This window comes from Verrucomicrobiia bacterium, from assembly GCA_035577545.1.
Lineage (GTDB): Bacteria > Verrucomicrobiota > Verrucomicrobiia > Palsa-1439 > Palsa-1439 > Palsa-1439.
This window is the reverse complement of the sequence record DATLVI010000034.1, coordinates 170134-254111: the sequence shown is the minus strand read 5'-3', so window position 1 is coordinate 254111 and position 83978 is coordinate 170134. Positions and strand designations below refer to the sequence as shown.

The 83978-nt window shown below is 57.9% G+C and carries 69 protein-coding genes and 1 tRNA gene (1 of these 70 running past the window's edge); 26 read left to right on the top strand and 44 right to left on the bottom strand.

Annotated features, from left to right (window positions below; all coding sequences use genetic code 11):
- Window positions 1-2257, top strand: a 2257-nt coding sequence (locus VNL17_13125) for a hypothetical protein (GenBank protein ID HXI85022.1), incomplete at its 5' end; no start/stop codon positions are given.
- 41 nt (window positions 2258-2298) lie between these two features.
- Here the strand turns inward: VNL17_13125 and VNL17_13120 are convergent.
- The 12 genes from VNL17_13120 to VNL17_13065 all read right to left on the bottom strand — a co-directional run bounded on the left by VNL17_13120 (window position 2299) and on the right by VNL17_13065 (window position 17566).
- Window positions 2299-2393, bottom strand: a tRNA-Ser gene (locus tag VNL17_13120).
- Between the two features lie 355 nt (window positions 2394-2748).
- Window positions 2749-2943: a hypothetical protein gene (locus tag VNL17_13115; protein ID HXI85021.1), complete on the bottom strand. Its 195-nt coding sequence runs from the start codon at window positions 2941-2943 to the stop codon at window positions 2749-2751.
- Between the two features lie 275 nt (window positions 2944-3218).
- Window positions 3219-4034, bottom strand: a complete 816-nt coding sequence (locus VNL17_13110) for an alpha/beta hydrolase (protein ID HXI85020.1) — start codon at window positions 4032-4034, stop codon at window positions 3219-3221.
- A 295-nt stretch (window positions 4035-4329) separates the two neighbouring features.
- Window positions 4330-6222 carry a cellulase family glycosylhydrolase gene (locus VNL17_13105; GenBank protein ID HXI85019.1) on the bottom strand — a complete coding sequence of 631 codons (1893 nt, stop codon included), beginning with the start codon at window positions 6220-6222 and terminating at the stop codon, window positions 4330-4332.
- Window position 6223: 1 nt separating this feature from the next.
- On the bottom strand, window positions 6224-7135 hold the full coding sequence (locus tag VNL17_13100; protein HXI85018.1) for an alpha/beta hydrolase: 912 nt from the start codon (window positions 7133-7135) through the stop codon (window positions 6224-6226).
- 15 nt (window positions 7136-7150) lie between these two features.
- Window positions 7151-10327: a cellulase family glycosylhydrolase gene (locus VNL17_13095; protein HXI85017.1), complete on the bottom strand. Its 3177-nt coding sequence runs from the start codon at window positions 10325-10327 to the stop codon at window positions 7151-7153.
- A gap of 137 nt (window positions 10328-10464) precedes the next feature.
- Entirely contained in the window at window positions 10465-11067 is a 603-nt protein-coding gene (locus VNL17_13090; GenBank protein ID HXI85016.1) for a hypothetical protein, read from the bottom strand.
- A 4-nt stretch (window positions 11068-11071) separates the two neighbouring features.
- Window positions 11072-11827 (bottom strand): type II secretion system protein, encoded by a 756-nt coding sequence (locus tag VNL17_13085; GenBank protein HXI85015.1) that lies wholly within the window; start codon window positions 11825-11827, stop codon window positions 11072-11074.
- A gap of 28 nt (window positions 11828-11855) precedes the next feature.
- Window positions 11856-13262 carry a GH1 family beta-glucosidase gene (locus tag VNL17_13080; GenBank protein HXI85014.1) on the bottom strand — a complete coding sequence of 469 codons (1407 nt, stop codon included), beginning with the start codon at window positions 13260-13262 and terminating at the stop codon, window positions 11856-11858.
- A gap of 223 nt (window positions 13263-13485) precedes the next feature.
- Window positions 13486-15348 carry a hypothetical protein gene (locus tag VNL17_13075; protein ID HXI85013.1) on the bottom strand — a complete coding sequence of 621 codons (1863 nt, stop codon included), beginning with the start codon at window positions 15346-15348 and terminating at the stop codon, window positions 13486-13488.
- Window positions 15349-15533: 185 nt separating this feature from the next.
- A complete protein-coding gene (locus tag VNL17_13070; protein ID HXI85012.1) occupies window positions 15534-16631 on the bottom strand; it encodes a LacI family DNA-binding transcriptional regulator in 1098 nt (365 codons plus the stop codon).
- Window positions 16632-16780: 149 nt separating this feature from the next.
- The gene (locus tag VNL17_13065) at window positions 16781-17566 is read right to left on the bottom strand and encodes a PEP-CTERM sorting domain-containing protein (GenBank protein HXI85011.1); all 786 of its coding nucleotides are present in this window, start codon (window positions 17564-17566) and stop codon (window positions 16781-16783) included.
- A 230-nt stretch (window positions 17567-17796) separates the two neighbouring features.
- Here VNL17_13065 and VNL17_13060 point away from each other — a divergent pair, with 230 nt between their 5' ends.
- A complete protein-coding gene (locus VNL17_13060) occupies window positions 17797-20325 on the top strand; it encodes a carbohydrate-binding protein (protein ID HXI85010.1) in 2529 nt (842 codons plus the stop codon).
- Window positions 20326-20651: 326 nt separating this feature from the next.
- On the opposite strand, the gene VNL17_13055 is transcribed toward VNL17_13060, so the two are convergent.
- The 5 genes from VNL17_13055 to VNL17_13035 all read right to left on the bottom strand — a co-directional run bounded on the left by VNL17_13055 (window position 20652) and on the right by VNL17_13035 (window position 27630).
- Window positions 20652-21299 (bottom strand): PEP-CTERM sorting domain-containing protein, encoded by a 648-nt coding sequence (locus tag VNL17_13055; GenBank protein HXI85009.1) that lies wholly within the window; start codon window positions 21297-21299, stop codon window positions 20652-20654.
- A 332-nt stretch (window positions 21300-21631) separates the two neighbouring features.
- Window positions 21632-23467, bottom strand: a complete 1836-nt coding sequence (locus tag VNL17_13050) for a hypothetical protein (GenBank protein HXI85008.1) — start codon at window positions 23465-23467, stop codon at window positions 21632-21634.
- A gap of 89 nt (window positions 23468-23556) precedes the next feature.
- Complete coding sequence (locus VNL17_13045) at window positions 23557-24363, bottom strand: type II secretion system protein (protein ID HXI85007.1); 807 nt, start codon at window positions 24361-24363, stop codon at window positions 23557-23559.
- Between the two features lie 236 nt (window positions 24364-24599).
- On the bottom strand, window positions 24600-25268 hold the full coding sequence (gene pgmB / locus VNL17_13040) for a beta-phosphoglucomutase (protein ID HXI85006.1): 669 nt from the start codon (window positions 25266-25268) through the stop codon (window positions 24600-24602).
- Window positions 25240-27630 (bottom strand): glycosyl hydrolase family 65 protein, encoded by a 2391-nt coding sequence (locus tag VNL17_13035; protein HXI85005.1) that lies wholly within the window; start codon window positions 27628-27630, stop codon window positions 25240-25242. The genes pgmB and VNL17_13035 overlap by 29 nt, the downstream gene beginning before the upstream one ends.
- A 216-nt stretch (window positions 27631-27846) precedes the next feature.
- Between VNL17_13035 and VNL17_13030 the strand changes: the two genes are divergently transcribed.
- From VNL17_13030 to VNL17_13005, 6 genes are all read left to right on the top strand, one after another.
- Entirely contained in the window at window positions 27847-30552 is a 2706-nt protein-coding gene (locus VNL17_13030; protein ID HXI85004.1) for a glycosyl hydrolase family 28-related protein, read from the top strand.
- A 93-nt stretch (window positions 30553-30645) separates the two neighbouring features.
- The gene (locus VNL17_13025) at window positions 30646-35034 is read left to right on the top strand and encodes a glycosyl hydrolase family 28-related protein (protein ID HXI85003.1); all 4389 of its coding nucleotides are present in this window, start codon (window positions 30646-30648) and stop codon (window positions 35032-35034) included.
- A gap of 46 nt (window positions 35035-35080) precedes the next feature.
- Window positions 35081-36148 carry a LacI family DNA-binding transcriptional regulator gene (locus VNL17_13020; GenBank protein ID HXI85002.1) on the top strand — a complete coding sequence of 356 codons (1068 nt, stop codon included), beginning with the start codon at window positions 35081-35083 and terminating at the stop codon, window positions 36146-36148.
- A 133-nt stretch (window positions 36149-36281) separates the two neighbouring features.
- Complete coding sequence (locus VNL17_13015) at window positions 36282-37529, top strand: hypothetical protein (protein HXI85001.1); 1248 nt, start codon at window positions 36282-36284, stop codon at window positions 37527-37529.
- Between the two features lie 678 nt (window positions 37530-38207).
- Window positions 38208-39437: a hypothetical protein gene (locus VNL17_13010; protein HXI85000.1), complete on the top strand. Its 1230-nt coding sequence runs from the start codon at window positions 38208-38210 to the stop codon at window positions 39435-39437.
- Between the two features lie 40 nt (window positions 39438-39477).
- Window positions 39478-41079 carry an FGGY-family carbohydrate kinase gene (locus tag VNL17_13005; GenBank protein HXI84999.1) on the top strand — a complete coding sequence of 534 codons (1602 nt, stop codon included), beginning with the start codon at window positions 39478-39480 and terminating at the stop codon, window positions 41077-41079.
- Here VNL17_13005 and VNL17_13000 read toward each other — a convergent pair.
- Genes VNL17_13000 through VNL17_12980 form a run of 5 tightly spaced genes read right to left on the bottom strand, consistent with a single transcriptional unit; the run spans window position 41045 to window position 46556 of the window.
- Complete coding sequence (locus tag VNL17_13000) at window positions 41045-42136, bottom strand: sugar kinase (GenBank protein HXI84998.1); 1092 nt, start codon at window positions 42134-42136, stop codon at window positions 41045-41047. The genes VNL17_13005 and VNL17_13000 overlap by 35 nt on opposite strands.
- Before the next feature lie 13 nt (window positions 42137-42149).
- On the bottom strand, window positions 42150-43247 hold the full coding sequence (locus tag VNL17_12995) for an Ldh family oxidoreductase (protein ID HXI84997.1): 1098 nt from the start codon (window positions 43245-43247) through the stop codon (window positions 42150-42152).
- A 23-nt stretch (window positions 43248-43270) separates the two neighbouring features.
- The gene (gene gnd / locus VNL17_12990; GenBank protein ID HXI84996.1) at window positions 43271-44725 is read right to left on the bottom strand and encodes a decarboxylating NADP(+)-dependent phosphogluconate dehydrogenase; all 1455 of its coding nucleotides are present in this window, start codon (window positions 44723-44725) and stop codon (window positions 43271-43273) included.
- 23 nt (window positions 44726-44748) lie between these two features.
- A complete protein-coding gene (locus VNL17_12985; protein ID HXI84995.1) occupies window positions 44749-45714 on the bottom strand; it encodes a phosphoglycerate dehydrogenase in 966 nt (321 codons plus the stop codon).
- 32 nt (window positions 45715-45746) lie between these two features.
- Window positions 45747-46556 carry an SDR family oxidoreductase gene (locus VNL17_12980; GenBank protein ID HXI84994.1) on the bottom strand — a complete coding sequence of 270 codons (810 nt, stop codon included), beginning with the start codon at window positions 46554-46556 and terminating at the stop codon, window positions 45747-45749.
- A gap of 106 nt (window positions 46557-46662) precedes the next feature.
- On the opposite strand from VNL17_12980, the gene VNL17_12975 reads away from it, so the two are divergent.
- From VNL17_12975 to VNL17_12965, 3 genes are read left to right on the top strand one after another with little or no spacing between them, the layout of a single operon-like run.
- Window positions 46663-47361: a (Fe-S)-binding protein gene (locus VNL17_12975; GenBank protein HXI84993.1), complete on the top strand. Its 699-nt coding sequence runs from the start codon at window positions 46663-46665 to the stop codon at window positions 47359-47361.
- Entirely contained in the window at window positions 47358-48749 is a 1392-nt protein-coding gene (locus VNL17_12970; protein HXI84992.1) for a LutB/LldF family L-lactate oxidation iron-sulfur protein, read from the top strand. The genes VNL17_12975 and VNL17_12970 overlap by 4 nt, the downstream gene beginning before the upstream one ends.
- On the top strand, window positions 48733-49311 hold the full coding sequence (locus tag VNL17_12965) for an LUD domain-containing protein (GenBank protein ID HXI84991.1): 579 nt from the start codon (window positions 48733-48735) through the stop codon (window positions 49309-49311). The genes VNL17_12970 and VNL17_12965 overlap by 17 nt, the downstream gene beginning before the upstream one ends.
- Here the strand turns inward: VNL17_12965 and VNL17_12960 are convergent.
- The 4 genes from VNL17_12960 to VNL17_12945 all read right to left on the bottom strand — a co-directional run bounded on the left by VNL17_12960 (window position 49296) and on the right by VNL17_12945 (window position 52434).
- Window positions 49296-50324, bottom strand: a complete 1029-nt coding sequence (locus tag VNL17_12960) for an FTR1 family protein (GenBank protein HXI84990.1) — start codon at window positions 50322-50324, stop codon at window positions 49296-49298. The two genes, VNL17_12965 and VNL17_12960, sit on opposite strands and share 16 nt — an antisense overlap.
- Window positions 50325-50407: 83 nt before the next feature.
- Window positions 50408-51304, bottom strand: coding sequence for a hypothetical protein (locus VNL17_12955; GenBank protein ID HXI84989.1), 897 nt, complete (start codon window positions 51302-51304; stop codon window positions 50408-50410).
- 183 nt (window positions 51305-51487) lie between these two features.
- Window positions 51488-51907 carry a ferritin-like domain-containing protein gene (locus VNL17_12950; GenBank protein HXI84988.1) on the bottom strand — a complete coding sequence of 140 codons (420 nt, stop codon included), beginning with the start codon at window positions 51905-51907 and terminating at the stop codon, window positions 51488-51490.
- Window positions 51904-52434: a metal-dependent transcriptional regulator gene (locus VNL17_12945; GenBank protein HXI84987.1), complete on the bottom strand. Its 531-nt coding sequence runs from the start codon at window positions 52432-52434 to the stop codon at window positions 51904-51906. The genes VNL17_12950 and VNL17_12945 overlap by 4 nt, the downstream gene beginning before the upstream one ends.
- Before the next feature lie 154 nt (window positions 52435-52588).
- Here VNL17_12945 and xerD point away from each other — a divergent pair, with 154 nt between their 5' ends.
- A complete protein-coding gene (xerD, locus tag VNL17_12940; GenBank protein ID HXI84986.1) occupies window positions 52589-53485 on the top strand; it encodes a site-specific tyrosine recombinase XerD in 897 nt (298 codons plus the stop codon).
- A 129-nt stretch (window positions 53486-53614) separates the two neighbouring features.
- A complete protein-coding gene (rnc, locus tag VNL17_12935) occupies window positions 53615-54337 on the top strand; it encodes a ribonuclease III (GenBank protein HXI84985.1) in 723 nt (240 codons plus the stop codon).
- Here rnc and VNL17_12930 read toward each other — a convergent pair.
- From VNL17_12930 to VNL17_12920, 3 genes are read right to left on the bottom strand one after another with little or no spacing between them, the layout of a single operon-like run.
- Window positions 54334-54693, bottom strand: a complete 360-nt coding sequence (locus tag VNL17_12930; GenBank protein HXI84984.1) for a hypothetical protein — start codon at window positions 54691-54693, stop codon at window positions 54334-54336. The two genes, rnc and VNL17_12930, sit on opposite strands and share 4 nt — an antisense overlap.
- A 10-nt stretch (window positions 54694-54703) precedes the next feature.
- The gene (locus VNL17_12925; protein ID HXI84983.1) at window positions 54704-54994 is read right to left on the bottom strand and encodes a hypothetical protein; all 291 of its coding nucleotides are present in this window, start codon (window positions 54992-54994) and stop codon (window positions 54704-54706) included.
- The gene (locus tag VNL17_12920) at window positions 54991-55416 is read right to left on the bottom strand and encodes a response regulator (protein ID HXI84982.1); all 426 of its coding nucleotides are present in this window, start codon (window positions 55414-55416) and stop codon (window positions 54991-54993) included. Before VNL17_12920 ends, VNL17_12925 begins: the two co-directional genes overlap by 4 nt.
- Window positions 55417-55585: 169 nt before the next feature.
- Here VNL17_12920 and VNL17_12915 point away from each other — a divergent pair, with 169 nt between their 5' ends.
- The 3 genes from VNL17_12915 (at window position 55586) to VNL17_12905 (ending at window position 58087) form a co-directional block, all read left to right on the top strand.
- Window positions 55586-56788: a 3-phosphoglycerate dehydrogenase gene (locus VNL17_12915; GenBank protein ID HXI84981.1), complete on the top strand. Its 1203-nt coding sequence runs from the start codon at window positions 55586-55588 to the stop codon at window positions 56786-56788.
- A gap of 654 nt (window positions 56789-57442) precedes the next feature.
- Window positions 57443-57583 carry a hypothetical protein gene (locus VNL17_12910; protein HXI84980.1) on the top strand — a complete coding sequence of 47 codons (141 nt, stop codon included), beginning with the start codon at window positions 57443-57445 and terminating at the stop codon, window positions 57581-57583.
- A gap of 234 nt (window positions 57584-57817) precedes the next feature.
- Window positions 57818-58087 (top strand): hypothetical protein, encoded by a 270-nt coding sequence (locus VNL17_12905; protein HXI84979.1) that lies wholly within the window; start codon window positions 57818-57820, stop codon window positions 58085-58087.
- Between the two features lie 351 nt (window positions 58088-58438).
- Here the strand turns inward: VNL17_12905 and VNL17_12900 are convergent, their stop codons facing one another.
- Window positions 58439-58840, bottom strand: coding sequence for a response regulator transcription factor (locus tag VNL17_12900; protein ID HXI84978.1), 402 nt, complete (start codon window positions 58838-58840; stop codon window positions 58439-58441).
- Window positions 58841-59122: 282 nt separating this feature from the next.
- Here VNL17_12900 and VNL17_12895 point away from each other — a divergent pair, with 282 nt between their 5' ends.
- Window positions 59123-59587, top strand: a complete 465-nt coding sequence (locus tag VNL17_12895; protein HXI84977.1) for a hypothetical protein — start codon at window positions 59123-59125, stop codon at window positions 59585-59587.
- 381 nt (window positions 59588-59968) lie between these two features.
- Here the strand turns inward: VNL17_12895 and VNL17_12890 are convergent, their stop codons facing one another.
- Together VNL17_12890 and VNL17_12885 are read right to left on the bottom strand one after the other, a co-directional pair.
- Window positions 59969-61213, bottom strand: a complete 1245-nt coding sequence (locus VNL17_12890) for a threonine synthase (GenBank protein HXI84976.1) — start codon at window positions 61211-61213, stop codon at window positions 59969-59971.
- A gap of 96 nt (window positions 61214-61309) precedes the next feature.
- Entirely contained in the window at window positions 61310-61636 is a 327-nt protein-coding gene (locus VNL17_12885) for a TRL domain-containing protein (GenBank protein HXI84975.1), read from the bottom strand.
- Window positions 61637-61791: 155 nt separating this feature from the next.
- On the opposite strand from VNL17_12885, the gene VNL17_12880 reads away from it, so the two are divergent.
- On the top strand, window positions 61792-63153 hold the full coding sequence (locus VNL17_12880; protein HXI84974.1) for an 8-oxoguanine deaminase: 1362 nt from the start codon (window positions 61792-61794) through the stop codon (window positions 63151-63153).
- 8 nt (window positions 63154-63161) lie between these two features.
- On the opposite strand, the gene VNL17_12875 is transcribed toward VNL17_12880, so the two are convergent.
- Window positions 63162-63599, bottom strand: coding sequence for a universal stress protein (locus VNL17_12875; GenBank protein ID HXI84973.1), 438 nt, complete (start codon window positions 63597-63599; stop codon window positions 63162-63164).
- The gene (locus tag VNL17_12870) at window positions 63596-64978 is read right to left on the bottom strand and encodes an Nramp family divalent metal transporter (protein HXI84972.1); all 1383 of its coding nucleotides are present in this window, start codon (window positions 64976-64978) and stop codon (window positions 63596-63598) included. The genes VNL17_12875 and VNL17_12870 overlap by 4 nt, the downstream gene beginning before the upstream one ends.
- A 138-nt stretch (window positions 64979-65116) precedes the next feature.
- Between VNL17_12870 and VNL17_12865 the strand changes: the two genes are divergently transcribed.
- On the top strand, window positions 65117-65293 hold the full coding sequence (locus VNL17_12865; protein ID HXI84971.1) for a PLDc N-terminal domain-containing protein: 177 nt from the start codon (window positions 65117-65119) through the stop codon (window positions 65291-65293).
- A gap of 102 nt (window positions 65294-65395) precedes the next feature.
- Window positions 65396-66709 (top strand): MFS transporter, encoded by a 1314-nt coding sequence (locus VNL17_12860; GenBank protein ID HXI84970.1) that lies wholly within the window; start codon window positions 65396-65398, stop codon window positions 66707-66709.
- 19 nt (window positions 66710-66728) lie between these two features.
- Here VNL17_12860 and VNL17_12855 read toward each other — a convergent pair whose 3' ends face one another.
- The 3 genes from VNL17_12855 to VNL17_12845 all read right to left on the bottom strand — a co-directional run bounded on the left by VNL17_12855 (window position 66729) and on the right by VNL17_12845 (window position 70393).
- On the bottom strand, window positions 66729-67448 hold the full coding sequence (locus VNL17_12855) for a type II secretion system protein (protein ID HXI84969.1): 720 nt from the start codon (window positions 67446-67448) through the stop codon (window positions 66729-66731).
- Window positions 67445-69397: a hypothetical protein gene (locus VNL17_12850; GenBank protein ID HXI84968.1), complete on the bottom strand. Its 1953-nt coding sequence runs from the start codon at window positions 69395-69397 to the stop codon at window positions 67445-67447. The genes VNL17_12855 and VNL17_12850 overlap by 4 nt, the downstream gene beginning before the upstream one ends.
- Window positions 69398-69619: 222 nt before the next feature.
- Window positions 69620-70393: a DUF1326 domain-containing protein gene (locus VNL17_12845; protein ID HXI84967.1), complete on the bottom strand. Its 774-nt coding sequence runs from the start codon at window positions 70391-70393 to the stop codon at window positions 69620-69622.
- 166 nt (window positions 70394-70559) lie between these two features.
- Between VNL17_12845 and VNL17_12840 the strand changes: the two genes are divergently transcribed.
- The 6 genes from VNL17_12840 to VNL17_12815 all read left to right on the top strand — a co-directional run bounded on the left by VNL17_12840 (window position 70560) and on the right by VNL17_12815 (window position 77813).
- Window positions 70560-71651, top strand: coding sequence for a rhomboid family intramembrane serine protease (locus tag VNL17_12840; GenBank protein ID HXI84966.1), 1092 nt, complete (start codon window positions 70560-70562; stop codon window positions 71649-71651).
- Window positions 71644-73635: a PQQ-binding-like beta-propeller repeat protein gene (locus VNL17_12835; protein HXI84965.1), complete on the top strand. Its 1992-nt coding sequence runs from the start codon at window positions 71644-71646 to the stop codon at window positions 73633-73635. Before VNL17_12840 ends, VNL17_12835 begins: the two co-directional genes overlap by 8 nt.
- Complete coding sequence (locus VNL17_12830; protein HXI84964.1) at window positions 73632-74603, top strand: aldo/keto reductase; 972 nt, start codon at window positions 73632-73634, stop codon at window positions 74601-74603. Before VNL17_12835 ends, VNL17_12830 begins: the two co-directional genes overlap by 4 nt.
- Window positions 74604-74659: 56 nt before the next feature.
- Window positions 74660-76057: an agarase gene (locus tag VNL17_12825; protein HXI84963.1), complete on the top strand. Its 1398-nt coding sequence runs from the start codon at window positions 74660-74662 to the stop codon at window positions 76055-76057.
- 51 nt (window positions 76058-76108) lie between these two features.
- Window positions 76109-76969 (top strand): NYN domain-containing protein, encoded by an 861-nt coding sequence (locus VNL17_12820; GenBank protein HXI84962.1) that lies wholly within the window; start codon window positions 76109-76111, stop codon window positions 76967-76969.
- A 163-nt stretch (window positions 76970-77132) separates the two neighbouring features.
- On the top strand, window positions 77133-77813 hold the full coding sequence (locus VNL17_12815) for a hypothetical protein (protein ID HXI84961.1): 681 nt from the start codon (window positions 77133-77135) through the stop codon (window positions 77811-77813).
- Window positions 77814-78219: 406 nt separating this feature from the next.
- On the opposite strand, the gene VNL17_12810 is transcribed toward VNL17_12815, so the two are convergent.
- The 7 genes from VNL17_12810 to ade all read right to left on the bottom strand — a co-directional run.
- Complete coding sequence (locus VNL17_12810; protein ID HXI84960.1) at window positions 78220-79155, bottom strand: hypothetical protein; 936 nt, start codon at window positions 79153-79155, stop codon at window positions 78220-78222.
- A gap of 306 nt (window positions 79156-79461) precedes the next feature.
- A complete protein-coding gene (locus tag VNL17_12805) occupies window positions 79462-80025 on the bottom strand; it encodes a Swt1 family HEPN domain-containing protein (GenBank protein HXI84959.1) in 564 nt (187 codons plus the stop codon).
- A 3-nt stretch (window positions 80026-80028) separates the two neighbouring features.
- On the bottom strand, window positions 80029-80628 hold the full coding sequence (locus tag VNL17_12800; GenBank protein ID HXI84958.1) for a DUF5343 domain-containing protein: 600 nt from the start codon (window positions 80626-80628) through the stop codon (window positions 80029-80031).
- Window positions 80629-80918: 290 nt separating this feature from the next.
- Window positions 80919-81116, bottom strand: a complete 198-nt coding sequence (locus tag VNL17_12795; protein ID HXI84957.1) for a hypothetical protein — start codon at window positions 81114-81116, stop codon at window positions 80919-80921.
- Window positions 81106-81351, bottom strand: coding sequence for a hypothetical protein (locus VNL17_12790; protein ID HXI84956.1), 246 nt, complete (start codon window positions 81349-81351; stop codon window positions 81106-81108). The genes VNL17_12795 and VNL17_12790 overlap by 11 nt, the downstream gene beginning before the upstream one ends.
- A 1-nt stretch (window position 81352) precedes the next feature.
- Complete coding sequence (locus VNL17_12785; GenBank protein HXI84955.1) at window positions 81353-82714, bottom strand: pyridoxal-phosphate dependent enzyme; 1362 nt, start codon at window positions 82712-82714, stop codon at window positions 81353-81355.
- A 10-nt stretch (window positions 82715-82724) separates the two neighbouring features.
- Window positions 82725-83978 carry the 3' portion of an adenine deaminase gene (ade, locus tag VNL17_12780; protein HXI84954.1) on the bottom strand. 456 nt of this gene lie beyond the right edge of the window, so only the last 1254 of its 1710 coding nucleotides appear in the window; its start codon lies beyond the right edge, outside the window; its stop codon occupies window positions 82725-82727.

Genomic DNA, 83978 nt, shown 5'->3' with positions numbered 1-83978 from the left:
GCAGACTGTCGCCAACCACGGCACGATCATGGCGGCCAACCCGGTGGCCGGCTTGAACGTCTTCTCGGTGGGTATGAGCGACTTCAACGACGCGACTCTGGGGGCCAGCAACGGGGCCATTCTCAACTTGGTGCTCGGCGGCGGTGCGGGCAGCAGTTTCAACAACAACGGCACGATCGCGATGCTCGGCGGTACGTTGGTGATCTCCAACGGCGCGCACGGGGTCATCACCAACGACCTGTTTGTGACCGGCTCCGGCACCATCACCCCCGCCATCGTCAACGATACCAGCGCCACCATCCTTGCCAGCAACGGTGTGCTCACCATCGGCCTGTTTAACAACCTCAACTCCGGCACGCTGCATAACTTCGATGGCGGTTCCTCGATCAATCTCACCAACGCGGTGCTGGTCAACACGGGCACCATCGCGCTGGGCGGCGGCGGTCTCATTATGGCTGGCGTGATAACCAACGAGAATGCGATCACCGGCCCCGGCGCGCTGGGAGCTTCGTTGCTAAACGACACCACGGGCACGTTGCTCGCGACCAACGGCACACTCACGGTCGGCACTAACACGGGCGCGTTCGTCATCAACCGCGGCGTGGCGACCATCAGCAGCAGCGGGGTGCTCAGCGTCACCCCTTCCTGGCTGAACACCAACGGCATAATCCAACTCGCCGGCGGAGTCGTCAGCGGAGGCGCTCTGACGAACAAAGGCACGATTACCGGCTTCGGCGCCTTCAGTAACACGATCTACAACGCGACGGGAGGCACGATCAACGTCGCCAGCGGCAACACCCTACAGATTGTGCCCGCCTGGAACAACGCCAGCGGAACCGTGAATATGCTGGGCGGCATGCTCGCCGGCGGCGCGGTCACCAACCTCAGCCTGATCAACGGCTTCGGTACCATCAGCAGCCGCGTGGTCAATAACAGCGGGGGCATCCTGACCGCGACCGGCGGGATTCTCACCCTGTCCAACGCGCCAACACAGAACGGCACGTTTATCGTGACCAACACCGGCACATTGAACGTCGTCGCCGCCTGGAACAATAACGGTACGATTAGCCTGCGTGGCGGCACGGTGATCGGCGGCACGCTGACCAATCTCAATCAGGTAACCGGCTTCGGCACCCTCACGTCGTTGCTCGTGAATGGCGCCGGTTCCACTCTCACCGCGGCCGGCGGAACATTGACCCTTGCTTTGGCGCCGGTGCAGAACGGGACGATCGTAATCACCAACAGCGGCACGCTGGACGTCGCGACCGCGTGGCAGAACAGCGGCACCGTCAGCCTCATGGGCGGCACGTTGGTCGACGGCACACTGACAAACTTGGATGGCGGGCGGGTCCTTGGTTACGGCACGGTTGCCGCTGGTCTCATCAATTCAGGCACGCTCCTGGCGAGTTCCAGCGCCGCCGACCTCCATCTGACCGGTGGCACGGTGTTCAACCAGACCAATGGCGTCTTCGGGGCCAACAACGGGCGCTTGATTGTGGATGCGGTGTTCACCAACGCCGGCACGGTCAGCTTCATCAATAGCGTGGGAACCTTTGCGAGCGCAGTCGTCAACAAGGGCACCTGGGTTATGAACCCGAGCACCAATGTCTTTCTCGCCAACTACACCGTTGCCACCAACGGCTATGTCAGCATGTCCTCGGGCGGCGTGAGCATTTTCAAAAACAACTTCGTCAACGTCAGCACCCTGTCCAACCAGTACAATACGCTCAATGGCAAGTTCGTCATGGACGGTCAGGGCACGCAACAGTTCTTCGTGGCGGGGATTAACCTCGGCGGGTACGCCAGTAGTGCGCAACCCTCCAACGAGACCTTCTTCACCACCGCGAACGGGACGTTCTCGACCAATGCGTTCGCCTTTGGCACAAACGATATGATTTTCGGTTACAGCAACAACTTCGCGCTGGGCACGCTTGAATTGAGTGGCTTGTCCACAACGGTGGTGATGGACGCCTTTGGCACGGTCGGCACCAATGACGGGCTGGTGGCCGGGTTGTACTTGAATACGCTGACCCTGGATCCCGGCTCGCTGCTGATCATCAGCAACAATGTCGAATTGTATTTCCAGAGCACCAACGGGGTGACGGGCGTCGGCCTCGGTGTGCTGGGCGCCGGCGACAACATCCTGATCCTCAGTGGCGGCTCCTTGCACCAAATCGGCATCATTCCTGAACCCAGCGTCCTCATGCTGCTCGCCATCGGCGCCTTCATCATCCACAAGTACCGACATCGGTCGTGATCGCCGAGCCAGCCGTACACCATCCCGCCTTACAAAAAAACTGGCGGAGGGGGAGGGATTCGAACCCTCGGTACAGGCTTTAATCCCGTACAGCGGTTTAGCAAACCGCCGCTTTAGACCACTCAGCCACCCCTCCTGCAACAACTTACGCGAATCAGCCTGACTGTACTTGGCAATAAATGGCAAAGTGAGGTATCGAAAGGTTCACCATGCCATGACAATTACCAAGACCAAAACGAGACTCTGGCCGCCGATTCACAAGCTGACTTATACCAGCGGACAGACCGGCTGGCAAGTCGCGTGTATGCTCAATGGCGAGTGCGTCCGTGGGACGTTCCTCACCCGGCCCGAGCTGAGACACGCGCTACGCGGTACTCGTAATCGCTCTCGAGGCATCGGATACGTAACTACCTGGCATGGTCTGATCTCGGTCACGGTTGATAATCTCGCTCGGTTTGCTGCACGTAGCAAGCGCCACTGGCGTCAGTCAATCAATACACGATCACCATTACCGTGGCCTTCTGGAGATCCTTGACCACATCGGCGAAGGGACGGTCTTTCTCGGTGTGGGGTTCTTTGAGTTTGCCTGCCAATTCCTGCACGGAGTCCAAGAACGGGATGAGGAATGAACTCTTAAGCGCGTAGTTGACGTTCTGAGGTAGCGCGCCACTGGATTCGAGAGCCACCAAGTCATCGAGTTGTACCTAGACGATCCCGATCACGTTTCCTCGCGCAATTGACTTTGGTGAAGGCGCGTCACCAGTCGTTGCCGCTGCTCAGGAGTTCTGCGTCGGCGACCTGATCCACTATTTGAGGAATCCATGCCGCCATTGTTTCACAACGTGAGGCCCAAAACCAGGTGTACCCCGTCAGCCGCATACTCTATCTCGACAAAGTCATTGCCAAAACAGGGGGCCGACTTTGTGGGCTAGCCGGCCCAACGCGCCTTGCGTGGAGCGGCCTATCTTGGAACCAACCATGCCCGAACCACTTCGACAAAATTGCCACGCGCGTGACGTTCGCGCCAGGGCTCGTGGCCACAGCGATCAAGCTGCACGTATTCGAGCCCGGGAATGAACTGTCGCAAGAGTTCATACGTTTGAGCACCCGGATGAGGGTCAATGTCACCATGAATCATCAGGACGCGTGCCGATATTTTACGGAAGATACCGGGCTCGATCCCCTCCTGCTGGAGATGCAATACATCGCTCCAGGTTTCGTTGTGTCCTGCCTCGTCGGGAGGCAATTCATCGCTTGAGGGTACCGTCTCGAGTAGGTCGTATGACTCGATCCGCATGTACGCCGCGCCCAGTTCGCCGAGGATTACGTCACGACGGCCATTGTCTGATTCCGCCGCGAGGCGGTCCTGAAGAGCGCGAATCTTGCGGCGTCCTTCGTCACCCAGTCGATGGTCAAGCGACTGTTTGAAGATCGTGCGCGTCGCCGAATCGTAGGTGCCGCATCCCACGAGTACCAGATCCGAAACACGCTCCGGAAAGCGGGCCGCGAACGACAAGCCGAGCATCGCTCCCCAAGACCATCCAATCAAAGCGGCTGGCCTCGGCGCAACGGCTGCCAGATCCTCCACGTGCCGCGAGACTGTCAAAGGCACGAGACCCGATCGCCTTTGAAGGGGCTCGAGCACTTGAAAATATGGCGCCAGTGCGCGGCCAAGCCCGGAGGCCGATCCTGGCGCGCCCGGTCCACCGTGAAGGACGACGACAGTTCGTTCGCCAGTGCCGTAACGACGAACCTCTATCGGATCAAGTGCCTCCATCTGGTGCCCAGCTATCCGGTTAACAGGTATTGCGCACACGACAACCATCCCTTTAGACCGCTGATGGAAGCCCGAGGAAAGCACAAAAACAGACTCCACAGGTAGGACTCGAACCCCCGAATCCTCAATTATCGGCCATTTTGTACGTAATCCTTATTGAGAATCAAGGCCAATCCACCACTACCGACCATCACTCAGACGCATCTTTCACCACTTTTCCCCGACAGTTTCCCTGACACCTCGACTCCCACTTTTAGCGCTCCACAGGCCGGATGATTTTTTACACAGCACAGGGTCAGTGCAGTTGGATATCGGAGAAAGTGGCCTTGCTGAGGAGCAGCGCCTCGTGACTCACAACGAACAGCCCGACATTGCCCTTTGCGGCGGCAAGCTCGGGCAGATCGACGGATTGGGTGGCCAATGATTTCCCATCACCGTCGAGAGCGGTGGCTTCAAACCGAGCGCCATTGCGGACGAGACGAACGGTGCGTGTTTGTCCAGCAAGCGCCAGACGGTTCTCGGTGATGCGTGCCCCTGCCGTTCGTCGGTACGCGAACGTGCACGTACCATCGGGAATCAAGTTCACGATGACGATCGGCGCATCGGCCTTGAGACCGGCGCGATACATCAGCCCCGCCTTGGCGTACATGTGGGTGTCAATCGGGGGGGTAAGATTCGCGCTCAGTTCAAAGCGGTCCGCTGCCTTCCGTGAAACGAAATGACATTCATCATTGCCCTGGAAGACATCGTTTCCCGCGCCAAAAACCTCCATCTGGTCCCTGGCCAGAACGTGCTGGCCGCCTTTGACAAACGGTTTGCCCAAATCGCTGCTTTCCCAATCGACCGGCAAATGATCCTGCGGGGCCGGCCCGGAGATGAACGGATATTCCTGTAGTGCCAGGGCCGGTGGCGTGCTGCTGGTCAGTGCGACGCGCAAGTCGTCGTCCTGGTCATACTTCATTGTTCCGAGGGTTCGGAAGAAGTTCTCAATTTCCTCCTTCGAGTCTGTGCGGAAGTGAGGGATCTTGAGATCGTCTAGGTTCGTCACCATGTACCAATTATTCGGGTGACGCCCGCCCTGGTGTTTGACGATCTTGTACGACCACATCGTGGCCGCCCATCCTTGCGATGCAAAGAGGTCGTAATAGCGCCGCATCATGGCCGCACCGCCCGCCTTATCGAAAACCACATTGAACTCTCCAGCCAGATAAGGCGCCTTCCACCGCTGAATCAACGCCATCTTCGACCGCAAATTGAGACCGATAAACCGCGCGTGCGTTTCCATTACCGGTACGCCGCCAAACAGGCCAGGATAAAAGTGTTCCGTGTAGCCAACATTCTTCCACCCGCGCGAAGCGGGAGCGCCAAACATCGTGATTCCTCGAAGCGATCCCGCACACAGAATCAAATGCTTTTGATCCACTTCGCGAATAGCATGGATTAATTCGTCCATGGTCGTGACGAGCATTGAGTCGGACGGTTCATCCCCATGATTGCCATAGGGTTCGTTTAGCAAATCATAGGCGGCGACGGTCGGGTTGGTGCGATAGTGCTCGGCCATTGCCTTCCAGAGAATTGCTGCCCGTTTTCTGTTCTCCGGCAACCAGAGCTTGTTCTGGCCGCCGTGTCCGGTGCACTGGTCGGTGCTCTGGCCTCCGGGCGCGCCATGCAGGTCCAGGATCACATAAATACCCGCTGTCGTGGCCATGCTGACGGCGTGGTCCAACCACTTGAAAGCATCCGGACGAAGCCGTCCCGGCCTGGCGTCGTCTTCGAGCAGGTCGTAATAGATAGGCAATCGCACCACATTAAAACCCCACGACTTGATGATGTCGAAATCCCGCGGCTTGATCCAATTCTCCCGGTAGAGTGAGAGCAAACGCTCCTTTTCCTCCGCCCCGAAGCGCTGCTGTAACAACTCTTCCAGTTGCCAGTGGTCCTTCGGATCGTCGGGACCGTTCATATCCATCATCCACAGTTCATTGAGCAGCCAGTTGCCCAAATTACATCCGCGCAGAACCACCGGCTTCCCGTGTTCATCCACGATCGCCGCGCCGTTGGCATGGAGCGGTGCAAGCATCGCCGGTTTCGACGGAGTTTCAGCGTTGGCTGCGCGTGTAACGGGCGAGAGCGTCACGCAAAGAGCCGCAGCAGTTGCCGTTGTGATTCGCTGAAAGAAAGGTCTCATATTATTTGCTCGATGGAGTAAATTTGCCCAGGAAAGAGATGACTTTCTCCTGGATTTCCGGTGTCTCGAACATTGGACCGTCGTGTCCTGCGCCATGGACGGTAACAAGCTCGTTAGTTATTCCAACCTGGTCAAGCCGTAAATGCAGCCGCTCGCTTTGTCGATAGGGCACCAAATCATCTTTGTCGCCGTGCAGGATTAGCACCGGCGGATTTCCCGGACCTACATAGGTGATGGGGCTGGCTGCGCGAGCCATGTCCAGTTGATTGGTCGTTGGGCCGCCCAGAAGACGCGCTTGGGCATCTTCCAGAACCTGATGGCCGTGTCCCGGGCCGATTTCATCAAGGATGGTGGTGAGGTCGTTTGGCCCAAAAAAGTCGAGAATGGCGAATGGTTTGATCGATGAATCGGCGCCAAACGCATTTTCGTTTCGCGCCAGTCCCAGGAGCAACGCCAGATGACCGCCGGCGGAAGCGCCACTTACGACGAAATGTTTCGGATCGATGCCGTACAAGCCCGCATGCGCGATAATGAAATTCAAGGCGGTATTACAGTCCTCTATCTGGGCTGGAAACTTGGCGTCTCCGCTCAAGCGATAGTCCACACTCGCGAGTGCGTAACCACGCTTTACGAGGTACTTCACGTTGTCCCAATCCTTGTTGCTCAACATCCATGCGCCGCCATGCAACCAAAAAATCAAGGTACTGGGTCGCAATCCCGGATCCTTCGGAAGATAGAGGTCAAAGGTTTGTCGCAAGTGAGGATTGGCGACGTAGGGAATGTTCTTTTTGACGAACGCGTCCCCGTAGGGCGTCGAATCCCCTGTTTTCTCGAAGCCATTCGGAGCGCCGCTTGAAATGATCGGCAAAAAGGCCGTGGCGATCACGATAGAAAGGCTCTGGCGAATTGTCATTTGGATGCGTCTTGTCTATGGCACAAGGAGCACGCGATAGTAACGGCCAGCGGCGTTGAGAGCCCCGGTGTTGACCGTATTGGTCACGCTGCTCATGCTGAAGTTGTTCCAGAACACATCCCAATGCGAACCCGTATTCCCTGCCGCCACGTTATTGTCGAACAATCGAATCTGGCTGATCCCCTGCCCTCCCGTAGGATTAATCAGCGTGCCGTTGACGTTCACCGTCGATCCACCCGCCGGCGTCAAGCTCGCGGAGTACGTTGTGGCTGATGTCAGCGTGATCCGCACATGCACGCCTTTGTCCGTATAGGGTACCCCCAGACTGTGCGTTCCCGTCCCATCAATTGAGCCGTAGCTGCCTCCCGGATTCATCCCGACGTAATTTATCTCGAGCAAGGTCTGCCCGGAAGCGTTCTGCAAATCAAAGCCCACGCTGCCCCCGGATTCGACGTACCCATTGTCCATGTCCAGCGTCAGGGTTTGACTCACCACGAGCGCCCCCGCCGAAAATACCCGCGCCGCCGAGCCCGTCCCGCCGTTATTGGCGAAAGAACCCCATGACTTGCCACCCGTGCTGTCGATCCCGCCTGATGGATTAACCCCGTTGGTGGTCGAAGTAGTGATGAACCAGAGGGCGTTGCTTGTGTTGTTGGTAGGACTGACCACCCACGCTCCGAATCCGGTGCCACCGTTGGCCCCGTTGAAGTTACCCCCGGTGTACGCAGGAGCCGAGGCATTGTCGGACGCCCCTCCACTCACCACCGTCAGTGATCCCGTGTCGAGATAATTGGTCGTCGTGACTCCGCTCCCCGTAACGATGATGTTTGGGCTGACGTTGGAATACGTCCCGTTAACACTCGTGGCCGCCTGCAGTACATTCGTCGTCCCGCCGGCGCACATCCACACAATACCAAGATTGCTGCCCGAAGGCGTGATCGAGGTTACGTGAAAGTACGAAGCCGCATTGGTCGGATCGGTGCCCGCCAGAAACTCTTCAACGTTGGACTGGCCATCGCCATCTGCATCCACGTCCGGGGCCCCCAGGGGATTGATGATGCTACCAAAATACTGCATCTGCCATTGCTGCCAGGCTGTCGGCGGGGCCACACTGACGTTTGTAAAGGTCGCGGTGGCGACTTGGCTGGCGCTGTGAGAGGTGACCGCCAGGCCGGCTAAAACAACCGTGCTCAAGCCGCTAACGATCTGCGCGCCTCCAATCTGCGTCCAGTTGGTGCCGTCCGTGGAATAATATCCGGAAAAGCTGCTCCCGCCATTGCGGATGAGCATCACCCAGACGGGAGGCGCGACGCCAGTCACCTGTACTGAATTGACTTGTGCGCCATTGTGATTACGCCATTCAAAATTAATGATGTTGCCCGGGAGGACTACCACGTCGGCAAACCCGCAGCTTGCGCTGTCGTCGCTCCGAAACATGACGCCAGCCTTGGCGGCGGGATCGGTGTTCTGCAAGGAAGTCACTTCGGCAATCAGGATGCCATCGCCGGAGTAATTCTCCCAGAGATAGTTGAATTGATCCGCCGTCCCTGCAATGCCTGAACCGCCACCGCCGGACATCGTCCAAATGCCCGTGCCTGAATCGTACTGCCCCTGGCCGGCCGGACTCGGTGATCCAATGTCTTCATCGCTCCAACCGGGAGGGACTCCAGCCGGGTTCACTTGAATTGTTACGGTAACAATATTCACGGAATTAGCGTACCCATCGTAATCCCTGTAGCGAAACGTGTCGGTACCGCTGAAGCCGGCCGTGGAAGTATAGGAGAACGAACCGTTCGGGTTGAGAGTCAACTGACCGTTCGCCGGGCCGTTCACCAGCACGGCGGTTAGCAGAATCCCCGACTGCCCGTTGTTGATGTCCAGATCATTGGCCAGCACTCCCGCGCCACTGCTGACTGCCAATGTCACACCCGACGTGGCGGTGTACGAATCGGCGACGGCGAGCGGCTCGCCCAGGTATTGCTTGAGATAGGAAGTTATTCCGAATGCCGTGGCCGTTTTCCACTGCGACCAGTCATTGGAAATGGTGCTGGACGAATCGCTTTGAATGTTGGGCTTGGGAGGGCTGCTGCTACTGATCGGGTCATAAATGCCCCAGGAATCCCCGACCGTGCCGTTGGTGGCCTTATAGGCCCAAGTGGTCCAGCTGATGCCGTTTTGATTGAATTGTGTGACCGCGTATTGCCAGGCAGACCCGGTGCCATAACCCTGGAACTCCCCGATGAAGTCCGGGACATTCCACGATTGATGGTTCAGGAAGTCGCTCGTTTGCTTGTTGACCTCAGCTTGTACGCCACTGCTCGAGCCGGCGTAGGCATGCATCTGGTAAACAACATTACTCCAGTTGTACACGCTAGGAGCCGGCAGAACGTCCCACTGCCAGTTTAATGATTGACCGCTCGTGCCAGTCCCGCTCCAGGTTCCCTCCATCATGATAATGTGATCCGGATCCACGGCCCGGACCGTCTGGTACAGACTGTTATACATGACCCAGATCGCGTTTTGTGTCGGCGCGCCGAACGGCTCATTAACCAAATCGTACCCGGCCACGGCGGGATTGCCCACGTAATGAGCGGCCAGATTGGACCAGATGAGCGTCGTTTGGGCCTGGTAGGCGGCGTTCGTCCAGTACGCATTCAGGTTCGCCACGCCCGCGCTTTGCGATGAACTGACACCGCCGGGGACGCCGTGCAAGTCAAGGAGCGTATAAATTCCGCGTTGCCAGGCGTTGCTTACGACCCAGTCGAGCCTGTCAAAGGCGTCGGCGCGCCACGTGCCATCCAGCCGTTGGAGATCGGTCCACATGATCGGCACACGCACCAGATTCATGCCCAACGCCCGGATGTTGTCGAGGTCATTGGTCATGATCCAAGTATTTTGATACGTCCGAATCAGGCTCTCCTCCGTGGTAACTCCGAATCGGGAAACGAGCTTCTGGACGACAGAGTAATGGTCCGGCAGCCCGGACGAATCCATGGGACACATCCAGCCTTCCATCAGAAGCCAGGCACCGAGGTTCGCGCCGCGCAACGGAACGATATCGCCGGTACCGTGACCATTACGGATATTGGTGCCGTTGGCCGCCAGAAATGGATCCGGCGTTGTGGCCCCCGCCGAACAAACGAGTGCGCTCACAATCACAACTCCAACCAGGGTGAGTCTTGAGCTTTTCATCAATTTCCGTTGAATGCTTTGTTTACGGCTCGAATCGCACAGGATGGTGCCGTCATCGCCCGATGAGAATCCCCCTCAACGCGAGACTTTGCAAACGTTCGTCGTGAAACGTTCATGATGTTGTTGTCCAAATGCAATCAGCTGGGCAATTCGAAAAATGCGTCGTCGAACCGGATGGCTCCCCCGCGAGTCCCATTCTGGGGCGACGGTTTTACGATCACCAGCACCCGCAACGTGTCATTAACCGGAGCGCCAGAGACGGTCAGTTTCTCCCATTGATTCGGTGCGAGGCCGCCCACCTGGTAAAGGTTTGAGGCCACTATCTGCTGCTGACCGTCAACGGTCGACTCCAGACGCAACTCGATAGTGAGCGCGTCTCGCGCAGGATTCTTGGCCTTGTCCAGATTGGCGTAGATGCCGAACGTGCACCTCGCGCCTGCGACCGCGTGCCCGACGTCTTGATAGACGCCCGATTCATTCGCATCGCGAATTTGCCAGTGATGGTATCCCAGGAGGCAACGCCCGCTGTGGACCGGCGTCCAACTCTCCTCGCGATTCATCCACTGGCCCCACCGTCCCCAACCGGCCGCGCAGTCGGTCGCATCACCCGGATCCTCAAACGACGGATTCACGAGTCTTGGCAGAGCGACATCGTTGAGAACCGCGACCTTGGCCGAAACAATGCCCACCGGAATCAGCAGGCATCCCAGGGCAACCGTCCAATTTCCGCGGCGATTCATTTCACTAATGCCAGCCGGTGGTCCAGAACTTTGCGTACATGTTGTCGCTGCCGCCAGGGGTAACTTGCGCAAAGTATGCCTGCGTCGGTATCCACTCCGCGTGGCCGTCCACGTACCCGCAGTTGACCCCATCGTGCGGAAAAAGGCTCGCCGGCCAGTACGGAAACACTACGTCAGCCAGCAGGACCGCAGCAGAGGGGTTGGCGACGTTGCTGAGCCGGCGACCCGGCGCATGCCCGGCTGCGGGCGTATTGAAAGGGCCTGGATCATGACACGATTCGTAACAGTTGTAGCGAAAATCGGTCGCGTACGGGGCCGTCAGAAGATCGCTGACGTGCGCAGGGCCGCCAAGCGCAGCCGGCACTATCCTCGCCGCCGGACACTTGAAAACCTGGGTGATATGATTCGGGATGTTGGCTATCTGCGGGCCAATGACGTCCTGATAGAAGTTGGTTACCTGCGAACCGTCGGCATTTTTGACATACGTGGGTGATTCCGACTGGTAAGTTATGCCAATCGGCAATTGTTCGTCGTTGTCATTCGCATACATGATGCAGGCCAGCGTGATCTGTTTCACGTTGCTCAGGCAGGAAGCTTTTTTGGCGGTGGCGCGCGCCTTGTTCAGCGCGGGCAACAACATCGCTGCGAGGATACCGATGATGGCAATAACGACGAGTAGCTCGATCAACGTGAAACCGCGCCGCCAGCAACTCCCTGTCCTCGTCGTCGCCGACCTTGTGTGGTTGTTTCTGTAATTCATGTCCTGCCTCCATCCTATATCTGAACGCTTACACAACAGCGTTCGATTCAATCACCTTCGAATACCAGTGCGCACTGAGCTTGGGTGTCCGCCGAAGTGTTTCGTAATCAACATGCACGATGCCGAAGCGCTTGGCATATCCTTCGGCCCATTCATAATTGTCCAATAGTGACCACAGGAAATAGCCGCGAACATCAAATCCTTCCTCGATGGCGCGATGCAGCGAGATCAGGTGGTTTCTCAGGTACTCGCGGCGACCCAGGTCATGAATCTCTCCACTCGGCTGGACCTGATCCGTGTAAGGCACACCGTTTTCAGTGATGTAAAATGTCGACACACCGTACACCTCTTGGGCGTGGCGGATTGCCCAGTAGATGGCTTGCGGCGTGATGTTGAGCCAGGAAATGTCCGCCTTGGGATACTGGGCCGGAAGCGCGATCCGTTCCGCCTGGCCGTCGGTCGTGCCGCGGACGAAGTCGCCATAATAAACATTTAATCCGAAGAAGTCCGTCTTCTGCGAGATCAACGCAAGATCGCCCGACGCCACCCGCGGTGCGTCCGCGCCGGCGGCTTCCAGAAACGCCGGCGAGTAGTCGCCAAGGAACAACGGCCCCATGAGTTGCGCCGTGTGCCGGGTGTATTCCGCGCGCGCGGCGGCGATGTCGATCGGCGTCTCCGTTACTGGCACAGGGGCCGGTGGATTGTGAACCAAGCCGACGCAAGCCCGTTTGCCGCCATACTCGCGGACTGCTTCGACGGCATATCCATGGGCCAGGAGCGTGTGATGGTACGCTTGATTGACCACCGCAGCCGATTCCGTCGCCCCCGGCGCATCACAGCCATGACCGTATCCACAGGGCACAAATCGCAGAATTTCGTTCAGAGTCATCCAGTGTTTGACGCGATCGCCGAACCGTTGGACCACCAGTTGCGCGTATTTTGCAAAGGCTTGCGGTGTGGACCGTACCCGCCAGCCTCCGCGATCTTCGAGAGTCTGGGGCAGATCCCAATGATACAATGTTACCCAGGGCGTGATACCGGCTTCCAGGAGCGCGTCGATCAACCGATCATAGAAATCAAAACCCCTGGGGTTCGGCTCACCCTCACCCCGAGGAATAATCCTCGGCCATGCAACGGAAAACCGGTAATTGACGACGCCGAGTTGCCGCAGCAAGGCGACATCCTCGCGATAGCGATAATAGTGGTCGCACGCAATCGTCGGTGCATCGATCTTCCGCACCCTGGCGAACCGGTCCCAGATCGACTCACCCTTCCCATCCTCAAAAGCCGCCCCCTCGATTTGCGCCGCCGCCGTGGCCGCTCCCCAGGCAAAGCTCTTGGGAAAGGAATAGCTGCGGCTCAGACGTCGCCGACTGCGGCCAAGGCCGCGCGGCGCTTTATCCGTGAGCTTGCCAGGCGCGCCGGTGGAATCCATGGAAGTCTTATCCACGGATCCCGCGTGAATCCTGTTGTGATTACCTTTTACGGGTTGCGTTTGCATCCGATTGCCGAGAAACCTACGCAAGGGAGTTGGAGCGCAGTTGTGCAGCAGTTCACCGAGTCATGAACGAGGCTTGATTGTTGCATGTTCGATTTCTTGCCCATGACAACTGCGCTCCGCATTCCCATTTCCTGTCATGACGTTGTTATTACCGCGTTCAGGGGTGCCGGGCGCGGTAGAACCTCTTCAAGGCGCCAGGCGGCACCGCATTGGTACTTTGGACAATCCCGCCAGTTCCCGGTATGCCACTGGCTACCGTAGTCCACGTACCGGTGACGAGGTCGCTATTTGCCTCCACGCTATAGACGTTGGTAGAGGTTGTGGTGAAGCTGATCACCGCGTTCGTACCGCCCAGGAGCTGGATCGACGTGATGACGAAAGGATTCGCGACCACCGTCACCGCCGGCGTGACATCGGCGTAGTTTGTGCCGACGCGAATCTCGTCGAAGCTGGCCGCGGCCCCGTTCTGCGTATTGAAAGCGACCCCATTCTGAGTTTGGATATTGAATGAAACCGACGCATCCGGTGTGGCAGGTTCCGGCGCACCCGGCGTTGGGTTTACATAGAGTAGGAACGTGGAGGGGCCACCCTGAACATAATTGCCGCGCACCACCAGGAACGCTGTCTGATTCGACACGGCTTGCACGGTGGAAAACGCTTGCCCCAAGTTGGTCCCCGATTGAAGCCCCCAAAAAGTGCTTCCAGTAAGCTTCCCTGCCAGCAGATCATTTCCATTCGGCTGTCCGAAGATCTGCAGATAAGCGATACCGTTGGTGGCACCCAGATTGTCAGGCCGTATTAGGACGCTGTAGTACGTGGGGTTCGCATTCGTATGTCCCGGCAGGCCCGTATAAACATTGAAGCGCCCCGCGAAACCACCCGAGGTTTGCACGCGATTTCCGGTTGTCACTAGCATGTTGCTCGGATCGGAAAGGCTGCCGTTGCCGATGGTGTAACCGTTTGCACCGCCGAGGAATTGTCCCCACGTAACACCATCCCATCCATTCGAGCCTTGCGTGCCATCGTTGGGCTGGCCATTGAGTGTGCCCAGGCTCGTGCCCTGATTATAGGCGAATTGTTCCCACGTGAGCAGGTTGGGGTCCGTCGCGCTCGTCGTCGGCGTCACCGAGGCAAATGTCGCCCCCAGCCGGATTTCATCGAAGAAGGCGGCGCCCCCATTGCCCGTGAGCATCTCGACGCCGTTCTGAGTGCCGATATCGTTGGTGAGCACCGCATCCGGGGTAGCCGGTTCAGGACCGCCCGGCGTCGGATTCACATAGAGACTGAACACATCGGGTGTGCCGAAATTGAAGTCGACGCGCACCACCAAGAAGGCGGTTTGGTTCGCGGTCGCCGGCACCCCGGAATAGGTATCAACAAAGGACAGGTTCGTCGTGTTGCCGGATATGACGTTTGTGGAGTATTCAAGGCCCCAGTTAAGTCCGGAACCATTCTTGCCAGCAAAGAGGTTGTGCCCATCCCCTGTATTGCCGCCATTGCTGAGGAACAGCAAACCGTAATAGTTCGTCGTTACCGGCGTGTTCGCGGGCTTGATGAGAATGCTGAAGTAATAGGTGGCGCCCGGTGTCGCCCAGTTTGCCGGAGTCGTGTTGTAGCGCCCCGCAGAACCCCCGGTCGTATAGACACAATTGGAATACCTGTACAGCAACCCGCTGGGATCCGCCAGACTGCCGTTCGTGACGACGTAGCTTTTCGCGCCGCCGGCGAAGAATTGCCCCCACGTCACATTGTCCCATCCGTTGGACGCTTGCGTGCCATTGCTTGGCTGTCCGTCGATGGTAAAGGGGCCGATGGTGGGGTAGTTAAAGCCGTCATACGTCACCAGGGCAGCTCGACTGGAGGGCGAGGCCAGCGCCACTGCCGCCAGCAACACGCCGCTCAACAAGGGTCCTGCCATTCGCTGTCTCGGAAGGCGACCGGTTCGCCCGCTTTGGTTGCTCGTCTTCGCGAAGCCGACCATCAAACTCGTGAAGTGTGCGCAAAAGGTAATTCTTTTCATGATACGCTGTTTCCTTCCCGTGACCCGAAGTTGTCGTTAAGCCTGTGGTATCGATACCAAATTCAACGGAAGGTGTCAAATACTTTTTGTATTATTTGGAATGACGCCTCGATTTACTCGCGGCTGGACGCTCTTCGATTCCAGTCGCCACGAGGGCCCGCCCGTCAGCCGCTCGGGTAAATCGATCAGCCCTGGTCGATGCGAGAGATCTTGGACTGTGGATCGTCGGATGCGGCCAATCGGCATGGTTGGGACGGCATCGCGGTCGAGGAACGTGTTACCAATTGGGCCGGCAATTTCCGATGTAGAACCGCGGCACCTGTCTTGGACAAAACATCGAGAATATAACGCGCCGCTACCAGGCCGAGATCCAGCATGGGTTGCCCGACAGTAGTCAGCGAGGGCACAAACTCCGCCGAACTCTGGATGTCATCGAACCCTCCGACTGAAAGATCCTCGGGAACCTGCAGTCCCAAAATACGGGCAGCGTCGATGACGCCATAAGCCATTTGATCGTTCGCTGCGAAGATCGCGGTTGGACGCTCGCTCTTGGCCAGCAGGTTCATGCTGACCTGAAACGATTTCCGGGCTTCATATTCACCCTGAATGATCCATTCCGCCACGACCGGCAGCCCGTGCTTTTCCATTGTCTTTCGAAACCCAAGCTCACGCTGCGTGGCGTCCCGCATGTCCGCTCGACCGCTGACGAACCCAATTTTTGTATGTCCCAAGCCAATCAGGTGTTCGGTCATCGCGCAGGCGCCGCCATGGTTATCGACATCGACGTAACTAATCGCCTGCCGGCCCAGGGAACTGCCGACCACGATGATCGGCATCTTCAAATTGGCAAAGGTCTTGGGAAATCTGGCGCTGAGTTCCGGGGCGACGACAATCAGGCCGCTCACCCGTCGCTCGTGACAGAGGTTGACGCACTTGGGAATGTCGTTGAAATCCTCTGAAAGGCTGTCATACAGGGCAATATGATAATCCGTTCCCGTCAGGACTTGTTGAATCCCCTGGAGAATTTGCCCGAAATAATAGGTGCCCACCAATCCTCGGAACGGGACAACCACGCCGAGTTGAAAAGTGTGCTGGGCCCTTAGCTGGCGCGCGACGATGTCCACATGATAATTCAACCGCTTTGTCACCGCCAGGACCCGTTTCCGGCTGGCTTCCTTGACCGCGGGATTGTTGTTGAGAACGCGGGAGACGGTCATCGGCGAAACACCGCTCGCGCGCGCGATGTCGCCCATCGTTACCTTTTCGGGCACTTTGCCTCGCATGGCAATAGTCAGTAGCATTGCGCGTGTTGTGGTGTCAACGCTTCTTGACTGACGTAGCGGAGCCAGTTTCATCGAATCTCATCAACGGCAAGCCCAACCCGACGCATTTATCGGGTTGGGCCGCTGTTGTCAACCGACAGATGGGTAATTCAGGAACGCCGGGCGCGCCGACGGAATCCCAATCCGAAAACCGCCAAGCCACCTGCAACAAGGCCGAATGTGCCGGGTTCAGGAACAACCATTAAATTATTGAACCCGACATCGCTGCCATTGCCCCCCTTGGAATCGAACACTTGCATTCCAATAAGGGATCCGGAATATGTGCCACTCCAACTGTCTGAACCAGCAACGGCGCTATAGGTACCGGGGCCTGTAGCAGTAATGGCAATGTTAAAGAAGCTCTGATATTGGTAAGGCATGGGCCCTGCATTGGCACCCGTGGACCCGGCATCGGTATAGTAGTAATTATTGGGGCCACCTCCAATAATCGCAAATGTAATTGCGCTACCAGAGCCATTCAACAAACTAATGCCAGCCTGCCCGTTAATTGATAGATTAGTGCCACCGCCCGGGGCGTCGAGGGCCCGCATATTGAAGTTGATAGAAACGGTTTGTCCGATAGCCAAAGCTCCGCCAGCAAATGTAGTGGTGGCAAACGCACTTCCACCATGTCCAACTCCGGAGTTCTGGAAGCTAAACAACTGCCAGGCATTGCCCAGACTGGGTTGGGAACCGTAATAGCTTCCCGAGCCATCAGTGCCGTTGAACCCCGGGGTGGTGGTTACCGTCCAAACATCAACGGGGTTTGCACTTTGATCTACTCCATCCGGGTTGCTAGCTGGATTAGCTGTTGCCGTGTAGGACACATTATTGGCTGCCGATGCCAAACTGGCAGCACTCACCAAACTAACGATACATAATAGGATTTTGTTCATGCCTGCTTCTCCATTTGGATTGGTTTACCCGTCACGCTGTACTTCCCGACTCGCTGGAGGTATCGATACCAAAACCATCCGATTTTGTCAATCCCAATCTCTCAAAAAATGAGCGGGCGCCTGCTGGTAACGTCCAGCTTCATCCCCGCGGCACAGATTGCGAGTGACAATTACGATTGTTTTTGGTATCCATACCAATTATTTTAATGCTTCCCGAACGAACATTCTCAATGGCTTCCCGTCAAAGGCTTTGGCAAGGAATCGCATGTTGGCCCCCGGCGTCGCTCACTGTCGCCCGACTTTGGCGTCTCGGCCTCGCCTGCCTTATTCTGCTGTTGGTCGCCGGCGCTGATGCAAAAGCCCAAACCGTAAGTGTCTGGCTTACGACCGACGATCAGGTCAATAAACTTCAGTCAGTCGCTCCGGTAACGTTCACCACCGGCAGCGGCGGGAGCAATCCTGTGTTCGTTGATGAGACGCAAATCTACCAGCGAGTGGAAGGGTTCGGCGCCTCATTCACGGACTCAGCGGGTTACCTGCTAAGCGAGGTGGCTACACCATTGGTCCGCAGTAACGCCATGTCCAACCTTTTCACCCGCAATGGCAGCGGCATCGGCGTGAGTTTTGTTCGAAATCCAATGGGGGCGTCAGACCTGGCACGAACGCAGTATTCTTACGACGACCTGTCGTCCGGCCAGACAGATACGAACTTGACTTCCTTTTCCATTGCACACGATCAGGCGGACATTATTCCTTTGGTTCAACAGGCCCTGCAGCTCAATCCGCAACTCACGATCATGGCGAACCCCTGGAGTCCCCCCGGTTGGATGAAAACCACGGGTTCAATGGTTGGCGGGTCCCTGCTGACAAACATGTACCCATCGTTCGCGCAATACTTCGTCAAGTATATCCAGGCCTACCAGGCGGCGGGAATCCCGACCCATTACATCTCGCTGCAGAATGAACCGCTGTTTGTGCCCGGCAATTACCCCGGGATGTCCATGGATGCCGCCACGCAATTGGTCGTTCTGCGTGATTACGTTCTGCCGGCCCTGGCGGCAAGCAATATCAGCGCCAGGGTGTTGGTCTATGATCACAACTGGGACCGGCCGGATTATCCCGACACGGTTTTGTCGGACGCCACCGTGTTGGGTTCGAGCCGGGTCGCAGGCATCGCCTGGCACGGATACGGTGGCACACCCGGCGTGATGACCATCCTGGCCAACAAATATCCTACCAAGGGAGATTACCTGACCGAGCACTCCGGCGAAGTCTCGATCAGTGATGCGGTCAAGGCGGACTTCGAGGAGATAACCCAGGTCATGCGAAACTGGGGCAAGGCCTACGTCAAATGGAGCATCGCCCTGGACCAGAATCATGGCCCGCATGACGGTGGTTGCTCCGATTGCAACCCCTTGGTAACGATTAACAGCTCCTCGGGCGCTCTTACCTTCGACATTGAATACTATACCCTGGGACATTTCAGTAAATTTGTCCTGCCGGGTGCATACCGGGTCTATTCGGGGAACGCCGCGGGGGTCGTCAGCGCGGCCTTCGTGAACCCGGATAACTCGAAGGTGTTGGTAGCTTTTAATGACACGACCAGTAACAATACGTTCCAGGTCCAATGGGGGAGCAAGATGTTCACCTATACGCTTGCCCCCTACTCGGGAGCGACTTTTACCTGGACCGGGACCCAAAGCGGCGGTTACCAATTTCCGGCGGCATTGCAACTCCAAGCGTCGAGTTTCAATTCCACCGCTGGCCTGGAGACCGAGACGACGACCGACACCCAGGGCGGTTATGATGTAGGGTATGCTGACGGGGGTGACTACGCCGTGTACCAGAATGTGAACTTCGGTGCGGGTTTCACCAATGTCAGTGTGCGCGAGGCAAGTTTTGGCGGCGGTACCCTGGCGCTGCATCTCGACAGCCCGACCGGGCCAATCATCAGCTCCTTCGCGCTCCCATCTACTGGCGGTTGGCAAACCTGGCAGACCATTCGCCAACCAGTATCAGGTGCCAGCGGTCTGCACGATCTGTATGCTGTTTTCAGTGGATCGAGTGGCCTTGGAAACCTGAACTGGTTTCAGTTTGGCGGCGCTTTACCGCCGGCCGCGCCGGCCGGATTGACGGCGACAGCAGGCGACGCACAGGTGGCACTGAGTTGGAGCGCGTCATTCGGTGCGACGGGCTATAATGTCAAACGCGCGCTGGTAAGCGGCGGCCCCTACGCAACCATCACCAACGGACTGGCCAATACGGGTTATACTGACAGCAGCGTGACCAACGGGGTGCACTATTATTATGTCGCCACGGCAGTCAACGCCGGTGCCGAAAGCACCAACTCCAATGAAGCGGCGGCCGTGCCGTTGCCGGCATACCAGCAATGGCAAATGTTATATTTCGGTTGCACCAATTGCCCACAGGCGCAAGCCAGCGCCGATCCGTTCGGTAAAGGAGTCAGTAATACCAACCAATTCTTGCTCGGGCTTAATCCCACCAATCCTGCCTCAGTATTTCGAGTCATCGCGATTGCGCCGCAGGGGACGAACCTGACGATCACGTGGAAAACGGCGGGCGTACGAACCAATGGCGTTCAGGCCAGATCAGGAGGTGATTACAGCACCAACGGATTTGCCGACATCAGCGGGCCTATCATCATCAACGTCACCGGTGACACGACAACCAACTACACGGATGTCGGCGTCGCCACTAACTATTCGACTCGCCAGTACCGCGTGCGGCTGGTGCCGTAGCCGGGGTGCAGTGGCAGCAGCGCGGTCACCGACTACCTCGGCGTCGTCAGCGCGACGAACATGGCGTCTCGATACCGCTGTGCACGGCTCGTGTCATGTGTGTAATTTACAATACACCTCCTACCAGTGTTCGGATCCACAAAACTGGCTCCCCACTTTGGACGGTTTGCGAACTTTGCGATTTGAGCTTCCAAGGGTTCGCCAACTGCTTGGTCGCGCCACCCATCGTACTGAACGTGAAGGCAGCAGCGCGACGAAATAACAAACGGGCCCACCGCGTCGGCGGTGGGCCCGTTTGCATGCAACACTTTTGACAGAGTCAACAACTAGGACGTGCGACGGCGACGCAGGCCGAGCAGCCCCAGCAGCCCCAAGCCGACGAGCGACAAGGTGGCGGGCTCCGGAATCAACTGGATGCTGTTCATCGTCATGGTGTAATTCCCACTAACATTAGCCGGGTCGATCTGGAAGTTGAGACCACCGATCGGAAAGCCGGCTGCAACGTTGGCCTGATTAGGCTGTTGAAGAGGGAGGGTAATGGAATAAGTCGTACCTGGAACGGGGGTTAAGCTATACGCAGGAACGATCGCGTCATAGTAATCAACACCGCCATTATTGTCATCCAGTGCGAACAATACGTTAACACCCCCAACGGCATTCCCGGAATTCCAAGTCCAGGTAAATATAACTGCATTATCCTGGGTGTTGAGTGGTGTCACTTGGGGAGCCGGGAGCGGGTAATACAACGTGCTGAATGTGCCGGGGCCCCCGGGTGCGGTGATCTGCAAGCCGGTCGCGGTGTCCGCCATGTTCGCAGTGGTCCAAGCGCCGCTCGGGAACGTGCCATTAGGATTGATATTGTTCAGAGTCGGTTGGCCGGTTACGAATTGCGCCTGCGTCGAACTGGCCAGAGCCAATCCAACAACAATGGCAAGCATGGCCGCCAATTGTTTTGTGAATGCTTTGTGCTTCATAGAATACCTCATGTTTCTCCCTTTCTCGCTTTTATCCCGTTGTTCCCAGAAAGTATACGTGCTGCGAATGTTTTTCCGGTCGCACGGCTATCTGGAGTTCTCCACACTCGTCTCGCTTCGAGTGCAAACACTACCTAAACTGGTTCCCAAAGGGAACTACAACATAACTTTACGTAAACTTACTACCTTTTCAGCAGCTTTTCGACTGCTTTGGCACGTCCCAAAAGTCGCGGAGCGCAGCCGGTCGATAGGCTCACCGAGTCGTGAACGCAGGTCCTTGTTAATTGGGTTTCCTGTCATCGTCTCGACTGTGCTCCACATAATGTTCCAACTTACGGCACTAACACGCGTACTCGATAATAGCGCGTCGGCCCGGCCACCACATTGGTTTCGATGAAACTTGTCACGGCACCCAGGCCGATACCTCCGCTCAGAATGTTGGTCTGACCGGTGCTGACAAAGTTATTAGACGAGTAGCTTCCGTTAACAGTGCCGGTGGTAAATTCGAGCACATTGGTGCGCGAGGTGAACCCCGGCGAATAAGTGTTGTCGCCGCTGGCCCCGAGATACGTAATCACGAGGTTAGTCGAATTCGTCTTCGCGACGCTAATAATGTGCGGGCTGGCGGCGCTATTGACCGGGTTGAAGCCTGCCAGGAACTCGTTGGTGTTGATCAAGCCATCACCATCCGGGTCGGCGCCCGGGGCCGAATTCGGTCCACCACCCGGGAAATAGTGGGTTTGCCAGGTCGTGAAGGGATCGTTTGAGGGAGGCGTAAGATCGACGATCTGCATACAGTTCAGGTAGCCAAGGTTGCCATCGGGAGCAATGAACTTAATGTACAACGCGCCGGTCGTTGGCGTGATCGGGCTCAGCACAGCCAACGTGTCCTGATTCTGGGCGGCTCCGCTGCCGACCAGCAGGTTGGTCGAAGCGATCAGCGTCGAATAATTCGTGTCACTATACACGGAGTAAACCGTCGTAGGATTGAAGCTAAACTTGTGTGAACCGAAGAAGGTCAGTGAGTATTGATGGGCCGGATTCATGTTTTGCAATATGAAGTGTGCGCTGACGAAATAGTCATACACGGCATTGGTCTGGCCCAGGTAGCCGAGCGCAGTCGGGTTGAAAACACAGTTGCCGATGCTGCAAGAGGGCGGCCCGCAGTCGGTCGGTCCGGCAGGGCCGTTATAAGAATCCGTTCCGAAGCCACTCGACGCGTTTGTATAGGCGGGGTTACTGGCGTCGAACATGAAGCTGATGCCCATTGAGGCACCGGCCGCGTTCGTAAGCACGAGAGGACTGCCGATGAAATTAACGCCCAGGTTGTTCCAGTAATGACCCTGGGCGTCCGGGCTCGGTGTGTTCGTGCCCCGGAAGCTGTTGTTGTCGCCGAAATCGAGCAACATCGTCTGGGCTACCGGAGGAGGTATCACTACGACACCCGTAGACAAATCCACGATCGACATGTCGTTCAGGATGCCTTGTATGGGAGTGGCGCCGCCGGAATTCGTGCCCTGGAATTTGACGTACATGACGCCGTCGGACTGTGGTGAAACTCCGCTGAGCACTGCCAGCTGGTTGGTATTGTTGATCGCTCCACTGCCGACATTGAGGGTGATCGATGTGAGAACGGTCGAATAACCAGCCGTGCACAGCGAGTAGGTCGTGAGTTCACTGTCGGGATACTTCAGTGATCCAAAAAAGCTTACGGCGTATTTCTTGGACGGATTCATCCCCTGGATTTGAAACGCGGAGGTGACGATATAGTCGGCGACGGCGGTATCGATGCTCAAACAGCCAAGCGCGGCGGGATTGACGTCGGAGTTGGCTGGATTCGTGGTGAATCCGTTGGTGTCGGAAGCAGGGCCGTTGTAAGAGTCAAACCCTGTGATGAAATCAGAACCATAAGCCAAAGTCGTCAGCTGGCCGGCCGCATTCGTCAGGATCGCGTAGGCAAAGTCAACGGTGTTCCAATAATGCCCGAATGCGTCGGGGCTCGTTGTATTGAAGCCACCGGTGGTATTCGTGTTGCCGAAATCAATCAACACCATTTTGGTCAAATCGGTGGAGCATTGGCTTTGGGCCGGAGGCGCGAAAGCCAGGACGAGTACCAGCGCCACCGCGACGACAAAACCAACCTTGGCAATTACCCTACACGTTCTCATGATATTCCCTTTCGCAACTTCAGTCGGCGTCGAGAACCTTCGGTTCAACTCGCTATTTCAGTCTTTACCAATCAAAACCTGTCAACGTCTTACGGCAACTTCGTGGCGTCGCTCATGGCACTGATAAAGGCCGGGTCACTGGCCTGAGCCTTGGTGATTAGCCCCACATGGCCGTCGACGTAAAGTCCCAAGGCTGCGTCACCGTATGCGTAATTGAGGTACTTCCAACCATTCGCCCCATCCGATACGGGGTTATCGGTGACTTTTGCATATTCCAGCCTGCCCCAAGCGCCAAAGGTAGGCTGGAGCGAGCCACCAATCCCAACACTCCCCGTCATAATAGCCGGCATGACGTTCCCCACCATCGCCGGGTCGCCATCGCGTCGATACTTCACCGAGCCGCCGCCAAATATGCACCCCGAACACGTGTCTTCTATCTGAAAGAATTTGTGGAAGGCGTAACTACCTCGGCCCACAAAATGTTCCTCCTGGTTAAACTTCCTGACCATGAGAGGACACCACATGGTTCTGGCGTAGCTTGGTTTGCCCATGGCCTCCTGAAAACCCGCGAAGGTGGTGGGAAATGCGCCGAAGTCGTGTTCCCAAACATTACGCCGCCACGTGTACGTGGTGTCACCGTTGATTATGGGATCATTGCCCAACGGTTTCGGCCAATAACCGTCGTAGTCGTCCACATACATGCGTACGAGCAAAAAGATCTCTTTCAGGTTGGCAACAGAGCTTGCGGTAAGCGCTTTCTCCCGCGCTTTATTTAAAGCCGGCAGCAGCATGGCCGCCAGTATCCCGATAATCGCAATGACGACAAGGAGCTCGATGAGCGTAAAGGCGCTCCTCAACGACCGTTTTTCAATACGAAAACTGTTTATTTTGGCCACGAGTCCGCTTCCTCTGTTTCCAAATTGGGATCGCATCGTTTCTTATGTTCCCATCTCGAGCATTAGAAATCCCGCACTCTTGAACGTTACCACTTTCTCAGACATGTTTCCCAGGCGCAACGAGAAGCCCACTTTACGTAAAGCATCCCTCCGGGGGATCTTGCCGCTCCCTTCAAAGGCTGTCCGAAACACATGTCCATCCCCTGTGGTAACCGGCCTGATCGATCGCTTTCTATTCATTGGCTGCAGACACTTTCTGTCAAAAGCAACTCGTCAGCCGAAACACAGGACAGATCTTCCGCAAATCGAGTAGCCCGTGGGTGCCCGCTGGCGGCGCCGACCGCCAGCACACTCATGCCAGCAGCCAATCCGGCCTCGACGCCGGCCTCGGCATCTTCGACAACCAAACATTCCTCCGGGGAGATGCCGAGTCGCATGGCCGCGATCGTGAATACTTCCGGATCCGGCTTGGACCGGGTGACGTGGTTGCCATCGGCGATGACGTCGAAATCATTTTCCAAGCCCACGGCCCGCAGGATTGTGCGGGCATTTTTACTCGAGGAGCCAATCGCGATCTTTACCCTACGGTCCTTCAACGCTCTGATCATGTCAATGACGCCGGGTAAAATGTCAGCCGCCGACAATCCCTTTAGTGATTCCCGGTAATAGGTGTTCTTGCGCTCGGCCAACTCGCGTTTCTCATCCAGCGAATACCGCCTGGCCGACTTCTCCAACATGATCTCCAATGACTCCATTCGGCTGACCCCCCGCAGCCGGTCGTTCGATTCCCGGCCAAACGGAATCCCCAACGAATCCGCCAGTCGCTTCCAGGCCTGGAAGTGGTGCTCGTCGGTCGAAACGATGACCCCATCCAGATCAAAGATAACGGCTTTGATTGTTCTCATTGGATTGCGCGCTTCGCAGGAACTGCTGATTTAGTTCAACACCCTGAGCGGGCGAGGTCACGCTCAGTTCATCTCGCAGAAGATGCTCTTCGCCATTAAGAACCACCCGCGCCTGCGGTTGCCCTTCCGATCCCTCAACGTCCAATCGGTGAACGTCGTGTGCCAGGGTCAGGTTCAATCGATATCCCCGGTAGGCAATCCGAAGTGACACGGATTTCCAGGCCTCCGGGAGGCGTGGTTCAAACGCGATGCCCTTGGGGAGAAGGCGCATCCCCAGAAACCCGTAGACGAGAGTCAGCCAGGTACCGCCCAGGGCAGCAGCATGAAGTCCGTCCGCGATCGTCCCCCGCCCATCATCCAGATCCAGTCCGGCCGCTTTGCAGAAGTAATCGTAGGCTTGTTGTTCCCGGCCGATCTTGGTTGCCAGGATCGAGTGGGTGTTGTAGCTCAACGACGAGTAGTGGAGAGTCATCGGCTCATAGAAGTCATAGGCCTCCCGCATTTGCTCCACGGTGAAGTCCTCCTGCAACAAGTACATCGCAAGGATGATGTCCGACTGTTTCACCACTCGGTGCGTGTGTCGCATGGCATACGCCTCGTCAGCACTTATTCCTTTGAAATCGAGTGTTTTCTTGCCAAGCAGGAATTCGTCCTGGAGAGGGATATCGCGACCCGGAACCGACGGGACCGCCATCCGCTTGGCCGCGTTCGTCCAATTCGCAACCTCTCCGGCCCCGATCTCCAGCTTCTCAATCAGTGCCTTCGCGGCATGCGGTTCAGTGGCCTTGATGCTCTTGAGCCAACGCGCGGCGAGCTGAAGATGACGCCGCGCCATAAGACTTGTGTAACCGTTGTCCTTGCCGTGCTTGTCGAGTTCGTCCGGCCCGACGGTGTCATGCAGATGCACCACGCCCGCCTTGTCCTCCTCCATGCGCGACATCCAGAAGCGCGCGCTGTCCACGAGTATCTCCAGCCCCTTTTCGAGCAAGAACTTGTGATCGCCAGTGACCTGCACGTATTGGTCAATCGCATACGCAATGTCCGCGTTCTGATGCCACACGTAGTCACCGATACTCCACGGCGCCTGTTCAGTCCCATCCTGGGAATCAGCCATCCACGGAAAACAAGCGCCCGGCGACTTCAAACGTCGGGCGTTCCGTCGCGCTCCCTCCAATGTTCGATAGCGGAAGCTCAATAATTTCTCTGCCACCTCGGGATAGGTGTGCAGGTAGTACGGCAACAAGAAGGTTTCACTGTCCCAGTAATACAAGCCGTGATACCGGTTAAAGGCATACGCGCGCGCCGGTACGCTGATCTTGTCCGTATGAAACGGGGCCATCTGCAGCATGCTGAATGAGCCGAACCGAAGGTAGGCTTGATCTCTTGCCGGGCCGTCAATCGTCACGTCTGCCATTGCCCAGCGACGCCGCCAGATTTTCTCGGATTCCGCCAGGGAACTGTGATAACCGACTCTCGCCGCCTCACGCGCGATATCGGTGGCCACCTCGGGGACGCGCGATGGTTCCACTTCGTCCCGCGAACTGACTACTGCCACGGCATGAAGGACACTCACGGGTTCCCGTTTGCGTAGCGCGAGCGTGACCTCTTGTCTCAAGACCGTTGAGTTTCGTGTGGACATGTCGCACGGACCGCCGGCGACGTGTGACGCAATACTCACCGCGTGGCCCGTGCCCTTGACACGGACAGCCAGGCTGGCTTCCCCACCCTCACCCAGCTTGACTTGTGGACTCTCCAGGAGATCTTCGCGCAAGTGAGGCAGGGACCGGTCCCCGCACCGGAAATAGGTTGGGTACGCGCCATCGAGTTCGAATTTCAAGATTGCCTTGCCGCTCCAATTCTCCGGCAAGAGCGTGATTTGTTGCATCCCCAGATGCGGTTCAGCCGCCGAGAGGAATCGCTCAAAGAGCAGCCGCGTGCGCAACCCGGTCGGGCTGACCCAGACCACGTGCCGGGACAATACGCCATTGTACATATTCAGCGACCGGCTGAAAAAATCGATGGTTCCTTGGGAGAGATTGAAGGGTTCCCCTTCCAATTTGATCTCGCAGGCAAACAGTTCCGGAAGCGTTATCATGGCCACCATGGGCCAGCCGTAGTTGACGCGGACCTGTTTCAGCGCGGCCTCGTCAACCTGCCCGAAAACTCCGGCCAGATAGCCCTCGCGAAAGGTCTTCAGCCCGGCGTTGGCCTCCTCGGTATACCCTCGGACACCCATGTATCCATTGGATTGGGTGAATATCGTTTCGAAGTACACATTCCTATCCGCAGCCCATTCGGATTGCGTCAAAAACCACGGGTCACCCACGGCATACCAGGGCTGATTCAACGTTTTTGATTTCATCGATCTTCTTCGTCAGGCCGGTCATTGCGAGATGGCCGATGCCGGTAATCACTGTTGGTTCGCATGAGATGTCTCGCTTGGTATGTGTGTCGCCTAAACTGGCAAAGACAACAACTTGCTTCTGAGCTTTACGTAAAGTATGCACTTGTTTGCTGTCATCCGTGCGAGTATTGTTTATAGTCGGGGTTGACGTGTGCGAGTGAGTCGAAGACACCTATGAAAGCCAAGATGCTTAACCTTGCTGTAATCCTGACCCTTGTCATTTCGCTGGACTCTGCCCTGGCGTTTAGCGGCGCGACCGTGCCGTGGACCACCTACGAAGCCGAGAATATGACCAACAACGGCACCGTCCTCGGGCCATCGTATACGCCCAACACAGTCGCGGGCGAATCCTCGGGCCGGCAGTGTGTTCAGCTCAGTGCGACCGGACAGTTTATGCAATTCAGCGCCGTATCGACGGCCACCGCCATCGTCGTGCGTTATAGCGTGCCCGATACGGCGGACGGAAAGGGAACCGACTACACCCTCAGCCTCTACAAAAATGGTGCGTTCGTGGCGAAGCTGCCGATGACGTCTCGCTACTCGTGGTTGTACGGCTCGTATTCCTTCACGAACAACCCCCCTTCGGGATCGCCGAGAAACTTCTACGACGAGGTGCGCACGAATGGCCTGTCGATCTTGCCGGGAGACGTGATTCGCCTCGAAAAGGACGCGAGCGACACAGCGACGACTTACACCGTTGATCTGGTTGACCTGGAAAACGCTCCCGCGGCGATCAGCCAGCCCGGTGGCGCGGTCTCCATCAAAAGTTCGCCTTACAACGCCGTTGGTGACGGAGTCAACGACGATACAACCGCGCTGCAGCTTGCCATCAACGGGAACAGTAATATCTATCTGCCGCCGGGCAATTACAAGATCACGGGCGCCATCACGATCAACGGAAACAAGACGGTTCAGGGCGCGGGCATGTGGTACACCACCCTGGTCGGGGACACGAACCTGTACGGGACAGTCAACCGGCGAATCCTGCTGAATGGAAATGGCAGCAACATTCGCCTGTCGGATATCGCGATCATGGGAAAACTGAGTTACCGAAACGACAACGAAAACCCAAACGATGGCATCGGCGGTGCGTACGGCACGGGGTCAACCATCTCGAATATGTGGGTCGAACATACCAAGACCGGCGCGTGGATTGCGAATTCGAGCGGCTTGGTAGTTAACAGTTGCCGCTTTCGCGACATCATCGCCGACGGGATTAATTGCAACGTGGGCATGCGAGGCTGCATTGTGACGAATTGCACGGCCCGCGGCTGCGGCGACGATTGCTTCGCCTTCTGGCCCGCGACCTTTACCACACAGAATTTTACTCCCGGACTCAACGTCATCACCCACTGCACGGCGCTGACACCGTTCCTGGCCAACGGCGGGGCGATCTACGGCGCGATCAGCAATCGCATCGAAGATTGTGTATTTCAAGACATCACCTACGGCTGTGGCATCCTGATCAGCACCACTTTCCCTGTTGGCGGTAACACATTCAGCGGGACCACATTTGCCCAGCGCTGCGACGTCATTCGTTGCGGTGGTTTCGATCCTGGCTATAAATGGCGCGCGGCCGTGCAACTCACAATCGACTCAAACGCAGGCGGCATCACGGGATTGAATCTCAACAACCTGAACATCGTCGACAGCGCGTCGGATGGCCTGAGTATTATCGGGAACGCGGGCAGCCTCTCCGGCGCAATTGCCTCCTACATCAATATTCCCAACTACGGTCTCGGGACGAGCGGACGAAACGCCCTCTATGCCACGAACAATGCGATCGGCAGCCTGACGGTCAGTAACTCGACGATTGCGGAGGTTCGCAATGATTCTTCGACTTTCACGTTTAATTTCGTCACCTCCAACATCCCGGTCACGGTGCAGACGAGTCCGACGGGGCTATCGTTCAGCGCTGACACAACGAATTTCAGCGCGGCGCAGAACTTTAACTGGAAATTCAACACCAGCCACACCGTCGCGACCATTTCGCCCCAGAGCGGAGGCGCCGGCGTCCAATACAGCTGGAACTCATGGAACGATGCAGGCGCGATTTCGCATGCGGTCACCGCATACACGAACTTCACCTACACGGGGAATTTCACGACGCAATATTTGCTGACGATGAATGCCGCAACCGGCGGCACCGTGAGCCCCACCAACAGCTGGAACAATAGCGGCGCCAATGTGAACATCAGCGCGACAGTGTCGAACGGATATGTCTTCAATGGCTGGATCGGCAGCGGGAGCGGTTCGTATTCGGGAACCAACAACCCGGCTCCGGTCACGATGAACGGACCGATCACCGAAACGGCCAGCTTCGCCCCGATCCCGACACGATTGATTTCGCTGAGCGGCGCCCTCGATTTCGGCGACGTGACTGTTGGCGGTTCGAGCAACCTCACGTTTGCAATCGGCAACACCGGTAACTCGACGCTCACGGTCAGCGGCATCACCTATCCCACCGGGTTCAGCGGAAATTGGTCGGGGACAGTCTCGAGCGGCAGTTCGACCAACGTGACTGCGACGTTCTTGCCGCAGGTTGCCGGGAATTACACCGGCAACCTCGCGGTCAACTCGGACGCCACCAGCGGTGGCAATACGCTTACCGTTTCAGGAACCGGCGTCGCGACAACCAACGATCCGCCGGACAACCTGACGGTCTCGAGCATCACCCCGAACCCCGATTCTTCGGTAACGATTACGTACACGACAACTCCCACATTTACGTACCACGTCGAAGTCACGAGTGACCTCGTCACGGGCACCTGGGCCATCCTGACCAGCAGCATCACCAATGCGACGAGCGGTACGGTCACGTTCACCGACCCCGGCGCCGCCGACAGTCCGCAGCGCTTCTACCGGGTGAGGTCGCCATAACGGGAAGTTTGCCGGCTCTACGTAAAGTGCGCATTGGTTTGCCCGGCGAGGGCAGTTGTTATTTATGTCGACCGTTTAACTGACGATTCCACCATGAACGCCAAGATGCTCGGCCTCACCCTTTTCCTGACGCTTGTCGTTTCTCTGAACTCCGCATTCGCATCGACGGGGGCGACCGTCCCGTGGACCACCTATGAAGCGGAAGCGATGACCATCAACGGGGGCACGATCCTTGGCCCCCCGCCCGTGGCCGTGGACAAGAATGCCACCGTCACGAACACCGTCGAGGGAGAATCGTCGGGCAGGCAGTGCGTCCGTCTGGCCGGTTCGGGGCAGTATGTGCAGTTTGCCGCACAGACGACGGCCAACACCCTGGTCGTGCGCTACAGTGTGCCCGACACGGCGGACGGGGTCGGCGCTGATTACACCATCAGTCTTTATCTCAATGGAAACTTCGTCCAGAAAATTCCCGTGTCTTCGAAGTATTCGTGGCTCTACGGGGGTTACACGTTTTCCAACAATCCCGGCGACGGTAATGCCCGGAACTTCTTTGACGAAGCGCGCGTGATGAACCTGACCATCAATCCGGGGGATCTTGTCCGTCTGCAGATGGACGCGAACGATACGGCCGCCTATTACATCCTTGACCTCGTTGACCTCGAGAACATCGGTTCGCCGCTGACCCAACCGCCCGGTTCACAGTCCGTCCTCGCCTGCGGGGCGGTCGGCAACGGCGTTGCCGACGACACGCTCGCGATCAATAACTGCGTGAATCAGGGGGGTACCGTCTGGTTTCCTCCCGGCAATTATCTGGTCACCGGTGATATCAATGTTCCCCCCGGCACAACCATCCAGGGCGCCGGCATGTGGTACACCACCTTCGTTGGTAGTCCCACCACGTATGTCAATGAGCAGGGCCGGGTCCGGTTCAACGGCGAGGGCAGCAACACCCACTTCGCCGACTTCGCGATCCTCGGGAAATTGAATAACCGCAATGACAGCCAGGCGAACGATGGGTTCAGCGAAATTTTCGGCACCAATTCGAGCATCGCGCGAGTCTGGGTGGAGCACACCAAAACCGGCGCCTGGCTTGCCAATGCCCTCGGTATGCTCGTCACCGATTGCCGGTTCCGTAATACAATCGCGGACGGCATCAACATCGACGTGGGCATGCAGGGTTGCATTGTGAGCAATTGCACTGCGCGCGGCACGGGCGATGATTCTTTTGCCATCTGGCCGGCCACGTATCGTACGGCGGCCTATCAACCCGGGTACAACGTCTTCACCCATTGCACCGCCCAGTCGCCCTGGTTCGCCAACGCCTGCGGAATTTATGGCGGAATCAGCAACCGGGTGGAGGACTGCCGGTTCGTCGACACTACCGACGGTTGCGGCATCCTGATTGCCGGCACATTTCCTATCGGACCGTATGTGTTCGCTGGAACCACCGTGGCCCAAAGGTGTGATTTGGTTCGCTGCGGCGGTTTTGATCCGGGCTGGCAGTGGCGCGGAGCGCTCACGCTCTGTCCGCAAAACATCGACATCAATGGCGTCCAAATCAACAACCTGAACATCTCCAACAGCCTGTCGTACGCAATCCAAATTGTTGATCCGGGCGGCGGTGTGGTGACGAACGCCACCATGAGCAGCGTGAATGCCTCCGGTTATGCCCTGGGGGTTCACGTGTTTCACCCTCAGAACAATTGTTGTTCCAATGTGTTTGTTGACGGCGTATTCGGCGTGCTCGCTCGCAGCGACGCCAAGGGCAGCATCACCGTCACCGACCTCGTCGTCAGCAACACGCCCATCATTTCCCAGCAAACGCCGGGAACCATTTTCACCAACCAGTCCAACGGTCAGTTCATTTTCAATTTTCTCACGCAACCGATCAGCGTGACGGTACAGGCCAATTCTGCTGGACATTCGTTCATCGTGGATAGCGTGACCTACACCAATGCCCAAACATTCACCTGGACGCAGGGCTCGATCCACACCATCGCCACGACCACACCCCAGAACAGCGGAACCGGCGTGCAGGACGTCTGGAATTCGTGGAGTGACGGCGGGGCAATATCGCATACGGTTTCGCCACTTGTGTCCACCACTTACACAGCGAGCTTCGGCACACAGTATTACTTAACGATGAACGCGAGCGCGGGCGGCAGCGTGAGCCCGGTCAGCGGTTGGCAAAACAGCAACGCCGTGGTGAACATTAGCGCCACGCCGTCGCTCGGTTTCCAATTCAGTAGTTGGAACGGAACCGGAAGCGGCTCATTTTCGGGGACTAATAGTTCGGCCTCCGTCACGATGAATGCGCCGATTACCCAGACCGCCTTCTTCAGCAGCCCACAAGTGCAGTCGATGAGCTTTGCGCAACAGCCCGGCAACGTGCTTCAGGGTGCAATCATCACTCCCGAAGTCCAGGTGCAAGCCATCGATACCAACGGCTCGCCTGTCGCGGCCGCGGCGATCACCCTGTCGCTGGGCAGTGGCACGGGAAATTTGACCGGCACATTGACCCGTGTGACCGACGGCGGCGGCCTAGCCCATTTTGCCGATTTGAGTGTGAATCAGCCCGGGCCGAAAGTGCTGACCGCAACCGCCGGCAGCGGCCCCGCTTCGCCAACCAATAGCAGCTCCTTCATGGTAATCGGATCGGTGACGGCGTTGGCGTTCACAACCCAGCCCGGTGGGGCGGTGCCGGGCCAACCCTTCAGCCAGCAACCGGTTGTCAAGACAGTGGACACCTTCGGCACTCCGACCACCTCGGGCCTGCCGTCCAGCCTGATTGTCTACGTCTCGCTCACTAACGGCGTGGGCACTCTCTCCGGCACGACCAGTTTGGATATTGGTACCAGCGCTGGCAACGGGGTCGTGGCGTTCGGCAATCTGTCGATTGATACTGCCGGCACCAATGACCAACTCATTGCTTCCGTGGCGCCGGTTATGACGGGCAACCCAGTAGCTGGCGCCGTGCTCTGGCTGGATGCCAACGACCCGAGCACGATCACGACGAACGGAACGCGGGTGCAGGCATGGAAGAACAAAGGCACAGGCGGCACGACGGGCGCGAATCTCTGGTTTACTCAGAACACGACCGGGCTGCAACCGTTGCGAACCAACCAGATGGGCGGCAAGCCGGTTCTGACATTCAGCAAGAACGGGAACGGTTATGGCACCGGCTGCACCTACCTCGGCAATGTTGGTCTGAACTCGTACACGAACAGTGGCAGCCAGATGTCCTATTTCCTCGTCGCGCGCCAGTCGAGCAACACCTACGGCTGGCAAGGCCCCATCAGCTTTAGCAGGTCGGGACAGACCGACGGGCAAGGGGCAGCCGGTGTGGTGATCCTGACCGATGGCAGTCAGTCTGCGCCGTACCCGTTCGGCATTCAACGCAATCACCCCGCCACACCGATGCAGGCAGATGTTGCGTCATCGGCTCTGAACACTCCATTCCTGTTGAGCTTCTTGGACAACGGCGGCGCGGCAATTTTACGGCTGACCGATTCTACCGGCTCCTCGCGTAGCAACAGCGCCAACATCGTCAATGGAATCAGCCCCTACAAGTACAACATCACCGATGTCACCGTCGGCGGCCGACTGGAGCCGTCGCCCTCAACGATTGACAATGGATGGGACGGCGATGTCGCCGAGGTGTTGGTTTACAACACCGCGCTGAGTGTCGCCGATCGCAGTTCCGTGGAAACGTACCTGAGCAACAAGTGGTTCGTGTCCAGCGTTGTGCTTTCGGTGAGCAACGCCATCAGTGCGCCCTTCCCTGTGCAGTCCACGCTGAGCGTGACGGTTCAAGCCAATCCGCCGGGACTTTCGTTCATGGTAGATGGCACCGCCTACACCAATGCCCAGATCTTCAGTTGGACGACGGGCTCCAACCACACGATCGCCACGACCACGCCACAAGGCGGCGGCGCGGGCGTGCAGTACGCGTGGAGTTCCTGGAGCGATGGCGGGCCAATCTCACACACAGTCAGTCCAACTGTAACCGCAAACTACACGGCGAATTTTGCGACGCAGTATTTCCTGACGATGAACGCCAGCCCCGAAGGAAGCGTGAGTCCGAGCAGTAATTGGTACAACAACGGGACGAATGTGAATATCAGCGCAAGCGCGTTGAGCGGTTACGCTTTCGATGCATGGACAGGCACCGGCAGTGGCTCGTATTCCGGGACCAACAATCCGGCATCCATCACGATCAACGGGCCGATCATGCAGACAGCCGGCTTCGACTTCCTGGCGGCGATTACGGGAATCACGATCGGCGGCGATGGGTCCGTGACGATCAGTTACTCCACCACGTCAGGCCTTACCTATCATGTCGAGACCACAACCGACCTGACTTCGTCCGCATGGACAACGGTCCCCGGCAGCACGACCAACGCTGCGGGGAGCCTTATAATCTTTGTCGATCCCAACGCCATGGGTGACCCTCAGCGCTTCTATCGGGTTGGCTCGCCGTAGCACGAAATCCGCTGGACTTTACGTAAAGATAGCGGATGATACTCGGATGGCGGCAACATTCAGAGTGGCGCTTCGGGAAATCGCCGAAAGGACCGGCATCTCGCGCATGGCGGTCTCACTCGCGCTCCGGGGAAAATTCGGCGTCTCCGATGCGACTCGCAAGAAGGTCCTGAAGGTCGCCAAGGAACTCGGTTACGAGCCGGATCCTGAGGTTGCCAAGCTCCTCTCGCACATCCGCGCCAACAAGTCGGTCGATACGAAAGCGTGCCTGGCATTGTTGACTTCTGGAGCGTCGCCCGAAGATTGGAAACGCTACCTGACGGAGCGGAAATACGTGGAAGGCGCCCAGGCTCGCGCGAAGGAATACGGTTACCACATCGAAGAGTTTTGGATGAATGAGCCCGGCATGACGCTTTCCCGCCTCGGCAACATCATCTGGAGCCGGGGAATCGAAGGCGTTATCATCGCTCCGCTCCAAAGCAAGCTTTCGGGGAAAGTAATGCGTTCGGTCCGGCTCGATTTCAACTTGTTCTCCGCCGTGGAAATCAGCGAAACGGTCGAGTGGCCGGACTTGGACCGGGCGGTTCACGATCAGTACACCTCCATGCTGAGGGCACTCAATGAGCTTTCCAGCCTGAACTATAAAACCATCGGGCTGGTGCTCGAGGAAGCGTTGGATCTGCGCGTCAATGGCAAATGGACTGCGGCCTACCTGCGTTACCGAAATCAGTGGGGCGCCAAGCGGTTGCCTCCTCCGTTGATCCTCGACTTTCCAAGGCAACCGGCCTTTAATCGCTGGTTCGAGCGCTACCGCCCAAGCGCGATTATCAGTGTTGATCGCTTCGGGCTGCGTCTCCTTGTCGGACGAGGGCTGGATGTACCCGGGGAAGTCGGCTACGCGTCCCTGGATGTGGACGGTGATGCGAATGACTATCCGGACGTGAGCGGGATCGACCAAAACTCGGAGATTGTCGGCGCCGCGGCCGTCGATATGCTGGTGGCTGCCATTCATCGAGGCCACCGCGGGATTCCCTCCCATCCGCTGCGCATCGAGGTGGAAGGTTCCTGGAAACCGGGCAAGAGCACAGCCAAAAGAACCAACGCAGCGTCCTGACCTGCGTGGTCGGGACTTCTTGAAGGCCACTTTACGTAAATTTCCCGCGGCCGTTGTCGCCACCGCGCCACTTGATAGCCTCAAATCAAGAGTGAATTCCCCAAACTGGCAGGCTGTAAGGAGACATGTATTCATGAATTGCCGGATGGAACACATGCGGTGGTTGGCCGTCGTCGTTGCCGGGTTGGCATTCACGTCTTGCGGCCAGCGGCCACAACCCACACCCGCCCCGGAGAGCGGCAAAAAAATCCTGATGGCACACTACATGCCCTGGTACACGACGCCCGCGATCAGCGGAGAATGGGGCGGGCATTGGACCGGTTATGAAACGAAGCATCACCCCGACCAAACCACCACCAACGGTTTGCCGGATATCTGGTCGAATTATCATCCGCTGATCGGCCTGTACGATTCGAGTGACCCGGACCTTTTGGAATGTCATCTCCTGCAAATGAAGTTGGCGGGAATCGATGGCGTGATTCCCGACTGGTACGGCACCAGCGACACGTACGACTATCCGGCTATCCACAAAGCCGCCCGCGCGCTGTTTGACGCCTGCGGAAAACTCGGGATGAAGTTTGCGGTCTGCTATGAAGATCGCTCGATCCAATCCATGGTCGAGTTGAAGAAGATTGGGCCCGATCAAATCACCAACGAACTCGCCCGGCAGATTCTGTGGCTGCAGAAGGAATGGTTAACGAAACCGCAGTATCTCCAATATCGCGGCCGGCCGCTGTTCCTGAACTTCGGGCCGATCTACCTCACCGACAGGGCCGTGTGGGACGCCGCGTTCAAGACCATTCCAACCCGACCGTCGTTCTACGCCTTGCATCATCTTTGGAAGAAAGCCGGAGGAGATGGCGGCTTCACGTGGATTCACTGGGATCCATGGCAGGTTCCGTCAGCAGACGAAGCGACAATCCGGAGACGCATCCGGGAGGTCTTCACGTATTTTTCCACGAACCGCGACGAGGTCATCGTCTCAGCCTACCCCGGCTTCGATGACGTCTACGCGCAGCACCAACCGCGTCTCGATTATCGCGGCGGCAAAACGCTGCAGGAAACTCTGGAAGTGGACATGGACGGTCCGTGGCCCCTCATTCAGTTGGTCACCTGGAACGACTACGGCGAAGGCACAATGCTCGAGCCGACCCACGAGTTTGGGTACACCTTCCTGGAGATTATCCAGCAAGCACGGCGCAAAGAGTTGGGTCAAAGTTTCGCATTCACAGCCGAAGACCTGCGGCTTCCCGCTCGCCTCTACGCGCTTCGCAAGAAAGGGAACGCCCCGACGGTAGAGTTGGATCGCATCTCGCAACTGCTAAACACCGGAGCGTGTGCGGAAGCCCGCGGCCTCCTCGATGCCCAGGAAAGGACCTAGCCTTTCTTCTGAGTCCGGTAAGAATACCGTGAGGTTCGACGACCCAGAATCACCGTTCAAAATACAGAGTTTTCAAAATCAGATAGGGATCTGAAGTGTGTTGGTTATCCTGCTTGTATGACCGTGTCTTCGACGTCTGCAACGACGTACCAAACCGAACTATTCGAACGCCCGCTACGTTTCACCAATCTACGCCAGGGATACGATCAGACAGAGGAAGTCCACAACTTCGCACAGATCAAAACGCAAAGGCGCAATCGGCGGATTTCGATTGGCGAAAAATGGCAAACCAATCGCCTTTCAGTGCAATTCCTTGCGTCTTGGTGCCAACTATGAGAAATGAATATCATGCAAGCGGGCATGCATTTTTAACACTTTCTTGACGAAATCGCGAAAGCTGAGGAAGTGCTTCTTTTGGTTTGGCAAACCGCCGCTTTAGACCACTCAGCCACCCCTCCGCATCAAGTGCGCCGAGAACATACCAGACACCCAAGAATGTGGCAATCCGTTTGTCTCATCCTCCCGTTCCCCATTCTCCTGGTGGACTCTTTCCCAGTACCGCCAACGGCGTAGAACTGGCCCGTTCATGGGGGAGGGGTGGCAGTGTGAGGTCCCTTAGACCAAACAGCTTGCTGGCACCGGGAGGTCTGTTACGATGAGTGTCGAAATTCAGGTCGAATGAAACAGTCCCAAAGCAGAATGGCCCGGTATGTAGTGCCTGGACTTTGTGGTCTCGCGCTACTGCTGGTCATTGCTTGGTTTGCCCTGCGCAAAACTCCGCCTCCAGCACCAGACCTGCCGCCAATCCGGGCCATAACCGTTTCGCCGCACGCTCCCTTCTTCGCGCCCGACAACGCCGAGCCGCCTGAAGCTCCCACCAACCGCGTCACCCGATCGCCGGTGATCGCAATGAACGCCGCCCTGATTTACGGGCGGGCGTCCGCTATCTACGACGCGCTCTCCCAAGAGCAGAAAAGTCTGCTCGATAATTGGCGGACAAATGTCGATTCGTCGGTCGCAGCGGAACTCTGCGGAAAAATACTGCCGATCTGCGAGCTGATGCATCAGGCAACCGTGGTGACGAACTGCGATTGGGGACTGGGACAACCCATCACCTTCAAGACGTTGCTCCCCCATCTCGACCCCTGTCGAAAACTCGCGCGTGCGGCGGTCTGGAGCGCCGCCCACTGCCGAACGGGTGATCCGTCGGCATTGGTCGCCGATCTGGCGGCCACTTCACAGCTCGGTCAGAATGCATCGTCGTCTGCTCTGATTGGCCACATGATTGATCTGTCCATGCAACAGATGGTGATCGACTCGGTCGCGGAGCATGCCAGCGTGTTGGCCACCGCGGGCGACCCGCGCCTCGGGGAATTCTTAAATGGCGCCAGCTACGACGAGGCCCTGCGGCGTGCGCTCGAACAGGAGGCCAACATCCTTGGTGAAACGGCTGATAGGCTGGCTGCATTGCCACCCGAAGAAGCTGCGCGCGAATTGACGATGGGAAACGATTCCGCTCAGATATCGTCGACCGGGCTGGCGCAGTACATTGCGCAGATGCGTCAGGCCGCCGAACTGCAGGCGCAATACGCCAAAGCATCGGAATTGACGGATGCACAGTACCAGGCGTGGTTGACCAATCTCGACGAGGCCGCAAAAACCAACCCAATCGTCGCGATGTTTGTGTCCAGCCTCGGATTGGCGACGGACAAGACGCAAGCCATGAAGATCAGGAGCGCAATGGCGGCTGCAGGTTTGGCGGTCATGCAAAATGGAACGGACGCTCTCCAGTCACATCCCGACCCCACTACCGGTCAGCCATTTGCTTACAGACAAACCCCCAACGGCTTCGAACTCGAATCGACCTTTCAAGTCGCGCAAAAGCCATTGAGTTTGTCGTTCAAGTAACCAGTTGCCGCCGCAAATCCGCCCTGTTACAAACACACTCATGGCCCGGCTCTTTCTTGGACTCGACTCGAGCACGCAAAGTCTTTCCGCAGTGGTAATCGATTACGACACGCGGCGTGTCGTTTATGACAGGTCGCTGAACTTCGACAAAACTCTGCCGCATTACGGCACCCAGAACGGTACACTGCGTCACGACGACCCGCTCGTTGTTCACAGTCCACCGTTAATGTGGGCCGAGGCGCTCGACGTGTTGTTCCCGCAGATGAAGCAGGACGGCGTGCCACTCGGCGAAATCCTTGCCGTCAGTGGAAGCGGACAGCAACACGGTTCGGTCTATCTCAGCAACCGTGCCGCTGTCGCACTGGCCAAACTTAATCCTGCAAAGGGTCTCGTAGAGAATTTGCGCGGCATCTTCTCGCGCGCCTCGGCGCCGATCTGGATGGATTCCTCCACGAACGTCGAGTGCGCGGAAATCCGCGAAAAACTCGGCGGGATCAAAACTACCGCCCAGCAAACCGGCTCGGACACATTCGAGCGGTTCACTGGGCCGCAGATTCGCAAGTTCTACAAGACCGAGCCGGGCAACTACGCGCGGACGTCAAGCATCGCATTGGTGAGTTCGTTTATGGCCTCGCTGCTCGCGGGTAAGATCGCTCCCATCGACCACGGCGATGGCGCGGGGATGAACTTGATGGACATCCACCAAAAAATTTGGCTACCCGCAGCGCTTAAAGCCACCGCGCCAAACTTGAAGTCCAAACTCCCGCCGCTCGCTGAACCGTGGAATGTCATCGGGACTGCCAGCCCTTATTTCGTAAAAAAGTACGGGCTCAATCCGGCTGCGCAAGCATTGGTCTGGTCGGGCGACAACCCCTGCAGCGCCGTCGGTCTTGGCCTCATCCACGAAGGCAAGGTCGCCATCAGTCTCGGCACGAGCTATACCTATTTCGGCCGGATGAAGCGGTGTCGCGTGGATGTGCGCGGGGAAGGCAGCGTATTCGGCGCACCGACGGGTGATTATCTCCCGTTGATCTGTTTCACGAACGGTTCGCTGGCTCGCGAGAGAATCCGCGATCAGTACGGACTCGATTGGGAAGGCTACGACCGATTGCTCCTCAAAACCAAGCCGGGCAACGCTGGCGCGATCATGTTGCCGTGGTTCGAACCGGAGATCGTTCCGCGCGTCAGCCGGCCCGGCGTCCACCGCTTCGACTTCGACGAAAGCAACATCGCCGCCCAGGACTGCCGCGCTATCGTGGAAGCCCAGATGATGTCCATGCGCATCCACTCCGCGTGGATGAAGATCAATCCAACAACCATCTACGCCACCGGCGGCGGCTCCGTGGATCTTCCCGTCCTGCAAATCATGGCCGACGTCTTCAACTGCCCCGTCCACCGCATCGAAGTCGCCAAAAGCACTGCCCTCGGGGCCGCGCTCCGCGCTGCCCATGGTTGGCTGTTACACGGCGGGAAGAAACCGAAATGGCAGGAAGTCGTCTCCGCCTTCACCGACCCCATCCCGAACAGCGAGGTAAGGCCCATCGCGAAGTCGGTCCGCATCTACGACGAATTGGTGGAAAAGTACACTGCCTGCGAGCGCCGCGTCCTTAACGCTGGACCCGCGCGCTCCCACCGCCCATGACCTTTTCCACTTCTTTCTGCGTGGCCATGGAGGTATCACCCGGTGTAGTCATCGCCAGCGCGCCATGCGCGGCGCCATAGTCCACGGCCTTTTGCGGGTCGCCGGTCGTCAGGAAGCCGTAGATCAACCCGCTGGCAAAGCTGTCTCCGCCGCCCACCCGGTCGAGGATTTCCAATGTGGGATACTGCCGGCTCTCGTAAAACTTGCCGTCCATCCAGCAGATCGCACTCCAATCGTTCTTCGTCGCGGTGATGACTTTGCGCAGCGTCGTGGCCGCCACTTTGAAATTCTTGAACTCACCCACCGCCTTCTCGATCATTTTCTTGAAGGCATCCGTTTCAATCTTGCTGATATCGTGGTCGAGACCTTCCACCTCGAAACCAAGAGACGCGGTGAAATCTTCCTCGTTGCCGATCATCACATCCACATAATTGGCGATCTCGCGGTTCACTTCGCGGGCCTTGGCCTGTCCGCCAATGCTCTTCCACAAGCTGGGCCGGTAATTCAGATCGTAGCTCACAATCGTCCCGTGTTTGTTGGCCGCCTTGACCGCCTCAACAGTCACCGCCGCGGTGGATTCGCTCAACGCGGCAAAAATACCGCCCGTATGAAACCACCGCACGCCCAGTTCGCCGAAGATCTTCTCCCAATTGAAATCGCCCGGCTTGAGCTGGCTCGCCGCCGTGTGACCGCGATCCGGCGCGCCGACCGCGCCGCGAATGCCGAACCCGCGCTCGGTAAAGTTCAGCCCGTTGCGGACCGACCGCCCAATGCCGTCATCGGGCTTCCAGAGGATAAAGTCCGTCGCGACTCCCCCCTGCATAATGAAGTCCTCGATGAGATGACCGACTTCGTTGTCCACGAACGCCGTGCACACCGCCGTCTTCAGCCCAAAACATTTGCGCAGTCCGCGGGAGACATTGTACTCACCACCACCTTCCCAGGCCTTGAACTCACGCGCCGTGCGGATGCGTCCCTCGCCCGGGTCCAGCCGCAGCATGATCTCCCCCAGTGAAAGTTGGTCGAAAGCATATTTCTCACGAAGTTTCAGTGGCATCAATGCAGTCCTTTCAAACAATCACAATCCTAAACGAAGTCATATCCCACGGTTTCTCGCCGCACTCTTCCGCGATCTCATTGAATGCTTCCACCTCGGCTTTGGAAAAGAGAAGGCCGCCGTGCTTCTTCGTCAACTCGGCCGCTTGAGCTTCGGGCTGGCCGGGAAGCATGCACTTCTCGTTGCCGTGCCCGAGGATGTCCTGGATGACGGCCTTGACGTTGTCCGCCTGGTTGCGTCCCTTGGCGAATGCGCCGCCGCTCATCGCGTCGGGATGAATGCATTGGAAGAAGAACACCGGGGTGTGCTTCTCGTCGTCCTTCATCTCATAGTGCCCGCGAATGGTCGGCAGCGAACCACCGACGAATGCGCCGTACAATTCGTCGATCAAACCGAGGCCATAACCTTTGTGCGCGCCGAATGGCAGCAGTGCGACTGCCTTGTCGGGATCGGTGGTCGGATTTCCATCCTTGTCGACGGCGCAGTTGGGCGGGAGCGGTTTACCCTCGCGTTTAAGCTGTTGCACGCGCCCCATCGCCACGGTCGACGTTGCCCAATCGATGACGATGGGAAACCCAATCGCTTTCGTCGTCGGGAACGCCCACGAATGCGGGTTCGTCCCGAGAGTCGGGAATTTGCCGCCGAACGGTACGACTTCGGCGAGCGCCGATGTGCAGCAGGTGTACGCGATGTACCCCTTTTGCGCCGCGTCCATCACATAGCCGCCACCCCACAGGTAATGAAAAGCGTTGTCGACGCTAACGATGCCGACGCCGAACTCGTCCGCGAGTTTTATACAGGTCTCCATCGCGCGATAGGCAACAGGCTGGCCAAGTTTCTTCTGCGCGTCCCAGATGCGTGCGGCCTTGAACTTGGACGGGATCTCACGAATCTTCGCGCCGGGCACGCAGCCGCCAACGCCGCTGCCAAACAGATGATCGAGGTGCAGCGCCTTGATGCCGTTGTGCGTGCGGATGCCGTGCGTGGACGCCGAGGCACAGAAACGCGCTGCATCCGCCGCCTCATCCGCGGCATACCCGCGATGGCGGTACGCTTTCTCGACCAGCGTATTGTGAACCGCCTCCGGAACAACGTAATAAGTTTCGCCCATGGTTTACTCTGCGAAATCCGCCCTTACGCGTTATACGATCGCGAAGTCGTCGTGCCTCCGTGTCCGGTCCAGTTGGTGTGCAAGAACTCCCCCCGCGGTTTGTCCAAGCGCTCGTAGGTATGCGCCCCGAAGAAGTCGCGTTGTGCCTGCAATAAGTTCGCAGGCAGCCGCTCCGAACGGTAACCGTCGAAATACGCCAACGCGGAACCGAGGCACGGTGCGGGGATTCCAAGTTTCGTGGCCTGTACCAACACGCGCCGCCACGCGGTCTGTCGCTTGCCGACGGCGCTCTTGAAAAACTTGTCCAGCAGGAGGTTGACGAGATCGGGCTTGCGAACGAATGCCTTCTTGATGTCGCCGAGAAAGGCAGAGCGGATGATACAACCGCCGCGCCACATGAGGGCGACGCCGCCGTAATTCAGGTTCCACTTGTACGTCTTCGCCGCGGCGCGCATGAGCTGGTAGCCCTGCGCGTAACTGACGATCTTTGCCGCGTAGAGTGCCGCGCCCAGGTCGTTGACTAATTTCGTCTTGTCGCCCTTGAACGTCGACACGCGCCCCTTGATTTGTTTCGACGCTTCGACCCGTTCCTCCTTGACGGCCGACAGGCAACGCGCGAACACCGCCTCGCCGATCAACGTCAGTGGCATGCCTTCATCGAGCGCGCTAATGACCGTCCATTTGCCCGTGCCCTTCTGGCCCGCCGCGTCGAGGATCACGTCGACTACCGCCTGGCCAGTTTCGTCCTTGTACGCCAGGATGTTGCTTGTGATCTCGATGAGATAACTGTCGAGTACGCCCTTGTTCCACTCTACGAAAATCTTGTGCATCTCCTCATTGGTCAACCCCAGCCCGCGCTTCATCAGGTCGTAAGTCTCGGAGATCAACTGCATGTCGCCGTACTCGATGCCGTTGTGGACCATTTTGACGAAATGGCCCGCACCGTTCTCGCCGACCCAGTCGCAGCATGGTTCGCCTTCGGGAGTCTTCGCGCAAATCTTCTGGAAGATGCCCTTGATATGCGGCCATGCGGCGGGACTACCGCCAGGCATCAGTGAAGGCCCGTTCAACGCGCCCTCTTCACCGCCTGACACGCCCGTGCCGACATAGAGGAGGCCCTTGCTCTCCACGTACTGGCAGCGACGAATCGTGTCGGTGAAATGGCTGTTGCCGCCGTCAATGATAATGTCCCCCGCTTCGAGGTGCGGCAGCAATTGCTCAATAAGATCGTCCACCGCCTTGCCCGCCTTAACAAGCATCATGACCTTACGCGGATGTTTCAAGTTGGCTGTCAGCTCCTCGATGCTGTGGCAGCCGATGATCGGCTGGCCCTTCGCGCGACCCGCGACGAATGCATCCACCTTTTCCACGGTGCGGTTGTAGCAGGCGACCGTGAATCCTTTGCTCGCCATGTTGAGGACGATGTTCTCGCCCATGACGGCGAGACCGATAAGACCGATGTCAGCTTGTTCTGGCATATAATTTCTCCGGTGCGAGAGTTCTAAAGTTTGTTGGCCTGCGCGATCGCCGGCTGGCCGTTCAAAACATTGATCAGATTCTGCGCCGCCATCTTTGCCTGGCGCGCGACACTCTCATACGTGCGGCTGCCAATGTGCGGCGTGAGCACAGCGTTCGGACACGCGAACAGCGGATGATCCTTGGGCGGCGGTTCGGATTCGAGCACGTCGGCGCCATAACCGAGCAACTGGCCGCTCTTGAGTGCCGCGACAATGTCGTTGGTCTCGACCAATTCACCGCGTGCGGTATTGATCAGCACGGAGCCTTTCTTCATCATCGCCAGGCGCTTCGTATTCATCAAATGCCGGGTCTCGTCTGTGAGGTTTGTGTGCAGGGTCACGATGTCGGAGGCTTTCAGCACATCCTCGATGGAGCCAGCGCGCTGGATGTTATACTGTTGGGCAAACTTGTCATCCCAGTAAAGGTCGAAGGCGATCACGTTCATGCCGAACGCACGTGCGCGGCTCGACACTTCCTTGCCGATACGCCCAAGACCGATGACACCAATCGTCTTGCCAAACAATTCGTGTCCCGTGAGACGCTTCCAATTCCCCGACTTTACATAGTTGCACTGCGGCACGATGTCGCGGTAGATCGCCAGCATGAGGCCAAAGACGTGTTCGGCGACGGTCGTATGGTTGACGCCCGGACAGAATGTAACGGGCAGCTTGAACTCCGTCGCGGATTTCACGTCCACCTTGTCGAGGCCGATGCCGTATTTGCTGATCACCTGGAGACGTGGCAACGATTTTTGGATGACGGCCCGTGTGATCGCGTCGTCGCCAATCAGCCAGCCGTCGAAATCACCCTTGGCCACGAGTTCGAGCATCCGCGATTCCGGTAACGGTCCCCGCTCGCGAACGATCTCGAAGCCCTCCTCCTCAAGCATCTGGTGATGCTCTCCCGGTGTGTCCTGGAATGAAGTTGTCGTTAATAAAATACGTTTCATCAATGAATTGCTCCTGCCTCCGAGGCGAGCAACTATATTGTTTGAGCCAGGAACCCGCCGTCAACGCGGATATCAGCGCCCGTGACAAAACTGCTAGCTTTCTCGCTCGCGAGGAAAACTGCTACTCCGACCAACTCCCCAGCGTCACCGAACCGGCCAAGCGGCGTATGGCCGAGAATCGATTGCGCGCGCGGGGTCGGGGTGCCATCTTTGTTGAATAGTAACGCGCGATTCTGCTCCGCCGGGAAGAAGCCGGGGGTAATCGAATTCACGCGCACGCCGTTCCGTGCCCATTCGCGCGCCAGGAATTGCGTGAGATTCACCACCGCCGCCTTTGCCGCCGAATACGCCACCACCCGCGAGAGCGGCAAATGGGCGGACACGCTGGCAATATTGATGATGGATCCGTGTCCACGTTGCGCCATCGCCGCGCCAAACTCCTGACACGGTAGAAACACCCCACCGACAAGATTCAGGTCGAACACGCTGGCCCAGTTCGCGACGGGGATGTTTTCGAATTTTTGTTCGGCGGTGACGGTCGCCTTGGGATCGTTGCCGCCCGCGGCATTGACCAAGATTGTCGGCGCGCCCAGTGCGTGGCCGATCTTCTCGTGAGCGATGTGCAGGTCCTCGCGTTTTAGTGCATCGGCTGAAAAAAAGGCGGCAGTCCCACCCGCTTTCTTGATAGTGGCGACGCGGGCCTCGCCACGCTCGGTATTGCGTCCGATGATCGCGACTTTAGAGCCGGAAGCGGCCAGGCCTTCGGCAATTGCGCCACCCAGCACACCGGTCGCACCGATCACTACCGCCACGTCATCGGAAAGGTCAAAAAGGTTTGTCATAATAAAGCTCAAAGGCAATCATTACGCGAAACCCCGCCAAACGACAAGTCCGTCTTATGAATTGTCTTCTTGCCTCGCACACAACGAGTCCGTAAGTTCTCGGCCAATGCGCGTGGCGTTATTCATCCCCTGTTTCATCGACCAGCTCTTTCCGAATGTGGGCATCGCGATGGTCACCGTGTTGCGACGGCTGAACGTGGACGTCTATTACCCCGAGGAACAAACCTGCTGCGGTCAGCCGGCTTTCAACACGGGATATTGGGACGAAGCCCGCACCCTGGCCGCGCGCTACTGCGAAATCTTTGCTGGGGCTGATGCTATTGTCAGCCCGTCCGCCTCATGCACAGCGATGGTGCGCAACTTCTATCCCGAACTTCTCGGCAAGGCTACACAGACGACCGCGCACACTTACGAGTTCGCGGAATTCCTCGTGAAACAGCTCGGTGTGACGAACGTCGGCGCGAAGTTCCCCGCGCGCGTCACGTACCATGATGCCTGCCATGCGCTACGCGAGCTCCGCCTCAAGGACGAACCCCGCCAACTGTTGCGCAACGTGAAAGGTGTCGAGTTGATCGAGATGGACCAAGCGGAGACGTGCTGCGGGTTTGGTGGCACCTTTTCCGTGAAGTTCCCGATGATTTCGTACGCCATGGATGAAGTGAAAGTCACCTCGATCCAGAAAACCGGCGCACAATACGTTGTCTCCACCGATTCGAGTTGCCTGATGCAAATCGATGGGTACCTGCGCCGCCAGAATCTGCCGATCAAAACAATCTCTCTCGCGGAAGTGCTGGCCTCGACATGACGGCGGCACTCGATCAATTCAAACACGATGCGGCGGAAAAAACCGCCGACCTCCGCCATCGTGCCGTCATCCAGAAAGCCATTGCCACGTACGACGTGGCGGTCGCGCGTGGTCGACTGCGCTTCGCCGACTGGCAAAACGCCCGCTCCCACGCCGCGGCCATCAAATGGGAGACGATCAATCACCTCAACCGGTACCTGGAGCAGTTTGAGCGTAACGTGCTCGCCAACGGTGGTCATGTGTTCTGGGCGGAGACAGCCGAGGACGCGCGCGCGCATATCCTCCAACTGGCCCGGCAGCATGGCGTAGGGAAAGTTGTCAAATCCAAGTCGATGACGACCGAAGAGATCCATCTCAACGACGCGCTCGAAGCGGCTGGGATTCACACGGTCGAGACCGACCTCGGCGAGTACATTTGCCAGATTCGCGGCGAACCTCCCTACCACATCGTCACGCCCGTCATGCACCTGACCAAGGCCGACATTGCACGCACATTCCAGGAAAAACTGGGTACGCCGCTGACTGATAGCGCCGAGGAACTCACAATGGTCGCCCGCGCTCGGCTACGGCAGGAGTTCCTGACCGCCGATATGGGGATCACGGGCGCGAATTTCGCGGTCGCCGACACCGGAATGGTGGCGATCACCGAGAATGAGGGCAACGCGCGCCTCAGCTTCTCCCTGCCGCGTGTGCATGTGGCAGTCGTTGGTATCGAGAAACTCATTCCCCGTTTCGAAGACCTCGCCCTGTTCTGGCCGTTGCTGTCCGCCAGCGGTACCGGCCAGACCATCACGGCGTACAGCTCGTTGATCGGCGGTCCACGACAGGAGCGCGAAACCGACGGCCCGCGGGAATTCCACGTGATCCTCCTCGACAACGGTCGGACGCGCCTGCTCGCCGACGCCGAGCAACGCGATGCCCTGCACTGTATTCGCTGCGGCGCGTGTCTCAACGTCTGCCCCATTTACAAGAATGTTGGCGGCCATGCATACGGTACGACCTATCAAGGCCCCATCGGCTCCGTCATAACGCCACATTTGCGTGACGCCCAAGAGTGGTCGCACCTGCCCTACGCCAGTTCCCTTTGCGGTGCCTGCACGGATGTTTGCCCGGTACGGATCGATTTGCATCACCACTTGCTCCACAACCGCCGCAATGCCATCCAAAGCAAATTCGATAGCCCAATTCAGCGTTTGCTGTTCCGCATGTGGCTCGCTACAATGCAATCGCCCACGGCCTATGCAATCGCCAGCCGCTTCGTGAACCTTGCGCTGCGATTGGGCCTCGCCCAACCGTTCTTGAAACCATGGACAGCGACCCGTGAGTTTCCCACGCCGTCGAAACAAAGCTTTAAGGACTACTGGAGGCAGCATGGACGTCGCTCGTGACAACATCCTCGATCGTGTCCGTGCCGCCTTGCACGTGGAGGCCCATCGACCGCCTCCGCCAACTAGTGCGCCGATCTTCCCGCCGGTCACAAATCCCGAAGTGCGATTTCGCGAGGAGTTTGCAGCGTTAAAGGGTGAACTCATTGAGAACGGCGAAAGGCTGGCCGGATTCTTGAAAGGTTTTTTGAAAATCGCCACCGACGGAAGCGATCTGGTCGGCAAAGCAATCGGAGGAGCTAACGCAAGCGCGCGTGAGTGCGATTTGGGTGTGACCAGTTGTGATTGCCTGGTGGCTCAGACCGGGTCGATCATTGTCTCCACGCTTTCCGCAGGTGGACGCGCACTTTCGGTGTTACCACCGACGCATCTGGTGATTGCTCGCCACGACCAGATTGTTCCCGATCTCGCAGCCGCAATGGACTTGCTGCGTAAACGCTACAACAAACATTGGCCGAGCGCGCTTTCGGTCATTACCGGACCGAGTCGAACCGCAGACATCGAAAAAATCCTGGTCATGGGCGCGCACGGCCCCAAGCGGTTGGCCCTCTATTTCGTGGATTGAACCGGTTGCGCTTCGGCCGGGTCGGCCAGTGGTGTGGGAAGATCCTGAAAGGCCGGCTCTCCGTTCTGGCGCAGCTTGGCTGGCCGAAATCGCGGCGCGAAGTAGCAGCCAATGACGAGGATCGCGGCGAGCAATTGGGAGCCCAGCGTCTCCGCCGTCGGGAAGACCGCGAACCACATGCCCATCCAGGAGGGAATGACATTCACCAAGGGCTGAACTGGCGTCGTAGTGATCCAGTGGGCAAGTTGCATCTCCTGGGTCTGTTCACCGACCATGACCAGCAACACAAATCCCAACATGATCCCCGTCAACACCAGCATCCTCCGGTAGGGCAAACGATGGTGGGCCACAAACGTGAGCACCGCAACAATGCCCGAGAAAAACAGCCCCAGCAGTGCACCTTCCAGGACGACCCGCCCTCCCAATCGGAGGTAATAGCTTTGCAGAAAGAGCACGATCTCGAATCCCTCGCGGTAAAGTGAAGCGAACCCCAGCAGGCACAACCCGCGCACGAGACGCGTATCGGATATTTCCGCGTTGCCCGCGCTCTCGAGCAGTTCCGTTTTCTTGCGGGTGTGCATGGAGATCCAGCCGCCCCAGTACAGTTTGTGGAAAAACCAATTCATGACCACCAGCAGAACGATGACGGCCAACAAGCCGGTGGCGGCCTGCAAATGGAGGGCGGAAACATTCGCCGTCAGGTCATTGATAATTCCCACCGCGATAAACCATGTCGCAATCGTCGCTACGAAACCGATTCCCGCTCCCCAGGCGACCGGGCGCCGGTGATGTCGGCTGCTCCCGACCATGCCGGCAGTAATCGCCGCCAGCACCATGATACATTCGAGCCCTTCGCGAAATACGAGCACGCCAATGTCGAGCAATGCCACGGTCGGACTGGTGTGGGGAGTCGTCGGATCCGGGCTCCCATGCGCGGTAATGCCCTGCCACACCAGTAAACCGACGACGAGCGATGCGGCGATTGCCAGCATGACCTTAAACGCCAGGCGCATGGCCCTCGGCTTTGCTCCCAAAGCCACAACCGGCTGCGATGATTTGATTGGCTCATGCATAGTAGTTATGGTTCCCATCTCATTTATCTTCCCTTGGCGGAAGCCGGCGCGCTCGCCTCGCGGTCGGAGCCGGCGCCAAATTCAATGCCGAAAACAACCGTCGCCTCCACCGTTGGCGCGGCGCCCGTACAACCAAAGAGTGGGACGATGTCAAGGTGACTGTGGGTGGTTGGACGCCATGAAAGGCTGGGACCAACCAGGAACTCGACTTCCTGGTCACCCCGTTCGCCGTTCACCGTCGTATCTTCGAATTTCATCTCGAGACCGCCAGCCAGCTTGTCGTCAATCAATGAATACGTGAGCCCCTGCGTGATTTTGAATTCAGTGGCACGCTCGCCGCCAACCTGCTGTTCGTAAATCGCGTTCAACGCCCAGTGCCAGCGGTCATGGATCTCCTCCGCCAGCAACAATTTGATCTCATACGCGTCCCCGTCGGCGTGTTCCGAGAACTGATTGTTGAACTCCCACTCCAAATAAATCGTTGGGTTCAGCGGAATAACATCCCAGTCGGCTGGGGCCCAGCGTCCTTCGAGTCCGACCCCGCGATGTTCCACATGACCGTCGTGATCAACCCCCCAGTTCTCATTGAAGTCCGCTTGGAACCGATGCGGCAAGCCAACTTCAATTTCGTCTTGAAAGGCATTGTCAAATTCACCGTCGCGGGTGCGCTCCGGGAACCAGCGTTGGGACAACTCGGCATTCCACGACGGCAGCACGTACACCGACTGACCGCCAATTTGGCCTCCCGACGTCCATTTCGGTTGCTGGTAAGGGCCCATCAGTTGCTCTTCGTGCAGCACCTGCCCCGCCACCTGCACCTCGGGTAGGCGGACCACTTGTCCCGTCTCGTCAGCCGTTGCCACGTTGATTGCTCCGTATATCGCCAACATTGCCATCCACCACGTTCCCAATCCCTTCATTGTCAGCCTCATTCGAGACTGGCACGGGTCCCCTGCTTTCTTTGTGAGACGGCAGCGCCCGCAACTTTGACGTTGCAAAGCGTCCCGTCCGGTTCTATTTTTCCTCCGTGGACACGCTTCACGGCGTGCTTGCGTTGAGGGCTGCGATGCGGCGTGCCAACCTGCTCGCAGCCCTCAAATTTTCTACTCCAATAAAGTCGCGATCTCCTGGACGTGCTCCGTTTCCACGCTGATTTGTTTGCGAATGAAATCCTCGAGCATCGTGTCACCCGTCACTCGCGGCAGGACCTCCTTGTACGCGTCCAGCGCCTGCCGTTCAACTTCCAGCATCTCCGCCAGCGCTTCCTGTAAATTGGTGGGTCCGCCGCGCAACTCCAGGTCGATCTTGAGTTGCGGGACGTGGCCGAGCGCGCGAATCTGTTTGGCGATCGCCTCGGCGTGCTCCAGGGTTTCGCGCGTGCCTTCCTCGAAAAGTTTGTCGGCTGCCAGTCGATCCACGCCGCGCAGACGGTAACGCATTTGGAAGTAGCGGAGGAACGCCTCCAGTTCCTCGGCCATCAAACGATTCAAATCTTCAACGATTTCTGTGCGATCGGTCTTCATAGGCCGGCGTGTTGTAATTCCTCAATCAGGCAGTGGCCGTGGCAGACCTCGCAGGTCTTGCTTTCCGGACACTGGTCGTGAAAATTCTTGAACCGCGCCAGCACCTGTTTGGCGAGCGGATCTTCCGAAACCAGAAACCTCATAAAATGTACGAGCTGCTCCCCGGTGGGCTGGCTGATGAGATGCTCGACCTTGCAACTGTCGATTTCCGCCTGCAGCTCGGGAACATTCAGCACGCTGGACAAAAACGTCTTCACGACCGCCTTCTTCGCCATCACGGCTTGCGCAGCCTTTTGTCCCTTTGTCGAAAGCTTCACCATGTGATGCTCGTCGGTCTCGACCCAGCCGCGCTTCTTTAGCGCCCGCAGGTTGATCGACACACTGCCGCGCGTAATGCTGAGTTCGCGGGCAATATCCGACACGCGCGCCCAACCGCCATACTCCAAACCAACTTCATAAATAGCCAGAAGATGATGAGCCGCGCTGTGCGTTAGCTCGTTCGCTTCGAATTCCTTCCAAGTTTCCATCTGTGATAGTGATATAAGACACTTGTTTGGCATGTCAAACACAAAAAAGAGTTTTTTTGTCCGCTTTCGATAAGCCCCTGTTTTTGGACGATAAACAGGCTTCCCCAACGTCCGAAGTCTACCTATAATATCCGGCAACCAAGGAGGTTGTGCGGTGGAGCAACTGGTCGATGCTTTTCTCGATCATCTGTCTGTCGAGCGCGGATTGGCTGCCAATACACGCCTCGCCTACCGGACCGATCTCGCGCGGTTTACCAGCTTCCTCCAACAACGCGGCGTCCGGCAGTTCAATGCCGCCGAGCGTCAGCACATCACCGACTATCTTCTGGATCGTCGTAAGAACGGCCTGGGTCCGCGCAGCCTCGCGCGCCACCTTGCCGCGATTCGCATGTTCTGCCGGTTCCTATCTCGGGAGAAACTGTTGGCCACAGACGTCACCCAAACCATTGACTCACCGAAACTCTGGCGAACACTTCCCCACACGCTCGACTATGAAGAGGTTGGGCGACTGCTCGCGGCGCCCAACACGCGCACAAAGCTTGGCTTGCGCGACAAGGCGCTGCTGGAGTTTATGTACGCCACGGGCCTGCGCGTCAGCGAAGTCGCGAACATCAAACTGAGCGACATCAATTTCGAGGCGGGCTTCCTCCGCTCGGTCGGCAAGGGCCAGAAGGAACGGATCGTGCCCATCGGTAAACAGGCCATCGAATGGGTGCAACGCTACCTCCGCGAGGCTCGCAGTTCATTTGCGAAAGCCGCGCACCTCGGCGAAGTCTTCCTCTCGACGCGAGGCCAGCCGCTCAGTCGCAAGACAATTTGGGTGCTCATCAAAAAATACACCCGGGCGGCCGGTATCGGGAAAACCATCACACCCCACACCTTGCGCCACAGTTTCGCTACCCACCTACTCGACAACGGCGCGGACCTGCGCGTCATCCAGGAAATGCTCGGCCATGCGGACATCTCGACCACCCAGATCTATACGCACGTCGATCAACGCCGCCTCAAAGAAACCCATTACCGCTTCCACCCGCGGTCGGGACGGCGGTAACCCCCGCGAGATTCAACTCGATTTTTTGAAGGCCTTTCGGTAGACTCGTCAGCATCGCAGTTGGATTTTGGGCCCTGACGTGTTTCAGAGCGGCAACATCCCCCTGCAGGCGAAGGCGACGCAACGACCATGCAATTTCAAAAGCTGCAGCGAACCATCGACTACGAATTCAAAAACCACGATCTCCTCGTTGAGGCCCTCACCCATCCATCGATCGCCCACGAGCGCGGCACGGAAAGCAACCATCACAATCAACGCCTGGAGTTTCTCGGTGACGCGGTGCTGCAGCTGGTGCTGACCGATCGCATTTACAAGCTTTACCCCGAGCACCCCGAGGGCAAGCTCACGCAGATTCGCGCCCACCTCGCCAATCGTCACACCCTCTTCCACCGGGCGCAAGCCATCGAGTTGGGCAAACACCTGATGCTGGGCAAGGGTGAGGAAGGCAGCGGCGGCCGCGAACGGCTCTCCAATCTCGCCGATGCCTACGAAGCGTTGCTCGGCGCCGTTTACCTCGATGGCGGCGTCCGCGCTGCCCGCAAATTCATCCTCACGCAATTCGCCGAGGAGTTTTCAACCATCAAGCAGACCACGCCCCGCCAAAACCCCAAAGGCCGGTTACAGGAACTGCTCCAGGCCCACTCCGCCAGCGGCCCCATCTACCGGGTCATCCACGAATCGGGACCCGATCACAGCAAGTACTTCGAGGCGATTGTCGAGTGGGAAGGACGCGAGCTCGGGCGCGGCCACGGAGCCAGCAAGAAACAGGCGGAAACCATCGCCGCCGAAACGGCCCTGGCGGCGCTGCCGGCCGTTCTTCCTCAGCCCGATCCCGCCGCGAAACCAAGCTAGGGTTGCGACGTGGTAGCTGGCTGCCCAGTGGCGCCGGTGGGAGAATACTTGAGACCGTGCTTGGTGAAAATCGCCGTCAATTCGGGCTTGCCCACGCTGTACTTCGCCAGTTCGCTCAGGACATACATCATGGGTTTCTGCGTGGCCTGCAACTGCGCGATTTGATGTTCGCGATTGTTGGTCACCGCCGTGAGATCGCGGTTCTGCTTGAGCACGAAAGCGCTCAACGTCAGGCTTACAAAAATCAACGCCGCCCCGAGTCCACACACCAGCGTTCGCAACTGCCTGACCGCCGCGCTCACATCCATCGGCGGTTCCGCCTGTATTTCACTCTGGATTTCTTCCGGTGCGCTCATGGCAAAGGTCTCAATGCCGATTCTGCTGCGTTGTCCCCGCGCTGTTTAACCCGTTCGGCGTTTGCGCCTGCCTGAAAATCTCGGCGATGTGCGGATCACTGTTGGCCCGCGCGGCGAAATCCTGCAGCACGCTCTGCCCGATTTGTTCCCCCGTCGCGACCTGTTGGAGTTGCACCTCCGCCTTGATGGCATCCCGATAAATTTCGCGGTAACGCAATACGACCCAGATGTTGAGGAGCAGGCAAAGCCCCAGCGCTATGGGACCGTACCGAACGACATCCTGAAAAGTCTTCTCGTTCATGTGCATATTTCCGCCGTCCAGCGATCGAGCATATCGAACAGTTCCGTCACGTTGAACGGTTTCTCCATGAACGCCGCCGCCCCGTGTCGCATCATCTCATCGCGCGTCACCCCCAGCGACCGATATTCTCCCGACATCAACAGCACCCGCTTGGCATCCCCCGCAGCCAGGATCGCCTTCATCGCCTCCACCCCGTTCATCCGCGGCATCGAAATATCCATCACCACCACGTCCGGACGCAACTCCTTGGCCTGCGTCACGGCGTCCATTCCGTCCTTGGCGGTGCCGACGATTTCGTGCCCCGCGTATTGTATTGTGTCGGCCACAACCTCGCGCACCGCCGGCTGATCATCGACCACCAGCACGCGCAACTTCTTGCCAGTGGACTTCGACGCCGCTTCTTCTGAGGCTGCAGAACTCATTCCCAAGTCGCGCAATCTACTGGTTCGCCGGCCGCATTGCAAGCACACGCTGCGCAATTGTCAGAGTTTTCTGCGCAATCGTCAGCGTTTTTTCATAGCATACTTGCCAACCGCCGCCGCCTTGCTCTATGCTACCCCGCGTTCTTCGTTCACCCCGCGGGAGAGCAACATGAAGATACTGATTGCCGACAAGTTTTCCGAAAAACATCTCGACCAACTCAAGAAACTCGGCTGCGACGTCACCTACAACGCCGCCGTCAAAGCCGAAGAACTTCCCAAACTCATCGCGCCCTGCCAGGTCCTCGTCGTCCGCAGTAAAAAAGTCTCCGCCGACACCATCAAGGCCGGCGACCAACTCGCCGTCATCGTCCGCGCCGGCGCGGGCGTGAACACCATTGACGTCAAGGCCGCCAGCGCCCGCGGCGTGTACGTGACCAATTGTCCCGGAAAAAATTCCGTCGCGGTCGCCGAGCTGGTCTTCGCGTTGATTCTCGGCCTCGACCGCCGCCTTGCCGACAACGTCGCTGCGCTCCGCAAGCATCAATGGAACAAAAAAGAATTCAGCAAAGCCGACGGCGTCTTCGGCAAGACCCTCGGCATCGTCGGCGTCGGCCAGATCGGCCAGGAAGTCATCCGGCGCGCCCACGCCTTCGGTCTCCACGTCATCGCCTGGTCGCGCTCCCTCAACCTGCAAAAGGCCCGCGACCTCGAAGTCGAGTACTGCCCCGACCTCGATACGCTCTTCCGCCGCTCTGACATCATCAGTCTGCATGTCGCACTAAAACCCGACACCAAAAAACTCGTCACCGCCGCGCGCCTCGCGCTGATGAAACCCAACGCCATCCTCATCAACACCGCCCGCGGCGAAGTCGTCGATCAACCCGCCCTCGCCGCTGCGCTCGCCGCGAAAAAAATCCGCGCTGGCCTCGACGTCTTCGACCCCGAACCCGCCGAAGCGTCGGGTGAATTCGCCGATCCCATTCTCGAAGAAAAAAATCTCTACGGCACGCACCACATCGGCGCGTCCACGGAACAGGCCCAGGAAGCCATCGCCGAGGAGGCCATCCGCATCATCGAGACCTACGTCAAAACCGGCGCTGTCCCGAACTGCGTCAACCTCGCGACCCGCACTCCCGCCAAGTGGCAGCTCATCGTCCGCCATTACGACCGCGTCGGCGTGCTCGCTCATGTCATGGACCAGATCCGCCGCGCCAACACCAACATCGAAGAAGTCCAAAACATCATCTTCGAAGGCGCCGCCGCCGCCTGCTGCCGCATCCAACTCAACACCGAACCCGGCAAAGAACTCCAGGCCGCCATCAAAACCAACCCCGACATCATCGGCGTCGAATCCCTCAAACTCTCCGAGTAGTTGGTAGGGTCGCGCTGCCGCGCGACTTTCCCCCGGTCTGCCGTCATCATTCGTTCCCCTCCTCGGAGGGGACAAGGGCTGGGCAAAGCCCGTGAATTCAAAAAACGAACCCATTTGTCATTTTTCCGGAATGTTTTCATCCCTATTCACCACAACCACTTATCCCCTGTTTTTCGCACATTACATTTGGGTTCGTTTCGCAGAAAGCATGCTTTTGAGGTCCTCCTAGTCCGCCATAGCCTCGGTGACGGCGGATGCCCCGAAGCCGCTTCCAGGGGCTGAGTCGCGCCATAGCTCAAGGAGCGACGGCGGATTCCCCATTGAGTGTTGCCCTTCTTTCTTCATTTAGCCTTCTGCCTTCTTACTTCTACCTTGCCCGCCTCTCTCTGTCCAGCACAATTATCGATTTATGATATATAAAGCCGCCCACTACGAGCACAACGGCATTCATTCCTCGCCGCAGATGCCGCTCTCCCCTCAGACGCGTCCTCATCCCCCATCGGCAAATCTCCTACTAAAAAGCCATCTTCCCGCCGATTGTAGCGGGACAGATCATTGGCAATAATGAGAGCGTGAGGTTTGATCGATCTCACGCGCCGGGCAAGGTCCCATTGCCATGGCGACGGGAATTGGGACAAGTAGGGGGTTTGGGATATGTCCAAGCAAGCTAAGAAAAGATCACTGCGGATCGGTCTGGCAGTGCTGCTCACCAGCGCCGCCCTCATCGCCATCTCGAATGCGGGACCGATGAATGCCTTCTGCGCTAGAATCATTTTCGCTGAAGACGGTTATTGATTCGCCGTCCGTTGGCGAATTGATTCGCAGTCCGACGACGAGCGGAACGGGCGGACGCCCGTTTACCGTCGTTGGTAGGGCGCGGTGACTTACCGCGCCGCGCTGTCCTCTTCTTGTAGCCACGGCATGCGCTTGGCCGACGCTTTGTCCGCCATAGCGCCTCGCGACCGCGGAAGCCTTGGCGAAGACGGACGCCACTCGCACTTTCCCCGATTCCGGGCTATATTGTGCTTAATGACAGCCACCGTCCTCCAAAAGCGCGACCGCACCTTTACCGTCTCGATTCTCGCCACCGTGGCGCAGCAGTTCCGCTCCGAACTCCGCGGTGAAGGAATCAAAGCCGACGAAACCCCTTCCGTTCAGGAAGGGAAAGATTTTATCGCGTTTTCCTTCCCTGGCCGCCATAGCCTTGGCGCCGGCGGGGGTCCCTTGGTCGCCATCGAAGAAATTGAAATACTCCTCGAAACCGTCGGCTACGGCTTTACCACCAATCAGATCGCCTGAGCCGGGATTACCGGCACGGCCCCCCGTGTTCCTCCTTGTAGCCACGGTGCTCTGTCGCCGTGCTCTTTCCGAATTGTAGGACAACCGGCCCGGTTGCCGTCCTTCCCCCCGGTCTGTCACCCTGAGCGAAGTCGAAGGGTCTCTGTCGTTTCCGTCGCCTCTGCGTCAAGATTATCGACACCCTGTACTTCCGTTGACTGTGACGGATCTGCCACCCATGGCGCGAAACCCGACAGCGACACGTCCACTCGCGGTTCGTCTTCCGCGACTTCAGCTTGTTCGCCGTAGCTTTAGCGAAGGCGGATGCCTTGGTGGTGAAATCCCCGCCTGGCGCGCGCATTCGCGGTTGGTCTAGGCCGACGCAAGTGCGCGTCGGACCGGCTCAATCACATTTCCACGGGTAATGAAACTCGAAGCGCCAGCCTTCATCGCCAGTTTTGCCAATTCTTCTTCGTCGTGAAGTACGGACGCAACTATGGCGAGCCGGGGATACGTGGCCTTGAGGGTCTGAATCAACTCCAGGCCGATGCTTCCATCGAGCGAAATATTTACAACCGCCGCATCAGGGTTCAAGGCAGAAACTGCGCTCATAGCATCGGCTGCGCTATCCGACTGTCCGCAGACGACGAGATCAGGCGTGTCATTGATAATACTCGCGAGTCCTTCCCGCACGACGGAGTGACCGTCCATGAGAAGAACAGTTCTCTTGAAGGCACCGGTTTTCTTTCGATGTTTTGAAACTCTGTTCTGCATGTTCTGTACTCCTCTTGCATATACGTATGTACAATACTCCATCCACCAGAATAATCATGCGGTATTCCGAGCAAAAACAGTCAGGAGCTGCGCAGGCGAAAGATCGCGACTGAACTCAAGGACAGAAGCAGGTCACCCAGCCCGCCTCCGCGTCCATTCGCGTGCATTCGCGGTTAGTCTTCTCCGACTTCGTGCTGAAAAAGGACTTGCCCGTATTCTCAAAAAGGAGCATACGCTGTCGGTAAGTCAGTGGGGCGGACCAGCCCAAGAGAGAAATGTCGGATGAAAACCTGGCAGCGAATTCTGATCGTTGTTTTCTTGCTCGCCGTCGGCATCACGATAGGACTTTCTACGCTTAAGAATCCCGCCCGCGAGAAAGCGCTCGACGCCCGCTCGGTATCGAATCTCAAAATGATTGGTATCGCCTTGCAAATGTACGGCGACGACTGGAACGACACATTTCCCAACCTCTCCAACCCAGACAGCATGAGAGCCGCCATCACCAATAATCTTCCCAAGAGCACGAACCCATTCTTCGATCCCAGAACCGGCCAGCCCTACCAGCCGAATTCCTCGCTCACTTATCAGAAGCGAAAAGACCCGAACGCGTCCGTCTCCATGGTGACCGTCTACGAACCCGACCCGACCGCCGACGGCAGCCGCCGGGTCCTCTTCGCCGATGCCCATGTCGAGCGGGTAAGCGAATCGCGCTGGCAGGAATTAAAAAAGACTTCCAACATCCCCTAAGCCAATCCGATCTCCGCGACGTAGAAAAAGTTCGACTTGGCATCGCCGACCTGCTATTTCCCAAAAGCATGATCGAGGGCGCGGTGAGCGTGAGGCATCTGCCCGACCCAGAGATATGTCGTACACGGTATCTGGGTGGAACACTCCCGTTTTCCGATTGCCTGGTGGAAAACCCCGAAGGTTGCGAGTACGCCCGGCGCTTCCGCTATTGTGTCTCTTGCACCCACCCCGACCGCCGCAAGTTCGAGGCTCCCCGCAAACCGATTCAAAAAATCCTGCAAACCATCCTCCGCCTCGGTCGCACGAGAACTCCCCGAAAACCGAATTGAGCATTCCCGGCGTGGACGAGCATCTACCGGACACCGCGTCAGGACGCGCGATCTAAAGTACTTTGCGCTTCTTCAGTTCTTCGTCCAACGCTCTAAGATCCGCGGAAATATTAATTGCCGTTCCCGCCGTTTCAATCGCGGCCTTCACGTCTTTCAAGCCATTCCCCGTAATCACCGCGCAAACGCTCTCGTTTTTCTTGATGATCCCGTCCGCAATCGCCCGCTTGACGCCGGCCACACTCGCCGCGCCGCTCGGTTCCCCGAACACCGCGCTCAGCCGCGCCGTCTTGTTCATTGCTTCCATGATCTCGGCATCGGACACCGCCACGATCTCGCCCCGCGACTCCCGCAACGCATGCACCGCTTTGCGCCAGTTGCGCGGCGTGCCGCAGTTGATGCTGTCCGCCCGCGTGACGCCATCCACGTTCACCACGTCCTTGTTCGCATGGAACGCGTCCGCCACCGGCTTGCAGCCCGATGCCTGGACGCCCAGCATGCGGGGCACTTTTTTGATGAAGCCGAGATGAAACATCTCGCGAATCCCCTTCCACACGCCCGCAATCGTGCAGCCGTCTCCCACGCTGAGACACACCCAATCGGGCATCATGTCGTTGAACTGCTCCGCGATCTCCAGCCCGCACGTCTTCTTGCCCTCGACGAGATACGAATTGATCGCGCAATTGCGGTTATACCAACCGTACTTCGCACAGGCGTCCATGCAAAAATCATACGCTTGATCATAAGTGCCCTTCACCTTGATCACCGTCGCGCCGAATACGAGCAACTGCGCGATCTTCGGCTCCGGTGCTTTCTCCGGCACAAAAATAACCGCGGGCAATCCCACCGCCGCCGCGAAACACGCCAGCGATGAAGCCGCGTTGCCCGTCGATGCCGCCGCGATGGTCTTGGCGTGGTATTCCGTCGCCTTCATCACGCCCACCGAGCTGGCGCGGTCCTTGAACGACGCGCTCGGGTTGCGTCCATCATCCTTGATCGAAAAATCGCGCACGCCCACCCATTCCCCCAACCGATCGGCGTGATACACCGGCGTGTAACCGATATGCAGCGGCGGCAGCGGTAGCGAGAAATCGACGGGGATCAATTCCTCATAACGCCAGTGCGTCCACGGACGTTGCGCCAGCGCGTGCCGTGTCAATGTCTTGGCGACCTTCTCGTAGTCATACTCGACATCGAGAATGCCCGTGACGCCGCACTTGTCGCAGGTGTAACGGTTGTCCGCTGGATAGATCGTCCCGCAAATCACGCAGCGCAAATGTAAAATGTGTTGAATCGCCATGGCGGGAACACTACGCGCAGTCCTGGAAAAACTCAACGCCGTCGGTCCGCCTCCCCAGATGGAGACGGACCAGGCACCCGTGGTTTCGTGACCTGCTTATTCGCCGTAAACGACTGTCGTGTACTTGGCATAGACGCCGAGCACCGACATGATCTTGCAGTCTACGTGGTGAATCTTGGTGATTCCACCAGCCGCCATCGCCGCCGAAATACTGGAGTCTCCAGTGGCGAAGCAAATGATCGCGGTGGACGTAGCGGTCCCGGATTTCTCGGACCCACTCGCGCTTCCCACAGCGACGCCAGCACTCGTCGAGGTGTAAACCATTCCCATGGATCCCCCGGCGACCGGCGAAATCCCCGCACATCCCGACATGAATACGACAACTGCACACGCCGTTGCTACAGACACAATGAGTTTCTTCATACTCTTCTCCTTTGGGTTGGGTTTGCCACGGGTGCCATCCCGTCGAGCCGCTTATAGAGCGAACCTCCCTGCGCTGTCTAGCCGAATCCAACAAATCACTTCAACGAATTCCTTTGCGTTGTCAGTCGCCTCGCGCTTAAAAATAGTGGCGGCTCATGAAACTCCTCATCAAAAATGGCCACGTCATCCGCTGGAGCACGCAACAACGCGTCGAACAACTCGAGAACCATCACGTCCTCATCGAGGACAATCACGTTCTCAATGTCACGCCCACCCTGCCCGCCGATTTTCAACCGGACGAGACCATCGACGCAACAAACTGCGCAGTCATCCCCGGCTTGATCAACACGCACCATCACCTCTATCAATCGCTCACGCGCTGCTTGAAGCCCGTGCAGAACGCCAAGCTCTTCGATTGGTTGCTCGGCCTCTACGAAGTCTGGGGCCGCATCGACTACGAAGCGGTCAAACTCGGCTCGCAAATCTCGATGGCGGAAATGCTGCTCTCGGGTTGCACAACAACCAATGACATGTTCTACGTCTACCCGCGCGAATCCGATGTGAAAGCCGAGGCCGTCATCGAAGGCGCAGCGGAACTCGGCATGCGCCTTCACGCCGGCCGCGGTTCGATGTCGCTGGGAAAAAGCCAGGGTGGCCTGCCGCCCGATAGCGTCGTGCAGGATGAAACCGCCATCGTGAAGGACTGCGAACGCGTCATCGCCAAATTCCACGACGCGAAACCGTACGCAATGACCCGCATCGATTTGATGCCCTGTTCCCCCTTCTCCATCACGTTCGACCTATTGAAGGAAACGCGCGCGCTCGCTAAATCGCATCGCGTCCTCTGTCACACGCACGTCGCCGAGACAGAGGACGAAAACAAATTTTGCCTCGAGAAATTCGGCAAACGCCCCGCCGATTACATGGCCGCCGCGGATTGGGTCGGCCCCGATATTTCATGGGCGCACTGCGTGTGCCTCAACTCCGAAGAAATCAAACTGCTCGCCGCCACGAAAACCGCCGTCGCGCATTGCCCGTCGTCGAACATGATCCTCGGCTCCGGCATCCCACCCGTCTGCGAAATGTTGAAAGCCAACGCCACGGTTGGCCTCGGTGTGGATGGTTCTTCGAGCAACAACGGCGCGCACGTTCTTGCGGAAGCCCGGCAAGCCTTGTTGCTCCAACGCGTGAAGAATGGCGCGGACAGCTTCACCGCCGAAGACGCCCTGCGCATCGCCACGCTCGGCGGCGCGCGCTTGCTCAATCGCGAACGCGAACTCGGCAACATCGCCCCCGGCTCCGCCGCCGACATCGCGATCTACGACCTCAACACCATCGAGTTCGCCGGCGCCGCCGCCCAAGACCCTCTCGGCGCCCTCATCCTCTGCCACTCCCCCCGCGCCAAATTTGTTCTCGTCAACGGCAAGTTAGTAGTCAAGTACGGCCAATTGGCCACTATCTATCTGCAATCCCTCGTCACCAGGATGAATGAGTTGGTGAAACTTCGGTTTAGGTAGTCCGAGCGTTATCGCTTCCTCGGTGCGCGCAGCAACAATACGGGGATGTCCACTTCATGCCGCACTTTGCGTGAGGCGCTACCGTAGATGAGGTCGGAGATGAAACGGTGGCCATGCGTGGTCATGGCAATGAGGTCGCACTTGTTTTTGCGCGCGGCTTCCACGATCTCCGTACCGGGATCGCCGTAGCCGAGCATCGTCTCGACCTCTAGGCCTTTGGCGCGAAGTTCGCCGGCGAGTTCTTTCAGGTATTTCTGGTCGGCGCGGACTTCCGCCGAATCGGCCTCCGCTCCATAATGCCGCGCCGCCCAGCCATCGGCCACATGGAAGAGCAACAATGTCGCGCCATGAAATCGCGCCAGTTCCACGACGTGTTCGAGGATAAACTTGTCGTACTCGGTCGCCTCGACCGGCACGAGGATCTTGTGATAGAGGCCCTTCTTCATGCGCCCTTCAGCCACTCGGAGACTGTCTCCGTCAGCAACCACAGGTTCAAGCCAATAATCACCGCCGCCACGGCCCACGCGAGCACCTTCACCAGCGGCGGATTCACAAATTCACCCATCCGCTTCCGACTGCACGTGAATTGCACCAACGGCACGACGGCGAACGGCAATTGAATGCTCAAAATCACCTGGCTCAGGATCAGCAATTTGTAACTCCCCTTGTCGCCTTGGATGGCAATCACGATGATCGCGGGAATGATGGCCACCGCGCGCGTAATCAACCGCCGCAACCACGGCCGCAGCCGAATATGCAGAAAACCTTCCATCACGATCTGCCCCGCCAGCGTCCCTGTCAGCGTCGAGCTTTGCCCCGAACAAATCAGCGCGACCGCAAACAAGCTGCTGGCGAGCGCATGACCCACCAGCGGACTCAGCGTTTGATACGCCTCCTTCAATTCCGTGACGACCGCGCCCTGCCGGTAGAAAACCGCCGCTGCCATCACGAGAATCGCCGCGTTGACCAAAAACGCCAGGTTCAGCGCCACCACCGAGTCGATGAGGTTGAACTTGTTCGCTGTACGGATCCCCTGCGGTGTGCGTTCGATGCGCCGCGTTTGCACGAGCGCCGAGTGCAGGTAGAGATTGTGCGGCATCACCGTCGCCCCGATGATGCCCATTGCGACATACAGGTCTGTGGGCGCACCGGGTTGATTGCTCTGGCCTGTCAACCGCGGGGTAATCAAGCCGTGGAACAACGGCAGCCATTCTGGCCGCGCGAAGAAGATCTCAACAACATAACAAAACCCTATGGAAGCGATCAGGGTCACAATGATGATCTCGACCACTCGCATCCCGCGGTTCTGCAGGAACAAAATAATGAAGCAATCCAGCGCCATCAGGCACACCGCCCAAAGCAGCGGCATTCCCGTCAGCAGATTCACCCCGATCGCGCCGCCAAGCACTTCCGCCAGGTCGCACGCCGCAATCGCGACCTCGCACAATCCCCACAACGTGTAGGCCACCGGTTTCGGATAGTAATCGCGGCACGCCTGCGCCAAATCGCGGCGCGTCACAATACCCAACCGCGCGGAGAGCGTCTGCAGCAGCACCGCCATCAGGTTCGACAGCAGCAGCACCCAGAGCAATCGATACCCGAACCGCGCCCCACCCTCGATGTCCGTCGCCCAATTGCCGGGATCCATGTAACCGACGCTGACAAGGTACGCCGGCCCCGAAAACGCCACCATCTTCCGCCAGAACGTCCAGTGCTCCGGCACATGGATCGACTCGTGAACCTCCGGCAACGAGGGCATGCCCGGCCGCTCGTGCGCTGTTCCGGCCGCCGTCTGAGCCACTGCGTTGTCGGATATGTTAGTCATGCCTAACTTTATTAGGGTTGACTATATCGCATTCCCGCCGCTTGTCAATCGGTATTCTCGTGGTCACGAACCCGGAGGCGTTTCGCACCTTGCCACCACGCCGCCAGCCTGCTACTCTACCAACCAAGGAGATTCCACATGGCACCATTATCTGGCCTGGCTGGTTTGGTCGTTCTGATCCTGGACATCATCGCAATCGTCGATTGCCTTAAAAGCAACGCGGATGTCGTCAAAAAGCTGCTGTGGATTCTCGTGATCCTCCTGCTCCCCCTCCTCGGCATGCTCCTGTATTTCCTGCTCGCCCGCGGGAAATAAGCAGTGCCGGTCGCCATCATCCTGCATTTACTGTTCACTGACGGGAAGGTCGCCTGTTGATTTCTGTGGCGGTTTCCGATTAATTCCCTGAAACTTTGCATCGTGAGTGAGCCCATTCCATCATCGGAACGTACCGAACCGACGATTGCGACCGTGCCCGCGGACACGGTGCCGCTGTCGTGGCGGGTCGTCACGGGCGGAATCAGTTGGCGCAAAACTTTCGCCGCCTTTCGCCACCGCAACTACCGCCTCTTCTTTGGCGGACAACTGGTCTCCGTCATCGGCACCTGGATGCAACAAGTCGCTGTGGGCTGGCTGGTGTACGATCTCAGCAACTCGGCCTTCACCCTCGGCGCCGTGCGCTTTGCCTCCGCCATTCCCGTCACCCTTCTGACGCTGGTGGGCGGCGCCATGGCCGACCGCATCGAGAAACGCCGCATCGTGATGGCCACCGAAAGCACCGCGATGGTGCTCGCGTTTATCCTCGCGGCCCTGGTGTACTTTGGCGTCATCAAAATCTGGCAGATCGCTCTCTTGAGTTTGCTGGAAGGAATTACCGACGCCTTCGACATCCCCACTCGCCAGAGTTTCGTCGTCGAAATGGTCGGCAAGGACGACCTGATGAACGCCATCGCATTGAACTCGTCACTATTCAACGGCGCGCGCGTTTTCGGTCCGGCCATCGCGGGCATCTTGATTGGCGTGATCGGCATGACGGGTTGCTTCCTCCTGAACGGAGTGTCGTATCTCGCCGTCGTGGCCGCCTATCTGGCCATGCGTACGACGGTGAGCCGGCCACCCGTCAAACATCAACCGATCTGGCACGAAACAGTGGAAGCCTTCCGGTACGTGCGCAGTCACCGCGTTCTGCGCGCCGTGATCTCGCTCGTGACGGTCGTGAGTCTGTTTGGCTGGCCGTACAGCGTGCTGCTGCCGGTCTTCGCGCGCGACGTGCTCCATGTCGGTGTGAGTGGGTACGGCTATCTCATGGCCGCCAACGGCGCGGGCGCGCTCGTCGGGGCTCTTACGCTCGCGTCGCTCGGGGATTCACCACACAAACGGAAGCTGTTCTACGGCGGACTGTTTGGCTTCTGCATCATGCTCTGCGTCTTCGCGCTGTCACGAGTTTACTGGCTCTCGGCTGCGGCGCTGACGGGCTCGGGGTTCTTCATGATCATCTTCTTCGCAACCGCCAACACCGCAGTCCAGACGAGTGTGCCCGACGAACTCCGCGGACGCGTCATGGGCATCTATTCACTCGCCTTCATCGGCCTAACGCCATTCGGCAGCCTCATCGCGGGTTCACTCGCCCACGTAACCAGCGCCTCGTTCACGGTCACGATGGGCAGCGTGATCTGCCTGATCGCCGGCCTCATCGTCATGCGAATCATGACACCGCAGCAAACCGGCCACTGACGGACCACGAAGAGGATCGCTATCGTCCTTCCCAAAGAGACTGGGTAAGAAACTGTTGGGCCTGCGTGAACGTAACCGAGCGCACGCTGCCATCAAAGAACGCGATATTCATTGTATTAGTGTTGTTGTGGCGAAAGTCCAAGGCAGTACAGGAGGCCGGGCTCCCGGAGTTCAGGTCGACCTTGGCGGAAAATGGGGCTGCACCGTTCCAAGGAATGTTGGACCGGCAATTCGGGCTGGTGGTAGTGGGGTCTTTCTTGCAATCGAAAACCAGCGGCGTCTGCGCGGCGGGGGTTAGGACTTCGTCTTGCCTCCGCGGTCTGCTGGAGGTCAGACCACTACCAACCGTCGCGTGCCCCAGCATGGCCGCAGTGCACGAATAGGTTAAACCGAGATCCTGGTTTTGGAATCCAGGATAGTTGGCGCTCGGACAATCAAAGACACGGTGAGGCGACGACGTAGGAGTTGATCCTCGGAGCGGCAAATAAGGCCCTAAGAGTTTGTCCCATGGACCAGCCGGCGCGGCGGCTCCATAGCTTGCCGGCGGCATGTATCCGCCGTTATCATCCGTGTAAAGACGGACGGCCAGTGAGATCTCGCGCAGATTACTCATGCACGCCGCCGCCTGAACTTTTTCTTTGGCGTCATCCAAGGAGGCGAGCAGCAAGACGCCAGCCACAGCGCCGGCAGCAATCAGCACGAGCAGCTGAGACAGTGTAAATGCTTCGCGGCGTTTCATTCCGGCACCTCCAATCGAATCCGGTAGAATTTCTGTGGCAGCAAAGCAGCCCCGAGGTCTATCATGCTGGTGGTACCGCCGAGAGCCACGATACTCGGGAATGGAATCCAGCTTCCTGATGCCATGTTGGTCCGGTACTCGGGAATGTACGTCGCCCCAGCGCTGGTGGTGAACCGAATCTCCACGTCATCGCCGACAGTCCGTATCGATACGATCTGCGGGATGCTGTCCACGCTTAAAACAAGACCATTATTGATAAACGCGGCGTGAAAATTCGTATTGCCGGAGAGGACGTTGATCAGCCCATTGTTGACCACCGCTCCGTAGGATTCGAGAGTGCTTCCATTAACTGCTTTCATGACCCCATTGTTGGTGACTGACCCGGTAAATGTGAGGGTGCCGCCACAATCGGCAAGTACAGTACCTCCCGCGTCTACCACCACGTTGCCATTGATCGTTCCGCAACCGATAAGAAAGGCGTTGGTGCGGATCCGAAGGTCGTTGGCAAACGAATGAACCCCGCCAAGCAGGTGGTACGTGGCACTACCAAAGCCATCACCGACAATGAAGGTTTGGGTGTTGCTCACCGTTGTAGATTTGGTGTTAACGGTGCCGGAGCCGAAGTTCAAGATGCTGTTGGTACCATTGGTCGCAAGCAGTTGATCCACGATCAGCGTGCCGCCTCCTTGAGTAAAGACGCCACTTCCTATCTGTCCAACAACAAGCCGACATGTCCCTGATTGATTGGTGACATTGAGTTCGCCGCCGGTAACTTGAATCACACCGGTTGCATTGGAGTAGGCACCGGCCACAAGATTGGAAGCGACAGACGTGATTCCTCCAGAAATCGTCAACGTGCCTTGTGAGCCGTTGTTGTGGCCAACAACGATTGTTCGTGCGCGAAATGCGCCGTTGGAGACCGTCATCTGACCAATACCATAGTCACCGACAATTGCATTATGATTGGTCACCTGCAACTGCCCACCCGTTATGGAAACAATTCCAGTCGCGCCCTGGCCAACGCCTACGCTGAGTGCCCGTGAAAAAGTAGCGGTGCCGCCTGCAATCAGCAACGCACCCTGAGATCCCTGTCCACCCGCCACGATGACGTACGACGCGACGAGCTGGCCATTGGAAAGAATCAGTTGTCCGGCCCCGTTGTTACCGATGGTCATCAGGTAGTCATTCGTGCCGATGATTAGCTGGCCGTCACTTATCCACACCGACCCGGTCGAGCCACCTTCGTCCCCAAGAGAGAGGAGTTCCGACGCGTCGTACTTTCCGCCCGCGATCGTCAAGTCGCCTGCCGAACCCGATGTCAATCCGAGGAAGACTCCATTGGCAAGAATGTCGTTTGTGCCGCCGAGGATGTCGGCGATCTTAAGAGTTCCGTTCGACAATACGACCTGACCCGAACCATAAAACCCAATGGCCGTGTAACCATTGGTCAACAAAGTCTGCCCATCAACCAGGTTAACCGAGCCAGAAGAATTTGTTGAAAAGCCGACATAGAGATCGCCTGAAATACCGTTTGTGCTAGAGAGTGAAGCGCAGCCGTCCAGGGAAAATGCTCCACCTGCAACCCCGTCCACAAGTAGCGACGAATTGGTCATCAGGAGTGCACCGCCCGCGGTAATACCGAGACTGTCAAGAATATGGAGTGGCCTATTGGTACCGGAGGCCGACAGTGCCAGGGTGTTCGTTGCCCCACTGGGTGCAGATAGGATCAGGTTGGTCACCGTCATCGTGTTGGAGAAACTGCCGGAGGTCACCGAGTTAATCTGCACCGTCTTGGTATTGTCGTTCGTGATCAGGATGGAATGCGTGCTGGCCGGCGCTTGCGCCAAGGACCAATTACCAGAATCTTCCCACGCTCCACTACCGGCATTAACCCAACTGTTGGTTTGTGCTTGCGCGCGCACTGGAAACGCGACAGCGCTTAGAGCCACAGTCGTCACAGTAACCAGTAGACGAACAATTGAGACCGGCCGCCTCATCGATTTAACCCCGTTATCTTGCCGAACTTCAAACCGGCTCATTACTGGCTAACCGAGTGGCATGAGCTTATCTTGATAGCTACCTTATATGCCCGTCAACATCTGGGCTGCAAGCCTATTCGGTGACGACCTTGCAGCCTTGTTTAACACACGCTTCGTCAGACAGATACCTCGCTATTTCGCCGGTTCCGGCGGTTTGTTCATCCCGGCCATTTTCTGCGAGAGGCCTGCGTTGAATTTTTCATACTGCGCGCTGTCCACCGTGAACTCCCCGCGCATATAGTTGGAGCCCTTCCAATTCCAGTTCTGCTCCGCGTCGTTATACACCAGTCTCGTCGTCTCGCCTTGCAGATATTCATGATGAATCGGGTCTGCGCCCGGGGGATTGACAATCTTCGGGTGCCCGCCCAAGCCGCCTTCGACGAGATGACCTTCGACCGTGCTGTATGCGCCGACAGTGACTTTGTTGTCTTTGCCTTCCGCCACCCGCGTGATCGGCACATACTGGATCTTCGTTTTTCCCGACGCCGAAAACGGCAACACGCTCTTCCCGATCACTTCCAACGCCGCGCGCTGCTCCGACGTGGCTTTCTCATCGATATAGAGATACGAGAAGTTCCACTTCCCGAACGATTCCATCATCGTTTGGTTGTCGGGACTCTGGCCAAAATGGCTGATCGCCAGGCCGTCGAGTTTCACCTTGCCGTAGTGACCCTTGCTAATGAACAACACCTGCATACCACCGCAATTCATCCGGCTCGGCAGCGAGTTGAACCAGCACGGACAGGCCGCGTTGCAACTGCACGCCTCTTCAAGTTGCCCGCTGATTTTCCAAGGGACTTTCTTCGCCGCTGTCGCTTCATCGCCCAACACGCGCGTACCGGCCGCGAGCGAGAGAAGAATCATGGGGAGAACCACCGACAAGATGGAAATAATGTGTCTGCGCATACACACTCCTTCTTTGAGTTTTAACCCGTTTTCACGCATGCCGCACCGCGGCGTGCCGCCATCTGCGCTCATATTATAGCCCGGAGGCCTCGTATTCAATCGGCAACTTAGGGTTTGATTCTCCACTCCCGCCACGGCATGATGGGCAGAAGCGTAGGTGAGGCGTATGATTGCTCTGCTCATACCGACGGGCTCCGATCACGACCGTACTCGTGTTCCCACAGCCACCCTGTCTCTCATCGCCATCAACGTCGCCATCTATTTCATTTCGAACCTCCTGAATTACCGCCACATCGCCGAGACCTTCGGCTTTGTTGCTGCCCACCCGCGACCGTGGCAGTTTCTCACCCACATGTTTCTGCACGCAGGTTGGCCCACCGAAGCCAACGCGCCGTGGACCGATTACGTGAACAGCGTCCTGCATATCGGCGGCAACATGCTCTATCTCTGGTTCGCCGGCAGCGACCTTGAGGACGTTCTGGGCAAGGGAAAATTCCTGCTGATCTACTTTGTCAGTGGCTTCTCCTCGGCACTTCTCTACTGGCTTACCGCTGTCGTCGGGAATTTCCCCAACCTCGACGAGCCGTGCGTCGGCGCCTCGGGCGCGATCGCCGGGCTGTTGGGCTACTATCTGGTGCGGTTCCCTCGGTTCAAAATCCGCATGTGGTTCGGCGCGGCCATTCCCATACCGTTCATCATGCGCCAGGGAATCACGCGCGTCAGTTCGCTGATCTTCATCGGTTTCTGGATCATGCTGCAACTGGTGTTTGGCGTGATGGCGCTGCATTCGGGCGGCGCCCAGGTCGCGTACTGGGGGCATATCGGGGGATTCATGCTCGGGTTGGGGGCGGCGCTCGCCACGCGGGAGTGGATTAACGGCGAAGAGGAGTATTTGATGAAGGACGCCGACCATCTCTTCTACAAACAGAAATGGTATCCCGCGATGGAAGCCTACCAGCGACTGGCCAAACGCTACCCGCAATGCGCCGGGGCCCATACCAAGTGGGCCCTGTGCTGGGAATGCACCGGCATGGTCAAACGCGCCGAGGACGTGTTGCGCGCTGCCCTCGCCTTCTATCGCGATCATGGCTGGACCGACCAGGCGGAGGTGATCGATGAGGAGTTGCGCTCGATGACCCGCAAGATGACCCCGCCAACGCCCGCACCGTCACCATCGACAGCCGACCGTTCGCCGTCGCCGTATCCAAATTTGATGTTTCGCAAGGAATTCAAGTGGAAGGGAAAATCCCATGATTGAGATCACCTGCTCTTGCGGTGGAACCCTCGAAGTCCTGAACGAAGAGGTCGCCAAGGGTGTGCATTGCCCCCGCTGTGGCGCACTGGCCTCCGATCTTCTTGCGCAAGCTGAACAGCCCGATGCCGTCGAGGAAGCAGGCCCGACCGAAACGGAAGAACCGCGCTTCCAGGTCTTCTGCGTTAATCACCCCGAGGAATATGCCACCCAGAATTGCATGAACTGCGCGAAACCCCTGTGCATGATATGCGTGCGCGAGAAGGGTTACTATTGCAGTGATGAATGCCGCGCCGCCGTCAGCGCCAGCGAACCGTCCATGGCGACCGGCACGGAGAGAGTGAGCGCGGACGACAACAAGTTCGAAAGCGTGATCGGTGGCGTTGTGAAGATCACAAAGTTCGCCCTGCTCGCAGCGGTTATTTTTGGCGTCGGCTATATCGGCTACATAATCTATCTCAGCAAATGGGGCCCGCATCCGCGGATTACTTCGAGCATGGATGTGATGGCCGGAATCGACGGGTTCAAGGTCGTGATGGTCGATCCCGCACACACGCTGGTGCAAGCGGAGGATGAACTCAGTCTGGTCAACCTGACAACCACCCAGAAGCTCTGGAAAGTCGACCTTCACGCCCTTGAAGAGCCGTACAGTCTGCCCAAGAAGGCCTCCTCTGATTCCGAGTTCTCGTTCGACTCGAGCAAGTTCCGTGATCCGCTGTCAATTCTTGAGGTGAAGGGAGACAGCGTTATCCTGCGTTCACGACGGCAATTGGTTGTCCTCAACGCACAAACCGGCGCCGTGGCCTGGAAATTCTTCCGGCCTGACACGTCGCTCCTGCAGGTACTGCCGCACGATGATGGCTTGTTGTGCGTCTTCGGCCACAACATGTCCGCCGGCAAAACCGCACCGCCCCACGCCGCGTCGCTCGCCCTGGCGGATGGCCACGAACTCTGGTCCGACACCAACGCCCTGGCGTATGCCGCGGCTGTGCCGATCCCCGGCAAGCGCATCGTCACCGCTGTGCTCGACACGCCGAAAAAGACTGCCTCGTCGGATTCCGATTATGGAGAAATCACAGCGTCGGGATGGGACGTCAACGCATTCCGCAGCGCGATGTTTAGCCGGATTCAAAATGCCATGGAAAAAGGCAGCTTCGACCTCGAAACTACCGCGGACGGCCCGGAGACGGAACCGGACACACCGTCGCAAAACTACACCGTCCGCTTCCGTTCCCTCGAAACTGGGACCGAAACGGGCCATCAGACCGTCTCCTTGAAGCACACCCCGCAGATCCAGCAAATCGACCGATTCACGTGCCTCGTTGCCGGTCGCGACCTGCTCGTCTTCGAGAATGGAAACGAACCGTTGTGGCAATCAACATTACCCGCCTCCGTCCGGCTCGTTGCCGCAGGCGGCGATGTGTTCGCCGTCGCTGCGGGTGATCAGGTCATCGCCCTCGATGCCAAAACCGGAAAACAGAAATGGTCCCGCGCCAAACTCAAGCCGACCCGCCTGGTCGTCGGGCCCGACGGCGGGGTTTACGCGACCGTCACGTTGTCCAAACCTGATTTCACGCAAAACGAAGCGAAGAGCTTCCGCATCGAAGACACGTCCACCGATGGCACGACGGATCCGCGCGCGCCCGTGACGTTCCTTATGAAACTCGATCCCCAGAAAGGCTCCACCAGTTGGGGCGTGAGAAACATTGGCGGCGAAGTGGTCTTCATCAAAGACAAGGCTTACGTTTTCGATACGGTCGTCGAGATGCGCCTGCTCTCGGACACCGGCCCGCAGGTCACCTATCACAGTATCCACTGCCTCTCCCCACGCAACGGCAAGGAGATTTGGACGTATATCAAAACCGGCGATGTCCACGAACATGTCATACTCGGCGACAGCGTGTTTCTCATCGTGACCGAGGGCAGCGTCCTTGGCTCTCGCGAGCACCCGTCGTATAATTATCGTCTGTGCATGCTCGAGAGGAAATGAAAGCGTCAGACCCCGCGTCAAAGAGCTGGCGCGGCGCGTTCCGCCCCCGCCGCGAACTCGGCCGCACCGGCTTTCAGGCCACCATCCTCGGCATCGGCGACCTGGCCGACCGCAAGGTTCCCCTCGACCACTGCGTCGCCACCATCCATCGGGCGATGGACGCGGGTCTGAACCTGATCGATACCGCGCCGAATTACGAGGACGGTTACAGCGAACAGATCGTTGGGGCCGCGCTGAAGGGCCGCCGCGACGGCATGTTCGTCATCGACAAGATTGACAATCACCACGAGCCCGTCGCGCCCCAGGTCGATGCCAGCCTGAAAAACACGGGCCTCGACACGGTCGATTGCTTCGTGTTCCACGGCGTCAGCGCGATGGACGACTGGCAAAAGATTGCCGCGCCTGGTGGCGGCATGGAACAATTGGCCTCCGCCGTGAAGGCCGGTAAGGTGCGCTTTCGTGGTATTTCGTCGCATCACCCCGATGTGTTGCTCGCGGCCATCCCCTCCGGCCTCTGCGACGTGGTGATGTTTGCCGTCGGACCGTTCGTCGATCAGCACTACGTGGAGGAAGTTCTGCCGCTCGCGAGGAAGCATCGCGTCGGCACCGTTTGTTTCAAAACCTTCGGCGCCGGCAAATTGCTCGCCGACACCGCCGGCTACAACCAACCGCTCCAGGCCCGTCCGCGCGGCAAGCTGAGTTCCGGCGGCAGTGATGCATCGGACGCCTCAACGCTCCCGCGCCTCGGTGTCGCCGAATGCCTACACTACACGCTCACACTGGACCCCGACGTCGCTTTGCTTGGTTTGAGTTTTCCCAACGAGCAAGACGCCGCTTACGCCGCCGCGCAAAACTTCAAGGCCGTTCCCCCCAACCAACTTTCAGAAATCCGCCGGCGCGCCGTCGAAGCCATCCAAGACAAGGGGCCCTGTTGGTGGAATCCGCCGGACTCACCGCGCCCTGCATAACGCGTCCGGACATTCTGCTTGTTTTCGCGAAGCATCGTTGGCACGATGACAAACTCATGCATACGCCCATCGGAGTGATACTCTTGATCGCCGCCACTAATCTCGTCGCTCCTTCGGGTTTCGCTGCCGACAATCCAGCCGCCTCAACAAACCAGTTTTTCCACGCCGCGAAAACAGATGGCCGCTGGTGGTTGATTTCTCCGGACGGTCACCGGTTCATCTCGAAGGGCGTGACCACGGTCACCATCACCGCTGACTTCATTCAGGGCACGCAAACGTCGCCGTACCTGGAAACCAACAAGGCAAAATACGGCAATCCCATCGCGTGGCGGAAGGCGGTGGCGGAGCGGTTGACGAGCTGGGGCTTCAACAGCCTCGGCGCCTGGTCCGACGACGCCGTCGCCGAGGTTATCGTGAATAAACAACGCCTCGCCTACGCCCCGATCGTCGACCTCGGCTCGCATTTCGTCGGGGTCAAACAGAAGGGTGCGGCATGGGAGCACGGAATCTTCCCCGACGTTTTCGATCCCGACTTCGAGACCATCGCCCATCAGCACGCCCGCGAAGTTTGTTCCCCACGCGCCAATGACCGCTGGTTGCTCGGCTGGTTCACGGACAACGAACTGCGCTGGGGCCCCGACTGGCGTGGTTCGGACGACCTGATCACCATGTTTATGGCGTTGCCCGGGGGCGTCCCGGGAAAGAAAGCCGCTGTCGCCCTCATGCGCGAACGCTACACCGACGTGAAGAAATTCAACGATGTCTGGAACACGACCTTCGCTTCGTGGGATGAAGTTACGGAAGCCACTTCAATCAAGCAACCGTACTCGCGCAAGGCCGTTTACGCGCAGAACAAGGAGTCCGAACAGCTGGCCAACGAAGCCGACCCGAAACGCGCAGCCTTCGTCGCCGATAGCGATGCATTCCTCGCGCGCCTCGCGGAACGGTACTTCCGCATCACCGCCGAAGCCGTCAAGGCCGCCGATCCCAACCACATGAATTTCGGCGCGCGCTTCGCCTACGTCCCGCCCCAGCCCGTCGTGGCCGCCGCGGCGAAGTATGTCGATGGCATCTCGTTCAATTGTTACCAGTTCGACCCGCGCAAGACGATCGAACGCTACTCCGTGTTCGGCAAGCCCTTGATCATCGGCGAATTCTCCTTCCGCGGCCAGGATGTCGGTCTGCCCAACAGCAAGGGTGGTGGCGAACGCGTCAAGACCCAGGCCGACCGCGCCGCGGCCTACAAGAATTTCGTCACGTGGGGGCTGTCGAGCCCGTACCTCGTGGGCTATCACTGGTTCGAGCACTGCGACGAGCCGAAGGAAGGCCGCTTCGACGGCGAGAATTGCAACTACGGCGTCGTCAACATCAAGGACGAAGTCTATGTCGAACTGACCCGCGCCATGACGGAAATCAACGCCCAGGCTGAAACCCTGCATGAATCTGCCAAATAACAAAGCCTGCATGGCGGCTGCGACTATAGTACAATCACTTTCACAAATTACATGAGCACACAAGATTCCGGCACAACAATGGCCGTGTTCCTCGACCTCGAGAACATCGCCCTCGGCGCGCTCGACGCCAATTATCCCCGCTTCGAAATCCAAAAGGTCCTCGAACGCCTCCTGCTCAAGGGCCATATCGTCGTTAAGAAAGCGTACTGCGACTTCGACCGCTACAAGGTCTTCAAACGCGACCTGCATGAGGCGGCTTTCGAGCTGATCGAGATCCCGCATTTGCGCCAGTCGGGAAAGAATTCCGCCGACATCCGCATGGTCGTGGACGCGCTCGACCTGTGCTACACGAAAAGCCACGTCGACACCTTCGTCATCATCAGCGGCGACTCCGACTTTTCGCCGCTGGTGAGCAAATTGCGCGAGAACGCCAAGACCGTCATCGGCGTTGGCGTGAAGAATTCCACGTCCGACCTCTTCATCAACAATTGCGACGAATTCCTGTATTACGATGACCTGGTTCGTGCCGCACCACGACCGCGCCGGCGAACCATCTCGCGCCCTGCCGTCGTTTCGGCAACGACCGCTGCCGGCGTTGACACGAAAGCTCCCGAAGGTGAAACCAAGCCTGCCGAGGGCGAAGGTAAAATTCCTCCCGCCCCTCCGGTCGCCGATGGATTCGACCTGGTCATGAAAACGCTGGAAGCCATCTCGGCGGAACGTGGCGCGGACGATCTCACCTACGGTTCGATGATCAAGCAGGCCATCAAGCGTCGTCATCCCGGCTTCAACGAGCGCGCCTACGGCTTCCGTTCCTTCAACGACATGCTGCTGGAAATGCAAAAGCGCAACATGCTCAAACTCGAAGCCGATAAAAAGTCCGGCGGCTACACCGTCATCGCCGTCGAGTGACCCGCGTTGGAGGGCCACGCTCCGTCGTGGCCGTATAATGCCAAACCCGTAGAACGGGCGTCTCGCCCGTTCATGCCCTTAGATAATTGTAGGGCAAGCGCGCCGCTTGCCGTCGCTTTAAATGTAACTTCGGCACAAATCCTGCCCTATGGTAAGTTGAATTATGCCCGACTGGAAAGACATCGCCAAGCTCTCAGACAAAGATGCCAAGACCCGCGAAGCGCAGTTTGAAGCTGAAATGCTCGCCCTGATCGCGCAAGGCGACTCGCCAGCGCCCGCCGGTTCGCCGACGCCATCGGCTAGAACTTTGCCAGCCCCAAGCATTCCCATCCGGGATGGCGTCCAGATTTCCGTCACCGCAAATGGACAAACCGCCCACTACAATAATTTGGAAGCTGTCCCCGCACCGGTCCGACAGCAAATCATGAGCGCGTGGACTGCTTCGTCTGCGGGGGCCGTTCCGCCGTTACTGAACACACCCGCATTCCGCAACGCGCTTCCATCACCGCCAACGCCCCGTCCCAAAACCATGAAGGTCGCCATGTTCCTCAATCTCATGGTGCCGGGCGCGGGACAATTCTACCTCGGCCAGCGCCTCGCCGGCGCCGTCTACGCCCTCACGTTCCTCGCCAGTTTCGCCGCCGCGCTCATCATTTTCGTCCGCGGGTACTACGACTATCTCCGCCTCAGCACCAGCGGCGACATCCTGGACTCCGGCAACCTCGAACAAGTCGCCCACGCCTTCCCCGCCGGTATCATCGGCGCCTTCTCCGCCATCGGCATCGTGATCTACCTCGCCTCCGCGATCCATCTGGCCGTGTCTCGAAGCCGAGGTGCGAGCTAGCGCCGAGACGGTGTCGCGTCGTGCCGACGCCGAAGGGCGTAGCTCAGGGGACTAAATGGAGCCAACCGCCGCGCCTAACGGTGCCTTTTTCAGTTGTCAAAGAGCCTCTAAATGGGTTCGTTTTTCCCGAACGAACCCATTTGCAAATGCCGCTGCAAACGATATAAGGCCTTGTATCTAAAATCGATACACCAAAAACTCCGGGAAAATAAAATGGGTTCGTTTCGCAGAAACATATGAGGGGGGTCAAAGGGTTGGTAGGACCGTGGTGCCGCGTGTCCCCGCCCGCTCCGCGCATCCTTCGTCCCAAATCCATAATGCTCTCATTCACCCGCCGACCATACACCCCCGTGCAGACGATGTCCAGCAAAATTATCAATTACCGATAGACAATAGTCTCGGGCCTCTACGCCCGCTGCAGGATCAATTGCACAAAGTCGCGTTTGACGGGGCCGGTCCCGAGCGGCTTGGTCTTTTGCTGCTTGCCGTGTCCGCTCAGGAGTGTTGCCGCGAGATGACCTGACCAACAATGCCGGCAGGTGACCACCTTCATATCGATGCGATTCGGCAGCTTGGCGGTCGGCTTCTTCCCGGCTGCCAGTTGCTGTAATTCGGAATTCAGCTGCGGCGTCTTCCCCTCCGCCGCCAATTGCCAAAGACTGGCCACCTTCGCCTGACCGTCGGCGAAACTCTTTTCCTGGCTCGCCTTGTACGCCGCGAGACCGGCGACGTCGGCTTTCTTGATTTTCTGGTACGGCACGCTGGCGGGAATCAGGCCGAGAGATTTGCTCCGCATATAGACCTGGCAACCTTCGCAATACGGCGCTTTGCGCAGCAACGCTGGCACGATCACCCCGCCTCCGCAAAAGCCGATGATTTCCAGCACGCGAAACGCGTAGCCCCACATTCCCATTGGATTACCCGGGTGACCATTGTCCTGCCTCCACGCAAACGACCGCGCCATCCAGTCGAAATACGTGAAGAACCCGACCGGCGTCCCGTTCCGATACCTCAGGTGTAGATGCTGAAACTCAATGTACTGCGCGCCGAAATAAGCGGCCAGTTGCAGCCCGAGCACGATCCACAACAGCGATTTCGTGATCTTGACGCCGCTCACCCACGACGCCACCCCGTAACCGCTCGCCGCCGCCGCGCCGACAAGTAAGGCTCCCACCGGCAAGATGTAATCCGCGTACCACCCCATGATGGTGAAGTCAGCGCCGCTGGTGTCCAACAAATACACGCCCATGAGTGTCAACACCGTGGTCGATAATCCGGAGAGAATTACCGGCAAATGCGACTTGGCAGGACGAAGCGTGACCGGCGGAGCATAAGTGTCCATAACGATCCCTTTCGTTGGCTGCGCAACAGTCTAGGACAAACATCCCCGTCACCGCAAACCGAAACCGACCCCCTCTCAAACCGCCAGGCTTGAGGTTTAGCGCCGTAGACTCTTCCCCCGCCTCTCCCCTTGGGGGAGAGGGTTAGGGTGAGGGGTAGTTGCGTCTCTGCAAAGGCGGATTCCCCTCCTCGGAGGGGAAGGGGTGGGTTCTCCGGACTGCAGCCGTCCCGGCCTGTCGGGACGCCGGTTGCGCAAGGCCAAATCAGGATACTCTATGCTCAGGAAGAGAAGGATCTCGGCTTACGCCTATGGGGACACCATCCGGAACCAATCACGAATCACTTGCCTGATCCGCTCAGTTTCCTCAGGTGGGATGTCCGTCATGTGACAGATGGCATTGCGAAGATGAGCGACGTGACGGGCTGATTGAACAAGAGATTTGTCACGGATCACGGCTTCGAAACCGCTTTTCCAGCATTCGTCAATTATGGCCAGCAATTGTGAATAGGTCGTAAGCGATAGCTTGTCGCGCGATCCCAAACTCATCCATGCTTTCGTCTCTTCGGTCTTCTCAAGATACTCAACATCATCTTGGATGTGTTTAGGGACGTTGCCCCACCAATTCACCTTGTCCTTTTCCGAAAGAACGTCAAAAACCAGTTCACGTAGAAAATTCTCGAAGACAAAGAAGAGCTTATAAACCAATGCTGCGCTAGACGCCCGCCTGACCTCCTCTGGCAACACAGTTGCCAAATCGTACGAGTGTGAGATCAGAAGGGATTCAGGCGGCACGACGGAGGGATGCTCCAGCACCTGCCTTTCCGCCTCTTGGCCTAACATTATGAAAAGCGCAAGTCGCGTGTCATCCATGATCTATTTGAAGACCTTTCTGAAAGCGCTGAAAATACTGAGGTAGGTCTCCTCGCTTGCGTTCGAGGGCAAATGGATTTGAATGTTGTAGTGAAACTCGCTACGTAACTGTCCCGCACCAGAAGATTTATCCTCGTCCTTCCTTTTCTTCTCGTCCGGCTCTTCTTTTTCAGGTTGGACGCCTACAAAGTTTCCCAGCTTAGCCAAGGTGCTGAATGTGCCAGCAATCTTGCTCGTAAGATTCTCGTCCGTGCCGGCAACCTGCGAGATGAGCCCCTTAAGATCGGTGCCAGTGACCTCGTACGCCTTCTCGTTGGCAGCAAACAGCGGCTCGTACGCCTTACGCACTGCCTGCGCTATGGCCAGCTTCGCTGCCGAAGGATTTTTTAGCAATGAATACGATTGCGTTGGTTTGCCCGATCCGTCGACAAAGCCGAGCGTTTTGAGAAGATTGATTAGCGGACGGTCACCAGCACTCTTCAAACCGAGTGTTTCATATAAGAACTGATTAGTAAAAGCATCAGGGGTTTTCGCCGTCGCGATCTTCTCGAAAAGTTTGCCGACGTTCTTGTATGAAGGAAGATACGGAAGGTTCTGTGCCATGATAGCGCCTCGTCAATTGGTTATTTAGCAGACGCGATGTTACACCATGTCAGGAATCAGCACAAGCATGCTGCAATTTTTGAAAAACGGACATGCGGAGAGATTCCAAAGAGAAAACAACTCTGCCCGCAAGAGGGAATTGTCCGGCGTTCGATTATCGTGCCACAATTATTAGCCCCTCGCCTTCGCTTTGCCGATATTAACGGTCTTCGCCTGCTCCTTCAACCAGAAGTCGGGCTTAGCAATGTGCAAACACTCCGCCGATGATTCACTGGCGTGTCACACCGCCATCAGTAATCGGAGCCATGTCCAATTTCGTCCTTCGTCAGCGCCACTTCTTTAACAGAAACTGTAACCTCGAATTTTTTCTTTGGATTTCTGTAGGGATGGTAATTGCGCGCGATCTCTTTAGCAACCTGGTCGGCGAATTCCTGTTCCGTAATCTTGTCGTTGGTGACCATTGCTGTTGTCTTCGCTTTAGCGGGCATGTTTTCCTTTCTTGGTGTCTTTAGGGTTAGGAACGAGAGACGCTTCAATCGACACATTGTAGTCAACGTGAGTGAGTCGGTACGCCCCCGAAACAAATTGTTTCACGGTGACATAGTTAGTTGGAAGCCACCCAACCGCAGCCGACAAATCGATGGGGTTAATGGCGAACTTACGGCCATCGTCAAGCGTAATGGTGGAATAATCGTTCGCGATCTCAAGAATCATGTGTTCCATATTACTCCCTCGCTTTCGCCAACTTCTTATCAATCTCCGGCGTCTTCGCCTGCTCCTTCAACCAGAACTCGGGCTTCGCCAGCGCGCGCAACTCATCGACGTTTTTGCCCTGTTGCTCGACCCAGGTGTAGTACTTCTGGTTGTGCCAGCGCTGACGGTGGAACTTCGTGCCTTCTTGCACCCAGTCGCTCACGTCGGCTTTGCGGAAGATGTCCAACCGCTTCTGCGCTTCGTCCTTCGTCATTTTGCCGACGGTCTTGTTGAGGCGCGCGATGACGGACGGGTAACGGTCGAAACCGTCGGTGGCGATGGTGACGACGTTCTGGCCCTTGCCGAGCTTGAGCGTCTTCGCGGTCTTGATCGCGCCGAGGATGTTGCAGATGGAGCTGACGCCGAACGTGTCCGCGAATGCCTTCGCCACTTCCGCCTTCACGCCAGCGGCGATGAGCACATCGGTCCCTTCCTGCAATAGCTGGAGGCCCTTCAAGCATTGTTCGTCGTCGATGCAGATGAGCCAGTCCATGTTCAGCACGTTGTGAATCCAGGTGACGTGTTTGTCGCCGATGCCTTCGATGGCATGCGCGCCGAACCCCGCGTTGTACAACGTCGGGCACTGGACCGGTTCCAAGCCGACAATCTTGCAGTCGGAAAACTGTTGTTTAAGAAAATCGCCCGCCGCAATCGTCCCCGCCGACCCCATCGCCGAGACAAATGCCGCGACCTTGCCGTTGCCGATCCCCTTCACCACTTCCTGCGCCGCATGGCCGGTCACATCGTAGTGGAACCGATAATTCCCAAACTCGGCAAATTGGTTGAGGATCTTATTCTTCGTGTCGCGCTTGAGTTCGTTGACCTTGTCGTAAATCTCTTTGACGTTGCTCTCGCTGCCCGGCGTCTTGATGACCTGCGCGCCGTAGGATTCGATCTTCTCGAACCGCTCCGCGCTCATCTCGGCCGGCAGCACGATGAGCGACTCGTAATTCATGCGCGGCCCGACCCACGAACCGCCGATGCCATAGTTGCCCGTCGACGGAAACACAAGACGGTCGCGGCCGGGCTGGAGTTCACCCGCAATCTGTTTCTCGATGAGGCAACTGTACGCGGGGCCGACCTTGTGCGCGCCCGTCGGGAAAAACCGCGCGATCATCACCACGATATTCGCGTCCAGCCCCGTCAACTCCTTCGGCAACACCACATGCGGAATGCTCAGGTCATCCTGCTTCCACGTGATGTTGAAGAGATTCAGCGGATGCAGCGGGTCTTTCTTCTTCAGCGCCAGCGCCTGCTTGCGCACCTCCGGTTTGATCCGCGAAGGATCCCGCATCTCGGCAAAAGTCGGCCCATAAACAAAATCTCTGTTCATCGTCTCCCCTTTAGTTTTCAAACAAATCCACAAACTTAAACTGATTCACATCCACCAGACCGCGGTCGGTTAATTTCAATTCCGGTATCACACTCAACGCCATGAACGACAGCGCCATGAAGGGCTCCGGGACGGCGCAACCCAGCTTCTTCGTCGCGTGGTTGGCGGCATCGAGTTCGTCCTTCACGTCGGACAGCGGCTTATTACTCAACAACCCCGCGATGGGCAGCGCCACCGAACCAAGAATTTCACCGTGATTGGCGACGGCGAAGCCGCCTTGCATCTTCACAATGTGTTCGACGGCCGCGCGCATGTCCGCGTCGTTGGTGCCGACCACGTTGATGTTGTGCGCGTCGTGGCCAACACTGCTTGCGATGGCGCCGGATTTCAACCCAAAGCCTTTCGTCAGACCGAGCCCGATGTTCCCCGTGCCGTGATGCCGTTCGATGACGGCAATCTTGAGGATGTCGCGCTCGGTATCGGAAACGACGTGGCCATTCTCCCGCTTCGGTTCCGCGAAAATCTGGCGCGTGATGATCTGGTTGGGGATCAACTCCATGACCCGCGCGCGTCCACTCTTCGCCGCAATGTTGAAACTGGAATCGCCAAGCGGACGAATCTTAACCGTATTCCGCACATCGATCATCGAACTCATCGGCTTGTTGCCAAGCAAATAACCCTTCTCCGCCACGAGATGACCGCGCTTGAAGACCTTCTCGACCACACACGCCTTGAGGTCGGTGAGTATATTCAAATCTGCAAACCACCCCGGCGCAATCGCACCGACTTTCGGCAAGCCGAAGTACCGCGCTGCGTTGATCGTCGCGAGCCGGACCGCGAGCGCGGGGTCGAGTCCCGCCTTGATCGCCATCCGCACCATTGAATCAATGTGGCCGCGATCCATCAAATCAGCCGGTGTGCGGTCGTCGGTGCAAAAGAAAAAGCGGTCGGCATTCTCCGGTTTGATGAGCGGCAACAGCGCGAGCAGGTCGCGCGTCACCGAGCCTTCGCGGACGGCGATACTCATTCCGAGCCGCATCTTTTCCCGCGCCTCCGCGACGGTCGTGCATTCGTGATCGTTGCCGATGCCCGCGGCGACGTATGCATTCAAATCCTTGCCACTGAGTTGCGGCGCGTGGCCATCGACCACCTTCCCGCCGACAACGCGCAGTTTCTCCAACACTTCCTCGGTGCGGTGAATGACACCGGGATAATTCATCATCTCCGCCAGGCCCAGCACCCACGGGCTGTCGAGGTATGGGAG

Coding starts and splice junctions, on each gene's coding strand:
- VNL17_13095 (HXI85017.1), bottom strand. CDS start 10,327: ATGAAAAGCTCAAGACTCACCCTGGTTGGAGTTGTGATTGTGAGCGCA.
- VNL17_12845 (HXI84967.1), bottom strand. CDS start 70,393: ATGCGCAGACACATTATTTCCATCTTGTCGGTGGTTCTCCCCATGATT.
- VNL17_12785 (HXI84955.1), bottom strand. CDS start 82,714: ATGAACAGAGATTTTGTTTATGGGCCGACTTTTGCCGAGATGCGGGAT.
- rnc (HXI84985.1), top strand. CDS start 53,615: ATGCAATTTCAAAAGCTGCAGCGAACCATCGACTACGAATTCAAAAAC.
- VNL17_13015 (HXI85001.1), top strand. CDS start 36,282: ATGAATTGCCGGATGGAACACATGCGGTGGTTGGCCGTCGTCGTTGCC.
- VNL17_13030 (HXI85004.1), top strand. CDS start 27,847: ATGAAAGCCAAGATGCTTAACCTTGCTGTAATCCTGACCCTTGTCATT.
- VNL17_12795 (HXI84957.1), bottom strand. CDS start 81,116: ATGCCCGCTAAAGCGAAGACAACAGCAATGGTCACCAACGACAAGATT.
- VNL17_12865 (HXI84971.1), top strand. CDS start 65,117: ATGGCACCATTATCTGGCCTGGCTGGTTTGGTCGTTCTGATCCTGGAC.
- VNL17_12925 (HXI84983.1), bottom strand. CDS start 54,994: ATGAACGAGAAGACTTTTCAGGATGTCGTTCGGTACGGTCCCATAGCG.
- pgmB (HXI85006.1), bottom strand. CDS start 25,268: ATGAGAACAATCAAAGCCGTTATCTTTGATCTGGATGGGGTCATCGTT.
- VNL17_12995 (HXI84997.1), bottom strand. CDS start 43,247: ATGGGCGAAACTTATTACGTTGTTCCGGAGGCGGTTCACAATACGCTG.
- VNL17_13090 (HXI85016.1), bottom strand. CDS start 11,067: ATGAATCGCCGCGGAAATTGGACGGTTGCCCTGGGATGCCTGCTGATT.
- VNL17_12810 (HXI84960.1), bottom strand. CDS start 79,155: ATGGACACTTATGCTCCGCCGGTCACGCTTCGTCCTGCCAAGTCGCAT.
- VNL17_13010 (HXI85000.1), top strand. CDS start 38,208: ATGAAACAGTCCCAAAGCAGAATGGCCCGGTATGTAGTGCCTGGACTT.
- VNL17_12885 (HXI84975.1), bottom strand. CDS start 61,636: ATGAAGAAACTCATTGTGTCTGTAGCAACGGCGTGTGCAGTTGTCGTA.
- VNL17_12790 (HXI84956.1), bottom strand. CDS start 81,351: ATGGAACACATGATTCTTGAGATCGCGAACGATTATTCCACCATTACG.
- VNL17_12965 (HXI84991.1), top strand. CDS start 48,733: ATGGACGTCGCTCGTGACAACATCCTCGATCGTGTCCGTGCCGCCTTG.
- VNL17_13105 (HXI85019.1), bottom strand. CDS start 6,222: ATGAGACCTTTCTTTCAGCGAATCACAACGGCAACTGCTGCGGCTCTT.
- VNL17_12830 (HXI84964.1), top strand. CDS start 73,632: ATGAAAGCGTCAGACCCCGCGTCAAAGAGCTGGCGCGGCGCGTTCCGC.
- VNL17_12820 (HXI84962.1), top strand. CDS start 76,109: ATGAGCACACAAGATTCCGGCACAACAATGGCCGTGTTCCTCGACCTC.
- VNL17_12890 (HXI84976.1), bottom strand. CDS start 61,213: ATGGCGATTCAACACATTTTACATTTGCGCTGCGTGATTTGCGGGACG.
- VNL17_12970 (HXI84992.1), top strand. CDS start 47,358: ATGACGGCGGCACTCGATCAATTCAAACACGATGCGGCGGAAAAAACC.
- VNL17_12895 (HXI84977.1), top strand. CDS start 59,123: ATGAAAACCTGGCAGCGAATTCTGATCGTTGTTTTCTTGCTCGCCGTC.
- VNL17_12905 (HXI84979.1), top strand. CDS start 57,818: ATGACAGCCACCGTCCTCCAAAAGCGCGACCGCACCTTTACCGTCTCG.
- VNL17_13060 (HXI85010.1), top strand. CDS start 17,797: ATGGCTTCCCGTCAAAGGCTTTGGCAAGGAATCGCATGTTGGCCCCCG.
- VNL17_12945 (HXI84987.1), bottom strand. CDS start 52,434: ATGGAAACTTGGAAGGAATTCGAAGCGAACGAGCTAACGCACAGCGCG.
- VNL17_12805 (HXI84959.1), bottom strand. CDS start 80,025: ATGGATGACACGCGACTTGCGCTTTTCATAATGTTAGGCCAAGAGGCG.
- VNL17_12875 (HXI84973.1), bottom strand. CDS start 63,599: ATGAAGAAGGGCCTCTATCACAAGATCCTCGTGCCGGTCGAGGCGACC.
- VNL17_13100 (HXI85018.1), bottom strand. CDS start 7,135: ATGACAATTCGCCAGAGCCTTTCTATCGTGATCGCCACGGCCTTTTTG.
- VNL17_12855 (HXI84969.1), bottom strand. CDS start 67,448: ATGAAACGCCGCGAAGCATTTACACTGTCTCAGCTGCTCGTGCTGATT.
- VNL17_13000 (HXI84998.1), bottom strand. CDS start 42,136: ATGCCACTGAAACTTCGTGAGAAATATGCTTTCGACCAACTTTCACTG.
- VNL17_13005 (HXI84999.1), top strand. CDS start 39,478: ATGGCCCGGCTCTTTCTTGGACTCGACTCGAGCACGCAAAGTCTTTCC.
- VNL17_12975 (HXI84993.1), top strand. CDS start 46,663: ATGCGCGTGGCGTTATTCATCCCCTGTTTCATCGACCAGCTCTTTCCG.
- VNL17_12910 (HXI84980.1), top strand. CDS start 57,443: ATGTCCAAGCAAGCTAAGAAAAGATCACTGCGGATCGGTCTGGCAGTG.
- VNL17_12880 (HXI84974.1), top strand. CDS start 61,792: ATGAAACTCCTCATCAAAAATGGCCACGTCATCCGCTGGAGCACGCAA.
- VNL17_13055 (HXI85009.1), bottom strand. CDS start 21,299: ATGAAGCACAAAGCATTCACAAAACAATTGGCGGCCATGCTTGCCATT.
- VNL17_13050 (HXI85008.1), bottom strand. CDS start 23,467: ATGAGAACGTGTAGGGTAATTGCCAAGGTTGGTTTTGTCGTCGCGGTG.
- VNL17_12960 (HXI84990.1), bottom strand. CDS start 50,324: ATGCGCCTGGCGTTTAAGGTCATGCTGGCAATCGCCGCATCGCTCGTC.
- VNL17_12950 (HXI84988.1), bottom strand. CDS start 51,907: ATGAAGACCGATCGCACAGAAATCGTTGAAGATTTGAATCGTTTGATG.
- VNL17_13020 (HXI85002.1), top strand. CDS start 35,081: ATGGCGGCAACATTCAGAGTGGCGCTTCGGGAAATCGCCGAAAGGACC.
- VNL17_12930 (HXI84984.1), bottom strand. CDS start 54,693: ATGAGCGCACCGGAAGAAATCCAGAGTGAAATACAGGCGGAACCGCCG.
- VNL17_12955 (HXI84989.1), bottom strand. CDS start 51,304: ATGAAGGGATTGGGAACGTGGTGGATGGCAATGTTGGCGATATACGGA.
- gnd (HXI84996.1), bottom strand. CDS start 44,725: ATGCCAGAACAAGCTGACATCGGTCTTATCGGTCTCGCCGTCATGGGC.
- VNL17_12980 (HXI84994.1), bottom strand. CDS start 46,556: ATGACAAACCTTTTTGACCTTTCCGATGACGTGGCGGTAGTGATCGGT.
- VNL17_12815 (HXI84961.1), top strand. CDS start 77,133: ATGCCCGACTGGAAAGACATCGCCAAGCTCTCAGACAAAGATGCCAAG.
- VNL17_13070 (HXI85012.1), bottom strand. CDS start 16,631: ATGCGAGGCAAAGTGCCCGAAAAGGTAACGATGGGCGACATCGCGCGC.
- VNL17_13065 (HXI85011.1), bottom strand. CDS start 17,566: ATGAACAAAATCCTATTATGTATCGTTAGTTTGGTGAGTGCTGCCAGT.
- VNL17_12840 (HXI84966.1), top strand. CDS start 70,560: ATGATTGCTCTGCTCATACCGACGGGCTCCGATCACGACCGTACTCGT.
- VNL17_13080 (HXI85014.1), bottom strand. CDS start 13,262: ATGGATTCCACCGGCGCGCCTGGCAAGCTCACGGATAAAGCGCCGCGC.
- VNL17_12900 (HXI84978.1), bottom strand. CDS start 58,840: ATGCAGAACAGAGTTTCAAAACATCGAAAGAAAACCGGTGCCTTCAAG.
- VNL17_12825 (HXI84963.1), top strand. CDS start 74,660: ATGCATACGCCCATCGGAGTGATACTCTTGATCGCCGCCACTAATCTC.
- VNL17_12870 (HXI84972.1), bottom strand. CDS start 64,978: ATGACTAACATATCCGACAACGCAGTGGCTCAGACGGCGGCCGGAACA.
- VNL17_12985 (HXI84995.1), bottom strand. CDS start 45,714: ATGAAACGTATTTTATTAACGACAACTTCATTCCAGGACACACCGGGA.
- VNL17_13110 (HXI85020.1), bottom strand. CDS start 4,034: ATGGAGGCACTTGATCCGATAGAGGTTCGTCGTTACGGCACTGGCGAA.
- VNL17_13035 (HXI85005.1), bottom strand. CDS start 27,630: ATGAAATCAAAAACGTTGAATCAGCCCTGGTATGCCGTGGGTGACCCG.
- VNL17_12920 (HXI84982.1), bottom strand. CDS start 55,416: ATGAGTTCTGCAGCCTCAGAAGAAGCGGCGTCGAAGTCCACTGGCAAG.
- VNL17_13025 (HXI85003.1), top strand. CDS start 30,646: ATGAACGCCAAGATGCTCGGCCTCACCCTTTTCCTGACGCTTGTCGTT.
- VNL17_12800 (HXI84958.1), bottom strand. CDS start 80,628: ATGGCACAGAACCTTCCGTATCTTCCTTCATACAAGAACGTCGGCAAA.
- VNL17_12915 (HXI84981.1), top strand. CDS start 55,586: ATGAAGATACTGATTGCCGACAAGTTTTCCGAAAAACATCTCGACCAA.
- VNL17_12835 (HXI84965.1), top strand. CDS start 71,644: ATGATTGAGATCACCTGCTCTTGCGGTGGAACCCTCGAAGTCCTGAAC.
- VNL17_13075 (HXI85013.1), bottom strand. CDS start 15,348: ATGAAAAGAATTACCTTTTGCGCACACTTCACGAGTTTGATGGTCGGC.
- VNL17_13085 (HXI85015.1), bottom strand. CDS start 11,827: ATGAATTACAGAAACAACCACACAAGGTCGGCGACGACGAGGACAGGG.